The 115343-nt window shown below is 70.8% G+C and carries 105 protein-coding genes, 5 tRNA genes and 1 pseudogene (2 of these 111 cut by a window edge); 35 read left to right on the forward strand and 76 right to left on the reverse strand.

What is annotated here, in order from left to right; translation table 11 throughout:
- On the reverse strand, positions 1-152 hold the 5' portion of the coding sequence (locus LNW73_RS08500; RefSeq protein WP_250989520.1) for an acylphosphatase. It extends 130 nt beyond the left edge of the window; 152 of the gene's 282 nt are visible here — the first part of the coding sequence; the start codon lies at positions 150-152; the stop codon falls past the left edge of the window.
- Positions 153-273: 121 nt separating this feature from the next.
- Between LNW73_RS08500 and LNW73_RS36820 the strand changes: the two genes are divergently transcribed.
- Positions 274-1161 (forward strand): CAP domain-containing protein, encoded by an 888-nt coding sequence (locus LNW73_RS36820; RefSeq protein ID WP_250989521.1) that lies wholly within the window; start codon positions 274-276, stop codon positions 1159-1161.
- Between the two features lie 86 nt (positions 1162-1247).
- Positions 1248-1661, forward strand: a complete 414-nt coding sequence (locus tag LNW73_RS08510) for a winged helix-turn-helix transcriptional regulator (RefSeq protein ID WP_250989522.1) — start codon at positions 1248-1250, stop codon at positions 1659-1661.
- Positions 1662-1703: 42 nt separating this feature from the next.
- Here LNW73_RS08510 and mutM read toward each other — a convergent pair whose 3' ends face one another.
- The 10 genes from mutM to LNW73_RS08560 form a co-directional block, all read right to left on the reverse strand.
- Positions 1704-2579, reverse strand: coding sequence for a bifunctional DNA-formamidopyrimidine glycosylase/DNA-(apurinic or apyrimidinic site) lyase (gene mutM / locus LNW73_RS08515; RefSeq protein ID WP_250977939.1), 876 nt, complete (start codon positions 2577-2579; stop codon positions 1704-1706).
- Between the two features lie 70 nt (positions 2580-2649).
- On the reverse strand, positions 2650-3387 hold the full coding sequence (gene rnc, locus LNW73_RS08520; protein WP_138356468.1) for a ribonuclease III: 738 nt from the start codon (positions 3385-3387) through the stop codon (positions 2650-2652).
- A gap of 19 nt (positions 3388-3406) precedes the next feature.
- A complete protein-coding gene (rpmF, locus tag LNW73_RS08525) occupies positions 3407-3580 on the reverse strand; it encodes a 50S ribosomal protein L32 (protein WP_138356469.1) in 174 nt (57 codons plus the stop codon).
- A 2-nt stretch (positions 3581-3582) separates the two neighbouring features.
- Entirely contained in the window at positions 3583-4203 is a 621-nt protein-coding gene (locus LNW73_RS08530; protein ID WP_138356470.1) for a YceD family protein, read from the reverse strand.
- Between the two features lie 201 nt (positions 4204-4404).
- Positions 4405-5472: a cell division initiation protein gene (locus LNW73_RS08535; RefSeq protein ID WP_250989523.1), complete on the reverse strand. Its 1068-nt coding sequence runs from the start codon at positions 5470-5472 to the stop codon at positions 4405-4407.
- A gap of 56 nt (positions 5473-5528) precedes the next feature.
- The gene (gene coaD / locus LNW73_RS08540) at positions 5529-6008 is read right to left on the reverse strand and encodes a pantetheine-phosphate adenylyltransferase (protein ID WP_187145035.1); all 480 of its coding nucleotides are present in this window, start codon (positions 6006-6008) and stop codon (positions 5529-5531) included.
- 26 nt (positions 6009-6034) lie between these two features.
- On the reverse strand, positions 6035-6616 hold the full coding sequence (gene rsmD / locus LNW73_RS08545; protein WP_250992851.1) for a 16S rRNA (guanine(966)-N(2))-methyltransferase RsmD: 582 nt from the start codon (positions 6614-6616) through the stop codon (positions 6035-6037).
- Between the two features lie 69 nt (positions 6617-6685).
- Complete coding sequence (locus LNW73_RS08550; protein ID WP_250989524.1) at positions 6686-7204, reverse strand: hypothetical protein; 519 nt, start codon at positions 7202-7204, stop codon at positions 6686-6688.
- Positions 7205-7311: 107 nt separating this feature from the next.
- Positions 7312-9513 carry an ATP-dependent DNA helicase RecG gene (gene recG / locus LNW73_RS08555; protein WP_250989525.1) on the reverse strand — a complete coding sequence of 734 codons (2202 nt, stop codon included), beginning with the start codon at positions 9511-9513 and terminating at the stop codon, positions 7312-7314.
- 46 nt (positions 9514-9559) lie between these two features.
- On the reverse strand, positions 9560-11320 hold the full coding sequence (locus LNW73_RS08560) for a DAK2 domain-containing protein (RefSeq protein WP_250989526.1): 1761 nt from the start codon (positions 11318-11320) through the stop codon (positions 9560-9562).
- Positions 11321-11529: 209 nt separating this feature from the next.
- On the opposite strand from LNW73_RS08560, the gene rpmB reads away from it, so the two are divergent.
- On the forward strand, positions 11530-11715 hold the full coding sequence (gene rpmB, locus LNW73_RS08565) for a 50S ribosomal protein L28 (RefSeq protein WP_138356476.1): 186 nt from the start codon (positions 11530-11532) through the stop codon (positions 11713-11715).
- A gap of 139 nt (positions 11716-11854) precedes the next feature.
- Here rpmB and thiD read toward each other — a convergent pair whose 3' ends face one another.
- Positions 11855-12655 carry a bifunctional hydroxymethylpyrimidine kinase/phosphomethylpyrimidine kinase gene (gene thiD, locus LNW73_RS08570; RefSeq protein ID WP_250989527.1) on the reverse strand — a complete coding sequence of 267 codons (801 nt, stop codon included), beginning with the start codon at positions 12653-12655 and terminating at the stop codon, positions 11855-11857.
- 10 nt (positions 12656-12665) lie between these two features.
- Positions 12666-13646: a thiamine-phosphate kinase gene (locus LNW73_RS08575; RefSeq protein WP_250989528.1), complete on the reverse strand. Its 981-nt coding sequence runs from the start codon at positions 13644-13646 to the stop codon at positions 12666-12668.
- A 148-nt stretch (positions 13647-13794) separates the two neighbouring features.
- On the opposite strand from LNW73_RS08575, the gene LNW73_RS08580 reads away from it, so the two are divergent.
- The gene (locus tag LNW73_RS08580) at positions 13795-14028 is read left to right on the forward strand and encodes an Lrp/AsnC family transcriptional regulator (RefSeq protein WP_138356479.1); all 234 of its coding nucleotides are present in this window, start codon (positions 13795-13797) and stop codon (positions 14026-14028) included.
- A 20-nt stretch (positions 14029-14048) separates the two neighbouring features.
- Entirely contained in the window at positions 14049-14528 is a 480-nt protein-coding gene (locus LNW73_RS08585; protein ID WP_250989529.1) for a DUF3515 domain-containing protein, read from the forward strand.
- Here LNW73_RS08585 and LNW73_RS08590 read toward each other — a convergent pair.
- From LNW73_RS08590 to LNW73_RS08600, 3 genes are read right to left on the reverse strand one after another with little or no spacing between them, the layout of a single operon-like run.
- Complete coding sequence (locus tag LNW73_RS08590; protein ID WP_250989530.1) at positions 14525-15679, reverse strand: D-alanine--D-alanine ligase family protein; 1155 nt, start codon at positions 15677-15679, stop codon at positions 14525-14527. The two genes, LNW73_RS08585 and LNW73_RS08590, sit on opposite strands and share 4 nt — an antisense overlap.
- Positions 15680-15691: 12 nt before the next feature.
- Positions 15692-16693: an NAD(P)H-dependent glycerol-3-phosphate dehydrogenase gene (locus tag LNW73_RS08595; protein ID WP_308402042.1), complete on the reverse strand. Its 1002-nt coding sequence runs from the start codon at positions 16691-16693 to the stop codon at positions 15692-15694.
- The gene (locus tag LNW73_RS08600; RefSeq protein ID WP_250989531.1) at positions 16694-17557 is read right to left on the reverse strand and encodes a lysophospholipid acyltransferase family protein; all 864 of its coding nucleotides are present in this window, start codon (positions 17555-17557) and stop codon (positions 16694-16696) included.
- Between the two features lie 231 nt (positions 17558-17788).
- Here LNW73_RS08600 and cofC point away from each other — a divergent pair, with 231 nt between their 5' ends.
- Both cofC and LNW73_RS08610 read left to right on the forward strand, forming a co-directional pair.
- Entirely contained in the window at positions 17789-18421 is a 633-nt protein-coding gene (gene cofC / locus LNW73_RS08605) for a 2-phospho-L-lactate guanylyltransferase (RefSeq protein ID WP_250992852.1), read from the forward strand.
- Positions 18422-18497: 76 nt separating this feature from the next.
- Positions 18498-18725 (forward strand): hypothetical protein, encoded by a 228-nt coding sequence (locus tag LNW73_RS08610; RefSeq protein ID WP_250989532.1) that lies wholly within the window; start codon positions 18498-18500, stop codon positions 18723-18725.
- Between the two features lie 92 nt (positions 18726-18817).
- Here LNW73_RS08610 and LNW73_RS08615 read toward each other — a convergent pair whose 3' ends face one another.
- The 4 genes from LNW73_RS08615 to leuC form a co-directional block, all read right to left on the reverse strand.
- The gene (locus LNW73_RS08615) at positions 18818-19459 is read right to left on the reverse strand and encodes an HU family DNA-binding protein (protein WP_250977929.1); all 642 of its coding nucleotides are present in this window, start codon (positions 19457-19459) and stop codon (positions 18818-18820) included.
- 124 nt (positions 19460-19583) lie between these two features.
- Positions 19584-19817, reverse strand: a complete 234-nt coding sequence (locus tag LNW73_RS08620) for a hypothetical protein (protein ID WP_250977928.1) — start codon at positions 19815-19817, stop codon at positions 19584-19586.
- Between the two features lie 154 nt (positions 19818-19971).
- Positions 19972-20565 (reverse strand): 3-isopropylmalate dehydratase small subunit, encoded by a 594-nt coding sequence (leuD, locus tag LNW73_RS08625; protein WP_250977927.1) that lies wholly within the window; start codon positions 20563-20565, stop codon positions 19972-19974.
- Between the two features lie 5 nt (positions 20566-20570).
- Positions 20571-22001, reverse strand: coding sequence for a 3-isopropylmalate dehydratase large subunit (gene leuC, locus LNW73_RS08630; protein WP_250977926.1), 1431 nt, complete (start codon positions 21999-22001; stop codon positions 20571-20573).
- A 160-nt stretch (positions 22002-22161) separates the two neighbouring features.
- Between leuC and ndgR the strand changes: the two genes are divergently transcribed.
- Entirely contained in the window at positions 22162-22878 is a 717-nt protein-coding gene (ndgR, locus tag LNW73_RS08635) for an IclR family transcriptional regulator NdgR (protein WP_138356489.1), read from the forward strand.
- A 128-nt stretch (positions 22879-23006) separates the two neighbouring features.
- Here the strand turns inward: ndgR and LNW73_RS08640 are convergent, their stop codons facing one another.
- Positions 23007-23498, reverse strand: a complete 492-nt coding sequence (locus LNW73_RS08640) for a DUF4188 domain-containing protein (protein WP_250989533.1) — start codon at positions 23496-23498, stop codon at positions 23007-23009.
- 82 nt (positions 23499-23580) lie between these two features.
- Between LNW73_RS08640 and LNW73_RS08645 the strand changes: the two genes are divergently transcribed.
- A complete protein-coding gene (locus LNW73_RS08645; protein ID WP_250989534.1) occupies positions 23581-24228 on the forward strand; it encodes a MerR family transcriptional regulator in 648 nt (215 codons plus the stop codon).
- Positions 24229-24319: 91 nt separating this feature from the next.
- Here LNW73_RS08645 and LNW73_RS08650 read toward each other — a convergent pair.
- From LNW73_RS08650 to LNW73_RS08690, 9 genes are all read right to left on the reverse strand, one after another.
- Positions 24320-24392 (reverse strand) — tRNA-Glu (locus LNW73_RS08650).
- A gap of 31 nt (positions 24393-24423) precedes the next feature.
- Positions 24424-24495 (reverse strand) — tRNA-Gln (locus LNW73_RS08655).
- Between the two features lie 12 nt (positions 24496-24507).
- Positions 24508-24580, reverse strand: a tRNA-Glu gene (locus LNW73_RS08660).
- A gap of 61 nt (positions 24581-24641) precedes the next feature.
- Positions 24642-24714, reverse strand: a tRNA-Glu gene (locus LNW73_RS08665).
- 21 nt (positions 24715-24735) lie between these two features.
- A tRNA-Gln gene (locus LNW73_RS08670) sits at positions 24736-24807 on the reverse strand.
- Positions 24808-24895: 88 nt separating this feature from the next.
- Positions 24896-25627: an HAD family hydrolase gene (locus LNW73_RS08675; RefSeq protein ID WP_250977923.1), complete on the reverse strand. Its 732-nt coding sequence runs from the start codon at positions 25625-25627 to the stop codon at positions 24896-24898.
- 56 nt (positions 25628-25683) lie between these two features.
- Positions 25684-27165 (reverse strand): glutamate--tRNA ligase, encoded by a 1482-nt coding sequence (gene gltX / locus LNW73_RS08680; RefSeq protein WP_250989535.1) that lies wholly within the window; start codon positions 27163-27165, stop codon positions 25684-25686.
- Entirely contained in the window at positions 27158-27940 is a 783-nt protein-coding gene (locus tag LNW73_RS08685) for a fumarylacetoacetate hydrolase family protein (RefSeq protein ID WP_250977921.1), read from the reverse strand. Before LNW73_RS08685 ends, gltX begins: the two co-directional genes overlap by 8 nt.
- A 95-nt stretch (positions 27941-28035) precedes the next feature.
- Entirely contained in the window at positions 28036-28218 is a 183-nt protein-coding gene (locus LNW73_RS08690; protein WP_138356494.1) for a hypothetical protein, read from the reverse strand.
- Positions 28219-28820: 602 nt separating this feature from the next.
- Here LNW73_RS08690 and LNW73_RS08695 point away from each other — a divergent pair.
- The 8 genes from LNW73_RS08695 to LNW73_RS08730 all read left to right on the forward strand — a co-directional run bounded on the left by LNW73_RS08695 (position 28821) and on the right by LNW73_RS08730 (position 39271).
- On the forward strand, positions 28821-32654 hold the full coding sequence (locus LNW73_RS08695; protein WP_441349475.1) for a nitrate- and nitrite sensing domain-containing protein: 3834 nt from the start codon (positions 28821-28823) through the stop codon (positions 32652-32654).
- A gap of 9 nt (positions 32655-32663) precedes the next feature.
- A complete protein-coding gene (locus LNW73_RS08700; protein WP_285370762.1) occupies positions 32664-33077 on the forward strand; it encodes a roadblock/LC7 domain-containing protein in 414 nt (137 codons plus the stop codon).
- A gap of 77 nt (positions 33078-33154) precedes the next feature.
- Entirely contained in the window at positions 33155-33562 is a 408-nt protein-coding gene (locus LNW73_RS08705; protein WP_138358185.1) for a DUF742 domain-containing protein, read from the forward strand.
- A complete protein-coding gene (locus LNW73_RS08710; RefSeq protein WP_374117340.1) occupies positions 33543-34148 on the forward strand; it encodes a GTP-binding protein in 606 nt (201 codons plus the stop codon). The genes LNW73_RS08705 and LNW73_RS08710 overlap by 20 nt, the downstream gene beginning before the upstream one ends.
- Before the next feature lie 312 nt (positions 34149-34460).
- The gene (locus LNW73_RS08715; protein ID WP_374118056.1) at positions 34461-37655 is read left to right on the forward strand and encodes a sensor histidine kinase; all 3195 of its coding nucleotides are present in this window, start codon (positions 34461-34463) and stop codon (positions 37653-37655) included.
- A 9-nt stretch (positions 37656-37664) separates the two neighbouring features.
- Positions 37665-38078: a roadblock/LC7 domain-containing protein gene (locus LNW73_RS08720; RefSeq protein ID WP_138358230.1), complete on the forward strand. Its 414-nt coding sequence runs from the start codon at positions 37665-37667 to the stop codon at positions 38076-38078.
- 112 nt (positions 38079-38190) lie between these two features.
- Positions 38191-38712 carry a DUF742 domain-containing protein gene (locus LNW73_RS08725; protein ID WP_250977917.1) on the forward strand — a complete coding sequence of 174 codons (522 nt, stop codon included), beginning with the start codon at positions 38191-38193 and terminating at the stop codon, positions 38710-38712.
- On the forward strand, positions 38693-39271 hold the full coding sequence (locus LNW73_RS08730; RefSeq protein ID WP_138358192.1) for a GTP-binding protein: 579 nt from the start codon (positions 38693-38695) through the stop codon (positions 39269-39271). Before LNW73_RS08725 ends, LNW73_RS08730 begins: the two co-directional genes overlap by 20 nt.
- 73 nt (positions 39272-39344) lie before the next feature.
- Here LNW73_RS08730 and LNW73_RS08735 read toward each other — a convergent pair whose 3' ends face one another.
- The 6 genes from LNW73_RS08735 to LNW73_RS08760 all read right to left on the reverse strand — a co-directional run bounded on the left by LNW73_RS08735 (position 39345) and on the right by LNW73_RS08760 (position 46453).
- Positions 39345-39581: an acyl-CoA carboxylase epsilon subunit gene (locus LNW73_RS08735; RefSeq protein ID WP_250977916.1), complete on the reverse strand. Its 237-nt coding sequence runs from the start codon at positions 39579-39581 to the stop codon at positions 39345-39347.
- A gap of 11 nt (positions 39582-39592) precedes the next feature.
- A complete protein-coding gene (locus LNW73_RS08740) occupies positions 39593-41176 on the reverse strand; it encodes an acyl-CoA carboxylase subunit beta (RefSeq protein ID WP_250977915.1) in 1584 nt (527 codons plus the stop codon).
- Between the two features lie 147 nt (positions 41177-41323).
- Positions 41324-42196, reverse strand: a complete 873-nt coding sequence (locus LNW73_RS08745; protein WP_250989538.1) for an HpcH/HpaI aldolase/citrate lyase family protein — start codon at positions 42194-42196, stop codon at positions 41324-41326.
- A gap of 5 nt (positions 42197-42201) precedes the next feature.
- Positions 42202-43263: an HpcH/HpaI aldolase/citrate lyase family protein gene (locus tag LNW73_RS08750; RefSeq protein WP_250989539.1), complete on the reverse strand. Its 1062-nt coding sequence runs from the start codon at positions 43261-43263 to the stop codon at positions 42202-42204.
- A 158-nt stretch (positions 43264-43421) separates the two neighbouring features.
- Positions 43422-43949, reverse strand: a complete 528-nt coding sequence (locus LNW73_RS08755) for a GNAT family N-acetyltransferase (protein WP_250989540.1) — start codon at positions 43947-43949, stop codon at positions 43422-43424.
- A gap of 53 nt (positions 43950-44002) precedes the next feature.
- A complete protein-coding gene (locus tag LNW73_RS08760; RefSeq protein ID WP_250989541.1) occupies positions 44003-46453 on the reverse strand; it encodes a polysaccharide lyase 8 family protein in 2451 nt (816 codons plus the stop codon).
- Positions 46454-46648: 195 nt separating this feature from the next.
- Here LNW73_RS08760 and LNW73_RS08765 point away from each other — a divergent pair, with 195 nt between their 5' ends.
- The 4 genes from LNW73_RS08765 to LNW73_RS08780 all read left to right on the forward strand — a co-directional run bounded on the left by LNW73_RS08765 (position 46649) and on the right by LNW73_RS08780 (position 50903).
- Positions 46649-48412, forward strand: a complete 1764-nt coding sequence (locus LNW73_RS08765) for a glycoside hydrolase family 35 protein (protein ID WP_250989542.1) — start codon at positions 46649-46651, stop codon at positions 48410-48412.
- 147 nt (positions 48413-48559) lie between these two features.
- The gene (locus LNW73_RS08770) at positions 48560-49438 is read left to right on the forward strand and encodes an SIS domain-containing protein (RefSeq protein ID WP_250989543.1); all 879 of its coding nucleotides are present in this window, start codon (positions 48560-48562) and stop codon (positions 49436-49438) included.
- A 56-nt stretch (positions 49439-49494) separates the two neighbouring features.
- Positions 49495-50340 (forward strand): class II fructose-bisphosphate aldolase, encoded by an 846-nt coding sequence (locus tag LNW73_RS08775; RefSeq protein WP_250989544.1) that lies wholly within the window; start codon positions 49495-49497, stop codon positions 50338-50340.
- Between the two features lie 128 nt (positions 50341-50468).
- On the forward strand, positions 50469-50903 hold the full coding sequence (locus LNW73_RS08780; RefSeq protein WP_250989545.1) for a VOC family protein: 435 nt from the start codon (positions 50469-50471) through the stop codon (positions 50901-50903).
- Between the two features lie 119 nt (positions 50904-51022).
- Here LNW73_RS08780 and LNW73_RS08785 read toward each other — a convergent pair whose 3' ends face one another.
- Together LNW73_RS08785 and LNW73_RS08790 are read right to left on the reverse strand one after the other, a co-directional pair.
- Positions 51023-51526, reverse strand: coding sequence for a hypothetical protein (locus LNW73_RS08785; protein ID WP_250992853.1), 504 nt, complete (start codon positions 51524-51526; stop codon positions 51023-51025).
- 135 nt (positions 51527-51661) lie between these two features.
- A complete protein-coding gene (locus tag LNW73_RS08790; protein WP_250989546.1) occupies positions 51662-52084 on the reverse strand; it encodes an ATP-binding protein in 423 nt (140 codons plus the stop codon).
- Positions 52085-52197: 113 nt separating this feature from the next.
- Between LNW73_RS08790 and LNW73_RS08795 the strand changes: the two genes are divergently transcribed.
- From LNW73_RS08795 to LNW73_RS08820, 6 genes are all read left to right on the forward strand, one after another.
- On the forward strand, positions 52198-53022 hold the full coding sequence (locus tag LNW73_RS08795) for a helix-turn-helix domain-containing protein (protein ID WP_250989547.1): 825 nt from the start codon (positions 52198-52200) through the stop codon (positions 53020-53022).
- Positions 53019-53300 (forward strand): DUF397 domain-containing protein, encoded by a 282-nt coding sequence (locus LNW73_RS08800; protein ID WP_250989548.1) that lies wholly within the window; start codon positions 53019-53021, stop codon positions 53298-53300. The genes LNW73_RS08795 and LNW73_RS08800 overlap by 4 nt, the downstream gene beginning before the upstream one ends.
- Positions 53301-53526: 226 nt before the next feature.
- Complete coding sequence (locus tag LNW73_RS08805; RefSeq protein WP_164298341.1) at positions 53527-53823, forward strand: hypothetical protein; 297 nt, start codon at positions 53527-53529, stop codon at positions 53821-53823.
- 91 nt (positions 53824-53914) lie between these two features.
- Positions 53915-55258 (forward strand): hypothetical protein, encoded by a 1344-nt coding sequence (locus LNW73_RS08810; RefSeq protein WP_250989549.1) that lies wholly within the window; start codon positions 53915-53917, stop codon positions 55256-55258.
- Positions 55255-55854 (forward strand): hypothetical protein, encoded by a 600-nt coding sequence (locus LNW73_RS08815; RefSeq protein ID WP_138358218.1) that lies wholly within the window; start codon positions 55255-55257, stop codon positions 55852-55854. The genes LNW73_RS08810 and LNW73_RS08815 overlap by 4 nt, the downstream gene beginning before the upstream one ends.
- The gene (locus LNW73_RS08820; protein WP_250989550.1) at positions 55851-56489 is read left to right on the forward strand and encodes a hypothetical protein; all 639 of its coding nucleotides are present in this window, start codon (positions 55851-55853) and stop codon (positions 56487-56489) included. The genes LNW73_RS08815 and LNW73_RS08820 overlap by 4 nt, the downstream gene beginning before the upstream one ends.
- Before the next feature lie 42 nt (positions 56490-56531).
- On the opposite strand, the gene cimA is transcribed toward LNW73_RS08820, so the two are convergent.
- The 7 genes and pseudogenes from cimA to ureA all read right to left on the reverse strand — a co-directional run bounded on the left by cimA (position 56532) and on the right by ureA (position 64503).
- Positions 56532-58130, reverse strand: coding sequence for a citramalate synthase (cimA, locus tag LNW73_RS08825; protein WP_250977899.1), 1599 nt, complete (start codon positions 58128-58130; stop codon positions 56532-56534).
- A gap of 277 nt (positions 58131-58407) precedes the next feature.
- Entirely contained in the window at positions 58408-59745 is a 1338-nt protein-coding gene (locus LNW73_RS08830; RefSeq protein ID WP_250989551.1) for an MFS transporter, read from the reverse strand.
- A 60-nt stretch (positions 59746-59805) separates the two neighbouring features.
- Positions 59806-60354: a hypothetical protein gene (locus LNW73_RS08835; RefSeq protein WP_250989552.1), complete on the reverse strand. Its 549-nt coding sequence runs from the start codon at positions 60352-60354 to the stop codon at positions 59806-59808.
- A 24-nt stretch (positions 60355-60378) separates the two neighbouring features.
- On the reverse strand, positions 60379-60990 hold the full coding sequence (locus LNW73_RS08840; protein WP_250989553.1) for a TetR family transcriptional regulator C-terminal domain-containing protein: 612 nt from the start codon (positions 60988-60990) through the stop codon (positions 60379-60381).
- 27 nt (positions 60991-61017) lie between these two features.
- Positions 61018-62051 (reverse strand): annotated as a pseudogene (locus LNW73_RS08845) (agmatine deiminase family protein).
- A gap of 14 nt (positions 62052-62065) precedes the next feature.
- Complete coding sequence (locus LNW73_RS08850; protein WP_250989554.1) at positions 62066-63757, reverse strand: urease subunit alpha; 1692 nt, start codon at positions 63755-63757, stop codon at positions 62066-62068.
- Positions 63754-64503 (reverse strand): urease subunit gamma, encoded by a 750-nt coding sequence (gene ureA, locus LNW73_RS08855; protein WP_250989555.1) that lies wholly within the window; start codon positions 64501-64503, stop codon positions 63754-63756. Before ureA ends, LNW73_RS08850 begins: the two co-directional genes overlap by 4 nt.
- Before the next feature lie 165 nt (positions 64504-64668).
- Between ureA and LNW73_RS08860 the strand changes: the two genes are divergently transcribed.
- A complete protein-coding gene (locus LNW73_RS08860) occupies positions 64669-66096 on the forward strand; it encodes a cytosine permease (RefSeq protein WP_250989556.1) in 1428 nt (475 codons plus the stop codon).
- A gap of 138 nt (positions 66097-66234) precedes the next feature.
- Here the strand turns inward: LNW73_RS08860 and LNW73_RS08865 are convergent, their stop codons facing one another.
- Both LNW73_RS08865 and LNW73_RS08870 read right to left on the reverse strand, forming a co-directional pair.
- Entirely contained in the window at positions 66235-67323 is a 1089-nt protein-coding gene (locus LNW73_RS08865; protein WP_250977891.1) for a branched-chain amino acid aminotransferase, read from the reverse strand.
- Between the two features lie 242 nt (positions 67324-67565).
- Complete coding sequence (locus LNW73_RS08870) at positions 67566-68603, reverse strand: 3-isopropylmalate dehydrogenase (protein WP_250989557.1); 1038 nt, start codon at positions 68601-68603, stop codon at positions 67566-67568.
- A gap of 130 nt (positions 68604-68733) precedes the next feature.
- Between LNW73_RS08870 and LNW73_RS08875 the strand changes: the two genes are divergently transcribed.
- Positions 68734-70326 carry a purple acid phosphatase family protein gene (locus LNW73_RS08875; protein WP_250989558.1) on the forward strand — a complete coding sequence of 531 codons (1593 nt, stop codon included), beginning with the start codon at positions 68734-68736 and terminating at the stop codon, positions 70324-70326.
- A 529-nt stretch (positions 70327-70855) separates the two neighbouring features.
- On the opposite strand, the gene pruA is transcribed toward LNW73_RS08875, so the two are convergent.
- Positions 70856-72484 (reverse strand): L-glutamate gamma-semialdehyde dehydrogenase, encoded by a 1629-nt coding sequence (gene pruA, locus LNW73_RS08880; protein ID WP_250977888.1) that lies wholly within the window; start codon positions 72482-72484, stop codon positions 70856-70858.
- A 121-nt stretch (positions 72485-72605) separates the two neighbouring features.
- Positions 72606-73535, reverse strand: coding sequence for a proline dehydrogenase family protein (locus tag LNW73_RS08885; protein WP_250989559.1), 930 nt, complete (start codon positions 73533-73535; stop codon positions 72606-72608).
- Positions 73536-73671: 136 nt separating this feature from the next.
- Here LNW73_RS08885 and LNW73_RS08890 point away from each other — a divergent pair, with 136 nt between their 5' ends.
- Complete coding sequence (locus tag LNW73_RS08890) at positions 73672-74901, forward strand: PucR family transcriptional regulator (RefSeq protein ID WP_250989560.1); 1230 nt, start codon at positions 73672-73674, stop codon at positions 74899-74901.
- 17 nt (positions 74902-74918) lie between these two features.
- On the opposite strand, the gene LNW73_RS08895 is transcribed toward LNW73_RS08890, so the two are convergent.
- The 7 genes from LNW73_RS08895 to LNW73_RS08925 form a co-directional block, all read right to left on the reverse strand.
- Entirely contained in the window at positions 74919-75506 is a 588-nt protein-coding gene (locus LNW73_RS08895) for a Uma2 family endonuclease (protein ID WP_250989561.1), read from the reverse strand.
- 132 nt (positions 75507-75638) lie between these two features.
- Positions 75639-77231: a phosphoglycerate dehydrogenase gene (gene serA, locus LNW73_RS08900; protein WP_250977884.1), complete on the reverse strand. Its 1593-nt coding sequence runs from the start codon at positions 77229-77231 to the stop codon at positions 75639-75641.
- A 235-nt stretch (positions 77232-77466) separates the two neighbouring features.
- On the reverse strand, positions 77467-78468 hold the full coding sequence (ilvC, locus tag LNW73_RS08905; RefSeq protein WP_250977883.1) for a ketol-acid reductoisomerase: 1002 nt from the start codon (positions 78466-78468) through the stop codon (positions 77467-77469).
- 124 nt (positions 78469-78592) lie between these two features.
- On the reverse strand, positions 78593-79120 hold the full coding sequence (gene ilvN / locus LNW73_RS08910; protein ID WP_250977882.1) for an acetolactate synthase small subunit: 528 nt from the start codon (positions 79118-79120) through the stop codon (positions 78593-78595).
- Positions 79121-79151: 31 nt separating this feature from the next.
- Positions 79152-81029, reverse strand: coding sequence for an acetolactate synthase large subunit (locus LNW73_RS08915; protein ID WP_250977881.1), 1878 nt, complete (start codon positions 81027-81029; stop codon positions 79152-79154).
- Positions 81030-81226: 197 nt separating this feature from the next.
- Complete coding sequence (locus LNW73_RS08920) at positions 81227-84067, reverse strand: putative bifunctional diguanylate cyclase/phosphodiesterase (protein WP_250992854.1); 2841 nt, start codon at positions 84065-84067, stop codon at positions 81227-81229.
- Between the two features lie 267 nt (positions 84068-84334).
- Positions 84335-85288 carry a 2-hydroxyacid dehydrogenase gene (locus LNW73_RS08925; protein ID WP_250989562.1) on the reverse strand — a complete coding sequence of 318 codons (954 nt, stop codon included), beginning with the start codon at positions 85286-85288 and terminating at the stop codon, positions 84335-84337.
- Positions 85289-85375: 87 nt separating this feature from the next.
- Between LNW73_RS08925 and LNW73_RS08930 the strand changes: the two genes are divergently transcribed.
- The 3 genes from LNW73_RS08930 (at position 85376) to LNW73_RS08940 (ending at position 88020) form a co-directional block, all read left to right on the forward strand.
- Positions 85376-86368 (forward strand): aldo/keto reductase, encoded by a 993-nt coding sequence (locus tag LNW73_RS08930; protein ID WP_250977879.1) that lies wholly within the window; start codon positions 85376-85378, stop codon positions 86366-86368.
- Between the two features lie 273 nt (positions 86369-86641).
- Positions 86642-87841, forward strand: a complete 1200-nt coding sequence (locus LNW73_RS08935; protein WP_250989563.1) for a PQQ-dependent sugar dehydrogenase — start codon at positions 86642-86644, stop codon at positions 87839-87841.
- A 17-nt stretch (positions 87842-87858) separates the two neighbouring features.
- Positions 87859-88020: a DUF6191 domain-containing protein gene (locus LNW73_RS08940; RefSeq protein WP_203674013.1), complete on the forward strand. Its 162-nt coding sequence runs from the start codon at positions 87859-87861 to the stop codon at positions 88018-88020.
- Here LNW73_RS08940 and LNW73_RS08945 read toward each other — a convergent pair.
- The 3 genes from LNW73_RS08945 to LNW73_RS08955 form a co-directional block, all read right to left on the reverse strand.
- Positions 88001-91087: a helix-turn-helix transcriptional regulator gene (locus LNW73_RS08945; protein WP_250989564.1), complete on the reverse strand. Its 3087-nt coding sequence runs from the start codon at positions 91085-91087 to the stop codon at positions 88001-88003. The genes LNW73_RS08940 and LNW73_RS08945 overlap by 20 nt on opposite strands.
- Before the next feature lie 37 nt (positions 91088-91124).
- Positions 91125-91340 (reverse strand): hypothetical protein, encoded by a 216-nt coding sequence (locus LNW73_RS08950; RefSeq protein WP_250989565.1) that lies wholly within the window; start codon positions 91338-91340, stop codon positions 91125-91127.
- Positions 91341-91542: 202 nt separating this feature from the next.
- Positions 91543-92151, reverse strand: coding sequence for a hypothetical protein (locus tag LNW73_RS08955; protein WP_250989566.1), 609 nt, complete (start codon positions 92149-92151; stop codon positions 91543-91545).
- Positions 92152-92332: 181 nt separating this feature from the next.
- Between LNW73_RS08955 and LNW73_RS08960 the strand changes: the two genes are divergently transcribed.
- A complete protein-coding gene (locus tag LNW73_RS08960) occupies positions 92333-94279 on the forward strand; it encodes a protein kinase domain-containing protein (RefSeq protein ID WP_250989567.1) in 1947 nt (648 codons plus the stop codon).
- Here the strand turns inward: LNW73_RS08960 and LNW73_RS08965 are convergent.
- From LNW73_RS08965 to LNW73_RS09025, 13 genes are all read right to left on the reverse strand, one after another.
- Positions 94269-96479: an MMPL family transporter gene (locus tag LNW73_RS08965; protein ID WP_250989568.1), complete on the reverse strand. Its 2211-nt coding sequence runs from the start codon at positions 96477-96479 to the stop codon at positions 94269-94271. The two genes, LNW73_RS08960 and LNW73_RS08965, sit on opposite strands and share 11 nt — an antisense overlap.
- A 191-nt stretch (positions 96480-96670) precedes the next feature.
- Positions 96671-98179 carry an Asp-tRNA(Asn)/Glu-tRNA(Gln) amidotransferase subunit GatB gene (gene gatB, locus LNW73_RS08970; protein ID WP_250989569.1) on the reverse strand — a complete coding sequence of 503 codons (1509 nt, stop codon included), beginning with the start codon at positions 98177-98179 and terminating at the stop codon, positions 96671-96673.
- Between the two features lie 11 nt (positions 98180-98190).
- Positions 98191-98466 (reverse strand): hypothetical protein, encoded by a 276-nt coding sequence (locus LNW73_RS08975; protein ID WP_250977871.1) that lies wholly within the window; start codon positions 98464-98466, stop codon positions 98191-98193.
- Complete coding sequence (gatA, locus tag LNW73_RS08980) at positions 98427-99920, reverse strand: Asp-tRNA(Asn)/Glu-tRNA(Gln) amidotransferase subunit GatA (protein WP_250989570.1); 1494 nt, start codon at positions 99918-99920, stop codon at positions 98427-98429. Before gatA ends, LNW73_RS08975 begins: the two co-directional genes overlap by 40 nt.
- A 5-nt stretch (positions 99921-99925) precedes the next feature.
- Positions 99926-100222 carry an Asp-tRNA(Asn)/Glu-tRNA(Gln) amidotransferase subunit GatC gene (gene gatC, locus LNW73_RS08985; RefSeq protein ID WP_250977869.1) on the reverse strand — a complete coding sequence of 99 codons (297 nt, stop codon included), beginning with the start codon at positions 100220-100222 and terminating at the stop codon, positions 99926-99928.
- 130 nt (positions 100223-100352) lie between these two features.
- Entirely contained in the window at positions 100353-102491 is a 2139-nt protein-coding gene (locus LNW73_RS08990) for a putative bifunctional diguanylate cyclase/phosphodiesterase (protein ID WP_250977868.1), read from the reverse strand.
- 219 nt (positions 102492-102710) lie between these two features.
- Complete coding sequence (gene ligA / locus LNW73_RS08995; protein WP_250989571.1) at positions 102711-104873, reverse strand: NAD-dependent DNA ligase LigA; 2163 nt, start codon at positions 104871-104873, stop codon at positions 102711-102713.
- A 17-nt stretch (positions 104874-104890) separates the two neighbouring features.
- Positions 104891-105901 carry a methionine synthase gene (locus tag LNW73_RS09000; RefSeq protein ID WP_138354929.1) on the reverse strand — a complete coding sequence of 337 codons (1011 nt, stop codon included), beginning with the start codon at positions 105899-105901 and terminating at the stop codon, positions 104891-104893.
- A gap of 199 nt (positions 105902-106100) precedes the next feature.
- Positions 106101-106790: an SDR family oxidoreductase gene (locus LNW73_RS09005; protein WP_250989572.1), complete on the reverse strand. Its 690-nt coding sequence runs from the start codon at positions 106788-106790 to the stop codon at positions 106101-106103.
- Positions 106787-107317: a TIGR00730 family Rossman fold protein gene (locus tag LNW73_RS09010; RefSeq protein ID WP_250977865.1), complete on the reverse strand. Its 531-nt coding sequence runs from the start codon at positions 107315-107317 to the stop codon at positions 106787-106789. The genes LNW73_RS09005 and LNW73_RS09010 overlap by 4 nt, the downstream gene beginning before the upstream one ends.
- A 32-nt stretch (positions 107318-107349) precedes the next feature.
- Positions 107350-108504, reverse strand: coding sequence for a tRNA 2-thiouridine(34) synthase MnmA (gene mnmA, locus LNW73_RS09015; protein WP_250977864.1), 1155 nt, complete (start codon positions 108502-108504; stop codon positions 107350-107352).
- Positions 108505-108854: 350 nt separating this feature from the next.
- A complete protein-coding gene (locus LNW73_RS09020) occupies positions 108855-110021 on the reverse strand; it encodes a cysteine desulfurase family protein (RefSeq protein WP_250989573.1) in 1167 nt (388 codons plus the stop codon).
- A 56-nt stretch (positions 110022-110077) separates the two neighbouring features.
- A complete protein-coding gene (locus LNW73_RS09025) occupies positions 110078-110941 on the reverse strand; it encodes a thioesterase family protein (protein ID WP_250977862.1) in 864 nt (287 codons plus the stop codon).
- A gap of 149 nt (positions 110942-111090) precedes the next feature.
- Here LNW73_RS09025 and LNW73_RS09030 point away from each other — a divergent pair, with 149 nt between their 5' ends.
- The gene (locus tag LNW73_RS09030) at positions 111091-111834 is read left to right on the forward strand and encodes an SDR family NAD(P)-dependent oxidoreductase (protein WP_250989574.1); all 744 of its coding nucleotides are present in this window, start codon (positions 111091-111093) and stop codon (positions 111832-111834) included.
- A gap of 17 nt (positions 111835-111851) precedes the next feature.
- Here LNW73_RS09030 and LNW73_RS09035 read toward each other — a convergent pair whose 3' ends face one another.
- From LNW73_RS09035 to LNW73_RS09050, 4 genes are all read right to left on the reverse strand, one after another.
- Positions 111852-112529 carry a trimeric intracellular cation channel family protein gene (locus LNW73_RS09035; RefSeq protein ID WP_250977860.1) on the reverse strand — a complete coding sequence of 226 codons (678 nt, stop codon included), beginning with the start codon at positions 112527-112529 and terminating at the stop codon, positions 111852-111854.
- A gap of 13 nt (positions 112530-112542) precedes the next feature.
- Positions 112543-113961: a M1 family metallopeptidase gene (locus LNW73_RS09040; protein ID WP_250989575.1), complete on the reverse strand. Its 1419-nt coding sequence runs from the start codon at positions 113959-113961 to the stop codon at positions 112543-112545.
- 92 nt (positions 113962-114053) lie between these two features.
- Positions 114054-115106, reverse strand: a complete 1053-nt coding sequence (locus LNW73_RS09045) for an ABC transporter ATP-binding protein (protein ID WP_250977858.1) — start codon at positions 115104-115106, stop codon at positions 114054-114056.
- Positions 115107-115117: 11 nt separating this feature from the next.
- Positions 115118-115343, reverse strand: partial view of an ABC transporter ATP-binding protein gene (locus tag LNW73_RS09050; protein WP_250980340.1) — the 3' portion only. The gene runs 818 nt beyond the window's last position; only the last 226 of its 1044 coding nucleotides appear in the window; its start codon lies beyond the right edge, outside the window; its stop codon occupies positions 115118-115120.

Genomic DNA, 115343 nt, shown 5'->3' on the forward strand with positions numbered 1-115343 from the left:
TCGGCCACCACCTGCACCCGGCCGTCGGCGAGGTTGCCGGCGTAACCGTCCAGACCGCCGATCCGCATCGCGTTGGCCCGGGTCCACCAGCGGAAGCCGACGCCCTGGACGCGCCCGCGCACCCAGGCCGTAAGCCGGACATTTTCGTTCATGTGTGCACGCTATCCCGTCAGTTGCACAGGCTTCACTCCGGTCCCGTGCGTCATTCGCTACAGTCGGCCCGCAACAGGACTCACCCGTTCGGGTTAATCCGAGACCGTGAGGACAGCATTAATGGGCCGCCACAGTCGCAATGCCACCGAGGCCGTCGCGCCGACCCGGAGCCGTCGGGGCCACCGGGGCCCCCGGCGACGCCACAGCGCCGTTCGCACCGGGCTGCTGGCGTCGTCCGCAGCTCTGGCCGTGGGCGCCGTCGCGATGTCGTCCGGGCTGTTGTCGTCGCTGAACGGCGGACCGGGGGGCATCACCGCCCAGGGCAGCCCCGGCGGGACGCGCACCCAGCCGGACGGCTCGTCCGGCCCGTCGCTGCCGGAGACCGGCTACCCGTCCCCGAGCACCACCGGCCGCACGAGCGTGCCGAGCAGTCCGTCCACGACGCGCGGCGGCACCCCGTCGACGACGCCGACGACGCCGCCGACCTCGGCCGCCGCACCCAGCACCACCCCGGCCCCGAAGGTCACGCCCACCAGGACGCCGGTCACGCCGCGGCCCACCACCCCGTCCGCGACGCCGTCCCCCACCGCGACCCCGACGCCGAAGCCCACGCCGACCCAGGACGGAACCGCCGTCACCGCCCAGGCCGCGGTGCTGAAGCTGGTGAACGCCGAACGTGCCAAGGTCGGCTGCTCCCCCGTGACCGCCGACCCGTCGCTGGCCAAGCTCGCCCAGGCCTTCAGCGAGGACATGGCGATCCGGGACTTCTTCGACCACACGGACCCGGACGGCGACACCCCCTGGGACCGGGCCAAGTCGGCCGGCGTCACCAACCTCGGCGGGGAGAACATCGCCCGCGGCCAGGCCGACGCGGACGCCGTGATGACCGCCTGGATGAACAGCGCGGGACACCGCGCCAACATCCTGAACTGCGACTACAAGACCCTCGGCATCGGCGTCCACTACGCGCCGGGCGGCCCCTGGTGGACCCAGGACTTCGGCTTCTAGGAGAGCGGGCGGGAGAGCGGGCGAGAGGGCTAACCGTTCGAAAGCACAAGCCCTGGGTCAGCGCAACCCAGGAGTACGCTCATGCCATGGACACCTGCAGGAGCGACACCCAGGGCGACGGGCTCCCGTTCAGCGTCTTCGCGCGGGACTGCCCCTCCCGCGGCACGCTGGAGCACGTCACCGGCCGCTGGGGCAGCCTGACGCTCGGCGCGCTCGGCGAGGACACCGTGCGCTTCAACGAGCTGCGCCGCCGGATCGACGGCGTGAGCGAGAAGATGCTCTCCCAGACGCTGCACGCCCTGGAACGGGACGGGCTGGTGCACCGTGAGGCGCAGACGACCAATCCGCCGCGTGTCGAGTACCGGCTCACCGAGCTGGGCCGGGAGACCACCCGCCGGCTGCTCGACCTGATCCAGCTGGTCGAGGGCCGGATGCCCGAGGTGCTGGCCGCCCGGGAGACCTATGACGCGGCGCACGCCGCCCGCACGGCGAGCGTGTGAGCCCCCTGCGCCGTAGGCCGTGAGACGTGAGCTCTCAGCCCGCTACCGGGGATCGCGGCCGGGCACCGGCGGGCGCTGGCAGCGCGGGCAGAAGTAGCTGGACCGGTTCATCCACGGGCGGCGGCGGATCGCGGTTCCACAGCGGCGGCAGGGCTCGTCCTCCCGCCCGTACGCGTCCAGCGACCGGTCGAAGTACCCGGATTCACCGTTCACGTTGACGTACAGGCTGTCGAAGCTCGTACCGCCGGCCGCCAGCGCGTCGCTCATCACCTCGCGGATGTGCGTCACCAGCTCGGCCGTCCTGGGCCGGGTCATCGTCGCGGTGGGCCGCTCGTAGTGCAGCCGGGAGCGCCACAGCGCCTCGTCGGCGTAGATGTTGCCGACCCCGCTGATCAGCGACTGGTCGAGCAGGGCGCGCTTGATCGTGGTCCGGCGGCGGCGCAGCGCGGTGTGGAACGCCTCCTCGTCGAAGACGTCCTCCAGCGGGTCCGGCGCGATGTGGGCGAGCGGTACGGGCAGCGCCAGCGGACTGCCCGGCACGACGTCGTGCAGCGACAGACCGCCGAAGGTGCGCTGGTCGACGAAGCGCAGCTCGGTGCCGAGCTCGTCGTCGAACCGGATCCGGACCCGCAGATGGGTCTCGTCCGGTGCCGCGTGCGGCTGGATCAGCAGCTGGCCGCTCATCCCGAGGTGCCCGAGCAGCGCGGTCGTCCCGTCCAGCGGCAGCCACAGGTACTTGCCCCGGCGGCGGGCGGGGCCGATCAGGGCGCCGGCGAGCCGGTCCGTGAAGTCACCGGCGCCCGCCAGGTGCCGCCGGACGGCGCGCGGGTGCAGCACCTCCGCATCCGCGACGGTGCGCCCGGTGACCCAGCGCTCCAGACCGATGCGGACCACTTCGACCTCAGGCAGCTCGGGCAACGCCCCTCCTCCGGGTACGCGTCGAGCCCACCGACTGATCGTCGGTGGGCTCGTTCTGACGTGTGTGCGATCAGCTCGCCGCTGAGGCGGATTCGCGGATCGCACGCCAGGCGGCCTCGGCCGCCTGCTGTTCTGCTTCCTTCTTGCTGCGGCCGGTGCCGGCGCCGTACTCGACACCACCGACGCGGGCGGCAGCCGTGAAGGTCTTCTCATGGTCGGGACCCGACTCGGTGACCACGTATTCGGGAACACCGAGGCCCTCGCTCGCGGTCAGCTCCTGGAGACTGGTCTTCCAGTCCAGGCCTGCCCCGAGGTTGGACGACTTCTCGATCAGCGGATCGAAGAGGCGGTGCACGAACTCGGAAGCGGCATCCAGACCCTGGTCCAGATAGACCGCGCCGATGACCGCCTCGAGGGTGTCCGCGAGGATCGATGCCTTGTCCCGGCCGCCGGTGCCTTCCTCGCCCCGTCCCAGCCGGATGAATCCGCCCAGGTCGAGTTCGCGACTCACTTCCGCCAGCGCACGAGAGTTGACCACCGCGGCCCGCAACTTGGCCAGCTGGCCTTCGGGCAGGTCGGGGTGGGTGCGGTACAGCGTGTCCGTGACCACCAGGCCGAGCACGGAGTCCCCGAGGAACTCCAGCCGCTCGTTGGTGGGCAGACCGCCGTTCTCGTACGCGAACGAACGATGGGTCAGCGCACGCACCAGAAGGGCGGGCTCGAGTGTGTACCCGAGCCGCCCTTCCAGAAGCGTGTGAGGCCAGGCTGTGTCCGCCGGCGCCTGCTTCGGCGATTTGGCGTCTGACATGAAGCCTGTCACCCGCCGATCAGACCTCGAGGACCTGACGACGGTTGTACGTGCCGCAGCTCGGGCACGCGATGTGGCTCTGCTTCGGCTGGTGGCAGCTCTCGCACGCCACCAGGCTCACGGCAACAGCCTTCCACTGCGCACGGCGGTGGCGCGTGTTGCTGCGCGACATCTTCCGCTTCGGAACAGCCACGGCTACTTCTCCTGGTTCTCGTCGGCGCCCTGGTCGGCACCGCTCTTCTTAAATTCCTGCAGGGCCGCCCACCGGATGTCGGCGACCTCATGGTGGTGGTCCGGGTCGTCCGCGAGCCGCTCTCCGCAATCGGAGCACAGTCCCGGGCAGTCTTCCTGGCACACCGGCTGCAGCGGCAGTGCGAGCACCACCGCGTCCCGCAGCGCGGGTTCGAGATCGAACAGGTCGTCCTCGAGGAAGAGAACGTCCTCCTCCTCCGCGTCGTCACCGGCTTCGTCCTTGCGGGCGGTCCGGGTGTCGGCGTCGGGGTAGGAGTACATCTCTTGGAAGTCCGCATCGAGCTTGCGCTCGAACGGCTCCAGACACCTTACGCACTCTCCCGAGAGCGGTGCACGGACGGTACCTGTGACAAGTACCCCCTCCATGACCGACTCCAGTCGGAGCTCCAGCTGTACTGCCGTGCCCTCGGGCACCCCGATGACCTCGATACCGAGATCCTTGGGTGCCGGCACCGAACGGGAGACCTTCCGCATCGAACCAGGACGACGACCCAGCTCGTGCGTGTCGAACACGAGAGGCTCGCGGTGGTCGAGACGGGGGGTTTTCAGGGCTTCCTCTTTCATCGGTGCGACATGCCCTCACCCCGGAGGGTGGGCAGCCCAAAGAGCCGGCGATTCACACGGCTGGAAAGGTCAGGATACTGGACGTCCGGGCAGGACCCAACTCGCCCACCCGTCGCCCGCCACCACCCTTGCGACGAGGCGCTTCGCGCCGCCCCGTTTTTTCACCCCCTGGCCTTCCGACCACCCCCGTGACCAGCGCGTTCAGCGCCCCTGTTCCAGCTCCCGCAGCCGGTTCAGATCGATCATGCCGGTGTCGAAGAGGCTGGTCTCGTCCAGGGCCGCGGCCTGGTGCTGGGGCTGGTGCTGCGGCTGCTGGTCGTACGGCTGCTGCTGGTACTGGCCCTGCGGGTCGGCGTAGGTCTGCTGCCCGTAGTCCTGCTGGTAGCCGCCGTAGCCGGCCTGCTCCGGGTATCCCTGCTGCTGCTGAGCCGCGTACGGGTCCGAGTAGGCGGCCTGCTGGCCGTAGTCCTGCTGGTAGCCGTAGTCCGGCGTGGCCGGCGTCGCGTCGTACGAGTAGTCCGTCTGCTGGGTCTGCGCGGGGACCGGGGCCGCCAGGCCCGCCATGAACTCGGCGTCGGTCTGGTGGCCGCCCGCCGCGTCCGCGGCGTCCTGGGCCGCCATGTGGGCGCCCAGCTCGTCGGCGACGCTGTGGCCGGTCAGCTTGAGCCGGCCGCGGCCGACGGCCTCCAGGGTCTTGGAGAGCACCGCCTCGAAGGCGCCCAGCTTGGTGTCCACGTAGTCGTCGGCCCGGCGCCGCAGCGTCTCCGGGTCGGCGCTGCGCTCGGGGGCGTCCGCGTCCTCGTAGCCCTGCTCGTCCAGGCCGGGGCCCTGGCCGAGCAGCTTCTCGCGGCCGCGGTCGACGGAGCCGATGGTCTTGGTGAGCACGACCTCGAAGTTGGCGAGCTTGCTGTCCACGTAGTCGTCGGCCTCGGCGCGGATCTCCTCCGCCTCGCGGCGGGCCTCGCCCACGATGCGCTCCGCCTCGTCCTGCGACTGGCGGGCGACCTGGGTGTCCGAGATCATCGAGCCGCGCTCGGCGTGCGCCGACTCGATGATCCGGTTCGCTTCGAGCCGGGCCTCCTCGACCATCTGCTCGCGGCCGCCGAGCAGCGCCTCGGCCTGCGACAGCGAGTCGGGGAGCGCGGAGCGCACCTCTTCGAGCCTGCTCAGCAGCTCGGCACGGTTGACCACGCACGAGGCGGACATCGGCATGGACCGCGCGCCTTCGATGGCCGCGACGATCTCGTCGAGCTTCTTCTGCACGTCCACGGGCGTCAGTCTTTCCTCAGCGGGGCCCGGCCGGGTCCGGACGGGACATGCAGACTCTAGCGCTGCCCGAGCCGGTCGTTGAGAGCCGCCAGGATCGTCGGCGGCACCAAGTGGGAGATGTCGCCGCCCCATTGGGCCACCTCCTTGACGAGACTGGAGGAGAGGAAGCTGTAGGTGGGGTTGGTCGGCACGAAGAGCGTCTCGACCCCGGACAGCCCGATGTTCATCTGGGCCATCTGCAGCTCGTAGTCGAAGTCGCTGACCGCGCGCAGACCCTTGACGATGGCCGGGATGTCCCGCTGCTTGCAGAAGTCGACGAGCAGCCCGTGGAACGACTCGACCTGCACGTTCCCGAATTCCGCGGTGACTTCCTGGATGAGGGCGATGCGCTCCTCGACCGAGAACAGGCCCTGCTTGGACTGGTTGATCATCACCGCGACGTACACGGTGTCGTAGAGCCTGGAGGCGCGGGCGATGATGTCGAGATGTCCATTGGTGATCGGGTCGAAAGACCCCGGACAGACTGCGCGACGCAACTGAGACTCCTCGCTCTCCGGGCCGTTCATGACTCGGCGGTAACTTCGGCGGCGCGACCGTACCAAAGTGTCGCCTCGCCGTAGCGGCGGGCCCTCACGGCCTCGAAGCCGTCGGGCCAGGGGGAGACTCCGCCACGGGTGCGCCGTTCCACGGTGACGATCGCGTCGTCATCCAGCCACCCCTGAATGCGGAGTGTGAGCAGGATCTCCCGCAGTTCGTCGTGACCCATGTCGTAGGGCGGGTCCAGGAACGCCATGTCGAACGGGGTCGCGGGCGCCGGGCCGGCGATGACCTGCTCGGCCCGGCCGGCCCGCACCTCGGCGCCGGGCAGCCCGATCATCTGCACGTTCTCCCGGATGGTGCGGGCCGCGGCCGGGTCGGACTCGACCAGCAGGACGTGCTCGGCGCCGCGCGAGAGCGCCTCCAGGCCGATCGCCCCCGAGCCGCCGTACAGATCCAGCACCCTGGCACCGTTCAGCGTGCCGCGCAGCGACTCCCAGGTGGAGAACATCCCCTCCTTGGCGCGGTCCGAGGTGGGGCGGGTCCCATTGCCCGGGGGCACGGCCAGGCGGCGGCCACCGGCGGCTCCGGCGATCACGCGGGTCATCTCGTCCTTCACGTCCTCGACATCGTGGGGGAACGGCGCTGTTCGCGGCCGCTCCCCCACGATACGGAGTCACTCCGTGCCGGGCTCCTCCACCGCCCCCACCAGCGCGGTGGACGCGTAGCGGGACCAGGACAGGCAGCCGTCGGGCGGGCAGAACTCCGGGCGGCGCGGGTCGTGCCCCAGCTCACGCAGCTTGGTGCGGACCGAGTCCGGGGTCCGCCCGAAGCGGGCGGCTATCCGGGCGACGGTCTCACTGTCGTGGAACCGCCGCAGCAGCTCCTCCTCGTGCTGCGGCACCCAGGGGGCGCCGTGGCCGGGGAACAGCTCCCGGAGCACGTCACGGTCGGGGATGGGCTCCGATACGTCGGCGACGAGCGCGAGGGCGCGCAGCGCGCGGTTGAGAGCGATCCGCAGGGACGGCACGTCCGCCATGGGCAGCCGCAGATCGCCTGACGCGAGAAGGGTGTCGGGGTCGTCCTCACTCCATCCGGAGAGGCTGAGAGTGACGTTGGTGTCGTCGTCGCTGGCGAGCTCGATCCGGAAGACCTTGTCGCCGAGCGGCAGTTCGTTGAGATGACGGAACGACATGCTTTTGCCCCCAAAGGTCCATCGACTTGGACTACGTCCATTCTCTCAGGAGGCACTGACAATCGCCCTGCTCAGCACGGCAGTTCGGCCCTGCTCAGCAGCCCTGCTCAGCCCTTGTCGAGGTACTCCTCGCGGTCCGCGTCGACCAGGCTCTCCAGGGCGCTGCGCAGGTCCGGGTGGTCGGCCAGTTCGGGGTCCGCGGCGACCAGCGCGGTGGCCTCGTCGCGGGCGGCGGCGATGACCTCCTCGTCGTCGATCACGGTCAGCATGCGCAGCGACGAACGGGTGCCGGACTGGGCCTGGCCGAGGACGTCGCCCTCACGGCGCTGCTCCAGGTCGATACGGGACAACTCGAAGCCGTCCAGGGTCGCCGCGACGGCGGCGAGGCGCTGCCGGGCGGGGCTCGCCTCGTGCGCCTCGGAGACGAGCAGGCAGAGCCCCGGGGCGGAGCCGCGGCCGACGCGGCCGCGCAGCTGGTGGAGCTGGGAGACGCCGAAGCGGTCGGCGTCCATGATCACCATGACGGTGGAGTTCGGGACGTTCACCCCGACCTCGATGACGGTGGTCGCCACCAGGACGTCCACCTGGCCGGCGGCGAACCGGCGCATCACGTCGTCCTTGGCGTCCGGCTGCATCCTGCCGTGCAGCACCTCGACCCGCAGCCCGGCCAGCGGCCCCGCGGCGAGCTGCTCGGCGATGTCCAGGACGGCCAGCGGCGGGCGGCGCTCCGCGTCGTCCGGCTTCTTCTTCGCGTCCTCCTCGTCGCCGATGCGCGGGCAGACCACGTACGCCTGGTGGCCCTTCGACACCTCCTCCCGCACCCGCTCCCAGGCGCGGGACAGGAAGTGCGGCTTGTCCTTGGCCGGGACGACGTGGGTGGCGATCGGCGAGCGGCCGGCCGGCAGCTGGTCCAGGACGGACGTCTCCAGGTCGCCGAAGACGGTCATGGCGACCGTGCGCGGGATCGGGGTCGCGGTCATCACCAGCAGGTGCGGGGGCTTGGTGGCCTTGGCGCGCAGCGCGTCGCGCTGCTCGACGCCGAAGCGGTGCTGCTCGTCGACGACGACCAGGCCCAGGTCGTGGAACTGGACCTTGTCCTCGATCAGCGCGTGCGTGCCGATCACGATTCCGGCGTCCCCGCTGATGAGGTCGAGCAGGGCCTGACGGCGGGCGGGCACCCCCATGGAGCCGGTGAGCAGCACGATCTTGGTGGCGTTCTCCGCGCCGCCCAGCATGCCCCCGCCGGCGAGGTCGCCCATCATCTCGGTGATCGACCGGTGGTGCTGCTGGGCGAGCACCTCGGTGGGTGCCAGCATCGCGGCCTGGCCGCCGGAGTCGACGACGGCGAGCATGGCGCGCAGCGCGACCAGCGTCTTGCCGGAGCCGACCTCGCCCTGGAGGAGGCGGTGCATGGGGTGTTCGGTCGCCAGGTCGGCGAAGATCTCGGCCGAGACCTTCTGCTGGCCTTCGGTGAGGGTGAACGGCAGCCGGGTGTCGAACGTGGTCATCAGCCCGTCGGCGTGCGGCACCCGCGGGGTGGCGGGCAGCGCGGAGTCCGCGGCCCGGCGGCGTGCCAGGGCCACCTGGAGGACGTACGCCTCGTCCCATTTCAGCCGGTCCCGCGCCTCGGCGATGTCAGCCTTGGTGCGCGGCCGGTGGATCTTCTCCAGCGCCTCGGAGAGCGGCGCCAGGCCGCGCGCCTCGCGCAGCGCGGCGGGCAGCGGTTCGCCGACGCCCGCCCAGCTGGTGCCCCGCATCGAGTCGAGGACCGTCTGCACGGACTGCGCGATCTGCCAGGAGCTGATCTGTTTGCACGCGGGGTAGAGCGGGATCTGCTGGTTGGCGAACGCGGCCGCCACGTCGGACTCCCCGCCCTTGGCGTCGTCCGCGTCCAGCAACTGGTAGTCGGGGTGCGCGAGCTGGCGGGTGCGGTTGAAGACCGAGACCTTGCCGGAGAACATCCCTCGGCGGCCGGGGATCAGCCGGTGGGCGTGCGCGTGCGCGGCCTTGCTGAAGAACACCAGGGTCAGCGAACCGCTGCCGTCGGTGACGACGACCTCCAGGCGGACGCCCGTGCCGCCGTTGTAGGTCCTCTTGTCGGCCTTGGCGATCTCCGCGACGACGGTGACGTGCTCGTCGAGCGGGAGGTCGGCCAGCCGCGTCAGCTCACCGCGCTCGGCGTACCGGCGCGGGTAGTGGTGCAGCAGGTCGCCGACGGTGTGCAGGTCGAGGTGGTCGGCGAGCACTTTTGCCGTGCGGCCGCCGACCGATTTCTTCAGGGGTTCGTCCAGGGCAGACATCGGGTCCATCTTTGCGCACGGCAGTGACAAAGCGGGGGCGGCCTGCGGCGAGCGGTTATTCGACGCCGATGAGGAGCGGGCAGGTCTGCTGGCCGCCCTGGTAGACGACGGTGTCCACCGCGAGGTGGCCGGCCTGGACGTGGGCCTCGATGCGGTCCGCGAGGTCGGGCGGGGCGCCGGCGCCGAGGACGAGGGTGACCATCTCGCCGCCGGCGGCCAGCATGCGGTCCAGGACGATCGTGCCGGTCTCGACCAGGTTCCCGCCGATGACCGCGACATCGCCGTCGATCAGCCCGAGGACGTCGCCGGCCTGGCAGATGCCGGCCATCGTCCAGGACTGGTGCTCGGCGACGGCCAGTTCCGCGTAGCGGGTGGCGCCGGCCGCCGAGGTCATGGCGACGACGTCCTCGTCGAAGCGCCGTGCGGGCTCGTGGACGGCGAGCGCGGCGATGCCCTGCACCGGGGAGCGGGTGGGGATCAGGGCGACCCGGACGCCGTCGGCGCGGGCCCGGTCGGCGGCGGCGCCTGCGGCGTGCCGCAGTTCCACGTCGTTCGGGAGGAGCACCACTTCGCGGGCGTTGGCACGGCGGATAGCGGCCGCGATCTCGCCGCTGGCGGGCGGGTCGCCGGGGCGGACGGCGACGACCGTCGCGCCGGCCTGCGCGCAGAGGTCGGCGAGCCCGTCACCCCGGACGACGGCGACGACGGCGCGCCGCACCCGCTCCGGTGGCCGCCCGCCGTCCCCGGCACCTTCGTGGTGCCGGGAAACCGCATCGGGCACCACGTGGGTGTCGGTGTCCGTGTCGGGCCGCTCACGGACCTGGTCGCCGAAGTGGGTGACGCGGATCCGGTAGGGGCGGCCGGCCTCGATACCGGCCTCGATGGCGGCTCCCGCGTCGTCCACGTGGACATGGACGTTCCAGAGGCCGTCGCCGCCGACGACCACCAGGGAGTCCCCCAGGGCGTCCAGCCGCCCGCGCAGCGCGGGCAGGGCGGTGTCGGACGCCTCCAGCAGGTAGATGACCTCGAAGGCCGGCCCGCCGGGCACGACGTGCGGGTCGGAGCCGTCCTCGTCGCGGCAGCCGTACGGGACGGGCGGCGCGTGATCGGCCAGCGGTCCCATCGGGACCTCGCCGGCCAGCGCGTCGGCGAGCGCGCCCAGCACGGCCACCAGCCCGCGCCCGCCCGCGTCCACGACGCCGGCCCGGCCGAGTACGGCGAGCTGCCCGGTGGTGGCGGCGAGCGCGGTGCGCGCGCCCTGGTGGGCGGCTCGCGCGACGGACACCGGGCCGCCGCCGTCCCGCTCCGCGGCGGTGGCGGCCTGGGTGGCGACGGTGAGCATCGTCCCCTCGACGGGGTGGGCGACCGCCAGGTACGCGGACCCGGCGGCCCGGCGCAGCGCCCGGCGCAGCAGTTCGGCGCTGTCCGGATCCCCGGCCGCGGCGGTTCCGCCCGAGGCACCACCCGTGACGCCGTTACCCGTCGCGGGATTGTCGGTGAGCGCTTCCGTCATGCCGCGCAGCAGCTGGGCGAGGATCGTGCCGGAGTTGCCGCGGGCGCCTATCAGGGCGCCGTGGGACATCGCGCGGAAGGCCTGGGCGAGGTCGGGGGTGTGTCCTGAGGCGGCATGGCCGTCGAAGACGGCGTCGACGGACTGGGCGGCGGATTCCATCGTCAGGTACAGATTGGTGCCGGTGTCCCCGTCGGCGACCGGATACACGTTGATCGCGTCGATCTCCTCGCGGGCCCGGCCCAGCGCCTGAAGGGCCAGTCGGCACCACGCGCGCACCGCGGAAGCGTCGAGCGTGTGCGGCACCAAGTCCTCCTGCGGGACACCGGAAGCGGAGACTGCTGCAGGTGAGAGTAGCCGTGACAACGGTCACGGCGGCAGCCGCCCCGGGACCGCGGACCCCGCGACCGTGGTAATTTCGTTGTGCGGGAGTGGCCGTTGTATGCTGCTCCGGTTGTCCGGGAATCTCCCGGGCTTTTCACTGTAAGTGCATCTCGAAGTCTTTGGAGTGACCCGTGGCTGCCAACTGCGACGTCTGCGGCAAGGGGCCGGGCTTCGGCAACGCTATTTCCCACTCGCACCGCCGTACTCCCCGCCGTTGGAATCCCAACATTCAGCGGGTGCGTGCTGTGGTCGGTCGGACGCCGAAGCGCCTCAATGTCTGCACCTCGTGCATCAAGGCCGGCAAGGTCTCGCGCTGACGCGTACACGTCGTAGCAGCGCAGCCTTGCGGCTACTCGAAGCCGGTCCACCTCAGGGTGGGCCGGTTTTCTTGCGTTTCCGGCCGGTCGCCCGTTCCCGGCCGGCCGCCGGGCGCTGACGCCGCCGGCGGCTCCCTGCTCAGGGTTCCCGGCGCTGCCGCCATGCGTGGTCGACCGGGCCGATGCCGCCGCCCAGCCGGAAGCCGGCCGCGATGGCGCCCGTGACGTAGTCCTTGGCGGCGCCGACCGCCGCCGGCACCTCAAGCCCCAGGGCCAGGTACGAGGCGATGGCGCTGGCCAGCGTGCAGCCGGTGCCGTGGGTGTGCCGGTTGTCGTACCGGGCGGCGCGGAACCAGTGCTCCCGCGAGCCGTCGGAGAGCAGGTCCACGGCGTCGCCGTCGAGATGGCCGCCCTTGATCAGGACCCAGCGCGGCCCGAGCGCCAGCACCGCTTCCGCGGCCTCGCCCATCGCCGCCTCGCCGTCCACCACGACACCCGTCAGCTGGGTGACCTCGTCGAGGTTCGGGGTGGCGACGGTGGCCACCGGCAGCAGCTCGGTGCGGACGGCCTCCAGGGCCCCCGCCGTCAGCAGGGAATCCCCGTGCTTGGAGATGCCGACCGGGTCGACGACCACGGGGGCGCCCACGTCCGCCAGCAGAGCGGCCACCTCGGAGGCGATCGCGGCCGAGGAGAGCATGCCGGTCTTGACGGCCTGGACGCCGATGTCGTCGACCACGGCGCGGAACTGCGCGCGAACGGCCGCCACCGGCAGCTCCCAGGCGCCCTGGACGCCCAGCGAGTTCTGCGCGGTGACCGCGGTCAGCACGCTCATGCCGTGCACACCGAGCGCCAGCATCGTCTTCAGGTCGGCCTGGATGCCCGCACCGCCGCCGGAATCGGATCCGGCGACGGTGAGCACCCTGGGCGGTGACGTACGCATACCCGTGAACCTAGTCCCCGGCGCCCTGCGCCGAGGTGTCGCCGAAGTGGTCCCAGCCGCCGGCCTTGTCCCAGGCGGCGCCGTCCACGGTGACGTGCGGGGTGCCGGGGGCCTTGAGCACCTCGCCGATCACCCGCCAGCGGGCCGGGAGCTTCACGTCGGGCGGGAAGGCCGCGACGATCGCGTGGTCCTCTCCCCCGGTCAGCACCCAGTGCAGCGGGTCCACGCCGACCGCCTGCCCGATGTCGGACATCTGCGCGGGTACGTCGATGTCCGCGGACTTCAGGTTGATCAGCACCCCGCTGGCCGTCGCGATGTGCCCGAGGTCGGCGACCAGTCCGTCGCTGACGTCCGTCATCGCGGTGGCGCCGAGCTCGGCCGCCGCGGGGCCCGCGTGGTACGGCGGCTCGGGCCGCCGGTGCGCCTCGACGAACGCGCGCGGCGAGCGGAAGCCGCGGGAGAGCACCGCGAGGCCGGCGGCCGACCAGCCCAGCCAGCCGGTCACCGCGATGACGTCGCCGGGCCGGGCGCCGGACCGGGTGACGGGCTCGCGGTTGCGGAGGTCGCCGAGCGCGGTGATCGCGACCGTGATCGTGTCCCCGCGCACCACGTCGCCGCCGACCACGGCGGCCCCCGCCACCTGGCACTCGTCACGGATGCCGTCCATCAGCTCGATCGGCCAGGTGGCCGGCAGCTCGGCCGGCACGACCAGCGCCAGCAGGACCGCAGTGGGCACCGCGCCCATCGCGGCGATGTCCGCGAGATTCTGTGCCGCGGCCTTGCGGCCGACGTCGTAGGCGGTCGACCAGTCGCGCCGGAAGTGCCGGCCTTCGAGCAGCACATCGGTGGTGGCGACCACCCGGCGGTCCGGCGCGGCCACCACCGCCGCGTCGTCCCCAGGCCCCAGGCGTACATTGGGAGTGGTCGTGAGCCGGGAGGTCAACTCCCTGATCAACCCGAACTCCCCCAACTCGCCCACGGTCCCCTTCATCTGTTTGTCCCTTTCACGTCGTCATTCCCCTGGAGATTCCGCTCAAAGCGAGTGCTCGGTACCGCGCGGGTCTCCCCGCGCCGTGCGGCGACGCGATAACGTGGCGTCCCCCCTCCCACATGATCCTCGAAGCCGCCCTGGAGGTTCCGTGGTACAGGCGTACATCTTGATCCAGACCGAGGTTGGGAAGGCCTCGGCAGTAGCGGAGACGATTGCGAAGATCTCCGGCGTCATTCAGGCCGAAGATGTCACCGGTCCCTACGACGTCATCGTCCGGGCCCAGGCAGATACGGTCGACGACCTGGGCCGCATGGTGGTCGCGAAGGTACAGCAGGTGGACGGGATCACCCGTACTCTGACCTGTCCCGTCGTCCATCTGTAGCCCCCGACTATGCTCGTCCGGTGATAGCTTTTCGCCGGTTCGCGCTGATTTCCGTTGCCGCCGTCGCGTGCTTGTCCGCGGCGGCGGTCTTCGTTTCCGCAGCCGGTCCGGCCGATGAGACGCCCGTACCGGCTCCGGACGCGCGGGCCGCCGTCTACTGCCGTGCGCTGCACCGGGATCTGCCGCACTCCGTCAATGGACTCGGCGTGCATGATCTCAGGCCCGTGTCCGACTTCACCGCCGGGTGGGGAAATCCGGCGATCGTGCTGCGCTGCGGGGTGCCGAGGCCGGCGGCGATGAACGACTCCAGCGCGGACTCGGTGGACGTGGACGGCGTCGGCTGGCTGATCCAGGCCCAGGGCGACGGCAGCTTCAAACTCACCACGACGCTGCGCAAGGCGTACGTCGAGGTCACCCTCCCCAAGAAGTACGCCGGCGACGTCGGTCCGCTGACCGACCTCGCCGGCGCCGTCAAGAAGACGATTCCGAACGAGCTCTAACGCAGCCCGGTGCGGCGCCGCAGTGCGGCCTGGATCAGCCGGTCCACCAGCTCCGGGTACGCCACGCCGCTCTCCTGCCACATCCGCGGGTACATGGAGATGGGCGTGAAGCCGGGCATCGTGTTGATCTCGTTGATGACGAACTCTCCGCTGTCGAGCAGGAAGAAGTCCGCGCGGACCAGGCCCTCGCAGGAGACCGAGTCGAAGGCCGCGACGGCGAGCCACTGCACCTCGGCGGTCTGCTCGGGGGTGAGCGGCGCCGGCACGATGCCCTCGGCCGAGTCGATGTACTTGGCCTCGAAGTCGTAGAAGTCATGGACGGTGACCGGCGGGATCTCGGCCGGGACGCTGGCGCGCGGGCCGTCCTCGAACTCCAGGACGCCGCACTCGATCTCCCGGCCGCGCAGCAGCGACTCGACGATGACCTTCGGGTCGTGCCGCCGGGCCTCCTCGATCGCCTCGTCGAGGCCGGACGCGTCCTCGACCTTGCTGATGCCCATCGACGAGCCGGCGCGGGCGGGCTTCACGAAGAGCGGCCAGCCGTGGTCCGCGGCGAACTCCACGATGCTCCGGCGGGCGGTCTCCTGATCGTTCTCCCAGTCCCGCGGCCGGATCACCAGATACGGCCCGACCGGCAGACCGAAGGAGATGAAGACCCGCTTCATGTACTCCTTGTCCATGCCCACGGCCGAGGCGAGGACGCCCGCACCCACGTAGGGCACGCCGGACAGCTCCAGCAGGCCCTGCAGGGTGCCGTCCTCGCCGTAGGGGCCGTGCAGCACGGGGAAGACGACGTCGACGTCGCCGAGGGCCTTGGGAACCACTCCGGGCTCGGTGTAGACGACCTCGCGGTTGGCCGGGTCGACCGGGAGCACGACGGTGCCCTCGTGGTCGGTGACCTGTTCCACGGTCGGCATCCGGCGGTCGGTGATCGCCATCCGGTCCGGGTCGTCGCTGGTCAGCGCCCAGCGGCCGTCCGTCGTGATCCCGATGGGAAGGACGTCGTACTTCGACCGGTCGATGGCCCGCAGCACGCTGGCCGCGGTGACCACCGACACCCCGTGCTCGGAGCTGCGTCCGCCGAAGACGAGCGCTACCCGAGGCTTGCGCTGCGGCTGGTCGGGAGTCTGGGAAGAAGGCAGATTGCTCATGGTTCGTTGACCCTACCGCTCGGATTTCGCGGAGCGGGACATCAGCTCCTTGACGGCCACGACGGGCGGCTTCCCGTTGTGCACGATGTCCACGACGGTGTCCGTGATCGGCATGTCGACACCGTGCCGGCGCGCCAGATCGGCCACCGACTCGCAGGACTTCACGCCCTCGGCGGTCTGCCGGGTGACCGCGATGGTCTCCGCGAGCGACATGCCGCGGCCGAGATTGGTGCCGAAGGTGTGGTTGCGGGACAGCGGCGAGGAGCACGTGGCGACCAGGTCGCCCATGCCGGCCAGGCCCGCGAAGGTGTGCGCGTCGGCCCCCATCGCCAGGCCCAGCCGTGTCGTCTCGGCCAGCCCGCGGGTGATCAGTGAGGCCTTGGTGTTGTCGCCGAGCCCCATGCCGTCGGCGATGCCGACCGCGAGCGCGATGACGTTCTTGACCGCTCCGCCGAGTTCACAGCCGACCACGTCGGCGTTGGTGTACGGGCGGAAGTACGCGGTGTGGCACGCGGCCTGGAACCGCTGGGCCACCGACTCGTCGCGGCAGGCGACCACGGACGCGGCGGGCTGCCGGGCGGCGATCTCCTTGGCCAGGTTGGGCCCGGAGAGCACCGCGACCCGCTCGGGGCCGGCCTTGGCCACCTCTTCGATGACCTCGCTCATCAGCTTGGCGGTGCCGAGTTCGACACCCTTCATCAGGCTGACCAGGACCGCGTCGGGGCGCAGCAGGGGCGCCCACTCGGCGAGGTTGCCGCGCAGCGTCTGCGACGGGACGGCCAGCACGACGAATTCGGCGTCCCTGGCGGCCTCGGCCGGGTCGGTGGTGGCCCGTACGGTGTCGGGCAGCGCGATGCCCGGCAGGTAGTCGGGGTTCATGTGGGTGGCGTTGACCGCCTCGACCAGCTCGGGGCGGCGTCCCCACAGCGAGACGTCACACCCGGCGTCGGCGAGCACCATCGCGAACGCGGTGCCCCAGGAGCCGGTTCCGTACACCGCGCAGCGCGTTGACACTTACGACTCCTCCTGCTGATCCATCGGGTTCTTCACGGGCTGCGGTACGGGCTCGGGCTCCGGCGCGGGTTGCGGTACGGACTCCGGTGCGGGCTTGCGCGTGGTGCCGCCGGACTTCGCGGCCCGTTCCGCCTTGTCCGCCCGGCGGGCGCGGGCCGCCTGGCGCGGGTCGTAGAGCGCGGCGGGCGCGGGCTCCCCGCGCAGCACGGCGAGCAGCTCGGTGATCTCCGCCATGATCACGTCGGTGACCTCGCGCAGCACCTCGGCGGTGGGCTCCTGACCGTAGAACCGCGACAGGTCGACGGGCGGGCCCGCGATGACCCGCAGGGTCTTGCGGGGGAAGAGGAAGAACTTCTTGCCCTTGGCGTACGGCGGCATCGCCTCGTTGGCGCCCCATTGCGCGATCGGGATCACCGGTGCCTTGGTGAGCAGCGCGACCCGGGCGGCACCGGTCTTGCCGGTCATCGGCCACTGGTCGGGATCGCGGGTGAGAGTGCCCTCCGGATAGAACGCGACGCATTCGCCGGAGTTGATCGCGGCGACGGCGGCGCGGAACGCGTTGGCGGCGTCCGTGGACTCCCGGTAGACCGGAATCTGACCTGTTCCGCGCAGCATCATGCCGACAAAGAAGATCTTGAAGAGCCCGGCCTTCGCGAGCAGGCGCGGAACCCGTCCGGTGTTGTACTGGAAATGGCCGTACGACAGCGGGTCGAGGAATGAGTTGTGGTTGACGGCCGTGATGAATCCACCGTCGGCCGGAATGTGCTCCATTCCGCGCCAATCCCGCTTGAAGAGGACAAGAAGCGGCGGTTTCGCGATGGCGGCTGCAAGCCGGTACCAGAAGCCGATTCTGCGGCGGGACACCAGAACTTCCTCCTCATTGCACGGGGCTGCACCAGTGCAGCCGCACAAGTGTCGCCGGTACGCACACCGTAACGCCAGGGCGGGCGAGCCGAGGGGCGCGCCCCTGGGGAAGCGGCGACGCGGGTGCCTGCGGGAGTCCCCCGCCGGGGAATCGGGAGGCGGATTCCGGGGTGGGGCTGTGGCCGTCGGGCGGGTGCGTCACCGCACAATGGTCCGGTGCCCGTACCCGTCATGTGGTCCCTCGTCGTACCGCTGAAGCCGCTCGCCGTGGCCAAGAGCCGGCTGGCGCCGGCCGCGGGGACGGTGCGGCCGGGGCTGGCGCTGGCGTTCGCCCAGGACACCGTGGCCGCCGCGCTGGCCTGTGCACAGGTGTGGAGCGTCACGGTGGTGACCGACGATCCGCTGGCGGCGGCGGAACTGGCCGCTCTGGGGGCCCGGATCGTGCCGGACGCTCCGGCGGCCGGACTCAACGCGGCTCTCGCGTACGGCGGGCACCTGATCCGGTCCGCCACTCCCGATGCGGCCGTGGCGGCTCTGAACGCCGATCTCCCGGCTCTGCGCCCCCTGGAGCTGTGCGCAGTGCTCAACGCCGCCGCCAGGGCCTCAGGGAGGGCTTTTCTGGCCGACGCGGCGGCGATCGGCACCACGTTGCTCACCGCGCCGCCGGGTCACGACCTGACGCCGGCGTTCGGCGGCGCCTCCCGGGCCCGGCACCGGGCCTCCGGCGCCCGGGAGATCACGCTGCGCGGTGTGGACTCCGTGCGCCAGGACGTCGACACCCCCGCCGACCTGCGGGTGGCACTGGCCCTGGGGGTCGGGCCGCGGACCGCGGACGTCGCGGCGGGGCTGCTCATCACCGACTGAGCGAGCGCCGCACCCGTCCGCACGAGAAGCCGCACACGGTGTCGCGGGGGCGGGCGCGTTCACTAGGCTTCCGGTCATGCAGGCGACCGCGTACACATACGACCCCGCGACCCGTGGCGGCAGCGTGCTGCTCGACGACGGGACTCCGCTGCCGTTCGACGCCGCGGCCTTCGACGCGGGGGGCCTGCGGCTGCTGCGGCCGGGTCAGCGGGTGCGGATCCGCACCGAGGGGGACGGCGACGCCCGCCGGGTGGTCTTCCTGACGCTGCAGACCTTCGCGGACCCCCAGGCGCCCACGGCGTAGCGGCCGCCCGGGAGCCGCCGCACCGGCCGGAGAACGGCGCGGGCCGGGCTCCCTGGTGGGGAGCCCGGCCCGTCGCGGCCTGCAGGTGGTGACTACTTCTTCACAGTCCGCTTCACAGCGGTCTTGCGGGCGGCACTCTTCTTGGCCGGGGCCTTCTTCGCCGTGGCCTTCTTGGCCGGGGCGGACTTCTTGGCGGCGGCCTTCTTGGCGGTGGCGGCCTTCTTGGCCGGCGTCGCCTTCTTCGCGGCGGCGGTGGTCTTCTTCGCCGTGGTCTTCTTGGCGGTCACCGTCTTCTTCGCGGGAGCCGCCTTCTTGGCGGTCACGGCCTTCTTCGCCGCGGTGGCCTTCTTGGCGGTGGCCTTCTTGGCCGCGGCCTTGGCGGTGGTACGGGTGGAAGCCCCGCCACTCAGGCTGCCCTTGGGCGCCTTCTTGACCGCGACATCGTTCTTCGGGAGCTTCTTGGCCCCGCTGACCAGGTCCTTGAAGCCCTGACCCGCGCGGAAGCGCGGCACCGAGGTCTTCTTGACCCGGACCCGCTCCCCGGTCTGGGGGTTGCGGGCATAGCGGGCGGGACGGTCGACCTTCTCGAACGAACCGAATCCGGTGACCGAGACCCGGTCGCCGGAGACGACCGCGCGGACGATCGCGTCGAGAACCGCGTCAACCGCGTCCGCGGCGGCCTGGCGGCCACCTACCTTGTCGGCAATCGCTTCTACGAGCTGCGCCTTGTTCACGTCTTCCCCTTCGGAAACTTTGCCCGGCGAATGAGTACGGGCTTTTTCGCACGTTAGGCGGATATATACCGCAAATCAAATACGAAACGGGCGAATCACCCTTGTGCCGCAACGAACTCGGCTCTCAGACAGTTCCTTGATCAAGAAATCTGCCCTGGTCGAGCTCCCGCAGGAAGACGTCCAGACGCCGTGCCGCTCCAGCGAGATCATGCTTGGCCGCGGCAGTCACGACGAGGAGTTTCCGGGTCAACTCCAGCCTTACGTCATCGGGTACTTGGAGATTCGCGACGCGCGCGTGCGCCTCCTTCAGCCGGGCGGCGAGGACCCCGTAGAGCTCGAGTTGGCCATCGCGTTCCATGTACCGATTGTGCCATCTGCGGTGAGTTGTCGCGCACGACAGGACCAATGTCTCGCGCGACAGGGCCAATACGGTGGTGCGGGCATGCCGAAGCGCCCCCCGCGGACGGCGGAAGGCGCTTCGAAATCCGGGCCGGATCCCCTCTCGGGGACGGTCAGACCTGCACGGTGCTCGGCTTGTGCGCCGGGCGGGACCGCTCATAGGTGGTGATGTCCGCCTCGTTGGCGAGGGTCAGGCTGATGTCGTCCAGCCCTTCCAGCAGGCGCCAGCGGGCGTTGTCGTCCAGTTCGAACGCCGCGGTGATGCCCTCGGCGCGCACTTCCCTGGCCACCAGGTCGACCGTGACCTCGGCGGTCGGGTCGGCCTCGGTCAGCTTCCACAGCCGCTCGACGGTCTCCTGCGGCAGCACGACCGTGAGCAGGCCGTTCTTGAGCGAGTTGCCCCGGAAGATGTCCGCGAAGCGGGACGAGATCACGGCTTTGAAGCCGTAGTTCTGCAGCGCCCACACCGCGTGCTCGCGGGACGAGCCGGTGCCGAAGTCGAATCCGGTCACCAGCACGGTCGCCCCGGCGCGCTCGGGCAGGTTGAGAACGAACTTCTCGTCCTTGCGCCAGGCCTCGAAGAGCCCGTCCTCGAAGCCGTTGCGGGTGACCTTCTTCAGCCAGTGGGCCGGGATGATCTGGTCGGTGTCGACGTTGCTGCGGCGCAGCGGGACGGCCCGGCCGGTGTGTGTGGTGAACGCTTCCATCGGTATCAGGCCTCCACGGCGGTACGGGCGTCGGAGTCGGTCAGGTCCGCGGGCGAAGCGAGGTGCCCGAGTACCGCCGTGGCGGCGGCGACCTGCGGCGATACCAGGTGCGTACGGCCGCCCTTGCCCTGCCGTCCCTCGAAGTTGCGGTTGGAGGTGGACGCGGAGCGCTCACCAGGGGCGAGTTGGTCGGGGTTCATGCCCAGGCACATCGAGCAACCGGCGTGCCGCCATTCGGCGCCGGAAGCGGTGAAGACCTTGTCCAGGCCCTCGGCGACGGCCTGCAGGGCGACCCGGACCGAGCCGGGGACGACCAGCATGCGGACGCCGTCGGCCACCTGGCGGCCCTCGACGATGGACGCCGCGGCCCGCAGGTCCTCGATCCGGCCGTTGGTGCAGGAGCCGACGAAGACGGTGTCGACCTTGACCTCGCGCAGCGGCTGGCCCGCGTGAAGTCCCATGTACTCCAGGGCCTTCTCGGCGGCCTGGCGGTCGCTGGGGTCGTCGAACGACGCCGGGTCCGGCACCGAGGCGCTCAGCGGGGCGCCCTGGGCGGGGTTGGTGCCCCAGGTGACGAACGGGGCCAGTGCGGCACCGTCGATGTAGACCTCGTGGTCGAAGACCGCGTCGTCATCGGTGCGCAGGGTCTGCCAGTACTCGACGGCGGCGTCCCAGTCCGCGCCCGTGGGGGCGTGGTCACGGCCCTGCAGATAGTCGAACGTGGTGCGGTCGGGGGCGATCATGCCGGCCCGCGCGCCCGCCTCGATCGACATGTTGCAGACGGTCATCCGGGCTTCCATCGACAGGTTCTCGATGGCCGGGCCGCGGTACTCGATGACATAGCCCTGGCCGCCGCCGGTGCCGATCTTCGCGATGATGGCGAGGATCAGGTCCTTGGCGGTGACATCGGCGGGGAGTTCGCCACCGACGGTGATCGCCATGGTCTTGGGGCGGGCCAGCGGCAGGGTCTGGGTGGCCAGTACGTGCTCGACCTGGCTGGTGCCGATGCCGAACGCGAGCGCGCCGAAGGCGCCGTGCGTCGAGGTGTGGCTGTCGCCGCACACCACGGTGGTGCCGGGCTGGGTCAGACCCAGCTGCGGTCCCACCACGTGGACGACGCCCTGCTCGACGTCACCCAGCGGGTGCAGGCGGACACCGAACTCGGCGCAGTTCTTGCGCAGCGTCTCCAGCTGGGTACGGGAGACCGGGTCGGCGATCGGCTTGTCGATGTCGAGGGTCGGAGTGTTGTGGTCCTCGGTGGCGATGGTGAGATCGGTCCGCCGCACCTGGCGCCCGTTCAACCGCAGACCGTCGAAGGCCTGCGGGCTGGTCACCTCGTGCAGCAGGTGCAGATCGATGTAGAGAAGGTCGGGCTCGCCCTCGGCGCGCCGGACGACATGGTCGTCCCAGACCTTTTCCGCGAGTGTCCTACCCATCGCTGTCCCTCCGACCGGCGTCGCTGCCGGCCAACTCGTCTGATGTGGACTCCGTCCGGTCCCCTGGTTCCGGTCGGCGTCCCTGCCGTGCTTCCCAGCCTGACGCTTTCGCTGGAAAATTGAACTTGCGTTTCACAGTGTGAGACGCGAATATCGTTGCATGGACAACTCTAGCGGCGTCGGCGTTCTCGACAAGGCGGCTCTGGTGCTCAGCGCGCTGGAGTCCGGACCGGCCACCCTGGCCGGGCTTGTCGGCGCCACGGGCCTCGCCCGCCCCACCGCGCACCGCCTCGCGGTCGCGCTCGAACACCACCGGCTGGTCGCCCGTGACATGCAGGGCCGCTTCATCCTGGGCCCCCGGCTCTCCGAGCTCGCCGCCGCGGCGGGCGAGGACCGGCTGCTGGCCACGGCGGGACCGGTTCTCACCCACCTGCGGGACGTGACCGGCGAGAGCGCCCAGCTCTACCGGCGCCAGGGCGACATGCGGATCTGTGTGGCCGCCGCGGAACGGCTGTCCGGACTGCGGGACACCGTGCCGGTCGGCTCGACGCTGCCGATGAAGGCCGGATCCGCCGCCCAGGTCCTGATGGCATGGGAAGAGCCGGAGCGACTGCACCGTGGTCTCCAGGGTGCCCGATTCACGGCCACCGCGCTCTCCGGCGTACGCCGCAGGGGCTGGGCCCAGTCCATCGGCGAGCGGGAGCCGGGCGTCGCCTCGGTCTCCGCGCCGGTGCGCGGGCCCTCGAACCGGGTGGTCGCCGCCGTCTCGGTCTCCGGGCCGATCGAGCGGCTGACCCGGCACCCGGGCCGGATGCACGCCCAGGCCGTCATCGACGCCGCCGGGCGGCTCTCCGAGGCCCTGCGCCGCAACGGCTGAGACCGCTCCTCCCACCACCCGTACCCGAGCGCGCCGGTGCCGGGGGCTCCGTCCAAGCCCCCGGCACCGGCGCGCACCTGTTTCCCCGTACCGGACGTCAGCCACGCCCGGGACGTCCGCCCGGTACGTCAGCTCGCCCGGTAGGCCAGGCGGTCCTTGGCGGTCTCGCCGCGGCGGCCGACCGGAACGACCTCGGTGGCCTCGCCCAGGCCGAACGCCGGCATGTTGACGTAGACCGACTCGTAGCCGCCCGCGGGCACGGCGTAGGTCTCGTGGAAGAAGCCGACCTTGTTCTTCCCCGCCCGCACCCGCTGGTTGAAGGCCGCCCACGCCGGACGGTGCTCGCCGTCCTGCGCCGAGGCGTAGGCGATCAGCTGCTCACGCGATTCCCAGTACTGGGTCACCTCGAAGACCCGCGGCATGCCCAGGTGGACCCGGAAGCCCAGCAGCCCTCTCTCCTTCTCCCGCGACAGCTCCTTGAGCATCCGCGGCATCGCCTTCAGCACCGGCCACCAGCTGCGCAGGGCCCGGAAGTTGTTGATCCGCATCCCGATGAGAAAGACGACGACCTCACCCTCCGCGGCGGCGGTGGTCCGGCCTTCGATCAGTTCGGCGCTCATGGTGGCTCCCCGGTTCGATATGTTGGATAGCTGGACTATCCATGGTTGGATAGTGCCACTCTCCAACGAAGGGGGCAAGAGGATGAGGTTCGCGGAACTGAGTGAACGCAGCGGACTCCCGGCCGCCACGATCAAGTACTACCTACGGGAGCAACTGCTGCCCCCCGGCCGCCGGATCACCGCCACCCAGGCGGAGTACGGCGACGACCATCTGCGCCGGCTGCGTCTCGTCCGGGCCCTGATCCAGGTCGGGAAGATGCCGGTGGCCACCGCGCGCCAGGTGCTGGCGGCGGTCGAGGACGAGTCGCTGGACCAGAACACGCGGCTGGGTGCCGCCGTCTGGGCGCTGCCGCAGGGTCCGAAGCCGGTCGAGGACGATCCGGCGACCGCGGTCGCCCGGCACGAGGTGGAGCTGCTCATGCGGCGGCTCGACTGGAAGGAGTGCCTGGACGCAGGCGAGGGGGCGCCCGCCTGGGGAACGCTCGTGGTGGCGGTCTCGGCGCTGGTCCGGCTCGGATATCCGTGTGACGCCGACGACTTGGCGCCGTACGCCCGGGCCGCGGCCCAACTGGCCGTCACCGACCTGGATCTCGTGGAGGGGTTCAGCACCCCCCTCGAACAGGTCGAGGCGGCGGTCGCGCTCACGGTGCTCTACGAGCCGGTGCTGCTGAGCCTGCGCCGGCTGGCCGAGGCCGAGGAGTCCAACCGCCGCTTCGGCACGGGAGATTGAGCGCCGGCCCGGCGGGGCGCGGGACCCGGCGAACGGGGCGCCGGGCACAGCAAAGAGGCCCTCCGCCGTGGCGGAGGGCCTCTTCGATACGTACCCCCGACCGGATTCGAACCGGCGCTACTGCCGTGAGAGGGCAGCGTGCTAGGCCGCTACACAACGGGGGCTCGCACTTGCTTCAACATACGCGGTACTGCGCTGGGGTACCAGGACTCGAACCTAGACTAAGGGAACCAGAAACCCTCGTGCTGCCAATTACACCATACCCCATGGTGTGTCAAGTACCCCCGACCGGATTCGAACCGGCGCTACTGCCGTGAGAGGGCAGCGTGCTAGGCCGCTACACAACGGGGGCCCTAGCGATCCTGCATCGTCACGGTCAGGTGCGACCTGAAGGCGACGGAGAGAAGGATCTGTACCCCCGACCGGATTCGAACCGGCGCTACTGCCGTGAGAGGGCAGCGTGCTAGGCCGCTACACAACGGGGGCTCGCACTTGCTTTGTACTGCGCTGGGGTACCAGGACTCGAACCTAGAATAAGGGAACCAGAAACCCTCGTGTTGCCAATTACACCATACCCCACCAAAACACAACCCCCTGGCCGGGGGTTTGTTTGATGTTGCGCTTCCGGCCTGGCCTTTCGGCCCGGTTGGGCGGCGCAGGAAGAACATTACCCGATGGGGGACGGGGCTCCAAAACCGGTATTCGCAGCCAGTAGCGCGGGCAGCTCCGCCAGTCCGATGATCCTTCGCAGGTCCGACGGGATATCCGGTCCCGCGGCGGTGCCCCGGCGGTCCAGCCAGATGCCGAAGAGGCCCGCCTCGTCCGCCCCCCGGGCGTCGATCTCGGGCTGGTCGCCGACGTAGGCCACCTCGCCGGGCGGCAGGCCCAGCGCCGCGCAGCCCGCCAGGAACGCCCCGGCGGCGGGCTTGCTCACGCCGAGTTCCGCCGCGCACAGCAGCACCTCGAAATGGTCCCGCAGCCCCAGCGTGCGCAGCTTGCGCTCCTGGTGGACGGTGCTGGCGTTCGACAGAACTCCCTGCCGGTAGCGGGGCGCCAGCGCCGCCACGGCGGGCGAGGCGTCCGGGAACAGGGCCCAGGCGGCCTCGTAGTGGGCGACGTAGCGGTGGAACCAGGCGGACGCCTCAGCGTCGCTCAGCGGCTCGCCCAGGAACTCGCGGACCCGGTCGCGGCGCTGGCCCTCGTAGTCGACGGCTCCGTCCGCGAAACGCTGCCAGTGGCGCACGGTGATCAACTGCCAACGACCGAGGGCCTGACCGGCGGATTCGGATCCGCCGGCCAGGCCCTCGGCCATCACATGCCGCACAAACCCCTGCTCGTCGGCTGTCGTGAAGTCGAACAGGGTGTCGTCCACGTCCCAGAGCACAGCACGGATCGGCATACCGCCAACCCTAGGACGGTGGCCCCGGAGCCGTCAGCCCCAGGACCGGAAACGACCTAGCCGGCGAGCTTCGCCAGTGCGGCGTCGATCCGGGCCAGGGTGCGCTCGCGGCCGAGCACCTCCAGGGACTCGAAGAGCGGCAGTCCGACCGTGCGGCCGGTGACCGCCACGCGGACCGGAGCCTGGGCCTTGCCGAGCTTCAGGCCGTGCTCCTCGCCGGCGGCCAGCACCGCGGCCTTCAGCGACTCCGGGTCGGACCAGTCCGCGTCGGCGAGCTTGGTGCGCGCGGTGCGCAGCAGGGCGTCGGAGCCCTCCTTCATCGCCTTCTGCCAGGACGCCTCGTCCTCGGCCGGCTGGTCCAGGAAGAGGAAGTCGACATTGGCCGTGATGTCCGAGAGGACCTGGAGACGGGTCTGGGCGTACGGGGCGATGGCCTCGAAGGCCGCCTGGTCGAACGCCTCGGGGGCCCAGGGTGCGAACGGCGCCTTCAGCCACGGGGCACAGGCCGACATGAACGTCTTCACGTCCAGCATCCGCAGGTGCTCCGCGTTGATGTGCTCGCACTTCTTCAGGTCGAAGCGCGCCGGGTTCGCGTTGACGTCCGCGATGTCGAAGGCCGCGACCATCTCCTCCATCGAGAAGAGGTCCTGGTCGGCCGAGAGCGACCAGCCGAGCAGCGACAGGTAGTTGAGCAGGCCCTCGGGCAGGAAGCCGCGCTCGCGGTACAGGTTGAGCGAGGACTCCGGGTCGCGCTTGGAGAGCTTCTTGTTGCCCTCCCCCATGACGTACGGGAGGTGGCCGAACGCCGGGGTGGTGCCGTTGCCGACGCCGATCTCGGCGAGGGCGCCGTACAGCGCGATCTGCCGCGGGGTGGAGGACAGCAGGTCCTCGCCGCGCAGCACGTGCGTGATCTCCATCAGCGCGTCGTCGACCGGGTTGACCAGCGTGTAGAGCGGCGCCCCGTTGGCCCGGACGATGCCGAAGTCGGGCACGTTCTCCGGGGTGAAGGTCAGCTCGCCGCGCACCAGGTCGGTGAAGGTGATCGGCGCGTCCGGCATCCGGAAGCGGACGATCGACGTGCGGCCCTCGGCCCGGTAGGCCGCGATCTGCTCGGCGCCGAGGTCACGGCAGTGGCCGTCGTAGCCGGAGGGCTTGCCCGCGGCGCGGGCGGCGGCCCGGCGGGCGTCCAGCTCGGGCGTGGTGCAGTAGCAGTCGTAGGCGTGCCCGGCGTCCTGGAGCTTCTTCGCGACGTCCGCGTAGATGTCCATGCGCTCGGACTGCCGGTACGGGGCGTGCGGGCCGCCGACCTCGGGACCCTCGTCCCAGTCGAAGCCGAGCCAGCGCATCGCGTCGAGCAGCTGCTGGTAGGACTCCTCGGAGTCCCGGGCCGCGTCGGTGTCCTCGATACGGAAGATCAGTTTGCCCTGGTGGTGCCGGGCGAACGCCCAGTTGAACAGGGCGGTGCGGACCAGACCCACGTGCGGGTTGCCGGTCGGCGAGGGACAGAAACGGACGCGTACGGGGGATGCGCTAGCCACGCTTGATCACCTTGTTGGTGAGAGTGCCGATGCCTTCGATGGAGACGGCGACCTCGTCGCCGACGTTGAGCGGTCCGACGCCTGCCGGGGTGCCGGTGAGGATGACGTCGCCCGGGAGCAGCGTCATCGCCTCGGTGATGTGCACGATCAGGTCCTCGATCGAGCGGACCATCTGGCTGGTCCGGCCCGCCTGGCGCAGTTCGCCGTTGACCGTGGCCGTGATGGCCAGGTCGGAGGGGTCCAGATCGGTCTCGATCCAGGGGCCGAGGGGGCACGCGGAGTCGAAGCCCTTGGCGCGGGCCCACTGGCCCTCGGTGCGCTGCGCGTCGCGTGCGGTGACGTCGTTGGCGCAGGTGTAGCCGAGGATGACGTCCTTGACGCGTTCGCGCGGGACCTCGCGGCACAGCCGGCTGATGACGACGGCCAGCTCGGCCTCGTGGTGCACCTCGTTCGAGAACGAGGGGTACACGATCGGGTCACCGGATCCGACCACGGAGGTGGACGGCTTGAAGAAGGCGACCGGGACCGCGGGGACCTCGTTGCCCAGTTCCGCGGCGTGTTCGGCGTAGTTGCGGCCGATGGCGACGACCTTGTTCGGGAGCACCGGCGGAAGGAGCCGGACCTTGCTCAGCGGCACCTTGGTGCCGGAGAGCTCGAACTCGGCGAACGGGATGCCCTTGATGATGTCGAGGACGAGACCGTCGGGGACGGTCGGGTCGCCCTCGACCGCGCCGAAGGCGACATTGCCGTCGATGGAGAACCTGGCGATGCGCACGGGAAGCTGCTGCCCCTCACTGGCCGAAGACTGGATCGGTCCAGGTTAACGTGAGGCCCCGGGCGCACCCTGCTGATTCCGCCGCTGCCCGTGGTTCAGGCGGTGGGCGCGTCCATGAGGATCGTGCGGCGCGGGTTGGCCGTCTGCTGCGGCAGCTCGTCGCCGATGATGTCCTCGGCCGCGATCACCGGGGCCTGCAGCTCCTCGGCATCCTTGAGGTGCATGAGGGTGGTGCGGCGCGGGTTGGCGATCGGGCGGAACAGCATGGTGGTCTTCATGGGGTGTCTGGGCCTCAGGGGGTCGGGGCGCCGGCTGCGACGCGGGTCTGCGGGGTCACCTGGGTGCACTGGTTTACAGAACGATGCCGTGCGTAAAGATCCAGGCTAGTGGCGACAGTTCCCCGATTTACGCGACCCAGGCAACGATCTCGTTGTGATTTTGCTCACGAACTACCCGACATAAAGCCCGAATCGGGCGGTCCGCGCCCCTCCATCAAGCGGACATTACGGGAGTTCGCGGACCTTACCCTCCACCCGGACACGAGCGGTACGCCCTGCCCGGAGCGTCCTTCGGTGCCCAAAAGTTCCAGAATCGCGGGCTTTCTCCGAAACGGACCTGAACACTCTGTGCCCGGACCGACGCAGTCAGTCACTCCTGCCATTGACTGGGCTGCGGCCCTTGTTGGAGATCCTGCACTGTGCTGGAATTCCCCGGACCGCCACATCAATCGAAGCCAGCGCGTCAGGGGGCGCGTACGAGCATCGAGTGGCGGTGAAGGGCATCGTCGGTCATCCCTACTCCGGGATCACCGGGGCCCCCATGACTCGACACCGTCCCGCCGCACGTGCGGGGGACGCCTGGTCCAGAGGTTGCGACGCTAGTGCAGGGACGTTTCAAGAGGGACAGCGGCGCTGCGGGCGACCCGGAGCAGCCCGGCGGAGCCAACAGCGGTCCGTCGCCGCAGCGATCCGACGACGCCGTGAACACCGCGGCCGCCGGACGCTCAAGCACGCACAGCGGCATCGACGCCGGCCGGATCACGGGCGGTGTCGGTAAGCCAGGCCCCCGAATAGCCATGCGCAACTGGAGGATCAGCACCCGTCTGATCTCTCTGCTCGCCCTGCCGGTGGTCGCGGCCACCTCGCTCGGTGCGCTGCGTATCTCCAGCTCGCTGGACAACATCGCCCAGCTCGAGCACATGAAGCAGCTCACCGAGATCACCGAGCACGCGACCGACCTCGCCGGCGCGCTGCAGGAGGAGCGGGACCGCTCCGCGGGTCCGATGTCCTCCGGCACCGGCAAGAGCGACGACGCCGTCGGCGCCTCCCGGGAGACGACCGACCGCTACCGCAAGCTCTTCCAGAGCACCACCGACGACGTCGACCCGAACGACCAGGTCTTCGTCGGTGTCCGCTCCACCCTGCTCGCCATCGAGCAGCAGCTCGGCAGCATCAACGAGATCCGTGACCAGGCCTACCAGCAGCCGCAGTACATCGCGCTGACGGTCAACAAGTACGACTCGCTGATCCAGTCGCTGCTCTCGCTGTCCCAGGACATGGCGCAGGCCACCAGCAACCAGGAAATGATCCGCAGCACCCGCGCGCTGGCCGCGTTCTCCTCCGCCAAGGAGTTCGAGTCCATCCAGCGTGCGGTGATCAGCGCCGCGCTCGCCCCGCAGGGCGGCGTCACGCTCTCGGAGAACGACTGGCAGTACGCGAAGGCCGCCGCGCAGTCCGAGAAGACCGCGCTGACCCGGTTCGGGAAGATCTACGGCGGCGCCGACTCCGTCGAGCTGATGGCCCCCCTCGAGGGCGGCAACGACACGATCAAGAACCACGACACCAACGCCACCCGGATCCTGAACTCCAAGGGCGGCATCAACACCTTCGCGGCCACCGGAGCCACCTACCGCGACTGGGACGACGCCGCCCGGAGCAAGATCCAGGCGATGACCAACATCGAGCGGTCGCTGCTCAACGAGATGCAGCAGCAGGCCCTCAAGCTGCGGGGCGAGGCCCAGCGCCAGGCGATCATCGACGGTGCGATCATCCTGATCGTGCTCGGTGTCGCCGTCGTCGGCGCCTTCATCGTGGCCCGCTCGATGATCCGCTCGCTGCGCCGGCTGCAGGAGACCGCCCAGGACGTCGCCCAGAAGCGGCTGCCCGAGCTGGTCAAGCAGCTGTCGGAGTCCGACCCGCAGGACGTCGACACCTCCGTCGTCTCGATCGGTATCCACAGCCGGGACGAGATCGGCCAGGTGGCCCGCGCGTTCGACGAGGTCCACAGCGAGGCCGTCCGGCTCGCCGCCGAGCAGGCGCTCCTGCGAGGGAACGTCAACGCGATGTTCACCAACCTCTCGCGCCGCAGCCAGGGGCTCATCCAGCGCCAGCTCTCGCTCATCTCCGAGCTGGAGAGCCGCGAGGCGGACCCGGACCAGCTGTCCAGCCTCTTCAAGCTCGACCACCTCGCGACCCGTATGCGCCGGAACGGCGAGAACCTCCTCGTCCTCGCCGGTGAGGAGCCGGGCCGCCGCTGGACCCGCCCGGTCCCGCTGGTCGACGTGCTCCGTGCCGCCGCCTCCGAGGTGGAGCAGTACGAGCGCATCGAGCTCACCTCGGTGCCCGCCGCCGAGGTCACCGGCCGTATCGTCAACGACCTCGTCCACCTGCTCGCCGAGCTGCTGGAGAACGCCACCTCGTTCTCCTCCCCGCAGACCAAGGTAAAGGTCACCGGCCACGCGCTGCCGGACGGCCGGGTGCTCATCGAGATCCACGACACCGGCATCGGGCTCTCGCCCGAGGACCTGTCGGACATCAACGAGCGGCTCGCCAACCCGCCGACCGTGGACGTCTCGGTCTCCCGCCGCATGGGCCTGTTCGTGGTCGGCCGGCTGTCCCTGCGACACGGCATCCGCATCCAGCTGCGCCCGTCGGACTCCGGCGGCACCACCGCGCTCGTCATGCTGCCGGTGGACGTCACGCAGGGCGGCCAGAACGCCAAGAACGCGGCCGCCGGCAAGCGCGGCCCGATCGCGACGGGCATGCCCGGTACGCCCAACGGCCCCGGCGCCCCCGCCACCAACGCCTTCGGTGCCACCGCCGGTCCCGCGGGACAGGTCGGCCGGCCGCCGCAGCGCGGCCAGGTCGCGGGCGGCGGTCAGCGCCCCGCGCTGAACTCCGGCCCGGGCGGCCCGGGCCTCGGTGGCCAGGGCGGTACCGGCACCCGGCGCGGCGGCCAGCAGAACGGCCAGCCGCAGGGCCAGCCGCAGCCGTCGGGACCGAGCTGGGCGCAGGGCGGCCAGCCGCCGCAGGGCCAGCCGCAGCGCAGCGGCAACCCGCAGCAGGGCTTCCCCGCTCTGGCCGAGCGCGGTCCGGCGATGGACGCCCCGCGCGGCCACGAGGACGTGGAGTCCACCGCCAGGTTCGAGCGCCCCGACTTCGACGGTCCGCCGCCCGGCTCACGCCCGGCACCGCAGCAGCAGCCGCAGCCGCGGGGCGACTACCAGCGCCCGAACCCGGGTGCCGGTTCCCGGCAGGACGCCGGTCTGCCGCTCGGCGACCCGTTCTCCCCGACGAACAACCCGTACCCCGCGCCCACCGCGCAGGACGCGGGCCCCGGCGGCTTCCGCTCGGACGTCTTCGGCGGAGCACCGGGCCCGGCCCCGGTACGCGGCGGGGCTCGCCCCGACGGGTACCAGCCGGAGTCCACGGGTGAGTTCCAGCGTCCCGCGCAGCCCGACAACAGCGGCACCGGCGAGTTCCCGCTGCCGGCCGGCCGACAGGGCGGCCCCGGCTACCCCGACGGCCGGACCGACACCGGGCAGTTCCCGGTGGTCGGCACTCCCCCGGTGGACGACCGGTCGCTGACCGAGCCGTACCCGGGCCAGAACGTCCCGGCCCAGGGTCTGCCGCAGCGCGGCGGGCGTCCGGCCGACGGCGGGTTCAACGGCAACCGGCCGCCGCAGCAGGGCCAGCCGTCGCAGAACGGCCAGCAGGGCAACCAGCAGCAGGGGTACCCGCAGCAGGCCAACCGGCAGCCGAACCGCGGTCTCGAGCCGCAGCTGCCGCCGGTCTCCGAGCCGATGGCACTGCCGCCGGCCCCGCCGCGCGGTGACGAGCCCACGCCGATCTTCGCGTCGATCGAGTCCGACTGGTTCCGTACCGGTCAGGCCGAGCGCATGCAGCAGGTGCACGTGGAACGGGCGGCGCCCGCCGCTCCCACCGCGCCCGCGGCTCCGGCCCGTCCCGCTCCGCAGCCGCGGCAGACGCCGCCGGCCCAGCCCCAGCAGCAGCAGCCGCTTCCGGCACAGCCGCAGCAGCAGCCCCAGCGGGCCCGGGCCGAGCAGCCCGCACCGGCTCCGGTCCAGGCGCGGCCGGTCACTCCGGCCCAGCCGACCCAGCCGGCACCCCGGGAGACGCCGAACTGGCGCACCTCTCCCAACGACGAACTCCGGCAGCGGGCCGAACAGGTCCGCGAGCCGTCGGCGGGCGGGGTCACTCCCTCCGGTCTGCCGCGCCGGGTACCCAAGGCCAACCTGGTCGCAGGCGGGGCAACCCCCCAGCAGGCGCCGCAGGGCGGTCCGCAGGTCTCCCGGGCACCCGACGATGTGCGCGGCCGTCTGACCAACCTCCGGCGCGGCATCCAGCAGGGCCGCGATACAGCAAATGGCAACACCGACGGCCGGGGCTTCGGCACGAATAACCAGGAGCGTTAGTTGAGTGCGATGAGCCAGGCGGCACAGAATCTGAACTGGTTGATCACCAACTTCGTGGACAACACCCCTGGGGTGTCCCACACGGTGGTGGTCTCCGCCGACGGCCTGCTGCTCGCGATGTCCGAGGGTTTCCCTCGTGACCGCGCCGATCAGCTCGCCGCCGTCGCCTCCGGCCTGACCTCGCTCACCGCCGGAGCCTCCCGCATCTTCGAAGGCGGCGCCGTCAACCAGACGGTCGTCGAGATGGAACGCGGATTCCTCTTCATCATGTCCGTCTCCGAGGGTTCGTCGATCGCCGTACTCGCTCACCCCGAGTGCGACATCGGCCTCGTCGGATACGAGATGGCCCTGCTGGTCGACCGGACCGGGACCGTCCTCACCCCCGACCTCCGCTCCGAACTCCAGGGCAGCCTGATGCACTGACTGCTCTGATCACGCTTTCACCGCACGATGCGTACTTCCTGCACCGAGACCGTTTTGCCCGGACACGGAGGACCCTCATGACCCCGCCACCCGCCTCGCCGGGCCCGTACGGCGCGTCCCACCACGCGCCGTACGGGGATGAAGGCGACCAGCCGCTGGTGCGGCCGTACGCCATGACCGGTGGCCGTACCCGGCCGCGCTACCAGCTCGCCATCGAGGCACTGGTCAGCACCACGGCCGATGCGGGCCAGTACCAGGGGCTGCTCCCCGAACACCAGCGGATCTGCCACCTCTGCCGGGAGATCAAGTCGGTCGCGGAGATCTCCGCGCTGCTGGGATTCCCGCTCGGCGTGGCCCGCATTCTCGTGGCCGACCTCGCAGAGGCCGGCATGGTCGCTATTCACCAGCCGGGCAGTGGCGAGGCCGGCGGACAGCCTGATGTGACACTGCTCGAAAGGGTGCTCAGTGGACTTCGCAAGCTCTAGACCGCAACCGCAGGCGGCTTACGGCCCGCCTGTGGCCCGGTCCACCACCTCGGCCAAGATCGTGGTGGCGGGCGGCTTCGGCGTGGGCAAGACCACGTTCGTCGGCGCGGTCTCGGAGATCAACCCGCTGCGCACGGAGGCCGTCATGACCTCCGCGTCGGCCGGGATCGACGACCTCAGCCACGTCCAGGACAAGACGACCACCACGGTGGCGATGGACTTCGGCCGCATCACCCTCGATGACGACCTGATCCTGTACCTGTTCGGTACGCCGGGCCAGGACCGCTTCTGGTTCATGTGGGACGACCTGGTGCGGGGCGCGATCGGCGCCGTCGTGCTGGTCGACACCCGCAGGCTGGCGGACTGTTTCCCGGCCGTGGACTACTTCGAGAACAGCGGCCTGCCGTTCGTCGTCGCCCTCAACGGTTTCGAGGGCCACCAGCCCTACCGGCCGGAGGAAGTACGCGAGGCGCTGCAGATCGGGCCCGAGGCTCCGATCATCACCACGGACGCCCGCCACCGCGGCGAGGCGAAGAGCGCGTTGATCACGCTCGTGGAGCACGCATTGCTGGCTCGACTCAAGTAAGCCTTCATGGTTGCCAGTTGTCCCCAGGACCGGCTGTGTCATTTGACACGGCCGGTTCTTGCGTTCATAACGTTTCGACAGAGAATCGACGGGTGACGAACACCCCCCGCGCTCGACTGGTTCCGTTGCGGTGATGCAGACCGTGCGGTTTGGCACCGCAAAGAGCTTATGCCCTATTTATGTGAGCGTGTTCGAGTGTTCGTTGCACTTTGTACGACGTTTGGCTAGTACCCCCATGACGTGCTGAAATTCGCAGAACCCGAGAGTAGTAACGGCACTTTGCTGTGTTGTCGCCGAGAGGTTGTTGGTCAAGTGAGGGACACGAGGCGAGCAGAGCCGGGCTCCGCGGATGGCCCCCGGGGCAATTTCACGCCGCCCCAGCGGTACGAGGGCGTGCCCGACGCGACCGCTGTCGCCACACCGGAGCCTGCCGGATCCGGCAGCCGTTTCGCGGTGCGCAACTGGCGGGTGGCCACCAGGCTGAACGCCATCCTCCTCATCCCGGTTCTCGTCGCCCTCGTCATGGGCGGCTTCACCGTGCAGAACTCCGTGCACACGTGGCAGCAGGCGGACGCCGCCAAGCGCACCGCCATCCTGGTGCGCGCGGCAGCCGGCTACAGCCACGCCTTGATCAACGAACGTGACATCACGGTCGTTCCACTGGTGCAGGGCAGGCGTGACGACCCGGTCGTGACGGGGGCCTACGCGGCCACCGACGCCGCCGCCCAGGTCTTCAACGAAGCCGTCGACCAGATGCCCGCCTCCGCCTCGCTGGAGCGCCGCGTGGAGGGCTTCCGCAAGGCGGAGCCCAGCCTGCAGGCCATCCGCAAGGCCGCCTACACCCGGCAGCTGCCCGACAAGCAGACCGAAGAGGCGTACGTCAGCGTGCAGCACCCGCTGATGGAGCTCTCCAACGAGCTGAGCCTCGGCACCGGGAACATCACCAGCTACGGCCGTACCCTCTACGCCATCTCGCTGGCCAAGGCCGCCGAGTCGCTGAGCCGCTCCATCGGCATGCACATCCTGGTCGAGGGCCAGGTGCCGGCCAAGGAGCGCAAGCTCCAGCAGACCGCCCTCACCTCGTACCTCTATCTGCAGGGCATCGCGCTCCAGGAGTACAGCGGTGGCGGTACCCCCGCCGACGCCCAGCACCTGAAGGACGCGCAGGCCGCGGCACAGAAGAAGGGCGCCGAGCAGCTCACGGCCGCCGCCTCCCAGGCCGAGCAGGCCGGGCAGACCTTCGTGCCGCCGCCGTCGATCGAGAAGATGGTCGCCGAGATCGCCGGGGACAAGTCGGCGAAGGAGCTGCGGGCCGAGGGCATCACGCCGGAGAGCTGGTTCGCCAGCAACACGCTGGCCTTCGACTCCTACCGGACCGTCGAGCAGAACCTCGCCGAAACGGCCGTGGGCGACGCCGAGACCATCTCCTCCAGCGCCAAGACCGACGCGATCATCAACGCGGCCATCGTGGTCCTCGCCCTGATCGTCGCCTTCATCATCGCGGGCATGATGGCCCGCAACATGAGCCGCAGCATGCGCAAGCTGCGCAACGCCGCCTTCGACGTCGCGGAACAGCGGCTGCCGGGGCTGGTCGACCAGCTGTCGCGCACCGACCCGGGCCGGGTGGACACCACCGTCCAGCCCATCCCGATCACCAGCCACGACGAGATCGGTGAGGTCGCCCGCGCCTTCGACCAGGTGCACCGCGAGGCCGTCCGGCTCGCCGCCGAGCAGGCTCTGCTGCGGGGCAACGTCAACGCGATCTTCACCAACCTCTCGCGCCGGAACCAGGGCCTCATCCAGCGGCAGCTCACGCTGATCACCGAGCTGGAGAACAACGAGGCGGACCCGGACCAGCTCGAGAACCTGTTCAAGATGGACCACCTCGCCACCCGTATGCGGCGCAACGGTGAGAACCTGCTGGTCCTCGCCGGCGAGGAGCCGGGCCGCCGCTGGAACCAGCCGGTCCCGCTCGTCGACGTGCTGCGCGCGGCGGCCTCCGAGGTGGAGGCGTACGAGCGCATCGAGCTGGTCGGGATACCGGAGACGGACATCCACGGCACCGCCGTGACCGACCTCGTGCACCTGCTGGCCGAGCTGCTGGAGAACGCCACCACGTTCTCCTCGCCGCAGACCAAGGTGCGGGTCACCGCGACCCGGCTGCCGGACGGCCGCGTCATGGTCGAGATCCACGACAAGGGCATCGGCCTGACCGCCGAGGACTTCGCCGACATCAACCACAAGCTGGCCGACCCGCCGACCGTGGACGTCGCGATCTCCCAGCGCATGGGCCTGTTCGTGGTCGGCCGGCTCGCCGACCGGCACGGTGTCCGCGTCCAGCTGCGCCCCTCGGGCGAGCAGGCCGGCACCACGTCGCTCGTCATGCTGCCGGAGCCGATCACCCACGGTGGTGGCGGCGAGGAGCAGCTGCCCGAGGACGACGACACGGACTTCACCGTGTCGCGCATCGTCCCCGAGCACTCGACCGCCGAGTTCGGCTACCAGCCGACCGCCGCCGAGCTGGGCTTCGACGACTCCCAGTACGAGCGGTCGGACGAGTCCGCGTTCACGGCCTCCGGCGCCCCCGGGCAGCTCGACCCCGTCGGCCGCTCGCTGCAGCGCGAGGAGCGCCGTGCCCAACTGGAGGCCTCGGCCTCGGAACGGCCGGAAGACGTCGCGATGTTCGGCGACGACATCCCGCGGCAGCGGGGACAGCAGAACCAGCAGGGGTACGAGCCGCAGTACGACGGCGGCTACGCCCCGGGCCAGGACTTCCAGGGCCAGGGCTACCCGGCGCAGGACTTCCAGGGGCAGGACTTCGGCGGGCAGGACTTCGCCGGTCAGCCGGAGTACAACGGGCAGGCCGACCAGTACGGTGCGCAGCCCGCGTACCAGCAGCCGTCGTCCTACGAACCGGAGTGGCAGCAGGACTTCCCCGTCCAGCCCGCACCTTCCGGACCTCCCGCCCCACCCGTGCTGGACGACTGGGCGCAGCCCGTCGCCCAGCCGGATCAGCAGGCGCCGGATTCCGTTCCCGGGACCCCCTTCGGGGCGCCGGAGAGCGTAGGCTCCCCCTCGCTGACGGATGCCGGCCTGCCACGCCGCGACCGGCAGTGGCCGCAACCGGACCAGGTGGCGGCGGAGCCGGCGGTCCAGCCGGTCCCCCAGCCCGATCCGGAGCCGGAGCAGGCGCCGGAAGAGGCCGAGACCGACTGGCGTTCCCAGAACGACCAGCACTGGCAGCGGGCCGAACAGGTCCGCGAACCCAAGGCGGGTGGGGTAACCCCCTCCGGCCTGCCCCGTCGAGTACCCAAGGCCAACCTGGTCGCGGGTACCGCACAGCAGACTCCGCAGGGCGGCCCACAGGTCTCCCGCGCGCCGGAGGACGTCCGCGGCCGGTTGAGCAATCTGCGCCGTGGCGTCCAGCAGGGACGCACTGCGGGAACTGACACGAACGGCCAGGCCCCCGACAATCACTACGGTGGCCCTCAGAACCAGGAGCGTTAGTTGAGTCCGATGAGCCAGGCGGCACAGAATCTGAACTGGTTGATCACCAACTTCGTGGACAACACCCCTGGGGTGTCCCACACGGTGGTGGTCTCCGCCGACGGCCTGCTGCTCGCGATGTCCGAGGGTTTCCCTCGTGACCGCGCCGACCAGCTCGCCGCCGTCGCCTCCGGCCTGACCTCGCTCACCGCCGGAGCCTCCCGCATCTTCGAAGGCGGCAGCGTCAACCAGACGGTCGTGGAGATGGAACGCGGATTCCTCTTCATCATGTCCGTCTCCGACGGTAGTTCGCTGGCCGTACTCGCTCACCCCGAGTGCGACATCGGCCTCGTCGGGTACGAGATGGCCCTGCTGGTCGACCGGACCGGGACCGTCCTCACCCCCGACCTCCGCTCCGAACTTCAAGGCAGTTTGCTCAATTAGCAGTCTTCTCAACTAGGTGCCTGCTCAACTAACGGACAGGCGTGCGGGCGCGTCCCCGTACCCATAGGGTGCGGGAACGCAGCCCCCACAACCTTCATCAGGAGGAGGAACCGTGACAACGCCACCAGGCGGAGATCCGTACGGCAGCCAGCAGCAGCAGCCGCCTCTGAACCGTTACAACTTCCCCTCGGCTCCTACTCCTGACCCCGAGCCCCGCTACCGCCAGCCCCGGATCCAGCCGTACGATCCGCCGCAGGCGCCGGCGCGGCCCGGTCGGCAGCGCGCCCAGACCCCTTCCGGGCTGGTGCGGCCGTACGCCATGACCGGGGGCCGGACCCGGCCGCGCTACCAGCTCGCCATCGAGGCACTGGTCAGCACCACGGCCGACCCGGTGCAGCTGCGGGGCCAGTTGCCGGAGCACCAGCGGATCTGCATTCTCTGCCGGGAGATCAAGTCGGTGGCGGAGATCTCCGCGCTGCTGTCGATCCCTCTCGGCGTCGCCCGTATTCTCGTCGCCGACCTGGCCGAGGCCGGGCTGGTCGCCGTCCACCAGCCCGGTGGCGACGAGTCCGCGGGTGGTCAGCCAGAAGTGACATTGCTTGAAAGGGTGCTCAGTGGACTTCGCAAGCTCTAACGGGGCGACCCGCTCCACGACCTCCGCGAAGATCGTGGTGGCGGGCGGGTTCGGCGTGGGCAAGACCACGTTCGTCGGTGCCGTCTCGGAGATCAACCCGCTGCGCACCGAAGCTGTGATGACCTCCGCGTCGGCCGGCATCGACGACCTGACGCACGCGCCCGACAAGACCACGACCACCGTGGCGATGGACTTCGGCCGCATCACGCTGGACGAGGACCTGATCCTGTACCTGTTCGGCACCCCGGGCCAGGACCGCTTCTGGTTCATGTGGGACGACCTGGTGCGCGGCGCGATCGGCGCCGTCGTCCTGGTGGACACCCGGCGGCTCGCGGACTGTTTCCCGGCCGTGGACTACTTCGAGAACAGCGGCCTGCCGTTCGTGATCGCGCTCAACGGCTTCGACGGCCACCAGCCGTACGGCCCCGAGGAGGTGCGCGAGGCCCTGCAGATCGGGCCCGAGGCACCGATCATCACCACGGACGCCCGCAACCGCGGTGAGGCGAAGTCCGCGCTGATCACCCTGGTGGAGCACGCGCTGATGGCGCGCCTGCGCTGAGCATCCCCCTGGACGCGAGAACGCCGGGCCGCCCCTACGGGGGCGGCCCGGCGTTTCTGTCGTTCCGGCGGGATCAGCCCTGCCAGCTGTGCGAGCTGCGGAAGCCCGGGGTGCGCTCCAGGCGGCGCCAGCCGGCCGTGGAGCGGGGCTGCTCGTAGCTGGTGGCGGCGTGGCCGTTGGCGGCGGCGCGGGCCAGCAGGACCGCGGTGAGCGCCGCGAGCTCCTCGGCGCTGGCGTGGCCCTTCTCGACGCGGACCAGGGTGTCGGGGGTCACGGTGTCGGGGGCCAGGGTCTCGGCGGGAGTACTCAAGGTGGTCTCCATTACTGCGGCGGGTTGCCGTGCTTGCGCGACGGCAGGTCTGCGTGCTTGGTCCGGAGCATCGCCAGCGAGCGGATGAGCACCTCGCGGGTGTCGGCCGGGTCGATGACGTCGTCCACCAAACCGCGTTCCGCGGCGTAGTAGGGGTGCATCAGTTCGGCCTTGTACTCCTTGACCATGCGGGCACGCATGGCCTCGGGGTCGTCGGCCTCGGCGATCTGCTTGCGGAAGATGACATTGGCGGCACCTTCGGCGCCCATCACCGCGATCTCGTTGGTGGGCCAGGCGTACGTGAGGTCGGCCCCGATGGACTGGGAGTCCATGACGATGTAGGCGCCGCCGTAGGCCTTGCGCAGGATCAGCGAGATCCTCGGCACGGTGGCGTTGCAGTACGCGTAGAGCAGCTTCGCTCCGTGCCGGATGATCCCACCATGCTCCTGGTCGACGCCCGGCAGGAAGCCGGGTACGTCCAGGAGAGTGATGAGCGGGATGTTGAAGGCGTCGCACATCTGGACGAAACGCGCGGCCTTTTCGGACGCCGCGATGTCCAGGACGCCCGCCATGCTGTTGGGCTGGTTGGCGATGATGCCGACCACCTGGCCGTCCAGCCGGGAGAGCGCGACGATGATGTTGGTGGCCCACCGCTCGTGGATCTCCAGGTACTCGCCCTCGTCGACGATCTCCTCGATGACCTTGCGCATGTCGTACGCGCGGTTGCCGTCGGCCGGCACGAGGTCCAGCAGGACGTCGCCGCGGCGGTCGGCCGGGTCGGAGGTCTCGGTGGCGGGCGGGTTCTCCCGGTTGTTCTGCGGGAGCAGCGAGAGCAGGTAGCGGACCTCTTCGAGGCAGTGCTGCTCGTCGTCGTAGGCGAAGTGCGAGACGCCGGAGATCTCGGAGTGGACGTCGGCGCCGCCGAGCCCGTTCTGGGTGATCTTCTCGCCGGTCACGGCCTGGACGACGTCCGGTCCCGTGATGAACATCTGCGAGGTCTCGCGGACCATGAAGACGAAGTCGGTGAGCGCCGGGCTGTAGGCCGCGCCGCCCGCGCACGGGCCGAGCATGACCGAGATCTGCGGGATGACACCCGAGGCCCGGGTGTTGCGCTGGAAGATGCCGCCGTAGCCGGCGAGCGCCGAGACGCCCTCCTGGATACGGGCGCCGGCGCCGTCGTTCAGCGACACCAGCGGGGCGCCCGAGGAGATGGCCATGTCCATGATCTTGTGGATCTTGGTGGCGTGCGCCTCGCCGAGCGCGCCGCCGAAGATCCGGAAGTCATGGGCGTAGACGAACACGGTCCGGCCGTGGACGGTGCCCCAGCCGGTGATGACACCGTCGGTGTACGGCTTCTTCGCCTCCAGGCCGAAGCCCGTGGCGCGGTGCCGGCGCAGCGGCTCGACCTCGTTGAAGGAGCCCTCGTCCAGCAGCAGCGCGATCCGCTCGCGTGCGGTCAGCTTGCCCTTGGCGCGCTGCGCCTCGGTCGCCCGCTCGCTGGGGCCGCGCAGGACCTGCTCGCGGATCGCGCGAAGCTCGGCCACGCGCCCGCGAGCGTCGTTCACCTCGACGGGCACCTCTTCCAGAAAGCTCATGTATCGACAGTACGAGCGGGACCCCCGCGAACGGGGGGTCCACTTCGTACAGTGTCCGCTCCGACTTCATGGCGGGTATCGACAGAACCAAAGAAGGAGCGGGCCCCGCGCATGGCACGCGGGACCCGGTTTTTTGTACCTTTCGCCCTACCGTCCGGCGACCGCCGCGGCCAGCGCGAGGATCCGGCGGGCGTCCTCGACGTGCAGGTTCTCGATCATCCGGCCGTCGACCGTGACCACGCCGCGCCCCTCTGACGTGGCCTGATCGAAGGCTTCGATGATCCGGCGGGAGTGTGCGACCGCATCGTCTGAGGGTGCGAAGAGCCGGTTGCAGGGCTCCAGCTGCTTCGGGTGGATCAGGGTCTTGCCGTCGAATCCGAACTGGCGCCCCTGGAGGCACTCGGCCTCGAAGCCCGCCAGGTCCTGTACGTCGTTGTAGACACCGTCCAAGATGGTCTTGCCGGTGGCGCGGGCGGCGAGCAGCGCCAGCGACAGACCGGTCAGCAGCGGCGCCCGGCCGGGGACGTGCTCGGCGTGCAGCTCCTTGGCCAGATCGTTGGTGCCCATCACCAGCACGGTCAGCCGCTCGCTCGCGGCGGCGATGGCGCGGGCGTCGAACATCGCCCGCGGCGTCTCGATCATGGCCCAGATCGCGGTGCGGTCGGGGGCACCGGCCGCCTCCAGTGCGCGCTCGACGGCCCGTACGGTCTCCGGGGAGTCGACCTTGGGGACGACGACGGCGTCCGGGCCGGCCTCGGCGGCGGCGCGCAGGTCGTCGGCGTGCCAGGCGGTGTCCGGGGCGTTGACCCGGATCGTCACCTCGCGGTAGCCGTACTCCCCGGACGCGGCGGCGGCCGCGACGCGCTTGCGTGCGTCGGCCTTGGCGTCCGGCGCGACGGAGTCCTCGAGGTCGAGGATGAGCGCGTCGGTGGGGAGGGTCTTGGCCTTCTCCAGCGCGCGTTCGTTGGCCCCGGGCATGTAGAGCACGGAGCGGCGGGGGCGGAGGGTGCTGTCCGTCATGGTCGTCACTCCTTCTCTGCCGCGGCGTACGCCTCGGCGAGCTCGGGGTCGCGGGCGGCGAGGGTGTCGGCCAGTTCGGAGACCACCAGGCACTGCTTGTACGTCGCGTCGTCCTGCATCTTGCCGTCGATCATGACGGCGCCGGTGCCGTCGCCCATCGCGTCGATCACCTTGCGGGCCCAGGCGACATCGGCCGGGGCGGGCGAGAAGACCTTCTTGGCGATGGCGATCTGCACCGGGTGCAGGCTCCAGGCGCCGACGCAGCCGAGCAGGAAGGCGTTCCGGAACTGGTCCTCGCAGGCGAGGGTGTCGCGGATGTCGCCGAAGGGCCCGTAGTACGGCAGGATCCCGTGCGCCGCGCACGCGTCGACCATGCGGGCGATCGTGTAGTGCCACAGGTCCTGCTGGAACGTGGCGCGCGGGGCGTCGGCGTCGGACGGGTTCGGGTCCTCCCTGACCAGGTAGCCGGGGTGGCCACCGCCGACCCGGGTGGTCTTCATCCGGCGGCTGGCGGCGAGGTCGGCCGGGCCCAGCGAGATGCCCTGCATGCGGGGGCTGGCGCCGGCGATCTCCTCGACGTTCGCGACACCGGTCGCGGTCTCCAGGATGGCGTGCACCAGGATCGGCCGCGTGATGCCGGCCTTCGCCTCCAGCTGCGCCAGCAGCCGGTCGACGTAGTGGATGTCCTCGGCGCCCTCGACCTTGGGCACCATGATGACGTCGAGCTTGTCGCCGATCTCGGTGACCAGGGTGAGCAGGTCGTCCAGCGCCCACGGCGAGTCCAGGCTGTTGATCCGCGTCCACAGCTGGGTGTCGCCGAACTCCGTCGCCTTGGCGATCTTCACGAGCCCGTTCCGGGCGGCCTCCTTGCGGTCGGCCTGGACGGCGTCCTCCAGGTTGCCCAGCAGCACGTCCACCTGGGGCGCGATGGAGGGGACCTTGGCAGCCATCTTCTCGTTGCCCGGATCGAAGAAGTGGATCATCCGCGAGGGCCGGAACGGCACCTCCCGTACCGGGGCCGGAGCCCCTACGGCCAGCGGGCGGAAGAAGTCCTTCGCGGAACGCATGCGGTCTCCCGGATGTCGGTCGAGGGTGGGGAGGAGCGTACGGCGATCACCCTACGGCCACCACTGCCGCACGTTACCGGCCAGTAGGTGTGCCGTTGGTCACCGCGTGTCAGCGGCCCGACCGTAAGCCCTGGCCAGCGCTCTCCGGCCCGCGCTCCCTACTCCGTACTCGTACCCATGCCCGTGCCGGGAATCCAGCGCATCGTCATGTCCGGCAGGTTCTCCATGTTGCGGCTGCCGTCGTTGGTGTCCAGGACGGTGAAGCCGTGCCGCTCGTAGAACGCGCGGGCGCCGGTGTTGGCCTGGAAGACGTGCAGCGACAGGCCGTCGGGGCTGTTGCGCCGCACCTCGCCGAGGAGCGCCGAGCCGACGCCCCGGCGGCGGGCCTCCGGCCGCAGGTACAGCTGCTCCAGCATGTCGCCCTCCAGCGCGGCGTAGCCGAGCACCTCACCGTAGGAGTCGACCGCCACCCAGGCCTGGCCCTCGGTGAGCACGATGTTCTCCACCCACCACGCGACCTCCTCCAGGCTCCGCTTCTGCGGCGGGAGGTACGGCATGGTGCTCGCGCGTGACGCCATGTGGATCTCGGCGATGACCACCGCGTCCGCGATGTCCGCGGGCCGGATCTCCAGCCTGCCGTTGTACCGGCCGGTGGGCGTGTGGTCCTGCGTCCTGTCATCCGTCACGCGGGCACCTTACGAGCAAGCTGCCCGCGTGAACGAATCATTTAGGCCGCGTGTCACGCCAGAGTCACCGTGGCGCGGTGGGTCGCCCCGGTGGTGCCCGGCGCGATGGTGAGCCGCAGCGAGGCCCCGGTGCCGGTGACGGTGACCGTGGCGTCCTTCGCGGTGACGGCGGACACCGGCCGGTTCCAGGTGATGTCCAGCGAGGCGCCGGACCGCGGTGGCTCCGAGACGCAGACCGTCGCCGTGCTGCCGCTGACGCGGATCATGACGCAGGCCGGGATCGAGGCGGTGACGCCGCCGACGGTGCCCGCCGACCAGAAGTTGATCCCGGTGAACCCCAGCGACGGCACCGCGACGCCCTGCTGCGCGGCGGTGTTGGCGAGGGTCACCAGCCAGCCGGTGGCGGCGGCGCGGGCCGCGGTGGCCGCGGCGGTCGCGCCCGGCATGACGAGGTAGGCGTAGGAGGCGTTGGTCGGGTTCACCCCGTGGTCGAGCCAGAGGGTGAGGTAGCGGCGGGTCAGCGCGTCGGTCGTGCCGCCGGTGTTGATGGCGGCCCAGGTGCCGGTGCGCGCCTCGCGCACCGCCTTCACCGTCGCTCCCCCGCCGCCCGGGAAGACATAGCCGCCGAAGCCGGTGATCCGGGCCCAGGTGGTGCCGGCCAGCGTCGCGGACCAGCCGAGCGCCGTGGACTGCGTGGTGCCGTTGACGGCGAGCCCGTGGGTGCCGGTCGCGCCGAGGTTGCGGTTCTCGACGACGGTCTCGACGGCCGTGCCGTCGGTGCTGGTGATGCCCGCGCCGAGACAGACGACCGTGTCGTCCAGACAGAACCAGGACTTGCGGGCGGTCATCGTGCTCGACAGGCCCTTGAGGTGCTGGCCGACCGCCGCGAACACCCCGTCCGTGGCGCCGCCGACCCAGGTCGTATCCGGCCGCGCCGCGCCCCACGCGCCGCCCGCCCCGTCCGCGAGTGCCTTCTTCGACACCGTGGTGCCGGGCAGCCGGTACGGGTCGACGGTGGGCCAGAAGGCGTCGCTGTACTGGCCGTTGCCGTAGGTGGAGCCCCACCAGGAGAGCATGCCCGAGCCGGTGTGCCAGCCCCGCAGGTTCTCGCCGTTGCCGTTCTCGTAGTACGTGATGCGCTTCGAGGCCATGCCGATCGACGCGGCCCAGTCGGCGCGGCGGTGCACGGCCCGGTCCATGCCGGGGAAGAGCCGGTGCGCGACCGGTTCCGGCACCGCGGTCACCGCGCTGTCGGCGATGGCCTCCAGCCGGGCGAGGTCGGCTATGCCGAGCTTGGCGTCCGCCAGCACCGGGCTGTAGTAGTCGCGCTGGATCCAGCCCTTGACCAGCCCCTGCCAGCGGGTCCGCTCGGCGGCGCTCGCACCCTCGGCGAGCAGCGCGATGTGGGCGAGCAGCGGGTGGCCGCGCCGGTGGTCGTCGCCCTGGATGCGGGTGGGATCGGTGGTGGCGATGCCCCGGCTGATGGCGCGCCCGGAGACGGCGTCCATGACCAGGCCGTTGTAGAGGAAGGGCGCGTACGCCTTCTCGACCGAGTCCAGGATGATCTGCCGGTTCGGGTCGGTGACCGCCCAGGTGGAGCCGGCGAGCAGGGCGAACAGCCGTGCCAGGCCGTCGATCTGCACCTCGCCGTAGGAGCCGGTGTACGCGACGTAGGTGTGCTGGACGAACGAGCCGTCGGCGTACAGCCCGTCGCCGGTCGTCACGTACGGGAAGACCGGCGACAGCGCGTCGCGGGCCAGCACCAGCTTCGCCGCCGACTTGCCCAGCACGCCCCGGGTGGCGATGACCCGGCACAGGTCGACGCGGTTCGCGCCGGTGCTGGTGCCGGTGTACGAAGCGACGGCGGAGTCCGGCACGAAGTGGTCGACGGCCCGCAGGTAGGAGGCGGTCCGGTCGGCGCTCAGCTCGTCGTAGGCGACGGTCACCGTGTCGAGCAGCAGCCGGGGGCTGCCGATCTGCCAGTCCCACCAGTTGGGGAGGAACGGCGTGGTGTTCTCGTTGTAGACCTCCCCGTAGAGGTGGTCCAGGCCCTCGACGACGGCCGCGATCATCTCGGCATCGGCGGTGGAGCCGGTAGCGGGCTGGGCCCAGGCCTGCGCCATCTCGTTGAGCCGGGCGTAGCTGCCGGTGATGGAGGCGGTGCTGCTCAGCGGCTGGTCGGGCCAGAGCGATCCGGTGGCCGGGGCCATGGACGCCAGCGAGGTGCGCGCGGCGGTGCCGAGGGTGGCGAGCTTCGTCGCGTACGGCTCGGCGGCGGCGTCGAAGTCGGCGCCCAGGGTGAGGGCGCGCCAGCGCAGCCGCAGGGTGTCGAAGGCGTCCGGCACGGCGTCGGCGGGTGTGACCGCGGGGGCGGTGGTTGCGGGCGGGGCGATGCTTGCGGGCGAGGAGGCGGCGCTCGCGGGCGAGGCGGCGGAAAGGCCTGCGGCAACGGCCGCGGCGCCACTTCCGGCGAGGAATGTCCGGCGGGACCAGGGGGAGGGCATGGCGGTTGGAACCTCCATGGGCGAAGACGGCGGTGTGCTTCACTTCTCTCTAGTAAGCGGTTTCTACCACGAGGGTTCCACACCCCACAACGGATTGAACACTGTTTGATTCTTTGGATTGTGGCGACAGGAACGCCCACTTACGATCACGCTGACGCCAACCGCAGCAGCACGTCACAGCACCGGAGAACCCTCATGCTTGAGATGTCACCCGAGGGCTTCTCCCTCGACGGCCGCCCCCTGCGCCTGCTGTCCGGCGCGCTGCACTACTTCCGAACGCTGCCCGAACAGTGGCCGCACCGGCTGCGCATGCTGCGCGCGATGGGCCTGAACACCGTGGAGACGTACGTCCCGTGGAACCTCCACGAGCCGCGCCCCGGCGCCTACGACTTCGACGGCATCGCCGACCTGGACGGCTTCCTGCGCGCCTCCGCCGAGGCGGGCCTGCACGCGATCGTGCGCCCCAGCCCGTACATCTGCGCGGAGTGGGAGAACGGCGGACTGCCCTGGTGGCTGCTGGCCGACCGCAACCTGCGGCTGCGGGTGGCCGACCCGCGGTACCTGGACCGGGTGGACCGCTGGTACGACCGGCTGATCCCGATGATCGCGGCCCATCAGACCACCCGGGGCGGAAATGTGCTGATGGTCCAGATGGAAAATGAATACGGGTCATTCGGTACGGATAGCGCTTACCTAGAACACCTCGCCGACGGCCTGAGGTCACGCGGGATCGACGTCCCGCTGTTCACCTCCGACGGCCCGGAGGACTTCTTCCTCACCGGCGGGGCGGCCCCCGGCCATCTCGCCACCGTCAACTTCGGCAGCCGTGCCACCGAGGCCTTCGGCGAGCTGCGCCGCTTCCGGCCGCGGGACCCGGCGATGTGCATGGAGTTCTGGAACGGCTGGTTCGACCACTGGGGTGAGAAGCACACCGTCCGCTCCCCCGAGGACGCCGCCGGCGCGCTGCGCGAGATCCTGGAGAACGACGCCTCGGTCAACCTCTACATGGCGCACGGCGGCACCAACTTCGGCACCTGGGCGGGCGCCAACACCGCCGACCCGCGCACCGGCGAGGGCTACCAGCCGACGATCACGTCCTACGACTACGACGCCCCGATCGACGAGCGCGGCGCCCCCACCCCCAAGTTCTGGGCGTTCCGCGAGGTGCTCGCCGCCTACGCCGAGCAGCCGGCGCCGGACCCCGAGCCGATGCCGCCGCTGCTGGCGCCCGCCCGGATCGAGCTCACCGAGTCCGTGCCGCTGTTCGACGTCATCGGGCGGCTCTCGACCGGCACCGTCCACTCCCCGGTGCCGCCGTCCTTCGAGGAACTGGGCCTGGCCCACGGCCTGGTGCTGTACCGGAGCAGCATCCCCGGCCCCCGCAAGGCGTATCCGCTGACCCTGGAGGGCCTGGCCGACCGGGCGCACATCTTCGTGGACGGCGTGCCGGCCGCCGTACTGGAACGCGACGGCGACGAGCGGCCCGAGATCGCGGTGACCGGCCCGGCCGCCCGCCTGGAACTGCTCGTCGAGTCCATGGGCCGGGTCAACTACGGTGCCGCGATCGGCGACCGCAAGGGTGTGTCGGGCGTGCTGCACACCCAGCAGTACCTGCACGGCTGGACCGCCGAGCCGGTGCCGCTCGGCGACGGCACGCCGGACGGCCTGCCCTGGCGCGCCGCCGCCGCCTCGAGCAGCCCGGCCCCCGCCGCGTTCCACCGCGGCTTCCTGGACGTCGACGAGCCCGCGGACGGCTACCTCGCGCTGCCCGGCTGGACCAAGGGCTACGTCTGGATCAACGGCTTCTGCCTGGGCCGCTACTGGGACCGCGGCCCGCAGCGGACCCTCTACGTGCCGTGGCCGCTGCTGCGTCCCGGCCGCAACGAGATCGCGGTCCTGGAACTCGACGGGCACGCCGGGCCGTTCGTCGAGATCCGCACCGAACCCGACCTCGGCTGACGGCCTGCTCCATCGGCCGGTTCCATCGGTCGGTTTCCCGGTCCACCCATCTGGTCTAGTCCATTTTTCCACCTCGCCACCGGTTCCGGGCGGGGCATCCAGTACCGTCCGACCTGACGGACGGAACGACGAAGGGACAGCACCTCCATGTCGATCACCGCGGAAGAGATCGCCACCCAGCCCGAGTGCTGGGAGCGCGCCGCCGGACTCGTCCCCGGGGTCGCGGGCTCGCTGCCCGCCACCGGGGAGAAGGTCGCGGTCGTGGGCTGCGGCACTTCCTGGTTCATGGCCCAGTCGTACGCGGTGCTGCGCGAGCGCGCCGGACTGGGTGTGACCGACGCCTTCGCCGCCTCCGAGTTCCCGTACGGCCGCGACTACGACCGGATCGTGGCCATCACCCGCTCCGGCACCACCACCGAGGTGCTGGAACTGCTCCGCACGGTGCGCGGGACGGTCAGGACCACGGCGGTCATCGGCGATCCGGACACCCCGATCGTGGACCTCGTGGACGACCTCGTCGTGCTGGACTTCGCCGACGAGAAGTCCGTCGTCCAGACCCGCTTCGCGACCAGCGTGCTGGCGCTGCTCCGCACCCACCTCGGCGAGGACATCGCGCCCGCCGTCGCCGACGCCCGCCGCGCCATCGCCGAGGTGCTGTCGCCCGACCTGCTGGGCGCCGAGCAGTTCAGCTTCCTGGGCACCGGCTGGTCCTACGGCATCGCGCTGGAGGCCGGCCTCAAGATGCGGGAGGCGGCGGGCGCCTGGACCGAGTCGTACCCCGCGATGGAGTACCGGCACGGCCCCATCTCGATCACCGGCCCGAACCGGATCGCCTGGGTCTTCGGCGACCTCCCGGAGGGCCTGGACGGTGACGTGGCGCGCACCGGCGGCACGCTGGAGGCCTCGGGCACCGACCCGCTCGCCGATCTGATCCGAGTGCAGCGGCTGGCGGTCGCCATCGCCGAGGCGAACGGCCTCAACCCCGACACCCCGCGCAACCTGACGCGTTCCGTCGTCCTGACCTGACGCGTTCCGGCTACTTGAAGCCGCCTGCTTGCATCCGACTGCTTGAAGGGGATCCCATGCCACTGGTCACCACGGGTGAGATCACCGGCCCCGCGATGGCCGCCGGCCAGGGGGTCGGCGCGTTCAACGTCATCCAGCTGGAGCACGCCACCGCCATCACCGCGGGCGCGGAGCGCGCGGGTCTGCCGGTGGTCCTGCAGATCAGCGAGAACGCGGTGCTCTACCACGGCGCCCTGGAGCCCGTCGCGGCCGCGACCCTCGCCATCGCCCGCGCCGCCTCCGTACCGGTCGCCGTCCACCTCGACCACGCGACCGACCGCATGCTCGTGGAGCAGGCCGTCGCGCTGGGCCTCACCTCGGTGATGTTCGACGCCTCGACGCTGCCCTACGAGGAGAACGTGGCCGTCACCGCCTCGGTGGCCGAGCACTGCCACCGCGCGGGCGTCTGGCTGGAGGCCGAACTGGGCGAGGTCGGCGGCAAGGACGGCGTGCACGCGCCGGGGGTGCGCACCGATCCGGCCGAAGCGGCGGCGTACGTCGCGGCGACCGGCGTGGACGGCCTGGCCGTCGCCGTCGGCACGTCGCACGCGATGAGCACCCGTACCGCCACGCTGGACTTCGAGCTGATCGGCCGGCTGCGCGCCGGCGTCCAGGTGCCGCTCGTCCTGCACGGCTCGTCGGGCGTCTCGGACGAGGACCTGGCGCGGGCCGTCACACACGGCATGGTGAAGGTCAACATCGCCACCCACCTCAACGCCTGCTTCACGGCGGCGGTACGCGAGACCCTCACGGCACAGCCGCAGCTGACCGACCCCCGCAAGTACCTCGGCCCGGGGCGCTCCGCCGTCGCGGACGAGGTGGCACGGCTGCTGCGGGTGCTGGCCGGTCCGGCCGCGGGTTAGGCCGCGTCTTCACGGTCCCGTCCGGCCGCGCACCAGGCCGTGCGAATTCCGCAGTCCACCGATGAGTTCCGCGGGCCCGGCGGGTCTACCCCGTTGTACGCCACAAGACCTCGGACTGGAGACACACCATGACCACTCCCGCACACGCCGGCCGCATGCTGTTCCTGAACATCCCCGTGGCGGATGTCGAGCGCAGCAAGGCGTTCTTCTCAGGGCTCGGGTTCAGCTTCAGCCCGATGTTCACCGACGAGTCGGCGGCCTGCATGCTGGTCGGCGAGCAGGCCTCCGTCATGCTGCTCGGCCACGAGAGATTCGCGCAGTTCGCGAAGCTGCCGATGGCCGATCCCACCACGCACACCCTGGCGCTCTACTGCTTCAGCGTGGCGACCCGCGATGAGGTGGACTCGGTCGCCGAGGCCGCGTTCGCCGCGGGCGGCACCGAGGTGGACGGCCCGGAGGACCACGGCTTCATGTACTCACGCAGCTTCTACGACCTTGACGGCCACGGCTGGCAGATCATGTGGATGGACCCGTCGAGCCTCTCGGACGCCGCGACTTCCTAGCCCGGCTCGTCGCGGTCGACTCCGGCATCGTGCGTGCCCACCGGCACGCGGCCGGGGCCCGTCGGAAGAAGGGCCCCGGCCGGCGGAGCCGGGCGGCGTGACCGGCTCGTTCCGAACGGTCAGCAGCCGCCGCAGTTGTAGTAGAGGACGTCCCAGTGGCTGCCCTCGTCCGCGTAGATGTTCCCCGACCCGGACTGGTACTGCGGAGCGCCGTCACCCCGCAGCCCGATGTACGTGAACCGGTGGATGTAGTTGGTGATGCAGGTGCTCTTGCCGAAGTCGAGCTTGTAGCCGTTCCAGTGGCTGTACGTGCCGCTCGCGTGCCCGGTCTCCGTGCCGCCGGTGATGTTCAGGGCGCAGCCGCTCGCGTGCTTGAGCGTGACGGCACCCTGCGCGGTGGCCAGGTTGAGCTGGTCGAAGGACGTACAGGTGGAGACGTTGCGGTTGGAGCAGCCGCCGGACGAGGACCAGGTGATCCCCGCCGAACTGAACATGGACGTGGCCTGTGCGTGCGTCAGTTTGCTGACCGCGTAGGCGTCGTGGGAGGCGGCGATGCCGACTCCCGGGGCGAACAGGACACCGAGCACGAGAACGAGCGCGCTCAGGACCCTGCGGAACGTCATCACTCTGCCGAGAGCCATACGGGAACCTCCTGCGGGATACGTGCAACCGGTGGGGCGGTTGTGCGGGTGCCGCTGTTGGTGCGTAGCGAGTGTGCCCGAGTTCTACGCGCGTCCGCCAGAGGTCCGCGTTCCGCTTCACGGAGCCGACACCGCGAATTCGCACCAGACGACCTTGCCGGGATCGCGCCGCCCCACCCCCCAGTCGTCAGCGAGCCCCGCCACCAGCAACAACCCGCGCCCGCCCTCGTCCTCGCCCTGGGGACGGGGAGCGGGCGTCCGAACGTTCCCTCCCCCGCTGTCGTGCACCTCGACCCGCAACGGGCCGCCACCGCCCTGATCAAGGGTGAGGTGCAGCCGGAAACCGCGCCCCGGGGGCACCCCGTGCAGCAGGGCGTTGGTCGCCAGTTCGCTCACGCAGAGCAGCACCTCGTCCTGCCGGTCCGCCACCCCCCACGCCCGCAGCGCCCGCGCGGTGAAGTGCCTGGCAGCGGGCACGGAGCGGCGCTCGCGCCGGTAGAACGCCTCGCGAAAAAGGCGCAGTTGACTGTTCTTTTCCATGGCGCGACTGTCACAGTCAGTGATTATGTTGGACCACAGTGTCAGGGCGTACGGATGGGTTGTACGCCCCGGGAGGGGGTCGCGTGCGGCGGCGGACGGGAAGGGGAGACCTCATGCATCCGGCGAACAAGCCCAAGAAGAATCCGTCGTGGCACGTGATCGGCGCCATGCTCGGTCACTTCCGCAGAGCAGAACGTTTCACGCAGGCGACGCTGGCCGAGCGACTGTGTGTGCACGAGGAGACGATCGCCTCGATCGAGCAGGGTCGCAGGCCGCTCAAGCGGGACCTGGCGGAACACCTGGACCAGCTGTTGGGGACGAAGGGGGCGCTGGCGGTCGCAGTGACCCAGATCCCGGAGAAGGAGCGGTATCCGCTGTTCGCGCAGGACTTCATCGAGCAGGAACAGCGGTCGCTGACGCTCCTCTCGTACGAAACGCACGTCATTCCCGGGCTGCTCCAGACCGAGGATTATGCACAGGCGGTCTTCGCCTGTCTGTTCCCGCCCATCAGTGCGGAAGAGGCGGAGGAACGGTTATCAGCCCGCCTCGACCGACAGAGGCTCTTCGAGCGAAAGCCCTGGCCACCGATGATGAACTACCTGCTGGAGGAGTCGATCCTGCACCGCCCGATCGGTGGCCGGGCGGTACTGCGCGAGCAGAACCGCCACCTGCGCCGATGCGCCGAACTCCCCTTCCTGGGGCTCCAGATCATGCCGACGGACCGCTATGAGCACGCCGGGCTCGACGGTCCCATGGTGCTGCTGGAGACCCCCGACCATGAGCAACTGGCTTATATGGAAGGCCAGCGCGTCAGCTTCCTCGTCGATGATCCAGACGAGGTCAGTGTGCTCCAGCAGAAATATGGGATGCTGCGATCGCAGGCCCTCACCCCCGAGGAGAGCAAGGGCCTGTTGGACGATCTGCTAGGAGATTCATGAACCGCGCAGCAAGCCCACAGCGTTCCGACGACGATCTCGCTTGGTTCAAGTCCACTCACAGCGGCAGCGAAGGCGGCGCCTGCGTCGAGATCGCCTACGCCTGGCGCAAGTCCAGCCACAGTGGCAGTGAGGGCGGCAACTGCGTCGAGGTCGCCACCCACCCCCAGGCCGTGCACATCCGTGACTCCAAGGACCCCGACGGCCCGGCTCTGACGGTCTCCCCCGCCGCCTGGACCCGCTTCGTCGCCTTCGCCGCCGGGGCCGACCTCTCCGCGTAGGCGTACGACGCCGCCCGGTCCCCAGCACCTGGTCACTGTCGGTCATGAATAGGCCAGGTCTTTACCGTTCTTTGCGAGCTCCAGGTTGTCCGGCCCCCGAGGGCTTGAAACGATCAATGGATTGCCGGACAGGGGAACTCCCGCAGTTGATGTGGCGCGCCCGCATGCCGCGAAATCCTCCCCCGGCAGTCAGATCATGACCAGGGCGAGCGGAATGGTTGCGGGGATGGCGGACCTCAAAGTGTCCTACGACAGGCTCGAAGAATCGACGAAGAGCCTGCAGACGATCCAGCGGGAGCTCGAGGACACGGGCGGGCACCAGAAGGAAATCAAGGAATTTCTCGGCTCCGGTGACATCGCGCACGCGATGCATGACTTCGCCAGCAACTGGGACTACCACCGGCACAAGCTGCTGGACAAGGTGAAGGCGATGGGCGAGATGGCCGAGAAGACCATGGAAGCCTTCAAGGACGTGGACAAGAAGCTCGAAGACGGCCTCGACGGCGCCGGCAAGAAGAAGTAGCCCCCGTCACTCCCCGCCAGTAGTCGACCCAGCATGTTCACGTCCGAGGGGAACCAGCAGCATGAGTAGGCCGCCCGACTATGAATGGGCCGTGCTCGATGAGAGCCAGGACCCGATTCCCGGGGAACCGCACGAGGTTCGGGCCGAGGCCAAGCGCCTGAGCAAGATGGCTGAGACGATCCGCGACCAGATCGGCCTGCTGACGGATATCGCAGGTGACGAGAACGTCGGCAAGTTCGCCGACAAGCTGCGCGATACCGCTTCGGAACTCAAAGGCGACCTGGGAAAGGTCGCCACCCGGTACGAGACGGTGTCCGGATATCTGGGCAGCTGGGCCGACGACCTGGATCACTGCCAATCCGAGTCGCTGAAGGCCCTGACCAAGGCCCAGGCCGTCGCGCCGACCGCCAACTCCCCCGAAGTGAAGCCGGTGGCCGGACAGCCGGCGCCGAAACTCACCCCGGAACAGCAACACCACAAGGATGTCCTGGACCACGCGAAACAGGCCGCCCAGGGCGAACTCACTCAGGCGAAAACGCAGTTGGCGCAGGCGAAGAGCCACCGGGATGAACGTGGCCACCACTGGATGCAGAAGATCGAGGACACCGAACACGACGGCTTGAAGGACAGCCGGTGGGACGGGATCAAGGACTTCATCCATGAGCACGCCGGGCTCATCAAGCTGCTCGCGGACATCTGTACCTGGATCGTCACCGCCCTCATCATCATCTCGCTCTTCATTCCCGGCCTGGACATCGCCACCGCCCTGCTGGGCGGACTGATGCTCGCCGCCCTGCTCGGCCATACCGCCGTCGCCCTCACCGGCGACGGCTCCTGGACGGACGTGGCGATGGACGCCTTCGCCATCGTCACCCTGGGCACCGCGGCCTGGGCCAAGGGCCTGCTGGACGGCTCGACGGAGTTCGCCGAGGGAGTGGCGAACGCGACGCGCGCCGGCACGGAGGGCGAGGAGGGCGTGTCAGCCGCCGCCAAGGCCGGAACCGAAGGCGCGGACATCGCATCAGGTGCAGCCAACCAGGGAACCGCGAGCCGGATGTGGTCCTCGGTGGCCGACTACGCCGACGCAGTGGGCCAGAAGTTCCTGGCCGGCGGCGAGAAGGAAGTCCTCGAGAACATGACGAAACTTCGCCAGCTCGCCGAGGAGTTCCCGAACACGAGGCTGTTCCCCAATACGCTCACCCGCGCCGGCGGCTTCCTGAAGACGGTGCGGATCATCAATGGCGCCGCCAATGCCGCCGACGAGTTCAGTCACTGGGCCGGCGGCAGCGACACGTTCAACTTCATCGGGAATCTGGTGCACGGCAAGGGATTCGACGGAGATCTCCTGCACCCGGTGGTGGAAGGCGACACCTCCAAGCCCTTGCCCATATTCGGCAAGTTCAAGGAACTGACCACCGCGGAGGTCGGCTCATGACGGTGAGCGGCTACCGGCTGGTCGTGCCGGACGAATGGGAGAAGATCCCGGTCCAGCGGGGTACGGACAAGGCCATCGCCGCCCTCCTCGACCGCGCCTTCGCGAAGCATGGACGCGATCAGGTCGCCCAGTACCGGCGGGAGTTGGAGGCGCGGCTGAAAAAGGTGATCAACCAGGCGCGCCAGAACGCAGGCGTCGATCTCTTCCTGCCCATGGGAAACCGCGAGCAGAACCTCCCGGCCTCGTTCCTGATCTCCTACGTCGAATTCGGGCGGCTCGACGCCCCTGACCCCCAGCAGGTGCTGGCCGAAGTACTGTCGACGACTCGGGGTGGGGAGCCGGTGGAAATCGCCGGGTGCTCCGGCATCCGGACGGAACGGAACTACGACGCCGATCCGGAACGCGAGGTCGATTACGCGTCACGTCGCATCGAGTACATACTTCCCGTGCCCGGAACCGCCGACAGCTGGCTGCTCTCCTCGTTCTCCACGTTCGGTGGGGGAAGCCCCGACGACGACATCGCAAAACTCCTCGGCGCGCTGTTCGATGCGATCATGAGCACGTTCCGGTGGAAGTATCAGCAGGAGGACGCATGAGCTTCGACCAGCGCAAAGTGACCGACAACTGGGCCGAGACCTCCTGGGACCGCGATGTGTGGTTCCCCATCCCGATCAGCTTTCAGGGCACCAAATGGGCGGATGCCGCCGAGTGGGCTTTCGACTACGCAGGTGATCGCTTCCTTCGTGGCGGCCGGGAACTGAACAAGAAGGTCGTGAAGAAGGAAGTCCTGCCCTTCGCACAGTCCCTCGTGCTCGCCCGGAGCCAAGGTGCCGGCAAACTGGCCGGGCACAAGCTGTACTTCCACTGCCCCGACTACACGAAGATCCCGGTAGTGGTCGCCATCGGCTTGTGGAAACGCGAAGGGACGAGGGAAGAGGCGTTCCAGTACTACAGCTACTGGGGCACGGAGACCGCGACCGTCCCCCCAGTAGCCGAGTGGTTCGAGACCGAGCCCCTCGGCAGGGGCGTCAAGGCCCACTGGAGCGGCGTCGCCGGAACCGGTCCGTACGACCAGGTCAACTACGTCTTCCGCGACGACGACTTCGACACCGACGTACACGTCTTCCTGATGTCCTGGAGCCACGAGCGCTTCCTGGAAGTCCTGCCCGACCTGGACACCCTCGTCCGTACCATCCGCTGCACCCCGGACCCGGACAAGAGCAAGGCCTGACCCCGCGCCACCAGCGCGCGGGGTCAGGCCCGCCCCCGCCCTTTACTCCTGCGGGTCGACGCCCGCCCGCAGCAGCCCGTACGCGTACGCGTCGTCCAGCGCCTGCCAGGAAGCCGCGATCACGTTCTCGGCCACGCCGACCGTGTTCCACTCGCCCTTGCGGTCGCTGGTGGTGACCAGGACGCGGGTGGTGGAGTCGGTGCCCTGGCGGCCTTCGAGGATGCGGACCTTGTAGTCGACGAGCTGGAGCTCGGCGAGCTGCGGGTAGATCCGTTCCAGGGCGACACGGAGTGCGCGGTCGAGGGCGTTGACCGGGCCGTTGCCCTCCGCGGTGGCGACGATGCGCTCGCCCTTGGCCCACACCTTCACCGTGGCCTCGTTGGCGTGGGTGCCGTCGGGGCGGTCCTCGACGATCGCGCGCCAGGACTCGACGCGGAAGTAGCGGCGGGGGCGGCCGTTGATCTCGTCGCGCAGCAGCAGTTCGAAGGAGGCGTCGGCTGCCTCGTAGGTGTAGCCCTGGAGCTCGCGCTCCTTCACCCTCGCGACGACCCGGCCGACGAGCTCGCGGTCGTCGCCGAGGTCGATGCCGAGTTCTTTGCCCTTGAGCTCGATGGAGGCGCGGCCCGCCATGTCGGAGACGAGCATCCGCATGGTGTTGCCGACCTGCTCGGGGTCGATGTGCTGGTAGAGGTCCGGGTCGACCTTGATCGCGGAGGCGTGCAGACCGGCCTTGTGCGCGAAGGCGGAGACGCCGACGTAGGGCTGGTGGGTGGAGGGCGCCAGGTTGACGACCTCGGCGATGGCGTGCGAGATCCGGGTCATCTCGGCCAGCGCGCCCTCGGGGAGCACCTTCTTGCCGTACTTGAGTTCCAGTGCGGCGACCACCGGGAAGAGGTTGGAGTTGCCGACCCGCTCGCCGTAGCCGTTCGCGGTGCACTGCACGTGGGTGGCGCCCGCGTCGACGGCGGCGAGGGTGTTGGCGACGGCGCAGCCGGTGTCGTCCTGCGCGTGGATGCCCAGCCGCGCGTTGGTGTCGGCCAGGACGAGGCCGACCACGGCCTGTACCTGTGCCGGCAGCATGCCGCCGTTGGTGTCGCAGAGGACGACGACGTCGGCGCCGGCCTCGTGCGCGGTCTTCACGACCTGCTTCGCGTACTCCGGGTTGGCCTTGTAGCCGTCGAAGAAGTGCTCGCAGTCGACGAACACCCGCCGTCCCTGCTCGCGCAGGTAGGAGACGGTGTCGCGGACCATCTCCAGGTTCTCTTCGAGCGTGGTGCGCAGCGCCAGTTCGACATGCCGGTCGTGCGATTTGGCGACCAGCGTGATCACCGGAGCCTGGGAGTCCAGCAGCGCCTTGACCTGCATGTCCTCGGCGGCCTTGCCACCGGGGCGGCGGGTGGCGCCGAAGGCGACGAGCGTGGCGTGCCGCAGTTCCAGCTCGGTGGCGGCACGGGCGAAGAACTCGGTGTCCCGGGGGTTGGCGCCCGGCCAGCCGCCCTCGATGAAGCCCACCCCGAAGTCGTCCAGGTGCCGGGCGATCGTCAGCTTGTCCGCGACGGTGAGGTTGATCCCCTCACGCTGCGCGCCGTCGCGCAGCGTGGTGTCGAAGACATGGAAGCTGTCGTCCAATGCGGCTGTCATGGTGGTGAGACTCCTGTCGGATGAGTGGCTACCGGAAGACCCGTCTCCACTTGCCCCCAATGATCCCTCGCGCTTCGCGTCCGGCGTGGGTGGGCCGGGAAACGAAAAAACCTCTCGCGGATGCGAGAGGTCTGCACGCGGGTCTGGGACACGGTGGTCGCTGCCGTACGTTTTCTACGGGGCGCTCACTGCGGACCGGCGTGCGCTGTCCATAATGATGACGTTGGAGAGCACGGAGGCAGTCTGGCACAGACCTGCCCCGGTGCTCCGGCCCGTCTCAGGATGCGAGCGCCTTCTCACGGTCCCGCGTGTCGAGGCCCACCCGGTGCAGATCGATCTCCTTCGTCTCGCGCATCGACAGGTAGACGACGAGCGACACCGCCGCGCATCCCGCCACGTACCAGTAGTAGCCGGACTCGATGCCGCCCTTCTTGAACCACAGCGCCACGTATTCGGCGGTGCCTCCGAAGAGGGCGTTGGCGAGGGCGTACGGGAGGGCGACGCCCAGGGCGCGGATGTGGGTCGGGAAGAGCTCGGCCTTCACGCAGGCGTTGATCGACGTGTAGCCGGTGACGACCACCAGTGCGAGCAGGGCCAGCCCCAGTGCCGACCAGAAGCCGCTGACGTGCCGGAGCATCGTCATGATCGGGACGGTGAGGAAGGTCGAGCCGACGGCGAAGGTGATCAGCAGCGGGCGGCGGCCGATGCGGTCCGACAGCGCTCCCGCGAGCGGCTGCAGACAGGCGAAGACCGTCAGCGCGCAGAAGCTGACGAGGGTCGCGGTCTGTTTGGGCAGGCCGGCGCTGCTGGACAGGTACTTCGTGAGGTACACGGTGTACGTGTAGTAGGCAACGGTGCCGCCCATGGTGAGCGCCATGACCAGGAACGCCTCGCGCCGGTGCTTCCACAGCGTCCCCAGGGTGCCGCTGTCCTCCCCGGCCTCGCCCGCTTCCGCGGACGCCCCCTCGTAGACGTCCGTCTCGAGCATGCTGCGCCGCAGGTAGAAGACGATGGCCGCGCCGGCGGCGCCGACGATGAACGGGATCCGCCAGCCCCAGCTGTGCAGCGCTCCGTCCGACATCGTGTGCTGCAGGATCAGCTGCAGCCCGAGCCCGATGATCTGCCCGACGGTCATCGACACGTACTGGAAGCTGGAGGCGAACCCCCGGCGGCCGGGCGCCGACGCCTCCGTCAGATAAGTGGCGCTCGCCGCGTACTCACCGCCGACCGACAGGCCCTGCAGCAGCCGCGCCACCAGCAGGACGGCCGCGCCGCCGTACCCGGCGACCGCGTACGTCGGCGCCGCCGCGATCAGCACCGCGCTCGCCGACATCAGGGAGACCGAGAGCGTCAGCGCGGCCTTGCGGCCCTTGCGGTCGCCGATTCGGCCGAGCAGCCAGCCGCCGACCGGCCGCATGAAGAAGCCGACCGCGAAGATGCCCATCGTGTTCAGCATCTGGGCGGTCTCGTCCCCCTTGGGGAAGAACGAGGCCGCGAAGTACGTCGCGAACGTCGAGTACACGAACCAGTCGAACCACTCGACCATGTTGCCGGCCGAGCCGACCCAGATCTTCTTCCAGTGCTGCTGACCGTCGGCACGTTCCGTGGTGCTCATGGTCAACGACCGTGCCGGAACGGACGGTTCCCCCGCAAGACCGCCTCCGGCGGCGCCGGCTCACTGACCCGCGCTGCTGCCCCCGCCGCCCCCGGAGTACCGGGTGGGCCCCGGCTCCGGCCGCGGGGCTGCCGGCCGTTGCGGCGGCAGTTCGGTGATGCCCAGGTCGCGGCGCATCTGCTGCCGCAGGGCGTACAGATCGGCGGAGCACCCGGCCAGTTCGGTCTCCGCCTCGCTCCGCCGCTCCCCCGACGGCGGCTCGCCGCCGGCGGGCGTGAGCAGCGAGTACACCCGGTTCAGCCGCCCGATGAGCTCCGCGGCGGAGACCAGCACCGCGTCGCTGATGACCATCTGGGCCGCCGCGTACGTCTCGCGGTTCGCAGCGCGCGCCTCCTCCAGTAGCTGGCGGCGCCCGGCCTCGACGGCCTCGCTTCGCACGGCCAGGCAGCTGGACAGCGCGTCGTGATACCGCCGGATCGACTGGTTCAGCTGCGCGTTCGACGCCTTCCGCTCCGCACGGTTGCCGCTCCTGGCGACAACGCGGTGCGTCAGCAGGGCGGTCAGCAGTGCGCCGAGGGCACCGACCACGGCGACGACGAGAGCGGTCACGCGCTCCACGGTAGCCGCGAACGGCTACGTGGCGGGTGCGAACAGGCCGTCCTGGAGGAACTCCCGGACGTGGCCGAGCACCGCCTCGCGGTCGGTGCCGGGCAGGCCGACGACCAGGTGGGTGCCGAAGCCGTCGAGCAGTGCGCGGAGCCGGACGGAGAACCGTTCGGGGTCGGTGCTGCGGAACTCGCCGCGGGAGATGCCCTCGGCGACCAGCGCCACCAGGTCCCGGTGCCAGGCCAGTTCGAGCGAGAGCTGCCGCTGGAGACCTTCCTCGCCCAGCTGGGAGCGGGTCCAGACCTCGGACCACAGCACCCAGTGCGGATCGCGGTGGCCGTCGGCGAGGTAGTGGTCGATGACCAGGTCGAGCCGCTCGCGGGCGGGCAGCGGCTTGGACAGCAGGGCGCGGCGCTGGGCGCCGAGCTGCTCCTCGCTCCACTCCAGGGTCTGGAGGAGCAGCTCGTCCTTGCTGCCGAAGTAGTAGAGGACGTGACCGCTGCTCATCCCGATCCCGCGGCCGAGGCCGGCGAGGGTCAGCTCGGCCAGGCCGTGTTCCGCGATGGCCGCCATCGCGGCGGCCATCACCAGCTCACGGGGCTGCTTGAGCCGCCGCCTGGCGCGGGGCGTTCCGGTCACCGCGTCCTCCGACGATGTATCCCCGGGTCACACCTGGGGCTGCTGTTGCGTGATGCAGTGGATGCCGCCGCCGTGCGCGAAGATCGTGCGGGCGTCGACGGGGACCACTTCGCGCTCCGGGAAGAGCCGGCCGAAGATCTCCGCGTTGACCCGGTCGGCCGGGTCGTCGAAGGAGCACAGCACGACGGCGCCGTTGCACAGGTAGTGGTTGACGTAAGAGTAGTCGACCAGTTCCCCGTCCTCCCCGGTGGCCGAGGGGCGGGCAGCTCGACGACCTCGAGGGCGCGGCCGCGCGCGTCGGTGGCGTTGCCGAGCAGCTTGATCGTCTCCTGCGACACCGCGTGGTCGGGGTGCGACGGGTCCTGCTGGCTGTGCACGACGACCGTGCCGGGCCGGACGAACGCGGCCAGGATGTCGACATGGCCGCGGGTGCCGAAGAGCCCGTAGTCGGCGGTCAGCCCGCGCGGCAGCCAGATCGCCTTGGTCGTGCCGAGGTACGCGTGCAGCTCCTCCTCGACCCGCTCCTTGGTCCAGCCCGGGTTGCGTCCCGGGTCGAGCTGGACGGTCTCCGTGAGCAGGACGGTGCCCTCGCCGTCGACGTGGATGCCGCCGCCCTCGTTGACCAGCGACGAGGCGTAGGCGCGCGCACCGGCCAGCTCGGCGACCTTCGCGCCGACCTGGGAGTCCAGGTCCCACTGCGCCCACTCCTGGGCGCCCCAGCCGTTGAACACCCAGTTCGCGGCGGCCAGTTCGCCGTCGCGGACCAGGAACGTCGGGCCCATGTCGCGCATCCACGCGTCGTTGAGCGGCTGCTCCACGACGTCGACACCGGGGCCGAGCAGCGAGCGGGCCTTGTCGCCGTCACCGGGGGTGGTGAGCACGGTGACCGGCTCGTAGCGGCTGATGGTGCGGGCCACCTCGGCCCAGGCGCGGCGGGAGACGTCGAGGTCCGCGTCGTCCGCGAAGGTGGTGCTGGGGGACGGCAGCGCCATCCAGGTGCGGGCGTGCGGGGCCCACTCGGGGGGCATCCGGAAGCCGTCAGCTGCGGGGGTCGTGTTCATGGTGCGGATCCTTGTCACAAGAAGTACAGGCGGCTGAGGGACACCTGGTCGGCGGGTTCCGAGCGCAGCGGGTCACCGTCGAGGGTGACGAGGCCGGTGCTGCCGTTCACGTCGACCTGGCCGGTGCGGGAGTTGAACAGCAGGTCGGCGGGGCCGATGCCGCGCGTGCCGCGCACCGCCACCCGGCGGCGTCGGGTCGGCATCCGGTCGTTCGCGGACTCGGCCGCCGCGCGGGCGACGAAGGCGACCGACAGATCGGCCGCGGTCGCGCCGTGCGCCCCGAACAGCGGTCCGATGACGAGGGGTTCGCAGTCGTCGGTGGCGGCGTTGGGGTCGCCGGTGACGCCGTAGGCGGGGAAGCCGGATTTGAGGACCATCTGCGGCTTGGCGCCGAAGTACTGCGGCTTCCACAGCACGATGTCGGCGAGCTTGCCGACTTCGAGGGAGCCGATCTCGTGGGCGAGGCCGTGGGCGATGGCGGGGTTGATGGTGAGCTTGGCGATGTAACGCAGCACGCGCGCGTTGTCGTCGGCGGGCCCGTCGCCCTCCATCGGCCCCAGCTCGGCCTTCATCTTGGCGGCCATCTGGAAGGTGCGGCGGACGGTCTCGCCCGCGCGGCCCATGCCCTGCGCGTCGGAGGAGGTGATGCCGATCGCGCCCAGGTCGTGCAGCACGTCCTCGGCGCCCATCGTCCCGGCGCGGATGCGGTCGCGGGCCATGGCCGCGTCGCCCGGCAGGTCGGTCTTGAGGTCGTGGACGGAGACGATCATGCCGTAGTGCTCGGCGACCGCGTCCCGCCCGAACGGCAGCGTGGGGTTGGTGGACGACCCGATGACGTTCCGCACGCCCGCCATCTTCAGCACGTTGGGCACATGCCCGCCGCCACAGCCCTCGATGTGGAAGGCGTGGATCGTGCGGCCGTCCAGCACGGACAGGGTGTCCTCCACCGACAGGCACTCGTTCAGGCCGTCGCTGTGCAGCGCCACCTGGACGTCGTGCTCCTCGGCGACGCGCAGCGCGGTGTCCAGGGCTCGGGTGTGCGCGCCCATGTCCTCGTGGACCTTGAAGCCGGACGCGCCGCCCTCGGCGAGCGCCTCGACCAGCGGAGCCGGATCGGAGGACGAACCGCGGGCCAGGAACCCGATGTTGACCGGCCAGGCGTCGAACGCGTTGAACGCGTGCCGCAGCGCCCAGGGCGAGTTGACGCCGACGCCCCAGACCGGGCCGAACTCCTGGCCGATGATCGTGGTGACGCCGGAGGCGAGTGAGGCCTCCATGATGCGCGGCGAGAGCAGATGGACATGGGTGTCCACGGAACCCGCTGTCGCGATCAGGCCCTCGCCGGAGACGATGCTGGTTCCGGTGCCGACGACGACATCGACCCCGTCGAGGGTGTCGGGGTTGCCGGCCCGGCCGATCGAGCAGATCCGGCCTTCGCGGATGCCGATGGACACCTTGCGGATGCCGAGTACCGCGTCGATCACGACGACGTTGCTGATCACGACGTCACAGGTGTCGCGGACGGCCGCCGCCTTGAGGTGCATACCGTCACGGGCGGTCTTGCCGAAACCGGCCAGGAACTCGTCACCGGGCAGCTGCGCGTCGGACTCGACACGGATGACGAGCCCGGAGTCGCCCAGCCGCACCCGGTCCCCGGCACGGGGACCGTGCACCGCCACGTATTCGCGCGGGTCGATTCCGGTCATGAGCCGTCCTCCAACGAGTTCGGGGGCTGGGTCGAGGTCGGGTTCGGGTTCGAGTTCGGGTTCGGGGGCTGGGTGCCGAGGTAGCCGCAGGCCGCGGCCCGGCGCAGGGCCTCCTCGCGGGCACCGGGTGCGTCGAGCGGGCCGTCCACCAGGCCCGCGAAGCCGATCGCGACCCGGGCGCCGCCGATCGGCACCAGGCCCACCGGCGCTGACTCCCCCGGGCCGAAACGCACCGACGAGCCCGCCGGGACGGCGAGCCGCATGCCGTAGGCGGCGGACCGGTCGAAGTCGAGCCGCGGATTGGCCTCGAAGAAGTGGAAGTGCGAGGTGACGCTGATCGGCACGGTCGCGGTGTTGTGGACGGTCACCGTCACGGACGGAGCCCGCTCGGGGACCGCGGGGCCGGTCAGTACGGCGCCGGGCGCGTCGTCGCCGAGCGACCCTCCGCCGATCGGCGCGGTGATCACGGCGAGCCGGGACCCGTCGTCGAAGACCGCCTCGACGTGCACCTCCTTGACCACGTCGGCCACTCCGGGGAGCACGTCGTCGGGCCCGAGGACGGCCTTCCCCGCGGCGATGGCCTCGGCCAGCCGGCGGCCGTCCCTGGCCGCCTCGCAGACGGTGTCGGCGATGAGCGCGGTCGCCTCCGGCACGTTCAGCAGCAGGCCGCGGGCCCGGCGGGCCCGCGCCAGCTCGGCGGCACCGAACAGCAGCAGGCGGTCCCGCTCGGTCGGGGTCAGTCGCATGTCGCGCCTCCCGGCATGAAGGTCATGAAGGTCATGAAGCTCTCGAAGAGTTAGAACACCACTCTAACAATTCATCCCGGCGACGTGAAGTATTGACCGTAGGCCATAGGTGGGAGACATTGAATGGCGTTCAAAGATGACAGGAACCCCTTAGGGAGACCGCCCATGCAGATCGAGCAACGCGGAGTCGACACCGTTCCGGACGAGGAGCGCACCAGCGGCCCGCGCGATCTGGTCAGCATCCTGCTCGGGTCGAATCTCGCCCTCGGAGTGATCGTCTTCGGCTGGCTGCCGGTCTCCTTCGGCCTCGGCTGGTGGGCCTCGGTGAGCGCCCTGGCGGCCGGCACCCTGGTCGGCACGCTGCTGACCGCGCCGCTCGCCCTCGTATCGCTGCGCAGCGCCACGAACCTCTCCACCAGCAGCGGCGCCCACTTCGGGGTACGCGGCCGGCTGCTCGGATCGGTCATCGGCCTGCTGCTCTCGCTCGGCTACACCGCCCTGACCCTGTGGGTCGGCGGCGACGCCGTCGTCGGCTGCCTCAACCGCCTCTTCGGCCTGCCGACCGGCGCGGCGAGCTACGCCGTGGTCTACGCGGCCCTCGCCGGCTGCACCGCGACCGCCGCCGTCTTCGGCTACCGGATGCTGCTGCGGCTCAGCCGCGCCCTGGCCATCGGGCTGACCGTGCTGCTGCTCATCGGCTTCATCGCCTACGCGGGCAGCTTCACCACCGCACCGGTGGAGGGGTCGACGTATCTGCTCGGCGGCTTCTGGCCGACCTGGCTGCTCGCGGCCGTGTCCGCCGGGCTGAGCGGGCCCATCGCCTTCATCACGCTGCTCGGCGACTACACGCGCTACATCTCGCCGCGCCGCTTCAGCCAGCGCAAGGTCTTCTGGGCCACCTGTCTGGGCCTGGTCGTCGGGCTCCTCGTGCCGCAGCTGTTCGGCACGTTCACCGCCCTGGCCGTCGGCGCCGCCGACGACTACGCCGGCCCGCTGGTGGCCGCCGCCCCCGCCTGGTACCTGGCGCTGCTGCTGGCCAACGCCTCGGCGGGCTCGGTCGGCAACGCCGGCCTGATGCTCTACAGCATGGGCCTCGACCTGGACGCGATCCTGCCCCGCGCGTCCCGGACCCAGGCCACGTACGTCGTGGCGGCCTTCTCCACCGCGCTGGTCTTCCTGGGGCACTTCGCGTGGGCGGCGCAGGACGCGATGACGTCGTTCGTGCTGTTGCTGACGGCCGTCGGGACGCCTTGGGCGGTGGTGACGCTGCTGGGGTTCGTCCGGGTTCGAGGCCGCTACGACACCGATGCGCTGCAGGTTTTCAACCGGGGGACGCGTGGGGGGCTGTACTGGTACCGGGGCGGCTGGAACGTCGCGGCTACCGCCGCCTGGGCTTCCGGCGCGGTGGTCGGCCTCCTGGCCGTGGATACACCGCTTTACAGCGGACCGCTCGTTTCGTGGACCGGCGGCATCGATTTCAGCTTCCTGCTGTCGGCGGCTGTCACAGCCGGCGCGTACCTCGCCCTGAACGCCAAGCGCCCGCATCCGGTTCCTGTGAGGGAAACGGAGCGGGCGCTGGCGCAGCAGGCTTGACGGCTGGGCGCGGGCCGGTGGTCGGTTGTGCCCACCCTCCCCCAGCTACCGCTGGGGGTGCCCCCAGCCTTGCGGAACGCCTGCCCACAACCGTGGGTGAGTTCATCCGTGCGGGACTGGGGGGCACAACGCCGTGGTCTAGCCGAGCTGGTGCATCCAGCCGTGGGGGTCCGGGGCGGTGCCGGTCTGGATGGACAGGAGCGCTTCGCGCAGCTTCATCGTGACCTTGCCGGGGCTGCCGTCGGCGACGGTCCAGTCGGCCCGGGTGGACTTGACGGAGCCGACCGGGGTGATCACGGCGGCGGTGCCGCACGCGAAGACCTCGGTGATGGTGCCGTCGGCGCAGCCGCGCTTCCAGTCCTCGACGGAGATCCGGCCCTCGTTGACGTCGTAGCCCAGGTCCGCGGCGATCTTCAGCAGCGAGTCGCGGGTGATGCCGGGGAGCAGCGAGCCGGTCAGGGCGGGGGTCAGGATCTTGTTGCCGGACACGAAGTACAGGTTCATGCCCCCCATCTCCTCGATCCAGCTGCGCTCGATCGCGTCCAGCCAGACGACCTGGTCGCAGCCGTGCTCGATGGCCTGGGCCTGGGCGACGAGGGACGCGGCGTAGTTGCCGCCGGCCTTCGCGGCGCCGGTGCCGCCGGGCGCGGCGCGCACGTACTCCTCGGAGAGCCAGACGGAGACCGGCTTCACGCCGCCGGCGAAGTACGCGCCGGCCGGCGAGGCGATCACCATGAAGAGGTACTCGTTGGCCGGCTTGACGCCCAGCCCGACCTCGGTGGCGAACATGAAGGGCCGCAGGTAGAGCGACTGCTCGCCCGCGCTGGGCACCCACGCCTTGTCCTGGCCGACGATCGCGTCGACGGCCTCGATGAACGTCTCGACGGGCAGCTCGGGCATGGCCAGCCGGCGCGCGGAGTCCTGGAAGCGCTTGGCGTTGGCCTCGGGGCGGAAGGTGGCGACCGTGCCGTCGGGCTGGCGGTACGCCTTCAGGCCTTCGAAGATCGTCTGCGCGTAGTGCAGCGTCATGTTCGCCGGGTCGATGGAGAGCGGGGCGTACGGCACGAGCTGCGCGTCGTGCCAGCCACGGCCCTCGGTCCACCGGATCGTCACCATGTTGTCGGTGAAGTGGCGGCCGAACCCGGGGTTGGAGAGGATCGCCTCGCGCTCCGCGTCGGACAGCGGGTGCGAGGAAGGCTTGAGCTCGATCGTGGGCGTCGTCGTCATGTCTGCGTGTCCTTCACCGTGAGGTCATGGCGGACCGCACCCGCCGTCCCAGTGCTTGGACGTCCGAGTTTCCCCTCGCACAGCGGCCCCACCGCTGATTATCGCAGCGATGGGGCCATAGGCATAAATGTGCGGCCCGGGGTCGATGGTCGCACCCGGCCGGGGGATTAGCCCAGAGGGGCCAGAGGGTAGGTGCGCGCGAAGCGCTCCCTGGAAGGGCGGTGGTGGGAGACGGGCGGGTACTAGCCGGCTACTCGGGCGGCCAGCGCGTCGCCGACCTCCACCGTGCTGCGCGGAGCGGTGCGCTCGGCGAGGTCCGCGTGCACGGCCTTCTCGACCCGGGCGGCCTCGTCGGCGTAGCCCAGGTGCTGGAGCAGCAGGGCCACGGAGAGGATCGTCGCGGTCGGGTCGGCCTTGCTCTGGCCGGCGATGTCCGGGGCGGAGCCGTGCACCGGCTCGAACATCGACGGGAAATCGCCGCTGGGGTTGATGTTGCCGCTGGCGGCGACCCCGATGCCGCCGGAGACGGCGGCGGCGAGGTCGGTGATGATGTCGCCGAAGAGGTTGTCGGTGACGATCACGTCGAAGCGCGCCGGGTCGGTGACGAGGAAGATCGTCGCCGCGTCCACGTGCAGGTAGTCCGTGGTCACGTCGGGGAACTCTTCGCCGACCTTGTTGAAGATGTTCGTCCACAGGTGGCCGGCGTAGACCAGCACGTTGTTCTTGTGGACCAGCGTGAGCTTCTTGCGCGGGCGGGCCTGGGCGCGGGCGTAGGCGTCACGCACCACGCGCTCGATGCCGAACGCGGTGTTCAGGCTGACCTCGGTGGCCACCTCGTGCGGGGTGCCGGTCCTGATGGAGCCGCCGTTGCCGGTGTACGGGCCCTCGGTGCCTTCGCGGACCACGACGAAGTCGATGTCCGGGCTGCCGGCCAGCGGGGTGGCCACGCCGGGGAAGAGCCTGCTGGGGCGGAGGTTGACGTGGTGGTCGAAGGCGAAGCGGAGCTTCAGCAGGAAACCGCGCTCCAGCACTCCGGACGGCACCGACGGGTCGCCGATCGCGCCGAGCAGGATCGCGTCGTGCTCCTTGAGCTGCGTCAGGTCGTCCTCGGTGAGCGTCTCACCCGTGGCGTGATAGCGCTTGGCGCCGAAATCGAAGGACTTCGTCTCCAGCTTCACGTCCGAAGGGAGGGCGGCGGCAAGGACCTTGAGGCCTTCGGCCACGACCTCCTGGCCGATTCCGTCACCGGGGATCACTGCGAGGCTGAGGGTGCGAGACATGGCCGAAACCCTACTCGGCGTCCCATTGAATGACACATGGTGTCCGCATGACGGACATATGGGAGGGTCGCCATGCACCGTTCATCCGGAGTACGACCAAGCGTCGAACGGCAATGCGACATTGCGCGGCATGGACACACCACGTATGGGTATTGCGGACAAGCTCGCCGACCGGATGAGCATGGCCGAACAGCATGAATACCTGCGCTCCCGGCTGACCCGCCGCGGGGTCATGCGCGGCACCGTCGCTGCCGCCGGTGCGGTAGCGGGGGCCGGACTGCTGAGCGGCACCGCGGCCGCCGCCTCGCCCACGCTGCTGAGCAAGCCCGCGACCGGGCATCACGTCAGCGGCTCCCTCGTCGCCCCCTTCGGGCGCCACCTCGCCTTCGGCGCGGACCCCAAGACCCAGTTCCGGGTCTCCTGGCAGGTCCCGCTGGCCGTCAACAAGCCGTTCATCCGGGTGGGCCTCAAGCCCTGGGCCCTCAGCCACAAGATCCAGGCCGAGGTCCGCGCGCTGCACACCCCGCAGCTGCTCAACAGCAAGCTGCCGCCGGTGGACCAGTACTACCTGCACGCCGCGCTGGACGGGCTGCACCCCGGCACCACCTATTACTACGGCGTCGGCCACGAGGGCTTCGACCCGGCCGCCGGCCAGGCGTTCGGCACCATCGGCAGCTTCACCACCGCGCCCGCGCGCAGCGGTGAGCGGTTCACCTTCACCGCCTTCGGCGACCAGGGCGTCAGCTACCACGCGCTCGCCAACGACAGCCTGATCCTGGCGCAGAACCCGGCGTTCCACCTGCACGCCGGTGACATCTGCTACGCCGACCCGGCCGGTTCCGGCCAGCAGTCGGACTCCTCCGTCTACGACGCGCGGACCTGGGACCAGTTCCTGGCCCAGACCGAGTCCGTCGCGGCCCGTGTCCCGTGGATGGTGACGACCGGCAACCACGACATGGAGGCCTGGTACTCCCCCAACGGCTACGGCGGCCAGGAAGCCCGCTGGAGCCTGCCGGGCAACGGCCCGGACGCGAAGAACCAGCCGGGCGCGTACTCGTTCGTCTACGGCAACACCGCTGTGGTGGCGCTCGACGCGAACGACGTCTCGTACGAGATCCCGGCCAACTACGACATCAGCGCCGGCAAGCAGACCGCGTGGCTGGACAAGCGCCTCGGTGAGCTGCGCAGGCAGCGCGGCATCGACTTCATCGTGGTCTTCTTCCACCACTGCGCCTTCTCGACCACCAACTCGCACGCCTCCGACGGCGGTGTGCAGGAGAAGTGGGTGCCGCTCTTCGAGAAGCACCAGGTCGACCTGGTCGTCAACGGCCACAACCACGTGTACGAGCGCACCGACGCGATCCGCGGCGGCAAGGTCTCGAAGCCGGTCGCCATCGGCGACACGGTGCACCCCGAGAAGGACGGCGTCGTCTACGTGACGGCCGGCGGCGCGGGCCGCAGCCTCTACGACTTCCCGGCGCCCGACTCGTACGAGGGTCACGAGCACAACGTCGACTCCGTCACCACCTGGCACTCGGCCAAGGGCGGCGGCAAGGTCACCGAGACCGTCACCTGGTCCCGGGTCCGCTACACGGGCTACTCGTTCATCGCGGTCGAGGTCGAGCCGGCGTCGTCCGGCCGGACGTCGACGCTGACGGTGTCCGCGCTGGCGGAGACCGGTGAGCGCGTCGACCACTTCACGGTGGCCCGCAGGGCGAAGTGAAGAACCAGCACAGCACGGTGGCGCGCGAGGCTCGCTGAGCAACCTCCTCAAGCGCCGGACCGGCTGGTCAGCCGGTCCGGCGCTTGAGGACCAATTCGTTAACGGGCTGCGCCGCGCTAGCGGGCCTCGTGGCCCGTGCTGCCGCCGTTGTCCCGGCGGTCGAGCGAGCGCTGCAGTGCCTTCATCGCGTTCTCGCGTGCGGTCTCGTCCATGGTGATCAGCTCCAAAGGAAGATCAAGGAGATGGTTGTCGCCATAGAACGGGGCGGGGAACGTGCGCCGCAGGGGGTGACCTGCGTGAAGGGCGCTGGTTCGCATCCGCCGATCGCTGGTGGAGCGATTCGTTCGGCTTCTACAAAGCTAGGTCAGTGCGGCCGTTATGTCTCCACAGTTACTCGGACTTCCTACTATCTGAGACGGAGACCACCCGAACGCAGGCCGCCCCCGCATCCGGATGGGGACCGGAATACGGGGGCGGCGGTCTGCGGTCGGCCCGCGGTGCGGCCGCTACGGGGCCTCGACCGGGCTGCTCAGCCCTGGTGCGGGTACCGGTAGTCGGTCGGCGGGACCAGCGTCTCCTTGATGGAGCGGGTGGACGTCCAGCGCATCAGGTTGGACGCGGCGCCGGCCTTGTCGTTCGTCCCCGAGGCACGGCCGCCGCCGAAGGGCTGCTGGCCGACGACGGCACCGGTCGACTTGTCGTTGATGTAGAAGTTGCCGGCGGCGAAGCGCAGCTTCTCCATCGCGTCGACGGCCGCGGCGCGGTCCTGGGCGATGATCGAGCCGGTGAGGGCGTACGGCGAGACCGACTCCATCTGGGCGAGCATGGTGTCGAAGTCGGCGTCGTCGTAGACGTAGATGCCGAGGATCGGGCCGAAGTACTCGTCGCGGAAGATCTCGTTCGCCGGGTCGGTCGAGACCAGGACGGTCGGGCGGACGAAGTAGCCGACCGAGTCGTCGTAGGTGCCGCCGGCGACGACCTCGATGGTCGGGTCGGACTTCGCGCGGTCGATGGCCGCCTTGTTCTTGGCGAAGGAACGCTCGTCGATGACGGCGCCGATGAAGTTCGACAGGTCGGTGACGTCACCCATGGTGATGCCGTCGACCTCGGCCGCGAACTCCTCCTTGAAGCCGTTCTCCCAGATGGAGCGCGGGATGTAGGCGCGGGAGGAGGCCGAGCACTTCTGGCCCTGGTACTCGAAGGAGCCGCGGGTCAGCGCGGTCTTCAGGATCGCCGGGTCGGCGGAGGGGTGGGCGACGACGAAGTCCTTGCCGCCGGTCTCACCGACGAGGCGCGGGTACGTCTTGTACTTCTCGATGTTGGTGCCGACCGTCTTCCACAGGTGCTGGAAGGTCTTGGTCGAGCCGGTGAAGTGGATACCGGCCAGGTCCGGGTGGGTGAGCGCCACCTCGGAGACGGCGATGCCGTCACCGGTCACCAGGTTGATGACGCCCTTGGGGAGGCCGGCGGCCTCCAGCACGCGCATGAGCAGCACGGCGGCGTGCGTCTGCGTCGGGGACGGCTTCCACACGACGGTGTTGCCCATCAGGGCGGGGGCGGTCGGCAGGTTGCCCGCGATGGCCGTGAAGTTGAACGGCGTGATCGCGTAGACGAAGCCCTCCAGCGGCCGGTGGTCGCTGCGGTTCCACACGCCCGCGCTGCTGATCGGCTGCTCGGCGAGGATCTGCCGGGCGAAGGAGACGTTGAAGCGCCAGAAGTCGACGAGCTCGCACGGGCAGTCGATCTCGGCCTGCTGGGCGGTCTTCGACTGGCCGAGCATCGTCGAGGCGGCGAGCGTCTCGCGCCACGGGCCCGACAGCAGGTCGGCGGCGCGCAGGATGATCGCGGCGCGGTCGTCGAAGGAGAGCGCGCGCCAGGCCGGGGCCGCGGCGAGGGCGGCGTCGACGGCGTCCTGCGCGTCCTTGGCGGTGGCGTTGGCGTAGGTGCCGATGCGGGCGCTGTGATTGTGCGGCTGCACGACGTCGAAGCGCTCGCCGCCGCCCATCCGCTGCTCGCCGCCGATGGTCATCGGCAGGTCGATCGGATTGCCGGCCAGCTCCTTCAGCTTCGCTTCGAGCCGGGCGCGCTCGGGGGATCCCGGGGCGTAGGAGTGGATCGGCTCGTTCACCGGCGTGGGGACCTGGGTCACAGCATCCATCGAAGTGCGCTCCTTTGGGGTGAGGGTTTCGCAGCGGGAGTGAGGGTTGCCCAACGGGGTCGAGAGTGAAGGGGGCGCGCGCAGCGCTCGTTGGAAGGGTGGCGGCGGGTGACGGGTGGGCTCAGCGGCTGGGGAGGAAGGAACGGAGGAAGAAGGCGAGGTTGGCCGGACGCTCCGCGAGGCGGCGCATGAAGTATCCGTACCAGTCTGCGCCGTAGGGCACGTAGATGCGCATGCGCTCGCCGTCGTGCGCGAGGCGGCGCTGCTCGGCGGTGCGGATGCCGTAGAGCATCTGGAACTCGTAGCTGCCGGGCTTGCGGTCGTAGCGCGCGGCCAGCTCCTGGGCGATGGCGATCATGCGCGGGTCGTGCGAGCCGACCATCGGGTAACCGTCGCCGGCCATGAGGATCTTCAGGACGCGAACGTACGCCTTGTCGACCTCCGCCTTGGACTGGAACGCGACGCTCGCGGGCTCCTTGTACGCGCCCTTCACCAGGCGCACGCGCGAGCCGGCGACGGCCAGCTTCCTGGCGTCGTCCTCGGTGCGGAACAGGTACGACTGGATGACGGCGCCGGTGTCCGGGTGTTCCTTGCGCAGCTCGGCGAGGATTCCCAGGGTCGAGTCGACCGTGGTGTGGTCCTCCATGTCGAGGGTGACCGTGGTGCCGATCGCGGTGGCGAGTTCCGCGACCTCGCGGACGTTCTCCAGCGCGATGTCGTGGCCGCCGTCCGGCAGCGCCTGCCCGAACGCGGAGAGCTTCACGGAGACCTCGGCGCGGGTGCCGAGGCCCTCGGTCTCCAGCGCCCGCAGCAGGCCCAGGTACGCGTCGCGGGTCGCGCGCGCGGTGGCCTCGTCCGTGACGTCCTCGCCCAGGTGGTCGAGGGTGACCTCCAGGCCGGAGGCGGTGAGCTCGCGGACGTTGTCCATGGCGGGATGCAGTTCGTCGCCGGCGACGAAACGGTTCACCACGGGACGGGTGATCGGCGCGGCGGCGACGATGCGACGCATGCGGTCGCTGCGCGAGGCGGCGAGCAACACGGGACCGAGCACGGGGGCCTCCTTCAGGATCAGAGCATGAACAGGCAGCGACACCGCGAAATCTAGGGTTCACCTACCCCGTGAACCATCGACACCTGTCACGCATCCGTGCGGCATCCCTCATACAGATGTAAGAGACAATGGCGGGGTGCGAGGTGACTACGAGGAACTGGTCGACGAGGTGTCCGCTCTCGTCGGCGCGCCCGCGACCCTGGAGGACCGCGATTTCCGGCTGATCGCCTTCGGCGCGCACGACAGCGACGACGGCGCGATGGACCCCGTCCGCACCCGGTCGATCCTGACCCGGCGCTCGACGGCCGAGGTCCGCTCCTGGTTCGAACGCTTCGGCATCGCCCGCGCCACCGGCCCGGTCCGCATCCCCGCCGCTCCTGACGCGGGCGTCGTCCGGGGCCGGATCTGCCTGCCGGTGCGCCATCGCGGCATCGTGCACGGCTATGTGTGGCTGCTCGACGATTCGGCCGCCGGACCGGATCCCGACCCGCGGCTCGTCGCCGCGATGGAGGTCTGCGACCGGATCGGCGACCGGCTGGCCGCCGAGTCCCGGGCGGGGGCCGATGTCGGCCGTGAGCTGCGCGCGGCCCTGACCGCGAGCCCCGGCCAGCGCCGCGAGGCCGCGCGGGACGCGCTGAGCGCGGCCCTCGGCCCGGACGCGGACGAGGTGCACGCGCTGGTGTGCGTGCTGGGCTGGACGGCGCCGCCCGCCCTGGACAGCACCGCCGGATCCGATACCGCCGACGGCGCGGACGACGGCTCGGCGGAACTGCCCGGGATCCGCTCGATCCCGGGCGCCGCCGCGCTCTGCCGGGTCCCGGCCCACGGGCCGCCCGGCCCCGGCCCGGTGCCGGCCGCCGAACCGCTGGCCGTACTGGTCCGGCTCCGCTCCGCCCAGCACCTCTCCCCCGCCCGCACCGCCGCCGCCCGGCTGCTGGAGACCTCGACCGCGCCCGGCGCGGTGGCCGGAATCGGCGACCCGGCGCGCGGGCTGGACGGACTGTCGGAGGCCTGGCGGCAGGCGACCGCGGCCGCCCGCGCGGCCCGCGCCCAGCCCCGGCTCGCACCCGTCGCGGACTGGTCGGGCCTCGGCCCGTACCGCATGCTCTCGGCGCTCCCCGGCGGCACCGCCCCCGACCCCGCCGTACTCCCGCTGCTGGAGCCGTCCCACCGCGAGCTCGCCCGCACCGCCGAGGTCTACCTCGACTGCGCCGGCCAGGCCGGCCGCACCGCCGCCGCCCTCGCCATCCACCGCCAGACCCTCTACTACCGCCTCTCCCGCATCGAACAGCTCACCGGCCTCGACCTCGACGAGGGCGAGGACCGGCTGCTGCTGCACATGGCACTGAAGGCGGCGCGGCTCTAGGGCGATGGGGCTGGGTCTCAGAGGCGGTTGATCTCGGTGAGGTCGATGTCGATGGCGAAGGGGACGGGGACCACCAGGCGCTTGTGGTGGATGCCCGCGTGCCGGTACTCGCTGGCGACGTGGTCCAGCTCGTAGACGTGGACGATCGGCTCTGCCACCTCCGACTGCTCGACAAGCCAGAAGTTCGGGATGCCCGCTGCCGCGTAGAGCTGGGGCTTGCGATTGCGGTCACGCGCCACGGACTCGGGGGAGACCACTTCCACGGCGAGAACGACATCCTCGACGAGACAGCGGGTCTCGTTGAGCCCCTCGTCGGCCACCGCCTCCGCACGTACGACAGAGATGTCCGGCTCAGGACGGTTGAACCGGTCCAGAACGATCGTCATCTCCCGGCGCACCCGCAGGCTCTCGGGCACGGATCGTCGCAGCCCATGTTCCAGCATGTACAGGGCCAGCGTATGGAAACTCTTCTGCGGGCTCACGAAGACCAGGCTCCCGTCGATCAGCTCTGTGTGCGGCGGGAGATCGGGGATGCGGTCGAGGTCGTCCGCGGTGAATCCGCCCGCGGGCGGGAAAGCCCAGGCCGGAAGCGGTTCGGCAGTCATGATTCCTCCCATGGACGGGATTCTGTCCGCAGCGTTCAGCGTAGCGGGAGGGAATGACGAAGCCGCCCCTCAGACGAGTGAAGGGCGGCTGCGTCGCTGGCGTCATGACCTCGGTAGGTCGGTGACCTGCGGTCAGTCCGTGAGGTCCACCGCGCGGGCCGACGTGGCGCCGATCTCCTCGGCGATCTCGGCCAGGGCGGCAGGCGGGATGCAGGAGTCGACGGTCAGGGCCACGAGGGCCTCGCCGCCGACGGCCGCGCGGGCGACCTGCATGCCCGCGATGTTGACGCCGGCCTCACCGAGGATGCGGCCGACCGTGCCGACGACGCCGGGGCGGTCGGTGTAGCGGAGGAAGGCCATGTGGTCGGCGAGGACCAGGTCCACGTCCTCGTCGCCGACGGCGACGATCTTCTGGATGTTCTTCGGGCCGGCCAGCGTGCCGGAGACCGACACCTCCGTACCGTCCGTCAGGGTGCCGCGCACCGTGACCATGTTGCGGTGGTCGGGCGACTCGCTCGACGTGGTCAGCCGGACCTCGACACCGCGCTCCTGGGCGAACAGCGGCGCGTTGACGTAGGAGACCGTCTCGGCGACGACGTCCTCGAAGACGCCCTTGAGCGCGGAGAGTTCGAGCACCTTCACGTCGTGCTGGGTGATCTCGCCGCGGACCTCGACGTCCAGGCGGGCGGCGACCTCGCCGGCCAGCGCGGTGAAGATCCGGCCGAGCTTCTCGGCGAGCGGCAGACCCGGGCGTACGTCCTCGGCGATGACGCCGCCCTGGACGTTGACCGCGTCCGGTACCAGCTCACCGGCGAGCGCGAGGCGGACGGACTTGGCGACGGCGATGCCGGCCTTCTCCTGCGCCTCGTCGGTGGAGGCGCCCAGGTGCGGGGTGGCCACCACGTTGTCGAACTGGAAGAGCGGGGAGTCGGTGCACGGCTCCTTCGCGTACACGTCCAGGCCGGCACCCGCGACGCGGCCCTCCTTCAGGGCCGAGGCGAGCGCCTCCTCGTCGACGATCCCGCCGCGCGCGGCGTTGACGATCCGGACCGACGGCTTGACCTTGTGCAGGGCGTCGTCACCGATCAGGCCGAGGGTCTCGGGGGTCTTCGGCAGGTGGACGGTGATGAAGTCGGAGACCTCCAGCAGCTCGTCCAGACTGAGGATCTTGACACCCATCTGGGCCGCGCGAGCGGGCTGGATGTAGGGGTCGTACGCGACGATCTTCATACCGAACGCGGACATGCGCTGGGCGACCAGCGCGCCGATGCGGCCGAGGCCGACGACGCCGAGGGTCTTCTCGGCCAGCTCCACGCCGGTGTACTTGTTCCGCTTCCACTCGCCGTTCTTCAGCGCCGAGTTGGCCGGCGCGATGTTACGGGCGGTGGCGATGAGCAGGCCGCAGGCCAGCTCGGCGGCGGTGACGATGTTCGAGGTCGGGGCGTTGACGACCATCACGCCGGCCTTGGTGGCGGCGGACACGTCGACGTTGTCCAGACCGACGCCCGCGCGGGCGACGACTCGCAGCTTGGGCGCGGCGGCGATGGCTTCCGCGTCCACCTTGGTGGCGCTGCGGACCAGGATGGCGTCGGCATCCTTGATCGCGGAGAGCAACTCACCCCGGTCGGCGCCGTTGCAGTGCCGGATGTCGAAATCCGGTCCCAGTGCGTCGACAGTGGCAGGCGACAGCTCTTCGGCGATGAGTACGACAGGCTTCTGGCTCACGTGGTCCTCACTTGTCCTTCGTGGGCGGCCGGTCCCGCGGACGCTCCAGGGAGGGAGGGGATGGCATGCCGCGTGGAAGACGCACGACGCTGTGAGCCTGACGCGCTTTGTAGTTGCAGTGTATCGGCGCCGCCGAGTACGACTTGTGCCTTGGTGGAAGGATCACCCGCACGTGGCTGTACGCCGTGGACAAGGTGCGGGGCGGCCACTGCGACCGCCCCGCACCCGATGAGGCTCACGCCTCGTCGTCGACCCAGCTCATGAGCTTGCGGAGCTTCTTGCCGGTGGTCTCCAGCAGGTGGTCCTGGTCGGCCTTCTTGTACTCGTTGTACTTCGGCAGACCGGCCTCGTACTCGGCCATCCAGTTCTTGGCGAAGGTGCCGTCCTGGATCTCGGCGAGGACCTTCTTCATCTCGACCTTGGTCTGGTCGTTGATGATGCGGGGGCCGGTGATGTAGTCGCCCCACTCGGCGGTCTCGGAGACCGACCAGCGCATCTTCTCCAGACCGCCCTCGTACATGAGGTCCACGATCAGCTTGAGCTCGTGGAGGCACTCGAAGTACGCGATCTCGGGCTGGTAGCCGGCCTCGACGAGGGTCTCGAAGCCCGCCTTGACGAGCGCGGAGGCACCGCCGCAGAGGACCGCCTGCTCGCCGAAGAGGTCGGTCTCGGTCTCCTCGGTGAAGGTGGTCTTGATGACGCCGGCACGGGTGCCGCCGATGCCCTTCGCGTAGGAAAGGGCGAGCGCGAACGCCTTGCCCGTCGCGTCCTGCTCGACGCCCGCGATGCACGGGACGCCGCGGCCCTCTTCGTACTGGCGGCGGACCAGGTGGCCCGGGCCCTTCGGGGCGACCAGGGCGACGTCGACGTTGGCCGGCGGCTTGATGAAGCCGTAGCGGATGTTGAGGCCGTGACCGAAGAAGAGCGCGTCGCCGTCCTTGAGGTTGTCCTTGATGGACTCCTCGTAGACCTTGCCCTGGAGCGGGTCCGGGACCAGGATCATGATCACGTCGGCCTCGGCGGCGGCCTCGGCGACGGAGACGACGCGCAGGCCCTCCTCCTCGGCCTTGACCTTGGACTTGGAACCCTCGTGCAGGCCGACGCGCACGTCGACGCCGGAGTCACGCAGCGACAGCGCGTGGGCGTGGCCCTGGCTGCCGTATCCGATGACCGCGACCTTGCGGCCCTGGATGATGGAGAGGTCGGCGTCGTCGTCGTAGAACAGCTCGGCAGCCACTTGGGATATCTCCTTGGTTCTGGTGGATTGCCCACACAGTACGTCCGGTGGGCGGAAGAAAGCTTGTCGGTCTCGCTATGCGGTACCGCGTCGCCGCCGGAGCGGCGACGCGGTGCGCCGGTCACTACGCGGAGCGGTCGAGAGCCCGCAGCGAGCGGTCGGTGATGGAGCGGGCGCCCCGCCCTATGGCGATGGTGCCGGACTGCACCAGCTCCTTGATGCCGAAGGGCTCCAGCATCTTGAGCATCGCCTCGAGCTTGTCGGCGCCGCCGGTGGCCTCGATCGTGACGGCCTCGGGAGAGACGTCCACGGTCTTGGCGCGGAACAGCTGGACGATCTCGACGATCTTGGATCGGGACTCGTTGTCGGCCCGCACCTTCACCAGAACGAGTTCACGCTGAACAGCGCCGCCGGGCTCCAGTTCTACGATCTTCAGAACGTTGACCAGCTTGTTGAGCTGCTTGGTGACCTGCTCCAGCGGCAGCTCGTCGATCACGTTGACGACGATCGTGATGCGGGAGATCTCGGGGTGCTCCGTGGTGCCCACCGCGAGGGAGTCGATATTGAACCCGCGGCGGGAGAACAGCGCGGTGATCCTGGCGAGGACGCCGGGCTTGTTCTCCACCAGGACGGAGAGCGTGTGCTTGGACATGTCGCTTCGTTCCTTCTCTCGGTCCTGCGCCTCAGTCTTCCTGGCCGTCGCTGAAGTCCGGGCGGACGTCGCGGGCGGCCAGGATCTCGTCGTTGGAGGTACCGGCCGCGACCATCGGCCACACCATGGCGTCCTCGTGGACGATGAAGTCCACGACCACCGGGCGGTCGTTGATCGAGTTGGCCTTGGCGATGACCGCGTCCAGCTCGTCCGGGCTCTCGCAGCGCAGACCCACGCAGCCCATCGCCTCGGACAGCTTGACGAAGTCCGGGACGCGGGTGCCGCGGTTCACCGTCGAGCCGACGCCGACCGTCGAGCCGCTGTCGGCGTTGGTCTCACCGGCGTGCAGCACGGTGTTGGAGAACCGCTCGCCGTAGAAGAGGTTCTGCCACTGGCGGACCATGCCCAGGGCGCCGTTGTTGATGATGGCGACCTTGATCGGGATGTTGTTGAGCGCGCAGGTGACCAGCTCCTGGTTGGTCATCTGGAAGCAGCCGTCACCGTCGACCGCCCAGACGGTCGCGCCGGGGACGCCGGCCTTGGCGCCCATCGCGGCGGGCACCGCGTACCCCATGGTGCCGGCGCCGCCGGAGTTGAACCATGTGTTGGGCTTCTCGTACTTGATGAACTGCGCGGCCCACATCTGGTGCTGGCCGACGCCGGCCGCGAACAGGGTGCCCTCGGGGGCCAGCTGGCCGATCCGCTCGATGACCTGCTGCGGGGAGAGGCTGCCGTCGTTCGGGGTGTCGTAGCCCAGCGGGTAGGTGTCACGCCACCGGTTGAGGTCCTTCCACCAGTCGGTGTAGTCGCCCTTGTGGCCGGCCTCGTGGTCCGCCTGGACCGCGACGATCAGGTCGGCGAGGACCTCGCGGGCGTCGCCGACGATCGGCACGTCCGCGGCGCGGTTCTTGCCGATCTCGGCGGGGTCGATGTCGGCGTGCACGATCTTCGCGAACGGGGCGAAGGTGTCGAGCCGGCCGGTGACCCGGTCGTCGAAGCGGGCGCCGAGCGCGATCAGCAGGTCGGACTTCTGCAGCGCGGTGACCGCGGTGACGTCACCGTGCATGCCGGGCATGCCGACGTGCTGCGGGTGGCTGTCAGGGAACGAGCCGAGCGCCATCAGCGTCGTGACGACCGGGGCGCCGGTCAGCTCGGCCAGGATCCGCAGCTCGGCGGTGGCGCGGGCCTTCATGACGCCGCCGCCGACGTACAGCACCGGGCGCTGGGCCTCGTTGATCAGCCGGGCGGCCTCGCGGATCTGCTTGGCGTGCGGCTTGGTCACCGGGCGGTAGCCGGGCAGGTCCATCTGCGGCGGCCAGGAGAAGGTCGTCTGGTTCTGCAGCGCGTCCTTGGCGATGTCGACGAGGACCGGGCCCGGACGGCCGGTGGAGGCGATGTGGAACGCCTCGGCGATCGTCCGCGGGATGTCCTCGGCCTTGGTCACCAGGAAGTTGTGCTTGGTGATCGGCATCGTGATGCCGCAGATGTCCGCCTCCTGGAAGGCGTCGGTGCCGATCGCCTTGGAGGCGACCTGACCGGTGATCGCGACCAGCGGGACGGAGTCCATGTGGGCGTCGGCGATCGGCGTGACGAGGTTGGTGGCGCCCGGACCCGAGGTGGCCATGCAGACGCCGACCCGGCCGGTGGCCTGCGCGTAGCCGGTGGCGGCGTGGCCGGCCCCCTGCTCGTGGCGGACCAGGATGTGGCGGACCTTGACGGAGTCCATCAGCGGGTCGTAGGCCGGCAGGATCGCACCGCCAGGGATACCGAATACGGTGTCGGCGCCGACCGCCTCGAGCGAACGGATGAGGGACTGCGCGCCCGTCATGCGCTCGGGAGTGGTGGGCTGCTGTCCCCCGCTGCGGGCCCGCTGCTGCGGATGGGGGGCCCCGGTGGCCTGCTCGGTCATCTGCGTTCTCTTCTCTCGAAGATGAGTTTCTTCTGGGTGCCAGGCAACAAAAAACCCCTCGTGCCGTCAGGCAAGCGAGGGGAGCGCGTCGGTGCGTTTTCCAAGGCGATGGTGGGCCTCGGTCAGCCGACGCGCTTTCCAAGTACGAGAATTCGGGTGCGCATGGACACGACCCTCCCTCTGGACCCCTCGGAGTGTCAAGCGGGTGGGACGGGCGTCTCAGCATTTGAGCGAAGGGGATCACTCGTTCCGGTGCTTCCGGTGTGCCGCACGGGTAGTGGGCCGCCGGTCAGAGCGATGGAACCATGAGGTACGGGGTAGCCGCCACGGGCCAGGGAGCCCCTCAGCCGGTGCTCGTCGAGCGGCCCGGAGAAGGCCATGCCCTGGCCGTGCGTACAGCCCATGGCGCGCAGCGCGGTCACCTGCTCGGGCCGGTCCACCCCGTCCGCCACGGTGCGGATGCCCAGGTCCTCGGCGATCCGCAGCATGCCCGCGGTGATCTTGTGCAGCCGGGCGGATTCGACGATCCCCTCGACGAAGCTGCGGTCGATCTTGAGCAGGTCCACCGGGAGGGTACGCAGCGCGGTCATCGCGGCGTATCCGGTGCCGAAGCCGTCCAGCGCGATCTGCACACCGAGCCGGCGCAGCGCCGAGAGCCTGCGCTCCAGCTCCTCCAGGGAGATCCGCGGGTCGTTGTCGGTCAGCTCCAACACCAGGCCGCCGGCCGGCAGTTCATGGCGGCTCAGCAGGGTCTCGATGCTGCCGAGCGGCAGGTCCCGGTGCATCAGCCGGCGGACGGACATCCGGACGGCCACCGGCACGGCATGGCCCGAGCCGTGCCGCAGCGCAGCCTGTTCGACCGCCTCCTGCAGCAGCCAGCGGCTCAGCTCCGCGGTGCGGTCGGTGTCCTCCGCCACCCGCAGGAACTCGGCGGGGGTGAAGAGGATGCCCTGGGCGGAGCGCCAGCGGGCCTGCGCCTCGACGGCCGCCACCCGCCCGGTGCGCAGCTCGACGACGGGCTGGTGCAGCAGGGTGAACTCCCCGTCGTGCAGGGCGTTGCGCAGCCGGGTGGCCAGCTCGGCGCGGCGCACCACGTCGGCCTGCATCTGGGGCGCGTACATCTCGACCCGGCCCTTGCCCGCCTGTTTGGCGCGGTACATCGCCAGGTCCGCGTTGCGCATGAGCTCGCTGGGCGTGATCCCCGGCTCGGCGAAGGCGACCCCGATGCTGGCGGCGACCCGGACCTCGCCGGACTCCACGCGGTACGGCTCGGAGAGCGCGGACCGCAGCCGGTCGGCGATCTCGTGGATCTGGTACTCCCGCAGCTCGCGGTCGGCGCTCCCGCCACAGATGAGGGCGGCGAATTCATCGCCGCCCAACCGTGCCGCCGTGTCCCCGGACCGGACCGACTCCTGGAGCCGCCGGGCCGCCTGGACGAGAAGCTCGTCGCCGGCCTGGTGGCCGACCGTATCGTTGACCGCCTTGAAACCGTCGAGGTCGACGAAGAGCACCGCCGCCTCGCCGTCGCCGCTGCGCCGGCCGCCGAGGGCCCGGCTCACCCGTTCGGTGAACAGGGCCCGGTTGGGCAGGTCGGTGAGCGGGTCGTGCGAGGCGTTGTGCTGGAGCTGGGCCTGCAATCGCACCCGTTCGGTCACATCGCGGCTGTTGAAGATCAGCCCGCCCTGGTAGCGGTTGACGCTGGACTCCACGTTGAGCCAGCCGCCGCCGTCCCGGCCGCGGCCGGCGCGGATCCGGCACTCGATGCGCGTAGCGGGCTCCGCGGCGGGCGAGGCGGCGAGAAACCTGCGGACCTCGTGCACCACCCGCCCCAGGTCCTCGGGATGGATGTGCGAGGCGAGCTCGGTGCCCACCATGTCCTCGGCGTCCCGCCCGTACACACCCCGGGCCGCCGGACTCACATAGCGCAGCACGCCGGTGGGCGCGGCGATCATGATGACGTCGCTGGAGCCCTGCACCAGGGACCGGAAGTGGTTCTCCTTCTGGGCCAGTTCCTGGGTGAGGGAGATGTTGTCGAGCAGCATGATGCCCTGGCGGACGACGAGCGCGAGGACGACGGTGCAGCCGGTGAAGAGCACCACATGGTCGGTCTTCCGGCCGTCGATGACGTTGTACAGGATGCCGAGGGTGCAGACGCCCGCCGAGAGGTACGGGACGAGGGCGGCCAGCGAGCCGGCGACCTTGCGGCTGGAGTGCGCGATGGAGCGCGGCTCCAGCCGGGCGGCGTCCCGCCGGCCCGCCCAGGGGGCGTAGGCGAGGAGCATGCTGCCGGCGAACCACCCGGCGTCCAGGATGTGACCGGACTGGTAGTGGTCGCGCCAGAGCGGGGAACGGAACAGCGCGTCGCACAGCACGGTCAGCGCGAGGGCGGCGATGGCGGTGTTGACCGCGACGCGGTTGGCCGGGGAGCGCCGGAAGTGCAGCGCCAGCACCATGCTGGCGAGCGCGATGTCGAGCAGCGGGTAGGCGAGCCGCAGCGCGGCCTGGGCGGCGCTGAGCCCCTTCAGGCTCGCGTCGTTGGCGAGCGCGAGGCTCCAGGCCAGGGTGAGCAGCGAGCCGCCGACGAGCCAGGCGTCCAGCGCCAGGCAGACCCAGCCGGCCCGGGTGACCGGGCGTTTGGCGAGCATCAGCAGACCGATGATCGCCGGTGGGGCGAAGAGCAGGAAGAAGAAGTCGGCGATCGAGGTCTTGGGGTACGGGCCGTCCAGCACGACCTCGTACCAGCCCCAGGTGCCGTTGCCGAGCGCCACCATGGCGGACGAGCCGGCGAACAGGAACCAGGTGGGCCGCTGGCGGCCGGTGAGGGTCCGGGCGTAGACGAACGAGGAGACGCTGGCCGCGGCCGCGGCGGCGGCGAGCCCGAAGTCGCCCATGATGTCGGCGATCCAGGCCGATCCCCAGCCCACCGCGGCGCCGGTCGCGTAGCCTCCGCAGAGCACGGCGACCAGGAGTTGCGGCACGAGCCCCGCCCGGCCGGTGTGGGCGGGCGGCTGAGCGATCACCGCCCCGGTCGAGCTCACCGTGTGGTCCCGTATCGCTGTCGCGGTGCGCCGCTGTACCGCGTCAGGTCGTCTCGCCATTGGCCGTGCATCACCCGTCGCCCCCCTCGCTTGCTGACCTTTCGCGCGCCGCCGGCAACCCATGGGCGTCCGTGACGCGTCCCCCGGTCGGGACGATACACCAGACTCGTCACTCAGGGACATAGTTCCTCTACACAGCGTAACCGCAAGGGAGATCACCACCACGCAGTGCAGTCACCGGGTGCCGCACGCCCTCCACCTGCGACGTCAGGTGGTGGTGACCACGTTGCTCAGCGGCTCTCCTGTGGCGAAACGGAACAACTGTGCGCGCAGCAGCCGCTTGGCCCTCGGGAGGAACGCGGAGGTGCTGCCGCCGACGTGCGGGCTGATGAGAAGGCCCGGAGCGTGCCAGAGCGGGTGCCCGGCGGGCAGCGGTTCCGGGTCCGTGACATCGAGTGCCGCGCGCAGCCGTCCGGACTCCAGTTCGGCGAGCAGCGCCTTGGTGTCGACCACGGGCCCGCGCGCGACGTTCACCAGGAGTGCGCCGTCCTTCATCCGGGACAGGAACTCCGCTCCCACCAGTCCTCTGGTCGCCTCGGTCAGCGGGGTGGAGAGCACCACCACATCGGCCTCCGGCAGGAGTTCGGGCAGTTCGGCGAGGGCGTGCACCGGGCCGCGCGGGGAGGGGCGCGCGGTGCGGGCGACCCGGACGATGTCGCACTCGAACGGGGTGAGCCGGTCCTCGATCGCACTGCCGATCGAGCCGTAGCCGATGATCAGCACGCTCTTGTCGGCGAGCGCGGGGTAGAAGCCGTCGTGCCACTCCTCGGCGTCCTGGCCGCGGACGAAGCGCGGAATGCCGCGCAGCGAGGCGAGGGTGAGCGCGAGGGTGAGTTCCGCGGTGCTCGCCTCGTGCACGCCGCGGGCGTTGCAGAGGCGTACGCCGGGCGGCAGGTGCCCGAGGTGGCCGGCCACCTGGTCGGTGCCGGCGCTCAGGGTCTGTACGACGCGGAGGCCCGTCATCCGGGGCAGCGGCCGGGCGGCGACCTCCGCTCCCTTCATGTACGGGACGACGTAGAACGCGGCGGTCGACGGATCCGCCGGGTACGCGTCGGCACCGTTCCAGAAGACGTAGTCCAGGTCGGTGGGCAGCGGGCCGATCTCCTCGGCCGGGATGGGCAGCCAGACCTGGGGCCGGTGGTTCAGCAACGTGTCAGCCATGGTCAGGAGGCTATGCGATGCACTGTCCGAGGGGGACGTTACCTTGGTCCACGCCCCTGTTGGGGCGCTGTGAGAAGGGCAGGCCAGGTGGAGCGCAGGACAATCGGTGCAGCAGCTCTCGAAGTGGGCGCCGTGGGCCTGGGCTGCATGCCCATGAGCTGGGCGTACAGCGCTTCGCGGCAGGACGGCGAGGGGTCCCTGCGGGCGGTGCACACGGCGCTGGACAGCGGGACGTCGCTGCTGGACACCGCCGACATGTACGGGCCGTTCACCAATGAGCTGCTGGTCGGGCGGGTGCTGCGGGAGCGCCGCCAGGACGTGTTCGTCTCCACCAAGTGCGGGCTGCTGGTGGGCGAGCAGCACATCGTGGCCAACGGGCGGCCCGGCTACGTCAAGCGGGCCTGCGACGCGTCGCTGCGGCGGCTGCAGACCGATGTCATCGACCTGTACCAGCTGCACCGGATCGACGCGGAGGTCCCGGTCGAGGAGACCTGGGGCGCGATGGCGGAGCTGGTGGCGGCGGGCAAGGTGCGTGCGCTGGGGCTGTGCGCGGTCGGCGCCCGCGGAAACCGGCGGACCGGCTCCCGTATGCACGACGAAACGATCCGGCAGCTGGTGCGCGCGCAGCAGGTCTTCCCGGTGAGCTGTGTGCAGGCGGAGTTGTCCGTGTGGTCCACCGAGGCGCTGGAGGCGCTCGTGCCGTGGTGCGCGGCGCGCGGTGTCGGGTTCATGGCGGCGATGCCGCTCGGCAACGGCTTCCTCACCGGCACCCTCACCCCGGGGCAGGGCTTCGAGCCGGATGATCTGCGGGCCCGGCATCCCCGGTTCACGGCCGAGATGATGGCCGCCAACCAGCCGATCGTGGCGGGCCTGCGGCGGATCGCGGAACGGCACGGCGCGACCCCGGCCCAGGTGGCGCTGGCCTGGGTGCTGGGCCAGGGGCCCGCGGTGGTCCCGGTGCCGGGCACCAAGACCGGGCGCTGGGCGGCGGAGAACGCGGGGGCGGCGGCGCTCCGCCTGGAGCCGGCGGACTTCGCGGAGATCGCCGGGCTGCCCGCCGTACGGGGCTCCTGGGACTGACGGGGGGTGCGGGCTCCCGGGACTGATCGTGCGGGCTCCCGGGGCGGGCGGGAGACTGGGACGGGCGGGCGTGAGAGGCGGTGGGCGACCGGCTCGCGGGGGCCGCGGGCGGACGACGGCAACCGGAGGCGGGCCATCGGAACCGCGAAGAGCCGGGCGGCGCGGGCCCGTTGTGTGCTGCAATTTCCCGGGGGTCGTCCCCGAGTCCCAGGCCGGCATCGCGGGGCGGAGCCCGGTGATGCCGCCGCGGGACACCACGAGGGAGGACCCGCCGTGCACCGCCGTACCACCACCGCGACCACCGTGACCGCCGTGACGTCCGTGCTCGCCGCCGCCGCGCTGCTCGCGGGCTGCTCGTCGCCCGACGGCGGGGTGCCGGAGCCGCCGGCCACGTCGCGGCCGGCCACCTCCACCGCCGCCGCTCCCACGGCGACCGCCGAACCGTCGGATTCCGAGTCCGCCGCTCCGGCGACGGGCACCGCCACCGTGACCGGGACCGTCGCTACCGGCCTCACCACGCCGTGGGGGGTGGCCGAACTCCCGGACGGGGCACTGCTGGTCGCCTCCCGGGACACCGGGAAGATCCTCAGGACCGATCCGGCCACCGGGAAGACCACCGAGGTCGGCTCGGTGCCGGGGGTGGCCGGCGGGACGCCGGGCAGCGAGGGCGGGCTGCTCGGGCTCGCCATCTCCCCGTCGTTCGGCGCGGACCGGCTGGTGTACGCGTACTTCACCACCGCCGACGACAACCGCATCGCGCGCATGCTCTACGACCCGTCCCGGCCGGTCGGCCAGCAGCTGGGGGCGCCGGACACGATCCTGCGCGGCATCCCCAGCGGCACCAACCACAACGGCGGCCGGATCGCCTTCGGCCCCGACAAGATGCTCTACGCCGGGACCGGTGAGAGCGGGAACCAGCCGCTGGCCCAGGACAAGACGTCGCTGGGCGGGAAGATCCTGCGGATGACCCCGGACGGGCAGCCGGCGCACGGCAACCCCGAGGCGGACTCCGTGGTCTATTCGTACGGCCACCGCAATGTGCAGGGCCTGGCGTGGGACGCGCAGGGCCGGCTGTGGGCGGCGGAGTTCGGGCAGAACACCTGGGACGAGCTGAACCTCATCGAGCCGGGCAAGAACTACGGCTGGCCGGTCGTCGAGGGCCAGGCGCACCGCGCGGGATACGTCGACCCCGTCGCGCAGTGGCACACCGACGACGCCTCCCCCAGCGGCATCGCCTACGCCGCCGGCTGCATCTGGATGGCCTCGCTGAAGGGCGAGCGGCTGTGGCGCATCCCGCTGGACGGCACGAAGGCCGCCGCGGCCCCACAGGCGTTCTTCACCGGAACCTACGGGCGGCTGCGTACCGTGGTGACCGTGGAGGACGGCACCCTGCTGCTGACCACGAGCAACACGGACGGGCGGGGCACCCCCAAGCCCGGCGACGACCGCATTCTGCGGCTCAAGGTCGGCTGACACCGGGAAGGTGCGCGATGTTCAATCCCCTCGAGGAGCTGTTCACCCCGGGACGCAAGCACACCGACGACGAGCGGAACCGGCTGGCGCTGTCCCGCGAGGACACCGGCGACAACGATCCCGGACGCGGGTCGATAGACCTCGAGTCCGGGACGGTCGTCATACGGACGGAACCGTGAACAGCCGCAGCCGGTGCGCGAGTGCCGCCGCCTCGCCCCGGCCGGAGACGTTGAGCTTGGCCAGGATGTTGGAGACGTGCACGCTCGCCGTCTTCGGCGAGATGAAGAGCTCCTCGGCGATCTGACGGTTCGTCCGGCCGTCGGTGACCAGCCGCAGCACGTCGCGCTCGCGTGCCGTCAGGCCCAGCGCCTCGGCCGGATCCGCGGGTTCGTCCACCGCGGGGACCGCCCGCGCGCCGTCCCGGCCGGCCGGCTCGTGCAGCGACAGCCGGGCGCGCTGGGCGAGCTGCGCGACCTCGTCGGCCAGCGGGCGGGCGCCGAGCGTTTCGGCGGCCGTGTGGGCGAGCGTGAGGAGCGCGCAGGCCTCCTCACGGCTCTCCCTGGCCTCGCGGGCCTCCCCGGTCTCGTGCCCGGTGGCCAGCAGCGCCTCGGCCCACCGGTAGCGGCTCTGGGCGAGTTCGTACGGGCGCCCCACCGGTTCGAAGGCGCGGACCACGGCGGCCCACCGCTCGGGCGCGGCCTGTCCCCCGGCGCGGGCCAGCTCCGCCTCGACGAGCAGGGCGTACGCCTCCCAGACCGGTGCGAGCCGGGGGAGTGACGACGCGGTGGTGCGGATGCGCTTCAGGTGCGCCGCGCGGTCCCGGTCGTCGACGGTCATCCAGGGCGCGTCCGCCTCGGCGGCGGCGCCGGCGGCCAGCAGCGGCCACCAGTAGCGGGACGTGCCGGGCACGAAGCCCTCGTCGAGCGCGTCGGCCAGGACGGTACGCGCCTCGTCGAAGCGGCCCCGCCGGACGGCGATCTCCAGCGTCAGCGTGCGGATCGGGACCAGGTGCTGCGGCTGGGTGTCGTGCAGAAAGCTCTCGCGGGCGGCCGTCGCGTACTCGTCGGCCGCTCCGGTCCGGCCGCGGCGCAGGGCGAGGAAGCCCAGGTTCATCGTCTGTCCGCCGGCCGCCATCCTTCCGGACCCGTTGGTGCGGGCCCACTGGACCGCCGCCTCGCTGCGGTCCCACAGCCCGAGCGAGAACAGCGACTCGCCCTCGTTGCCGCGCAGATAGGCGCGGACGCTGCGGGTGGCGATCTCCCGGACCAGCTCGATGCCCTCGGTGGCGACCGCGATGGCGTCGTGGGACCGGCCGACGCCCTCCAGGACCGAGGCGAGGTTGCCGTGGGAGCGGCCGATGAGCCCGGGCAGTCGGAGCTTGCGCGCTTCGCGGCAGACGTCCTCGGCCAGCACCAGACCGCCCTCGACGTCCCCGGAGTCGGCGTGCAGCAGCCCGAGGGTCAGCCGGGCGTTCAGTTCCGTCTCGCGGGCGCCGACCAGGCGGGCCAGGTCCACGGCCCGCTCCGCCGTGGTGATGGCCTCCTCACCGGACTTGTGGATCATCATCCAGGCGGCGGCGAAGGCGAGGACGTCGGCGTGGACGGCGGACGGCGGCAGGCCGCGCAGGAGCTCCTGGGCGCGGCCCACGTCCTCCCAGCCGTCGCCGCGGCCCAGGTCCTGGACCAGTCGCGAGCGCTGGGCCCGGAACCAGGCGGCCCGCAGCGCGTCCGTCGTGTCGTCGATCAGCCGGAGCGCGCGCTTGGCCACGGCGAAGGCGCGCTCGGGCTCACCGCTCAGCCGGGCGGAGACGGTGATCTCGGCCAGCAGGTCGAGGAAGCTCAGCGGGGTGTCGGGGTGGCAGCCGCACGGCGGGTAGACCTCGGCGTAGTCCGCGGGGCGCAGCTCGCCGCGGATCTCCTCCGGGGTGTCCTCCCACAGCTCCAGGGCCCGCTCCAGCAGCCGGTGCTGCTCGGCGTAGGCGTGCCGGTGCCGGGCCTCGACGGAGGCGCGCAGCACGGCGGGCAGCGCCTTGGCCGGGTCGTGCGCGTAGTACCAGTAGCTGGCCAGCCGGGCGGCCCGCTCGTCCGCGCGGACCAGGCCGGGGCCGGTCTCCAGGGCCTGTGCGTACCGGCGGTTGATCCGGCTGCGCTCCCCCGGCAGCAGATCGTCGCTGACCGCCTCGCGGACCAGGGAGTGCCGGAAGCGGTAGCCGTCGCCGTCCTCGGAGGGCAGCAGGATGTTGGCGCCGACGCAGGCGCGCAGCGCCTCGATGAGGTCGTCCTCGGAGAGTCCCGCGACGGCGGCGAGCAGCGGGTACTCCACGGTGGTGCCGCCCTCGGCGACGATCCGCGCGGCGCGCTGGGCGTCCTCCGACAGCGTTTCGAGCCGCACCAGCAGCAGGTCGCGCAGTGAGTCGCTCAGCCCGGAGCTGCAGCCCTGCTGGATGCTGACGGCGAGTTCCTCCACGAAGAACGGGTTGCCGTCGGAACGCTCGAAGACCCGGTCCACCATGCCGCCTTCGGGCTCGGCGGCCAGGATGCCGGTGATCTGGCGGCGGACCTCCGCGCGGCTGAACCGGGACAGCTCGATCCGGTCGACGGTGCGCAGCCGGTCCAGCTCGGCGAGGAAGGGCCGCAGCGGGTGCCTGCGGTGGATGTCGTCGGACCGGTAGGTGGCCACGATCACGAGCCGGCCGCGGTGCAGCGACCGGAAGAGGTAGGCGAGCAGCTCGCGGGTGGAGCGGTCGCCCCAGTGCAGGTCCTCCAGGACGAGGACGACGGTACGGTCCGCCGCGAGCCGTTCCAGCAGCCGGGCGGTGAGCTCGAAGAGCCGCACCCGGCCGTCGTCGTCCTGCGAATCGCGCCCGTCGCGCGTCATCTCGCGGTGTTCGCCCAGCTCGGGCAGGAGCCGCGACAGCTCGCCCGCCTGGTTGCCTGCGGCGGCCGTCAGCTCGTCCCCGAGCTGCCGGTACAGCGAGCGCAGTGCGGTCGACACCGGGGCGAAGGGCAGACCGTCCGCGCCGATCTCCACACAGCCGCCGACGGCGGTGACCGCGCCCGACGAGGCGGCGGCCGCGAGGAACTCCTCGGTGAGGCGGGTCTTGCCGACGCCGGCCTCACCGCTGACGACCAGGCCCTGCGGCTCGCCCGCTCGGGCGCGGGCGAGCGCATCGGCGAGGCGGGTCATTTCGCTGTCGCGGCCGACGAAGACGGGGCTGACGGACTGGGTCTGCACAGTGCTGAGCATCGCACGGCAGTCCGACAGCGCAGTATCGGATATCACTTCACGACGCCGCGTGGTGGCGTACGCCGCGCAGTGCGCGGCCCACCCGGCCGGCGTCCGTGGTCACCCGCCCCTCGCGGCGTGCCGCGCGCTGCGCCCGGCGCTGGGCCTGGCGCTCGCTCCGGCGGACGGCGATGACCGCGCGGGCCTGGTTGTCGTCCCGTGCCCGGCGCTGGAGTTCGGTGGCGCGGACCTGGTGGAGTTCGAGCTCATACATGGTGTGTTCCCCTTGGCTGTGCGGCTTGTTCCGCTGGGACAAGCCTCGTCCCCAAGGGGGGTGCGCCACATCGGGCAGCTGCCCGAACTCCGGTCGCCCGGGGTACTTAGGCCCGGTGCCTTACCGGCACGGGGGGCCTTAGTCCACTGCTGAGGGGTTCACTGCTGGGGGTTCACTGCTGGGGGGTTCAGTGCTCAGGGGTTCACTGCTGAGGCGTGGCGGCGACCACCGGCAGGTCGGTGAAGACGTCGAACCACATGGCTCCGGCGATCAGCAGGCCGAGGACACCGAGGATGAGGCCGCCCCACGCGAGCGCCTGGCTCCAGTGGTTCCCGGCGGCGGCGGGCCGGCCGGGACGGAACAGGACGACGGCGGCGACGAGGATGGCGACCACGGCGAAGATGCCGTTGAAGAGCGCCACCGTGTGCCAGGGGGTGCCGTACCCGGCGGCGAGCTGGGCCTGCACCGAGCCGCCCGAGGTCTTGATCTGCCCGATCAGCTGCTCACGGTCTTTCATGAGGTCGCCGATCCAGGTACCGGTGAGCGACGAGACGCCCAGCCCGACCGCGACGACCGAGCCCGCGGCGGCGAGCACACCGGTCGCGCCCTGCGTCCCGGACGGCTCGTCGTCGAGGTCGTCCTCGTCGAAGCCGTCCTCGTCGCGTGCGTCCGGTTCGATACCGCCCTGCGCCGGGACGGCGGTGTCCCGGTCGTCCGCCGCTGTGGCCGTGGAGTCCGTGCTCTCCGTGCTGTCCTGGGTCTCCGGGTCGGTGGCGGCCTTGTCCAGTGCGTCGGTCTTCGTGGTGTCCATGCGACGAAACCGTAGGTTCCGTTTCTGAGAGGAACCTGAGAGGTCGCTGAGTGCGATCCCCGTGTTACGGCCCGGCAACTGCGCTTGACCTGCCCGAGTCGTGAGCGGCAACCTGAACTCCCCCTGGCCGCAACGTTTTCCGCGGGACTCCAGGGATATAGGGGGAGGGAAGAAACACCAAGTGGACACCGGTCTGTACATCGGCCCTGACGGCGCACCCGACCGTTACCGCCTGCTGCGATCCATCGGCCGCGGAGGCGAGGCCGTGCTCTACCTCGCCGAGATCGAACTCGGCGGTGGCACCGAACCCGTCGTCGTCAAGGTGCTCGATTCGAAGACGACGCTGTCGCAGGAACAGTTCGACCGGATCAGCTCCAAATGGCGTGAGCAGGCCGAGCTGTTGCGGTTCGTCAACCGCCTCGGTGTGGTCGGCATCCGCGAGCACTTCGAGGGTCCGTCCGCGCACCGTACGGGTGAGGCCGCCCCGGAGGCGGCGGGCCGCGCCCTGTACCTGGTCATGAACCATGTGGACGGCCTCGACCTGCGTGACTGGCGCGCCGAGCGCGCCCTGGACACCCCCGCAGAACGCCGCGAGGCCGTGCGCTGTCTGGAGCAGCTCGCCGACGTCCTGGACTGGCTGCACACGGGCTCCGCCACTCCCTCCGGCCGCTCGGTGGTGCACGGCGACCTCTCCCCCGGCAACGTCATGATCGACGCCAACGGCCAGGCCACCCTGGTCGACTTCGGTCTGAGCAAGCTGACCGCGGACCATCAGACCGCCGAGGTGTGGTTCACCCCCGGGTTCGCCGCGCCGGAGGTCTTCGAGGGCAAGCGCAGCGCGGCCACCGACCGCTACGCCTTCGGCGCCCTCGCGTACTTCCTGCTCAGCGGGGAGTCGCCGGCCACCATGCCGGAGCAGATCAGGGCCGCGCTGCTGGCGCTGCCCGAGCTGGCCGGGCTGGAGCCGGAGCGGGCGGCGCGGATCTCTGCGGTCTTCGCCACGGATCCGGCGAACCGGCCGGAGTCGCTGTCGGCGTGGGTGCGTGAGCTGCGCCCGGCGGTGATCTCGACGACGCGCACTCCGCGCACCTCGGGGCCCAAGGACGCGGTCCCGGTCGCGGACGCCGCCCCGGCGCCGCCCGGCCAGGCGCCGGCCGTACCGCCGCTTCCGGACCGGCCGGCCCCCGTCCCCATGCCGGTCCACGCACCGCCGGTGCACACACCGCCGCCCTCGTACATCCCGGCGCCGCCGGAGGAGGACCCGGTGACGGACACCAGGCCCACGGTGGTGCTCGGAGCACAGGCACAGGCACAGGCACAGGCACAGCCACCGGCACCGACCCCGACGCAAACCCCGGAGCAGGTGGAGGCGCCGGTGGCCGCGTTCCACCAGCAGCCCCCGCCGCGGGGCCCAGGTCCCGGGTCCGGTCCCGGTTCCGGTCCCGCGACGGCGGCGACCCCGCTGCCGCCCAAGCGCGGCAAGAAGGGCCCGCTGATCCTGGCCGCGGTCCTCGCCGTGGTGCTGATGGCGTCCGGGGCGCTGGTCGCCGTCAAGTTCATGGGCGACGACAAGAAGGACGGCGACACGGCCGCCGCGAAGAACAGCACCGGCGCACAGCAGCAGAGCAGTTCGCCGCCGCAGACCACGACTCCGCCCACGACGCCGGAGACCACGGACGCGACGCCGTCCGACGGCGTGTCCTCCTCGGGCGACCCGACCGGTCCGACCGCGGTGTCGCCGGGCTCCACGGACTCCCTGACCGCCTCCACGGCCGTCGATGAGAACGACAGCCTGGAGACCGGCACCGCCACCATCGACGCCAAGGTGTACACGGACGTGCTGCGCACCAAGGGCTGCTCAGGCGGCTACGCCGAGTACTACCTGGGCCGCGCGTGGAAGTCCATGTCGACCGTCGTGGGGCTCGACGACTACGGAAAGAACGGTCCGGTCACGTTCACCTTCACCGCGGACGGCAAGCGGGTCTCGTTCCAGCAGCTCCTGCTCGGGGTGGCGAAGCCGGTGACCATGGATGTGAGCGGCGCGCTGCGACTGCGGATCGAGTGGAAGCAGAACGACACCGATGTGTGCGGTGTGGGAGTGCTCGCCAGTCCGACGCTCAAGCAGTAGGCGTCGGCTCCCGTTCGGCTGCCCGGGGTCCGGGCAGCTGGACGGGGGTGGGGGCCGGAGCCGCCGGCGGTTCGATGCTGATCCTGGGGAGCCGGCGGTCCAGCCACCCCGGCAGCCACCAGTTGGCGCCGCCGAGCAGGTGCATGAGCGCCGGCACCAGCAGGGTGCGCAGGATGAACGCGTCCAGCGCGACGGCCGCTGCGAGGCCGATGCCGAACATCGCGATGACCCGGTCGCCGCTGAGCACGAAGGCCAGGAAGACCGCGATCATGATCACCGCGGCCGAGTTGATCACCCGGCTGGTCTCGGCGAGCCCGACCCGTACCGCCCGCCGGTTGTCCTTGGTCTCCAGCCACTCCTCGTACATCCGGCTCACCAGGAAGACCTGGTAGTCCATCGACAGTCCGAAGAGCACCGAGACCATGATCACCGGCAGGAACGGCTCGATCGGGCCGGCCGCCCCCAGGCCCAGGAACTCGCTCCCCCAGCCCCACTGGAAGATCGCGACGACGATCCCGAAGGACGACGCGACCGCGGCCACGTTCATCGCCGCCGCCTTCAGCGGGATGCCGATGGACCGGAACGCCAGGAGCAGCAGCAGACAGCCGAGGCCGACGACCGCCCCGATGAACAGCGGCAGCTTGCCGATGATGACGGAGGCGAAGTCGTCGTAGCTCGCGGTGGGACCGCCCACGTACACCTGGAGCGAGGAGCGGTCCTCGGCCTGCGGCAGCACGTCGTCGCGCAGCCGGTTCACCAGCTCCGAGGTGTCCCGGGACTGCGGTGCGGTGGCCGGGACGACGGTGATCACGCCGGTGTCGCCGCTGACGGTCGCGGGGGTCACCGACGCGACGCCCGGGGTGTCGCGCAGGGTCTGCGGCAGCTGGTCGAGGGCGAGCCGGGCGTCGGCGCCCTGGATGTCCGCGACGAGGGTCAGCGGCCCGTTGGTGCCGGGGCCGAAGCCGTCCGCGAGCAGCTCGTAGGCCTGCCGGGTGGTGCTGGCGGCCGGATTGTTCCCCTGGTCGGAGGTACCGAGGTGCAGCGAGAGGGTGGGCAGCGCGAGGACGAGCATCACGGCCGCGGCCAGGCTGCCGAGCAGTTTGGGGTGCCGTTCCACGAAGGCGGACCAGCGGGCGGCGAGCCCGGTGGGCACCTCGGGCTGCGGGCCGTGCTCGGTCAGCCGGCGCCGTTCCCGGCGGCTGAGCGCCTTCATGCCGATCATCGACAGCAGGGCGGGCAGCAGGGTGACCGAGGCGGCCACCGTCAGCACGACGGTGAGCGCCGCCGCGACGGCGACCCCGTTGAGGAAGCTGAGCCGCAGGATGAGCATGCCGAGCAGCGCCACACAGACCGTGCCGCCCGCGAAGACCACCGCGCGGCCGGTGGTGCTGACGGCCTGCTCGGCCGCGTCGCGCACCGACAGGCCGCGTTTGAGACCTCTGCGGTGCCGGGTGACGATGAACAGCGCGTAGTCGATGCCCACGCCGAGGCCGATCAGCATGCCGAGCATCGGCGCGAAGTCGGCCACGATCATCACATGGCCGAGCAGCTCGATGCCCATGTAGGCGGTGCCGACGCCCATCAGTGCGGTCGCGACCGGCAGGCACATGGCGGCGAAGGAGCCGAAGGCCAGCAGCAGCACCAGGGCGGCGACGCCGATCCCGATCAGTTCGCTGAGGTGGGCGCTGCCGCTCTCGGTGGCCGCGACGGCGGTGCCGCCCAGCTCGACCCGCAGTCCGTCGCCCTCGGCGGCCTTCGCGGTGTCCACGACGGCCTTGGCCTGGCCCGCGCCGATGTCGTCGGCGGCGCTGTCGAAGGTGACGTCGGCGTAGGCGGTCCTGCCGTCATGGCTGATGCGTCCGGCGCCCTCGGGGTTGTACGGGTTGGTCACCGAGGCGACGCCGGGGAGTTTCGCGATCTGGTCGAGGGTCCTGGTCATCCGCTGCTCGACACCGTCGGCGCGGACGCTGCCGGTGCCGTCGGTGTGCCAGACGATGGTGTCCGAGTCGCCGGCCTGATGCGGGAAGGCCTGCTCCAGCAGGGCGGTCGCCCGGCCGGACTCGGTGCCCGGTATCTCGTAGTCGTTCGAGTAGGCGGAACCGGCGAGGGCGGCGCCGGCGGTGAGGCCGGCGAGCGCGACGATCCACAGCAGAACGACGGAGAGACGACGGCGGAGACACCACCGGGCGAGTGCGGCCATTCCCTGCTTCCCTGGGTATCTCGGGTGGATCTTTCAGGGAATAGCCCTCAAAGAACACTTCAGGTGCGGCTGTCACTCTTACAGCGAAAAGAGATCCTTTGGTGGTTTCGTGCGCTTCCTCACAGGGAAAAGGCGACCCCCACCGGGGGACCGCCTTTTTCACCGTTCGAACGTGTCCTCGACCCCTCGGGTCAGCCCTGAACCCCGAGCTTCTCCAGGACGAGCTCCCGGACGCGCTTGGCGTCGGCCTGGCCGCGGGTCAGTTTCATGACCGCACCGATCAGGGCGCCGGCCGCCGCGAGGTTGCCGCCGCGGATCTTGTCGGCGACGGCGGCGTTGGCCGCGATCGCCTCGTCCACGGCCGCGCCGAGCGCGCCCTCGTCCGAGACGACCTTGAGCCCGCGCTTCTCCACGACCTCGTCAGGACCGCCCTCGCCCGCGAGGACACCCTCGATGACCTGGCGGGCCAGCTTGTCGTTGAGCGAGCCCTCGGCGACCAGCGCCGTCACCCGAGCGACCTGGGCCGGCGAGATACCGAGGTCGGCCAGCTCCTTGCCGGTCTCGTTCGAGGCACGGGCCAACTCGCCCATCCACCACTTGCGGGCCTGGTCGGCCGGGGCGCCCTCGTCGATCGTCGCGGTGATCAGATCGATCGCGCCCGCGTTGAGCGCCGACTGCATCTCGTGGTCGGAGATGCCCCACTCGGTCTTCAGCCGGTCCCGCCGCACCCGCGGCAGCTCGGGAAGTCCGGCGCGCAGCTCCTCGACCCAGTCCCGGGCCGGGGCGATCGGGACGAGGTCGGGCTCCGGGAAGTACCGGTAGTCCTCGGCGTTGTCCTTGATGCGGCCGGCCGTCGTGGAGCCGTCCTCCTCGTGGAAGTGCCGGGTCTCCTGCACGATCGTGCCGCCGGAGTTGAGCACCGCCGCGTGCCGCATGATCTCGTAGCGCGCCGCGCGCTCCACCGAACGGAGCGAGTTGACGTTCTTCGTCTCCGAGCGGGTGCCGAACTTCTCGCGGCCGTGCGGGCGCAGCGACAGGTTCACGTCGCAGCGCATCTGGCCCTGCTCCATGCGCGCCTCGGAGACGTCCAGCGCCTTGATGAGTTCGCGCAGCTCGGCGACGTACGCCTTGGCGACCTCGGGAGCGCGTGCCCCCGCGCCCTCGATCGGCTTGGTGACGATCTCGATGAGCGGGATGCCGGCCCGGTTGTAGTCGAGCAGCGAGTGCGAGGCGCCGTGGATACGGCCCGTCGCGCCGCCGACGTGGAGGGACTTGCCGGTGTCCTCCTCCATGTGGGCGCGCTCGATCTCGACCCGGAAGACCTCGCCGTCCTCCAGCGCGACGTCCAGATAGCCGTTGAAGGCGATCGGCTCGTCGTACTGCGAGGTCTGGAAGTTCTTCGGCATGTCCGGGTAGAAGTAGTTCTTCCGCGCGAAGCGGCACCAGGTCGCGATCTCGCAGTTCAGCGCGAGACCGATCTTGATGGCCGACTCGATGCCGATCGCGTTGACGACCGGGAGCGAGCCGGGCAGGCCCAGACAGGTCGGGCAGGTCTGGGAGTTGGGCTCGGCGCCGAGGGTGGTCGAGCAGCCGCAGAACATCTTGGTCTTCGTGCCGAGCTCGACGTGGACCTCAAGGCCCATCACCGGGTCGTACACCGACAGGGCGTCCTCGTAGGACTCCAGGTCCATGACGGTCATTCCACTACCTCTCAGTCCGCCAGGACGTCGTCGTCGGCGAGGCTGCGCAGCTCGCGGACGAGCAGGGCCAGGCCGGTGGCGATGGCGGCGGCGCTGATCACGGCGTCGGCCAGCATCAGCCGGTCGTGCTCGCCCTGAGCGTTGCGTGCCTGCTTGATGGTGCTCACGGCGCCGAAGAGCGTGGTGCCGATCGAGATGTACAGGCCGAGCTTGCTCTTCTTGAAGCCCTTGGCCTTCTTCAGGGTGCTCACAGCGCGGGTGCCTCCTCGAGCAGCGGGTGACCCCATCGTCCGGTGAACGCGGCCTCGACCGCGGCACCGACCCGGTAGAGCCGGTCGTCGGCCATGGCCGGGGCGATGATCTGCAGCCCGACCGGGAGCCCGTCCTCGGGAGCCAGACCGCACGGGACGGACATCGCCGCGTTGCCTGCCAGGTTGGACGGGATGGTGCACAGGTCGGCGAGGTACATCGCCATGGGGTCGTCCACGCGCTCACCGATGGGGAACGCGGTGGTCGGGGTGGTCGGCGAGATCAGCACGTCCACCGTGCCGAAGGCGGCCTCGAAGTCGCGCGAGATCAGCGTGCGGACCTTCTGCGCCGAGCCGTAGTACGCGTCGTAGTAGCCGGAGCTGAGCGCGTACGTGCCGAGGATGATGCGGCGCTTGACCTCGTCGCCGAAGCCGGCCTCGCGGGTGAGCGCGGTGACCTCCTCGGCGGACCTCGTGCCGTCGTCGCCGACCCGCAGGCCGTAGCGCATGGCGTCGAAGCGGGCCAGGTTGGACGAGGCCTCGGACGGCGCGATCAGGTAGTACGCGGGCAGCGCCAGCTTGAACGAGGGACAGGAGATCTCCACGATCTCGGCGCCCAGCTCGCGCAGCAGCTCCACGGACTCGTTGAACCGCTGCATGACGCCGGCCTGGTAGCCCTCGCCGCCGAACTCCTTGACGACGCCGATCCGCATGCCCTTGACGTTGCCGTTGCGGGCCGCCTCGACGACGGCCGGGACCGGTGCGTCGATGGACGTCGAGTCCAGCGGGTCGTGGCCGGCGATCGCCTCGTGCAGCAGCGCCGCGTCCAGGACCGTACGGGCGCAGGGCCCGCCCTGGTCGAGGGAGGACGAGAAGGCGACCATGCCGTAGCGGGAGACGCCGCCGTAGGTCGGCTTGACGCCGACCGTGCCGGTGACGGCCGCGGGCTGGCGGATCGAGCCACCGGTGTCGGTGCCGATCGCGAGCGGCGCCTGGTAGCTGGCGAGCGCGGCGGACGAGCCGCCGCCGGAGCCGCCGGGGATCCGGGTGAGGTCCCACGGGTTGCCGGTCGGGCCGTAGGCGCTGTTCTCGGTCGAGGACCCCATGGCGAATTCGTCCATGTTGGTCTTGCCGAGGATGACGATGCCCGCGTCCTTGAGGCGCTTGGTCACCGTCGCGTCGTAGGGCGGGATCCAGCCTTCGAGGATCTTCGAGCCGACGGTGGTCGGGATCCCCTTCGTGGTGAAGATGTCCTTCAGCGCGAGCGGGACGCCGGCCAGCGGGCCGAGCTTCTCGCCCTTGGCGCGCCGCTCGTCGACGGCGCGGGCGGCGCCGAGCGCGCCCTCGGTGTCGACGTGCAGGAAGGCGTGCACCTTCTCGTCGACGGCGCCGATGCGGTCGAGGTGCGCCTGGGCGACCTCGACGGCGGAGGCCTTGCCGGTGGCGACGACGTCGGCGGTCTCGGCCGCGGTGAGCCTGGTCAGGTCAGTCATGGTGATTAGTCCTCCCCCAGGATCTGCGGCACCTTGAAGCGCTGCTGCTCCTGCGCCGGGGCGCCGGAGAGCGCCTCGGCCGCGGTCAGCGACGGCCGGACCACGTCCGGGCGCATGACATTGGTCAGCGGCAGCGCGTGGGAGGTCGGGGGTACGTCCTCGCCGGCCACCTCGGATACGCGGGCGACCGCGCCGATGATCACGTCGAGCTGCTCGGCGAAGTGGTCGAGCTCTTCGTCCTTCAGCTCAAGACGCGACAGCCGGCCGAGGTGGGCGACCTCCTCGCGTGTGATGCCAGGCATGCAGCGATCCTCTGGGGGTGAGTTCGATGGTTTCGCGGCCAATCCTATGGGGGCGGACCCCCTGGCGACGAAACGGTTAGGCCCGCGCGCCTAACCGTGCGGCCCACAGCGTGCCGGGAACCGGCCCGTCCTACGGCACGGCCTGCCCGGACGGCTGGTCCGCGTCCGCCACCGGTGCGTGCTCCGGCTCCGGCTCGCGCTCCAGCGCGTTGGGGCGCCGCCAGCCGTGCTCACCGCGGGCGCGCAGCCAGGCGGTCGCCTCGTCGGGCGGCATCGCGGCGGCGACCAGCCAGCCCTGTACGGCGTCGCAGCCCAGGTCCCGCAGCCGCTCCCAGGTCTCGTCGTCCTCCACGCCCTCGGCGACGACGAGCAGCCCGAGCGAATGCGCGAGGTCGACGGTGCAGCGGACGATTTCGGCGTCCTCGTTGTCGAGGACCAGCCGGGCCACGAACGAGCGGTCGATCTTCAGCTCGCTGACCGGCAGTTTGCGCAGGTGGACCAGGGAGGAGTAGCCGGTGCCGAAGTCGTCGAGGGACATCTTCACGCCGTGCCCGGTCAACCCGGCCATGGTGTCGGCGGCCCGCTGCGGGTCCTCCAGCAGGACGTGTTCGGTTATCTCCAGTTGCAGCGAGCCGGGCGGGACGCCGTGCCGGGCGAGCCGCGCGGCGACCGCGCCCGCGAAGCCGGGGCTGTGCACATCGCGCGGCGAGACGTTCACCGCGACCGGTACGTCCAGGCCCATCTTGCGCCAGCGGGCGACCTGGCCCAGCGCCGTCTCCAGCACGTACTCCGTCAGCTGGGGCATCAGCCCGGAGGTCTCCGCCATGGCGATGAACTCCTCGGGATTGACCCGGCCGCGCTGCGGGTGCTCCCAGCGCACCAGCGCCTCCAGACCGGCGATCTTCCCGTCGAAGCAGACCTTCGGCTGGTAGTGCAGCTCGACGTCGCCCGAGTCCAGCGCCCGGCGCAGATCGCCCAACAGGCCCAGCCGGTCGGGGGTGTTGCCGTCCCGGGTCGCCTCGTAGACCTCGACGCCGCTGCGGTCGCGCTTGGCCTGGTACATCGCCACGTCCGCGCGGCGCAGCAGCCCTTCGGCGTCCACGGCGTGGTCCGGGAAGACCGCGACGCCGGCGCTGGCCTCCAGCACCAGGGTCAGCCCGTCGAGACTCAGCGGTGAGCCGAGGGCCGCCACCAGGGCGCGGGCGATGCGCTGGGCGCGGGTCGGGGAGTCGCAGCAGGGCAGCAGGACCGCGAACTCGTCGCCGCCCAGCCGGGCCGCCTCGGCGCCGCGGGGCAGCGCGAGCCGCAGCCGGTCGGCGACCTGGAGCAGCAGCCGGTCGCCGGCCAGATGCCCGAGGGTGTCGTTGACCGACCGGAACTTGTCGAGGTCGATGAGGATCAGCGCGGTGCGTTCGCCCTTGCGCTCCGCGTCGTCCAGCGCGGTCCAGGCGCGTTCCAGCAGCCACTGCCGGTTGGGCAGCCCGGTCAGCGGGTCGCGCAGCTGCTCCTCGGCGCGGGCGTGCGCGATCCACAGCGTCGAGTCCAGGGCGATGAGCGGGACGGCGAACAGCGGCAGCAGGACGGGCATGTCGCAGCCGACGACCAGGATCAGCGGGGAGAGCCCCAGCAGGGCGACGCCCACCATCCCCTGGCGCATCAGCGCGGTGCGGGCCACCGTCGGCAGACCGCCGCCGCGCGGGGCGACCGCGTACCAGAGCAGCGCACGCGTGGCGGTCAGATAGGCCAGAGCGGTGACGACGATCGCCGGACCGGCCGCCAGGCCCCAGTCCTCGGGGTGCCAGGGCGTGGCCACCGAGGGGTGCACACCGAAGCAGGCCAGGGTCAGCGAGGCGGTGCCGACGCCCAGTATGTCCACGGCGCCGTGCAGCAGCGCCTGCCGCCAGCGGTGCCGGCGGGCGGCGCCGACCAGCACCACGACGGCCAGGCTGACCAGCACCGACGGCACCCAGCCGTAGAGCAGCAGCATCGCCAGGGTGAGGGCCGCGCCGGAGCCGGTGCCGCCCCACCAGCGGTCGCGGCCCATCGCCACGAGGTGGCCGACGATGATGCCGGTCAGGACGGCGAACGCCCAGCCGACGGTGCCGCCGGGGAAGAGCGCCCGGCCCTCATGGACGGTGCTCAGGACGCCGGCCGCCAGTGCGAGTCCCGCGACCGCCACCACCGCGATGCGTAAGACCGCCGGGGGCAGTACCGGCGCGGCCGGCCAACGCAGCCGCTGCGCCGGTCCGGCGCCCTCCGTCGGTTCCATTCCTGTCCCTCTCACAGCCTGGTGCGACACCCGGGTCCACCGCGCCGTGCCCGCAGCGGAAACCCGCAAAGGCTGCTGGAAGGTTCATGCCCTTCCGGCGCGCCTCTCAACAGTAGGCCGCAGAAGGCTGCCTCGGGCACCGATCGAGCGTGGTTGCCCGAATGGGATCCCCGCACCCGGAACGTTCGGATATAGGCCGAACGGGTGATTGGCGCCCGGTTATCCGGCCGGGTTGACCGCGGCCTCCCGGGCGGCCTCCGGCCCCTCCGTCAGCAGCACCGCGAAGCCCGGCTCGTCGAGGATGGGGACCTTCAGCTGGACGGCCTTGTCGTACTTCGAGCCGGGGTTCTCCCCCACCACCACGAAGTCCGTCTTCTTGGAGACCGACCCGGTGACCTTCGCCCCGAGCGAGGTCAGCACCTCCTTCGCGCCGTCCCTCGTGTGGCCGGCGAGCGTGCCGGTCACGACGGCGGTGAGGCCTTCGAGCGGCCGCGGGCCCTCGTCCGAGCCCTCCTCGGTGAACTTCACCCCGGCGGCACGCCACTTCTCGATGATCTCCAGATGCCAGTCCTCGGCGAACCACTGCTTGACCGAGGCGGCGATCGTCCCCCCGACCCCGTCCACCGCGGCCAGCTCGGCCTCCTCGGCGTCCCTGATCCGGTCCAGGTCCCGGAACTCCCTGGCCAGCGCCTCGGCGGCGACGGGGCCGACATGCCGGATCGACAGCCCGGTGATGATCCGCGCCAGCGGCCGGTCCTTCGCCGCGGCGATGTTCTCCAGCATGGCCAGCGCGTTCTTCTTCGGCTCGCCCTGCTGGTTGGCGAAGAAGGTGACGATCTTCTCGTCGCCGGTCTTCGCGTCCCGCTTGGGCAGCCCGGTGTCCTGGTCCAGGACGTACGACCGGATCGGCAGCAACTGCTCGATGTTCATGTCGAACAGATCGCCCTCGTCCTTGAGCGGTGGCTCGGAAGGCTCCAGCGGCTGGGTGAGCGCGGTGGACGCCACGTACCCGAAGTTCTCGATGTCGAGGCACTTGCGGCCCACCAGGTAGAAGATCCGCTCACGCAACTGCGCAGGGCAGTAGCGGGCGTTGGGACACCGCAGATCGATGTCCCCCTCCTTCATCGGCTGCAGCGCCGTACCGCAGTCCGGGCACTCGGCCGGCATCACGAACTCGCGCTCGCTGCCGTCCCGGAGATCGGCCACCGGGCCGAGGATCTCCGGAATGACGTCGCCGGCCTTGCGCAGCACCACGGTGTCGCCGATGAAGACGCCCTTGGCCTTGACGACCTCCTGGTTGTGCAGGGTCGCGAACTCGACCTCGGAGCCGGCGACGGTGACCGGCTCCACGACCGCGTACGGAGTGACCCGGCCGGTGCGGCCGACGCCCACCCGGATGTCCAGGAGCTTGGTGTTGACCTCCTCGGGCGCGTACTTCCACGCGATCGCCCAGCGCGGCGCCCGGGACGTCGACCCGAGCCGGCCCTGCAGCGGGATCTCGTCCACCTTGACGACGACGCCGTCGATCTCGTGCTCCACCGCGTCGTGCCGGTGCTCGCCGAAGTAGGCGATGAACTCCCGCACCTCGTCGAGGGAGCCGACGACCTTGTTGTGCGTCGCGGTGGGCAGACCCCATTCGTGCAGCAGCTCGTAGGCGTGCGACTGGCAGTCGATGTCGAAGCCCTCGCGGGCGCCGATGCCGTGCACCACCATGTGCAGCGGCCGGGTGGCGGTGACCCGGGGGTCCTTCTGCCGCAGGCTGCCGGCCGCGGCGTTGCGCGGGTTGGCGAACGGCTTGTCGCCGGCCGCCACCAGCCGCGCGTTGAGCGCCTCGAACTCCTCGCCGGGGAAGTACACCTCGCCGCGGATCTCCACGAGCTCCGGGATCCGGCTCCCGGAGAGCCGGTCAGGGATGTCGGAGATGGTGCGGACGTTCGGCGTGATGTCCTCGCCGGTGCGGCCGTCGCCGCGGGTCGCGGCGCGGGTCAGCCGCCCGTGCTCATAGGTGAGGTTGACGGCGAGGCCGTCCACCTTCAGCTCGCACAGGAAGTGGTACGGGATGCCCGCCAGCTCGGCGGCGACGCGGTCCGCCCAGCCGGACAGCTCCTCGTCGTCGAACGCGTTGTCCAGCGACAGCAGCCGCTCACGGTGCACGACCGAGGTGAAATCCGTCTGATACGCCCCCGCGACCTTCTGCGTGGGCGAGTCCGGAGTGCGCAGGCCGGGGTGCGCGTCCTCGATGGCCTCCAGCCGCCTCAGCAGCCGGTCGAACTCGGCGTCGCTGACGACCGGCGCGTCGTTGACGTAGTAGCGGAAGCGGTGCTCCTCGACCTGCTCGGCCAACTGAGCGTGCTCTTCGCGCACTTCGGCAGGAATCTCCACGGCGGTCCTGTCCTTCCTCACTCAGGGTTGTCGACGAGCGATCGCGCCGCCTTGGCACAGTGCACCAGAGCGGCACGGGCATAGGCCGGCGAGGCCCCCGCCAGACCGCAGGAAGGGGTGACGGCCAGGGAGGTGCCCAACGCCCCCGGATCCAGCCCCAGCCTGCGCCACAGCGCCCGAACACCACTCACGCTACCGGCAGGGTCTGACAATCCGGTGTCCGTGCCGGGCACGACACCGGCGAACAGCGCCGTACCGCCCTCGACCGCCTCACCGAACGCGTCCCAGTCACTCTCCGTCAGCAACGCGAAATCGAACGAGATGCCCGAGACGCCGGCCCGCCGCAGCATCCGGAACGGGACGTCCGGCGCGCAGGAGTGGACGACCACCGGTACGTCCACGGCCTCGACCAGGCCGCGGATCATGTCCTCGGCCACCTGCCGGTCCACCACCCGGTACGTCCGGTAGCCGCTCGCCGTCCGCACGTGCCCGCGCAGCACGGCGGTCAGCGACGGCTCGTCCAGTTGCAGCACCAGCTCGGCACCGGGCACGCGGCGGCGCAGGTCGGCCAGGTGCAGCCGCAGCCCCTCGGTGAGCGATCCGGCCAGGTCCCGGACGGCGCCGGGGTCGCCGAGCGCGGCCTCGCCGTTGGGCCGCTCGACCGACGCGGACAGCGTCCACGGCCCGACGGCCTGCACCTTCAGCGGACCCTGGAACCCCTGGGTGAACTCCTCCAGGGCGTCCAGGTCCTCGCCCAGCCAGGCCACCGCCCGCCGGCTGTCCCGCCCCGGCCGGTCCCCGAACCGCCATCCGCTGGGCTCCACCCGGGCGTACAGGTCGACCAGCATCCCGAGCGAGCGCCCGATCATGTCCGCCCCGGGCCCCCGCGCGGGCAGCTCCGGCAGGAACGGCAGCGCCTCCACCGCCCCGGTAGCGGTCCGCGCGGCCTCCCGCGCATCACCTCCGGGCATCGACCCGACGCCGGTAGCGGCACCGGCGGGCAGCGTGAACTTCGCATCCGTACTCACGCACGAAGCGTACGAGACGAGCTGCCTGCAGCTGCCCACCTCCACCCGCAGACGGTGCAGGTGACGCAAGGGGGCCGGGTCCGCAGGTGTGGTGGTTCGAAATGCTGCCGAGCTATTTGTGGGCCGCCAGGCCCGTAAATAGTCGATTTCGAACCGCCGCACCGGAGGGCCCGGCCCCCGACCCCAGGACGGGCAGCAGTCAGCGCCCCGGACGGATCGTCAGATCGTTGATCTCGGCGTCGCGCGGCAGATCGATCGCCGCGAGGATCGCGGTGGCCACCGACTCCGGGTCGATCCAGCGCGAGGCGTCGTACTCCGTGCCCTCCTGGTGGTGCACCTTCTCCTGCATCGGGGTCGCCGTGCGGCCCGGGTACACGCTCGTCACCCGCACCCCGTTCCCGTGCTCCTCCTGCCGCAGCGCGTCCGCCACCGCCTTCAGGCCGTGCTTGCTCGCCGCGTACACCCCCCAGTTCGCGTGCGCGTTGAGGCCGGCGCCGGAGTTCACGAAGACCACGTGGCCCTGGGACATCCGCAGCTGGGGCAGGAGCAGCCGGGTCAGTTCGGCCGGGGCGATCAGGTTGACGGCGAGGGTCTGCTGCCAGACCTTCGCGGTGAGTTCGCCGATCCCGCCGAGCTCGACGATGCCCGCGATGTGCAGCAGCGAGTCGAGCCGGTCCGGCATCGGCTGGTGGGCGAAGGCCCACGACAGCCGGGCCGGTTCCGCCAGGTCGCCGACGAGGGTGCGGGCGCCGGCGAAACGCGACGCCAGCTCCTTGGCCCGGCCGGCGTCCCGCGCCAGGAGCAGCACCTCGTCGCCGCGGTCCAGCAGCCGCTGGGCGACAGCGGCGCCGATGCCGGAACCGGCGCCAGTGATCAGATGCGTGCTCACGCGTTCTCCTCCAGGTATGCCATGGCCTCGGCGCCGTCCTCGGCGAAGAAGACCAGGTCGCTCAGGGGCAGCGGCAGGAAGCCTTCGGCGTCCATCCGCTGGAACTGCAGTTTGAGGCCGTCGTAGAACCCCGCCGCGTTCAGCAGCACGACCGGCTTGGTGTGCAGGCCGTGCTTCTTCAGCTCGAGGATCTCGGTGGCCTCGTCGAGGGTGCCCGTACCGCCGACCATGATGACGATCGCGTCCGACCGCAGCAGCAGCTGCGCCTTCCGCTCCGCGAGGTTCGCGGTGATCAGCATCTCGTCGGCGTTCTCGCGCGCCTTGGTGTGCAGGAACTCCACGGACACGCCGACCAGCCGGCCGCCCGCCTCCTGCACACCGTCCGCCACCACCTTCATGAGGCCCGACTCCGAGCCGCCCCACACCAGGGTGTGGCCGCCGCGGCCGATCAGCGTGGCGAACTCGCGGGCCGGGACGGTGTAGCGCTCGTCGAGATCGGCGGCGGACATGAAGACACAGATGTTCATGCCCGCCACCCTACGAGGCGGCGCGGCCGGTCCTAGACCTGACCGTGGGAGCCGGCACCGGCGCCCGCGCGGGCCCGCTGCGTGGTGGCGATGGTCGCGGAGCCCACGACGCGGGTGCCGTCGTACAGCACCACGGCCTGTCCCGGGGCGATGCCGCGGACCGGCTCGCCGTCGAACTCCACCAGCAGCTCGCCGTCGACCAGCTCGGCGGTGACGGGCACGTCCTCGCCGTGGGCGCGCAGCTGCGCGGTGTACGTTGCGCGGCCGGTGGGCGGGGTGCCGCACCAGCGGGGCTTGACGGCGGTGAGCGCGGTGACGTCCAGCGCCTCGACCGGGCCGACGGTGACGGTGTTGTTCACCGGCGAGATGTCGAGGACATAGCGCGGCTTGCCGTCGTCGGCGGGGGTGCCGATGCGCAGCCCCTTGCGCTGCCCGATGGTGAAGCCGAACGCTCCGCTGTGGGTGCCGAGGCTGGTGCCGTCCTCGTCCAGGATCTCGCCCTCGGCGCTGCCGAGGTGCTTCGCGAGGAAGCCCTGGGTGTCGCCGTCGGCGATGAAGCAGATGTCGTGGCTGTCCGGCTTCTTCGCGACGGCCAGGTCGCGGCGCTCGGCCTCGGCGCGGATCTCGCCCTTGGTGGTGAGGGTGTCCCCGAGCGGGAACATCGCGTGCGCGAGCTGGCGCTCGTCGAGCACGCCGAGCACATAGCTCTGGTCCTTCGCGGCGTCTGAGGCGCGGTGCAGCTCGCGGGTGCCGTCGTCGTTGATCACGACGGTCGCGTAGTGGCCGGTGCAGACGGCGTCGAAGCCCAGCGCGATCGCCTTGTCCAGCAGCGCCGCGAACTTGATCTTCTCGTTGCAGCGCAGGCAGGGGTTGGGCGTGCGGCCGGCCGCGTACTCCGCGACGAAGTCGTCGACGACGTCCTCACGGAAGCGGTCCGCCAGGTCCCACACGTAGAACGGGATACCGATGACGTCGGCCGCGCGCCGGGCGTCACGGGAGTCCTCGACCGTGCAGCAGCCGCGGGCGCCGGTCCTGAAGGACTTCGGGTTCGCCGAGAGGGCCAGATGGACACCGGTGACGTCGTGGCCGGCCTCGGCGGCGCGGGCCGCGGCGACCGCGGAGTCGACGCCGCCGCTCATGGCGGCCAGAACGCGCAGGCGACGAGCGTCGCGGGGGGAGTCAGTCATAACCCCTCCAGAGTACGTTGCGCCTCCGGCGCGGTTCGACGGGATTACCGGCCGGGTCCGATAGGGCGCCCTCAAACGCCGGGCGGGCTTCCGTGGCTGGGGCCGACCCGAAGCTGATCGATCTCCTGCGCCTGCGGCGGGCGCCCTCAAACGCCGGGCGGGCTGGTTGTGGCTGAGGCCGTCCCCGAGGCGATCGGCGTCCTCCCCCGGACTTCGTCCGGGAGGTACCCGCAGAGGCTGACGTCGCTGGACCCAGGGACTCATGCGGCTGCGCCCGGCCGGAACCGCTCCGCCGGGCGGGCTGCTGTGGCTGGGCCCGGCCCGTCAGTCCCGGCGCCGTCCGCAGGACGTCAGCTCAGGCCGGCCTTGCGGGCGCGTTCCACCACTGGTCCGATCGCCGCGGCCAGGGCGTCGATCTCGGGCTGGGTGGTGGTGTGGCCGAGGGAGAAGCGGAGGGAGCCGCGGGCCCGGTCGGCGGGCTGGCCCATCGCGATGAGGACGTGGCTGGGCTGGGCGACGCCGGCCGTGCAGGCGGAGCCGGTGGAGCAGGCGATGCCCTGGGCGTCGAGGAGGAGCAGCAGCGAGTCGCCCTCGCAGCCGGGGAACGTGAAGTGCGCGTTGGCCGGCAGCCGGCCAGCCGGCGCCGGGTCGCCGTTGAGTACGGCCTCCGGGACGGCGGCGCGGACCTTCGCCACCAGGTCGTCGCGCAGCGCGCCGACCTCGTGGGCGAACTGCTCGCGCCGCTCGGCGGCGAGCGTGCCGGCCGTCGCGAAGGCGGCGATCGCGGGGGTGTCGAGGGTGCCGGAGCGGCTGCGCTCCTGGCCGCCGCCGTGCAGCAGCGGGACGGGCGTGTGCTCGCGGCGCAGGACGAGCGCGCCGACGCCGTAGGGGCCGCCGATCTTGTGGCCGGTCACGGTCATGGCGTCGAGGCCGGAGGCCGCGAAGTCGACCTCGATCTGGCCGAACGCCTGGACCGCGTCCGCGTGCAGCGGGACCCCGTGCTCGTGGGCGACCGCGGCCAGCTCGCGGACCGGCATGATCGTGCCGACCTCGTTGTTGGCCCACATCACGGTCGCGAGGGCGACCGTCCCGGGGTCGCGTTGGATCGCCTCGCGCAGCGCGTCGGCGTGCACCCGGCCGTACGCGTCGACCGGCAGCCACTCGACGCGCGCGCCCTCGTGCTCGACGAGCCAGTCGACGGCGTCCAGGACGGCGTGGTGCTCGACGGGGCTGGCCAGCACCCGTACCCGGCGCGGGTCCTCGGCCCGGCGCGCCCAGTACAGGCCCTTGACGGCGAGGTTGTCGGACTCGGTTCCGCCGCTGGTGAAGACGATCTCACTGGGGCGGGCGCCGAGTGCCTCGGCGAGCGATTCCCGGGACTCCTCGACGGTTCTCCGGGCCCGCCGCCCGGGTGCGTGCAGCGAGGAGGCGTTGCCGGTGACCGTGAGGTGCGCGGTCATCGTCCGCACCGCTTCCGGCAGCATCGGCGTGGTGGCGGCGTGGTCGAGGTAGGCCATGATGACGCCGATTCTACGGTCGCCCGGTCGGCTGTCGGGACAGACCCGGTCGACTGTCAGGACAGAAGGGCCCGCGCGAGCTGGCGGGACTGCGCGACCAGCCGGTCCTCGCTGTCCCAGACCTGGGCGTCCTCCTCCAGGAAGCCGCCGGCCAGGTTGCGGGTGGTGATGGAGACGCGCAGCGGACCCGGTGCGGGGCGGCAGCGGATGTGCACCGTCAGCTCGACGGTCGGGACCCAGCCCTTGATGCCGAGGTCGAAGGCGGTCGGCGGCAGGGCGTCGACAGTGAGCAGCAGCGAGAGCGGGTCGTGGTCGCGGCCGTCGGCGAGGCCGAGCCAGCCGCGCATGTCGCCCTTGCCGGAGGGGGCGCCGACGGCCCAGCCGGCGGTGGCGGGGTCGAGCCGCAGGTCGAGGCGCTGGATGATGGCGGTCGAGCCGGCGATGGCGCCGCCGCCCGCGGGCGCCGCGTCGGCGCCGAAGCACTCCTCGTAGGGCGGTACCGGCGGGACGGCGGCGGTGGTGCGCACGTCGTCCGGCAGTGCGTCGAGGTCGCCGTAGGCCGCCATGACCCGCATCCGCTCGACCTCGCGGCCCTCCGCGTCGGTCTGGAAGAGCGACGCCTGGCCGGTGGACAGGGTGCGGCCGGCGCGGACGGTCTCGGTGCGGATCGTCGCCGGGCCGGGCTGGGAGGCGGTGAGGTAGTGCGCGGTGACGGTGAAGGGGTCGGGGTGCGGCAGCGCCTGCTGGAGGGCGCGGCCGATCACGCCGAGCAGGTAGCCGCCGTTGACCGCCTGGATGATGGTCCAGCCCGCCGAGAGGTCGGCGTCGTAGACGCCGGGCTCGCCGGGTCGCGGGACGACCGCCGTGTCCCGGTCGAATTCGCTGTCCCCGATGGTCGCCTGAGCTGCCGCATATGCCATGGGACGAATGTTACCCGCCAGTAGCGCCGTCTTGTCCAGCTCTGCCGGCCTCTTTCGACCGGCCGCGACACCCTTGACACAGATGGGCCCGCTCCCTAGTTTTCCAACCAAGGACATGAATGGCGTTCATATACATGACGGGGTGCACAGTGGGACGACGGGTAGTGGTGTCCGGCGGAGGCACCGGCATCGGGCTCGCGACCGCCGAGGCGTTCGCGGCCGACGGCGACCGGGTCGTCATCATCGGCCGGCGCGCGGAGCTGCTGCGGGAGACGGCGGACAAGCTCAACGCCACCCACGGCGACGGGCTGGTCAGCTGGACCGCCGCCGACCTCAGCGATCCGGAGCAGGTGCGGGACGCGGCGCGGTTCGTCGAGGGCGACGGCCCGGTCGACGTGATCGTCACCAACGCGGGCGGCAACGTCGCCTCGTCCCCGGACGGAACGCTGGAGGGGATCGCGGCCGGCTACCGCAGGAACTTCGAGGCCAACGTGCTCACCGCGGTCCTGCTCACCGAGGCGCTGCTGCCGCAGATCCGGCGGCCCGGCGGGCGCATCGTGCATCTGTCGTCGATCGCCGCGCTGCGCGGCCCCGGCTCCTACGGCGGCGCCAAGGCGGCCCTGCACGCCTACACCTTCGAGCTGGCGCAGCGGCTGGGCACCGACGGGGTGACGGCCAACGCGGTGGCACCGGGCTTCGTCGGCGACACCGAGTTCTTCGGCGACCGGGCGACACCCGACTTCGTCGCGTCGCGGGTCTCCCAGACTCTGACCGGCCAGCCCGGCGCGCCCAGCGAGATCGCGGCGGCCATCCGGTATCTGGCCTCCCCCGAGGCGGCGTACGTCACCGGCCAGATCCTGCACATCAACGGCGGTGCGGCGCTGGGGCGGTAGCCAGGACGGGCGCCGGCCTACAGCGCCTGCCGCGCCTCCTCCTCGCTGGTCGCCCTGCTCCTGCGGTGCCAGGCGCGGGGCGCTCGCCAGCCGAAGTACATGGCGCACAGCCGCAGCACGAAGGCGCTGACGACCGCGGCGCCGCTGGTGAACCCGGTGAGCGCGTCGAACTTGATCAGCAGTGCCGCCATGATCGAGCCGACCATGGCGGGGACCGCGTACAGGTCGCGGTCCCAGCGGAGCAGCGACGGCACCTCGTTGGCGAGCAGATCGCGCAGCACCCCGCCGCCCGCCGCCGTGGCCAGCCCCAGGGCGGCGGACGGGACCAGGCCGAGGCCGTAGTCGTGCGCCTTGACGGTGCCGGCCACGCAGAAGAGGCCGAGGCCGGCGGCGTCGAAGACGTTCACGGTGGTGTTGATCCGTTCGACCTCGGGGTGCAGGAAGAACACCAGCGCCGTGGCGAAGAGCGGGGTGCTGAAGTAGCCGAGGTCGCTGAAGGCGGCGGGCGGCACCGCGCCGATCATCAGGTCCCGGAAGATCCCCCCGCCCAGCGCGGTCACCTCGGCGAGCACGGCCATGCCGAACACGTCGTAGTTCTTGCGGACGGCGGCCAGCGCGCCCGAGATCGCGAAGACGAAGATGCCGACGATGTCGAGCGTGTGCTGGACGGAGGGAGAGATGAGTTCCGAGATCACGCCATATGGTCTCTTACGTCAGAGTCGGCTTGCCCTTCGTGGAGAGCCAGGTGCCGAACAGGTCGTCCAGCTGCTGTCCCGACACCTTCTCGGCGAGCGCGATGAACTGGGCCGTGTTCGCGTTGCCGTAGCGGTGCTGCGAGGTCCAGGTCTTGAGCAGCTTGAAGAAGGCGGCGTCGCCGATCTTCTCGCGCAGCATCTCGAGCGTCATCGCGCCGCGGGTGTAGACGGCGTCGGCGAACATCGTGTCGCGCTGCGGGTCGGCGACGTCGATCTGCCAGAAGGCGGCCGTGGCGGGGCGCCCGTTGTAAGCGGCGAGGAACGCGTCGTGGGCGGAGCGGGTGCCCCGGTGCTCGGTCCACAGCCACTGGGCGTAGGTCGCGAAGCCCTCGTTGAGCCAGATGTCCTTCCACTGCTCGACGCTGACCGAGTCGCCGAACCACTGGTGGGCCAGTTCATGGACGATCGTGGACTCGCTGCGGACGGCGGAGTAGGCGGGCTTGGACTGCACCTCCAGCGAGAACCCGGCCTCCGGCATGTCGTCGACGATCGCGCCGGTCTCCTCGAAGGGGTAGCGGCCGAAGACCTGCGACCAGTAGTCGGTGGCTTCCGCGGTGACCGCGTAGACGTCCACCGGGCCGTTGGCGAGGACCGGGTCGGTGGCGACGTAGATCGGTATGCCGCCCGGCGTGGTCCCGGTTCTGACGTCGAACTTCCCGATGGTGGCCGTCGCGAGGTAGGTGGCCATCGGCCGGGACTCGCGCCAGGTGGAGACGGTGCGCGAGCCCTTGTCGTACTGGGAGGTCAGCACGCCGTTGGAGACGCCCTTGAGGCCCTTGGGGGCGCTGATCCGGATGTCGAAGGTGGCCTTGTCGGCCGGGTGGTCGCTGCCGGGGAACCAGGTCGAGGCGGCGTTCGGCTCGCAGGCGACGAAGACGCCGTCGGTGGTCTTCATCCAGCCGTAGTTGGAGCCGAAGACGATGGGGCCGGTCAGCGGCTCCGGCACTCCGCCGTAGACGACGGTGGTGGTGAACTCCTGCCCCTTGCGCAGCGCGTGCCGCGGGGTGATGACGATCTCGTCGCCGCTGCGGGTGAACCGCGCCGGCTTGCCGTCCACGCTGACCGAGGTGACGGTGAGCTGCTGCAGGTCGAGGTCGAAGGAGGAGAGGTTCTGGTTGGCGCGGGCGGTGACGGCCGCCCGGCCGTCGAGCCGGTCACTGGCCGGGTCGTAGGAGACGTCCAGCCCGTAGTGCCCGACGTCGTAGCCGCCGTTGCCGAGTTGGGGGAAGTACGGGTCCCCGATGCCGGGGGCGCCGGGCTTGGGGCCGTGCGAGGCGACGGCCGACGCGGGTGCGCCGGAGATCAGACAGGCCGACACGCTGAGGACAGCGAGTGCGGTGCCGAGGAGTCGGGCCGGACGGGAGGGTGCCATGGGGGTCTGCCCTTCGGACGCGAACAGTGACGCGCCGACTCTGCACCCTCCCCCCTCGTCATGACCATGACTTTTCGCTAAGTGGTCATGCACTAAAGGTCAGTTGGCTGATTACCGACCGCCGGGGCGTTCTCCGGGTGGTGGCACGCCACCTCGTGTCCCGTGGCCAGGGCGATCAGCGGCGGCTCCTGCGTGGAGCACACCTCGGTCGCCTTCCAGCACCGGGTGTGGAAGCGGCAGCCGGACGGCGGGTTGATCGGCGACGGCACATCGCCGGTCAGCAGGATCCGCTGCCGGGAGGTACGCCGCTTCGGGTCCGGCACCGGCACCGCGGACAGCAGCGCGTTGGTGTACGGGTGCATCGGCTGCGCGTAGAGCGCCTCTCGGTCCGCGACCTCGACGACCTTGCCGAGGTACATCACCGCGATCCGGTCCGAGACGTGCCGGATGACGGACAGGTCGTGCGCGATGATCACGTACGTCAGCCCGAGCTCGTTCTGCAGGTCGTCCAGCAGGTTGACCACCTGCGCCTGGATGGAGACGTCCAGCGCCGAGACCGGCTCGTCCGCGACGACCAGCTTCGGCTTGAGGGCGAGCGCCCGCGCGATCCCGATGCGCTGCCGCTGCCCGCCGGAGAACTCGTGCGGATAGCGGTTGTAGTGCTCGGGGTTGAGGCCGACCAGCTCCAGGAGGTTCTGCACCTCCTTCTTCACGCCCGACTCCGTCGCCACCTTCTGGAGCTTGAACGGCGCTCCGACGATGGTGCCGATGGTGTGCCGCGGATTGAGCGAGGAGTAGGGGTCCTGGAAGATCATCTGCACATCGCGGCGCAGCGGTCGCATCTCCCCCACGCTCAGATGGGTGATGTCACGGCCCTGGAACTCGATCTTCCCGCCGGTGGGTTCGAGCAGCCGGGTGATCAGCCGGCCCATGGTGGACTTGCCGCAGCCCGACTCCCCCACCACGCCGAGCGTCTGGCCCGCCGCCACCTGGAGGTCGATCCCGTCGACCGCCTGCACCGCGCCGACCTGCCGGCGCAGCATTCCCTTGGTGATCGGGAAGTGCTTGACCAGGCCGGTGACCCTGAGCAGGGGCTCCGCCCCCGCGGTGGACTGCTGGGGGATCTTCACGTCTTCTTGAGGCACGGCCTGGTCCTTCACAGCTTGGGCGCAATCTCTTCGGTCCAGATCCGGTCCCGGTCCTGCTCGCCGAGGTGGCAGGCCGACCAGTGCCCGGCCGCGGTCTCCCGCAGCTCCGGCACGATCGTCTCGCTGGAACCGCCGTTGAGCCCGGCGTACGGGCAGCGCGGGTGGAAGGCACAGCCGGACGGCACGTTGATCAGGCTGGGCGGGGCGCCCTTGACCGGGTTGAGCCGTTCGGTC

Source organism: Streptomyces sp. RKAG337, assembly GCF_023701715.1.
In the GTDB taxonomy this organism is placed as follows: Bacteria; Actinomycetota; Actinomycetes; order Streptomycetales; family Streptomycetaceae; genus Actinacidiphila.

Coding starts and splice junctions, on each gene's coding strand:
- LNW73_RS36820 (WP_250989521.1), top strand. CDS start 274: ATGGGCCGCCACAGTCGCAATGCCACCGAGGCCGTCGCGCCGACCCGG.
- LNW73_RS08510 (WP_250989522.1), top strand. CDS start 1,248: ATGGACACCTGCAGGAGCGACACCCAGGGCGACGGGCTCCCGTTCAGC.
- rnc (WP_138356468.1), bottom strand. CDS start 3,387: ATGTCAGACGCCAAATCGCCGAAGCAGGCGCCGGCGGACACAGCCTGG.
- LNW73_RS08530 (WP_138356470.1), bottom strand. CDS start 4,203: ATGAAAGAGGAAGCCCTGAAAACCCCCCGTCTCGACCACCGCGAGCCT.
- rsmD (WP_250992851.1), bottom strand. CDS start 6,616: ATGACCCGCGTGATCGCCGGAGCCGCCGGTGGCCGCCGCCTGGCCGTG.
- LNW73_RS08550 (WP_250989524.1), bottom strand. CDS start 7,204: ATGTCGTTCCGTCATCTCAACGAACTGCCGCTCGGCGACAAGGTCTTC.
- recG (WP_250989525.1), bottom strand. CDS start 9,513: ATGGACCCGATGTCTGCCCTGGACGAACCCCTGAAGAAATCGGTCGGC.
- thiD (WP_250989527.1), bottom strand. CDS start 12,655: ATGCGTACGTCACCGCCCAGGGTGCTCACCGTCGCCGGATCCGATTCC.
- LNW73_RS08575 (WP_250989528.1), bottom strand. CDS start 13,646: ATGAAGGGGACCGTGGGCGAGTTGGGGGAGTTCGGGTTGATCAGGGAG.
- LNW73_RS08590 (WP_250989530.1), bottom strand. CDS start 15,679: ATGAGCAATCTGCCTTCTTCCCAGACTCCCGACCAGCCGCAGCGCAAG.
- cofC (WP_250992852.1), top strand. CDS start 17,789: ATGTGGTCCCTCGTCGTACCGCTGAAGCCGCTCGCCGTGGCCAAGAGC.
- LNW73_RS08610 (WP_250989532.1), top strand. CDS start 18,498: ATGCAGGCGACCGCGTACACATACGACCCCGCGACCCGTGGCGGCAGC.
- LNW73_RS08620 (WP_250977928.1), bottom strand. CDS start 19,817: ATGGAACGCGATGGCCAACTCGAGCTCTACGGGGTCCTCGCCGCCCGG.
- leuD (WP_250977927.1), bottom strand. CDS start 20,565: ATGGAAGCGTTCACCACACACACCGGCCGGGCCGTCCCGCTGCGCCGC.
- leuC (WP_250977926.1), bottom strand. CDS start 22,001: ATGGGTAGGACACTCGCGGAAAAGGTCTGGGACGACCATGTCGTCCGG.
- ndgR (WP_138356489.1), top strand. CDS start 22,162: ATGGACAACTCTAGCGGCGTCGGCGTTCTCGACAAGGCGGCTCTGGTG.
- LNW73_RS08640 (WP_250989533.1), bottom strand. CDS start 23,498: ATGAGCGCCGAACTGATCGAAGGCCGGACCACCGCCGCCGCGGAGGGT.
- LNW73_RS08645 (WP_250989534.1), top strand. CDS start 23,581: ATGAGGTTCGCGGAACTGAGTGAACGCAGCGGACTCCCGGCCGCCACG.
- LNW73_RS08675 (WP_250977923.1), bottom strand. CDS start 25,627: ATGCCGATCCGTGCTGTGCTCTGGGACGTGGACGACACCCTGTTCGAC.
- LNW73_RS08690 (WP_138356494.1), bottom strand. CDS start 28,218: ATGAAGACCACCATGCTGTTCCGCCCGATCGCCAACCCGCGCCGCACC.
- LNW73_RS08700 (WP_285370762.1), top strand. CDS start 32,664: ATGAGCCAGGCGGCACAGAATCTGAACTGGTTGATCACCAACTTCGTG.
- LNW73_RS08705 (WP_138358185.1), top strand. CDS start 33,155: ATGACCCCGCCACCCGCCTCGCCGGGCCCGTACGGCGCGTCCCACCAC.
- LNW73_RS08720 (WP_138358230.1), top strand. CDS start 37,665: ATGAGCCAGGCGGCACAGAATCTGAACTGGTTGATCACCAACTTCGTG.
- LNW73_RS08740 (WP_250977915.1), bottom strand. CDS start 41,176: ATGAGCTTTCTGGAAGAGGTGCCCGTCGAGGTGAACGACGCTCGCGGG.
- LNW73_RS08745 (WP_250989538.1), bottom strand. CDS start 42,196: ATGACGGACAGCACCCTCCGCCCCCGCCGCTCCGTGCTCTACATGCCC.
- LNW73_RS08750 (WP_250989539.1), bottom strand. CDS start 43,263: ATGCGTTCCGCGAAGGACTTCTTCCGCCCGCTGGCCGTAGGGGCTCCG.
- LNW73_RS08760 (WP_250989541.1), bottom strand. CDS start 46,453: ATGCCCTCCCCCTGGTCCCGCCGGACATTCCTCGCCGGAAGTGGCGCC.
- LNW73_RS08765 (WP_250989542.1), top strand. CDS start 46,649: ATGCTTGAGATGTCACCCGAGGGCTTCTCCCTCGACGGCCGCCCCCTG.
- LNW73_RS08770 (WP_250989543.1), top strand. CDS start 48,560: ATGTCGATCACCGCGGAAGAGATCGCCACCCAGCCCGAGTGCTGGGAG.
- LNW73_RS08775 (WP_250989544.1), top strand. CDS start 49,495: ATGCCACTGGTCACCACGGGTGAGATCACCGGCCCCGCGATGGCCGCC.
- LNW73_RS08780 (WP_250989545.1), top strand. CDS start 50,469: ATGACCACTCCCGCACACGCCGGCCGCATGCTGTTCCTGAACATCCCC.
- LNW73_RS08785 (WP_250992853.1), bottom strand. CDS start 51,526: ATGACGTTCCGCAGGGTCCTGAGCGCGCTCGTTCTCGTGCTCGGTGTC.
- LNW73_RS08790 (WP_250989546.1), bottom strand. CDS start 52,084: ATGGAAAAGAACAGTCAACTGCGCCTTTTTCGCGAGGCGTTCTACCGG.
- LNW73_RS08795 (WP_250989547.1), top strand. CDS start 52,198: ATGCATCCGGCGAACAAGCCCAAGAAGAATCCGTCGTGGCACGTGATC.
- LNW73_RS08800 (WP_250989548.1), top strand. CDS start 53,019: ATGAACCGCGCAGCAAGCCCACAGCGTTCCGACGACGATCTCGCTTGG.
- LNW73_RS08805 (WP_164298341.1), top strand. CDS start 53,527: ATGGCGGACCTCAAAGTGTCCTACGACAGGCTCGAAGAATCGACGAAG.
- LNW73_RS08815 (WP_138358218.1), top strand. CDS start 55,255: ATGACGGTGAGCGGCTACCGGCTGGTCGTGCCGGACGAATGGGAGAAG.
- LNW73_RS08820 (WP_250989550.1), top strand. CDS start 55,851: ATGAGCTTCGACCAGCGCAAAGTGACCGACAACTGGGCCGAGACCTCC.
- cimA (WP_250977899.1), bottom strand. CDS start 58,130: ATGACAGCCGCATTGGACGACAGCTTCCATGTCTTCGACACCACGCTG.
- LNW73_RS08830 (WP_250989551.1), bottom strand. CDS start 59,745: ATGAGCACCACGGAACGTGCCGACGGTCAGCAGCACTGGAAGAAGATC.
- LNW73_RS08850 (WP_250989554.1), bottom strand. CDS start 63,757: ATGACCGGAATCGACCCGCGCGAATACGTGGCGGTGCACGGTCCCCGT.
- ureA (WP_250989555.1), bottom strand. CDS start 64,503: ATGCGACTGACCCCGACCGAGCGGGACCGCCTGCTGCTGTTCGGTGCC.
- LNW73_RS08860 (WP_250989556.1), top strand. CDS start 64,669: ATGCAGATCGAGCAACGCGGAGTCGACACCGTTCCGGACGAGGAGCGC.
- LNW73_RS08865 (WP_250977891.1), bottom strand. CDS start 67,323: ATGACGACGACGCCCACGATCGAGCTCAAGCCTTCCTCGCACCCGCTG.
- LNW73_RS08870 (WP_250989557.1), bottom strand. CDS start 68,603: ATGTCTCGCACCCTCAGCCTCGCAGTGATCCCCGGTGACGGAATCGGC.
- LNW73_RS08875 (WP_250989558.1), top strand. CDS start 68,734: ATGGACACACCACGTATGGGTATTGCGGACAAGCTCGCCGACCGGATG.
- pruA (WP_250977888.1), bottom strand. CDS start 72,484: ATGGATGCTGTGACCCAGGTCCCCACGCCGGTGAACGAGCCGATCCAC.
- LNW73_RS08895 (WP_250989561.1), bottom strand. CDS start 75,506: ATGACTGCCGAACCGCTTCCGGCCTGGGCTTTCCCGCCCGCGGGCGGA.
- ilvN (WP_250977882.1), bottom strand. CDS start 79,120: ATGTCCAAGCACACGCTCTCCGTCCTGGTGGAGAACAAGCCCGGCGTC.
- LNW73_RS08915 (WP_250977881.1), bottom strand. CDS start 81,029: ATGACCGAGCAGGCCACCGGGGCCCCCCATCCGCAGCAGCGGGCCCGC.
- LNW73_RS08925 (WP_250989562.1), bottom strand. CDS start 85,288: ATGGCTGACACGTTGCTGAACCACCGGCCCCAGGTCTGGCTGCCCATC.
- LNW73_RS08940 (WP_203674013.1), top strand. CDS start 87,859: ATGTTCAATCCCCTCGAGGAGCTGTTCACCCCGGGACGCAAGCACACC.
- LNW73_RS08945 (WP_250989564.1), bottom strand. CDS start 91,087: ATGCTCAGCACTGTGCAGACCCAGTCCGTCAGCCCCGTCTTCGTCGGC.
- LNW73_RS08950 (WP_250989565.1), bottom strand. CDS start 91,340: ATGTATGAGCTCGAACTCCACCAGGTCCGCGCCACCGAACTCCAGCGC.
- LNW73_RS08955 (WP_250989566.1), bottom strand. CDS start 92,151: ATGGACACCACGAAGACCGACGCACTGGACAAGGCCGCCACCGACCCG.
- LNW73_RS08965 (WP_250989568.1), bottom strand. CDS start 96,479: ATGGCCGCACTCGCCCGGTGGTGTCTCCGCCGTCGTCTCTCCGTCGTT.
- gatB (WP_250989569.1), bottom strand. CDS start 98,179: ATGACCGTCATGGACCTGGAGTCCTACGAGGACGCCCTGTCGGTGTAC.
- LNW73_RS08975 (WP_250977871.1), bottom strand. CDS start 98,466: ATGGGGTCACCCGCTGCTCGAGGAGGCACCCGCGCTGTGAGCACCCTG.
- gatA (WP_250989570.1), bottom strand. CDS start 99,920: ATGACTGACCTGACCAGGCTCACCGCGGCCGAGACCGCCGACGTCGTC.
- gatC (WP_250977869.1), bottom strand. CDS start 100,222: ATGCCTGGCATCACACGCGAGGAGGTCGCCCACCTCGGCCGGCTGTCG.
- LNW73_RS08990 (WP_250977868.1), bottom strand. CDS start 102,491: ATGGAACCGACGGAGGGCGCCGGACCGGCGCAGCGGCTGCGTTGGCCG.
- LNW73_RS09010 (WP_250977865.1), bottom strand. CDS start 107,317: ATGAACATCTGTGTCTTCATGTCCGCCGCCGATCTCGACGAGCGCTAC.
- mnmA (WP_250977864.1), bottom strand. CDS start 108,504: ATGACTGACTCCCCCCGCGACGCTCGTCGCCTGCGCGTTCTGGCCGCC.
- LNW73_RS09020 (WP_250989573.1), bottom strand. CDS start 110,021: ATGGCCTACCTCGACCACGCCGCCACCACGCCGATGCTGCCGGAAGCG.
- LNW73_RS09025 (WP_250977862.1), bottom strand. CDS start 110,941: ATGGCATATGCGGCAGCTCAGGCGACCATCGGGGACAGCGAATTCGAC.
- LNW73_RS09040 (WP_250989575.1), bottom strand. CDS start 113,961: ATGGCACCCTCCCGTCCGGCCCGACTCCTCGGCACCGCACTCGCTGTC.